Origin of the sequence: Xanthomonas sp. WHRI 7065 (genome assembly GCF_040203115.2) — a bacterium.
Lineage (GTDB): Bacteria > Pseudomonadota > Gammaproteobacteria > Xanthomonadales > Xanthomonadaceae > Xanthomonas > Xanthomonas arboricola.
In genome coordinates, this window is record NZ_CP168194.1 from 400593 (window position 1) to 515119 (window position 114527).

General features: G+C 66.2%; 101 protein-coding genes, 1 tRNA gene and 1 other RNA gene (2 of these 103 cut by a window edge). 50 read left to right on the top strand and 53 right to left on the bottom strand.

Annotated elements, in window-relative coordinates; translation table 11 throughout:
- Positions 1–95: the 5' end (the start) of a LysR family transcriptional regulator gene (locus ABQY64_RS01690; RefSeq protein WP_126968190.1), read on the bottom strand. It extends 793 nt beyond the left edge of the window; the window shows 95 of its 888 coding nt (coding positions 1–95); the start codon lies at positions 93–95; its stop codon lies beyond the left edge, outside the window.
- A 97-nt stretch (positions 96–192) separates the two neighbouring features.
- On the opposite strand from ABQY64_RS01690, the gene ABQY64_RS01695 reads away from it, so the two are divergent.
- The gene (locus ABQY64_RS01695; protein ID WP_047126308.1) at positions 193–1482 is read left to right on the top strand and encodes an MFS transporter; all 1290 of its coding nucleotides are present in this window, start codon (positions 193–195) and stop codon (positions 1480–1482) included.
- A 64-nt stretch (positions 1483–1546) separates the two neighbouring features.
- On the opposite strand, the gene ABQY64_RS01700 is transcribed toward ABQY64_RS01695, so the two are convergent.
- On the bottom strand, positions 1547–1975 hold the full coding sequence (locus ABQY64_RS01700) for a MerR family transcriptional regulator (protein ID WP_349780191.1): 429 nt from the start codon (positions 1973–1975) through the stop codon (positions 1547–1549).
- Positions 1976–2064: 89 nt separating this feature from the next.
- Here ABQY64_RS01700 and ABQY64_RS01705 point away from each other — a divergent pair, with 89 nt between their 5' ends.
- Positions 2065–3000: an alpha/beta fold hydrolase gene (locus ABQY64_RS01705; protein ID WP_374151332.1), complete on the top strand. Its 936-nt coding sequence runs from the start codon at positions 2065–2067 to the stop codon at positions 2998–3000.
- A gap of 117 nt (positions 3001–3117) precedes the next feature.
- On the opposite strand, the gene ABQY64_RS01710 is transcribed toward ABQY64_RS01705, so the two are convergent.
- The 3 genes from ABQY64_RS01710 to ABQY64_RS01720 all read right to left on the bottom strand — a co-directional run bounded on the left by ABQY64_RS01710 (position 3118) and on the right by ABQY64_RS01720 (position 7148).
- Entirely contained in the window at positions 3118–4125 is a 1008-nt protein-coding gene (locus ABQY64_RS01710) for a nuclease (protein ID WP_349780192.1), read from the bottom strand.
- 101 nt (positions 4126–4226) lie between these two features.
- Positions 4227–6710, bottom strand: coding sequence for a TonB-dependent receptor domain-containing protein (locus ABQY64_RS01715; RefSeq protein WP_349780193.1), 2484 nt, complete (start codon positions 6708–6710; stop codon positions 4227–4229).
- 171 nt (positions 6711–6881) lie between these two features.
- Positions 6882–7148 (bottom strand): hypothetical protein, encoded by a 267-nt coding sequence (locus ABQY64_RS01720; RefSeq protein ID WP_127159598.1) that lies wholly within the window; start codon positions 7146–7148, stop codon positions 6882–6884.
- 97 nt (positions 7149–7245) lie between these two features.
- On the opposite strand from ABQY64_RS01720, the gene ABQY64_RS01725 reads away from it, so the two are divergent.
- The 7 genes from ABQY64_RS01725 (at position 7246) to ABQY64_RS01755 (ending at position 13838) form a co-directional block, all read left to right on the top strand.
- Positions 7246–7911: a TetR/AcrR family transcriptional regulator gene (locus ABQY64_RS01725; RefSeq protein ID WP_374151354.1), complete on the top strand. Its 666-nt coding sequence runs from the start codon at positions 7246–7248 to the stop codon at positions 7909–7911.
- Complete coding sequence (locus ABQY64_RS01730; RefSeq protein ID WP_349780195.1) at positions 7908–8789, top strand: NAD-dependent protein deacetylase; 882 nt, start codon at positions 7908–7910, stop codon at positions 8787–8789. Before ABQY64_RS01725 ends, ABQY64_RS01730 begins: the two co-directional genes overlap by 4 nt.
- 60 nt (positions 8790–8849) lie before the next feature.
- A complete protein-coding gene (locus tag ABQY64_RS01735; protein WP_349780196.1) occupies positions 8850–9968 on the top strand; it encodes an NADH:flavin oxidoreductase/NADH oxidase in 1119 nt (372 codons plus the stop codon).
- Positions 9969–10005: 37 nt separating this feature from the next.
- The gene (locus ABQY64_RS01740) at positions 10006–10881 is read left to right on the top strand and encodes an NAD(P)-dependent oxidoreductase (RefSeq protein WP_349780197.1); all 876 of its coding nucleotides are present in this window, start codon (positions 10006–10008) and stop codon (positions 10879–10881) included.
- Between the two features lie 371 nt (positions 10882–11252).
- Positions 11253–11645 (top strand): XVIPCD domain-containing protein, encoded by a 393-nt coding sequence (locus ABQY64_RS01745; RefSeq protein WP_349780198.1) that lies wholly within the window; start codon positions 11253–11255, stop codon positions 11643–11645.
- 68 nt (positions 11646–11713) lie between these two features.
- A complete protein-coding gene (gene purU, locus ABQY64_RS01750; RefSeq protein ID WP_349780229.1) occupies positions 11714–12565 on the top strand; it encodes a formyltetrahydrofolate deformylase in 852 nt (283 codons plus the stop codon).
- Positions 12566–12698: 133 nt separating this feature from the next.
- Positions 12699–13838 carry an MFS transporter gene (locus ABQY64_RS01755; protein ID WP_349780199.1) on the top strand — a complete coding sequence of 380 codons (1140 nt, stop codon included), beginning with the start codon at positions 12699–12701 and terminating at the stop codon, positions 13836–13838.
- A gap of 82 nt (positions 13839–13920) precedes the next feature.
- On the opposite strand, the gene ABQY64_RS01760 is transcribed toward ABQY64_RS01755, so the two are convergent.
- A complete protein-coding gene (locus ABQY64_RS01760) occupies positions 13921–14625 on the bottom strand; it encodes a response regulator (RefSeq protein WP_349780200.1) in 705 nt (234 codons plus the stop codon).
- Positions 14625–16004: a sensor histidine kinase efflux regulator BaeS gene (gene baeS, locus ABQY64_RS01765; protein ID WP_349780201.1), complete on the bottom strand. Its 1380-nt coding sequence runs from the start codon at positions 16002–16004 to the stop codon at positions 14625–14627. The genes ABQY64_RS01760 and baeS overlap by 1 nt, the downstream gene beginning before the upstream one ends.
- 237 nt (positions 16005–16241) lie before the next feature.
- Here baeS and ABQY64_RS01770 point away from each other — a divergent pair, with 237 nt between their 5' ends.
- Genes ABQY64_RS01770 through ABQY64_RS01780 form a run of 3 tightly spaced genes read left to right on the top strand, consistent with a single transcriptional unit; the run spans position 16242 to position 22111 of the window.
- Positions 16242–17504 carry an efflux RND transporter periplasmic adaptor subunit gene (locus ABQY64_RS01770; protein ID WP_349780202.1) on the top strand — a complete coding sequence of 421 codons (1263 nt, stop codon included), beginning with the start codon at positions 16242–16244 and terminating at the stop codon, positions 17502–17504.
- Between the two features lie 9 nt (positions 17505–17513).
- Complete coding sequence (locus tag ABQY64_RS01775; protein WP_349780203.1) at positions 17514–20663, top strand: efflux RND transporter permease subunit; 3150 nt, start codon at positions 17514–17516, stop codon at positions 20661–20663.
- Positions 20663–22111, top strand: a complete 1449-nt coding sequence (locus ABQY64_RS01780) for an efflux transporter outer membrane subunit (protein ID WP_374151333.1) — start codon at positions 20663–20665, stop codon at positions 22109–22111. The genes ABQY64_RS01775 and ABQY64_RS01780 overlap by 1 nt, the downstream gene beginning before the upstream one ends.
- Positions 22112–23003: 892 nt before the next feature.
- On the opposite strand, the gene ABQY64_RS01785 is transcribed toward ABQY64_RS01780, so the two are convergent.
- The 4 genes from ABQY64_RS01785 to ABQY64_RS01800 all read right to left on the bottom strand — a co-directional run bounded on the left by ABQY64_RS01785 (position 23004) and on the right by ABQY64_RS01800 (position 27807).
- Complete coding sequence (locus tag ABQY64_RS01785; protein ID WP_349780205.1) at positions 23004–24962, bottom strand: choice-of-anchor X domain-containing protein; 1959 nt, start codon at positions 24960–24962, stop codon at positions 23004–23006.
- 284 nt (positions 24963–25246) lie between these two features.
- Complete coding sequence (locus ABQY64_RS01790; protein WP_349780206.1) at positions 25247–26113, bottom strand: methylenetetrahydrofolate reductase; 867 nt, start codon at positions 26111–26113, stop codon at positions 25247–25249.
- 114 nt (positions 26114–26227) lie between these two features.
- Entirely contained in the window at positions 26228–26893 is a 666-nt protein-coding gene (locus ABQY64_RS01795) for an epoxyqueuosine reductase QueH (RefSeq protein WP_104596711.1), read from the bottom strand.
- Positions 26893–27807 carry a LysR family transcriptional regulator gene (locus ABQY64_RS01800; RefSeq protein ID WP_024938835.1) on the bottom strand — a complete coding sequence of 305 codons (915 nt, stop codon included), beginning with the start codon at positions 27805–27807 and terminating at the stop codon, positions 26893–26895. Before ABQY64_RS01800 ends, ABQY64_RS01795 begins: the two co-directional genes overlap by 1 nt.
- A 97-nt stretch (positions 27808–27904) precedes the next feature.
- Between ABQY64_RS01800 and msuE the strand changes: the two genes are divergently transcribed.
- The 3 genes from msuE to ABQY64_RS01815 all read left to right on the top strand — a co-directional run bounded on the left by msuE (position 27905) and on the right by ABQY64_RS01815 (position 30710).
- Positions 27905–28498, top strand: coding sequence for an FMN reductase (gene msuE / locus ABQY64_RS01805; protein ID WP_180971151.1), 594 nt, complete (start codon positions 27905–27907; stop codon positions 28496–28498).
- A 168-nt stretch (positions 28499–28666) separates the two neighbouring features.
- A complete protein-coding gene (locus ABQY64_RS01810; protein ID WP_016904546.1) occupies positions 28667–29650 on the top strand; it encodes a DUF1852 domain-containing protein in 984 nt (327 codons plus the stop codon).
- Between the two features lie 28 nt (positions 29651–29678).
- Entirely contained in the window at positions 29679–30710 is a 1032-nt protein-coding gene (locus ABQY64_RS01815) for a methionine synthase (RefSeq protein WP_039517461.1), read from the top strand.
- A 152-nt stretch (positions 30711–30862) separates the two neighbouring features.
- On the opposite strand, the gene ABQY64_RS01820 is transcribed toward ABQY64_RS01815, so the two are convergent.
- Entirely contained in the window at positions 30863–32308 is a 1446-nt protein-coding gene (locus tag ABQY64_RS01820) for an OprO/OprP family phosphate-selective porin (RefSeq protein ID WP_349780207.1), read from the bottom strand.
- A gap of 547 nt (positions 32309–32855) precedes the next feature.
- Positions 32856–33743 (bottom strand): SDR family oxidoreductase, encoded by an 888-nt coding sequence (locus ABQY64_RS01825; protein WP_349780208.1) that lies wholly within the window; start codon positions 33741–33743, stop codon positions 32856–32858.
- A gap of 134 nt (positions 33744–33877) precedes the next feature.
- Here ABQY64_RS01825 and ABQY64_RS01830 point away from each other — a divergent pair, with 134 nt between their 5' ends.
- The 3 genes from ABQY64_RS01830 to ABQY64_RS01840 all read left to right on the top strand — a co-directional run bounded on the left by ABQY64_RS01830 (position 33878) and on the right by ABQY64_RS01840 (position 37404).
- Positions 33878–34312, top strand: coding sequence for a helix-turn-helix domain-containing protein (locus tag ABQY64_RS01830; protein WP_039513244.1), 435 nt, complete (start codon positions 33878–33880; stop codon positions 34310–34312).
- 498 nt (positions 34313–34810) lie between these two features.
- Complete coding sequence (locus ABQY64_RS01835) at positions 34811–35308, top strand: hypothetical protein (RefSeq protein WP_167704935.1); 498 nt, start codon at positions 34811–34813, stop codon at positions 35306–35308.
- On the top strand, positions 35305–37404 hold the full coding sequence (locus ABQY64_RS01840; protein ID WP_349780209.1) for a methyl-accepting chemotaxis protein: 2100 nt from the start codon (positions 35305–35307) through the stop codon (positions 37402–37404). Before ABQY64_RS01835 ends, ABQY64_RS01840 begins: the two co-directional genes overlap by 4 nt.
- 201 nt (positions 37405–37605) lie before the next feature.
- On the opposite strand, the gene ABQY64_RS01845 is transcribed toward ABQY64_RS01840, so the two are convergent.
- From ABQY64_RS01845 to ABQY64_RS01910, 14 genes are all read right to left on the bottom strand, one after another.
- Positions 37606–38049 carry a YfeK family protein gene (locus tag ABQY64_RS01845; RefSeq protein ID WP_349780210.1) on the bottom strand — a complete coding sequence of 148 codons (444 nt, stop codon included), beginning with the start codon at positions 38047–38049 and terminating at the stop codon, positions 37606–37608.
- A 98-nt stretch (positions 38050–38147) separates the two neighbouring features.
- On the bottom strand, positions 38148–38330 hold the full coding sequence (locus tag ABQY64_RS01850) for a hypothetical protein (RefSeq protein WP_026064821.1): 183 nt from the start codon (positions 38328–38330) through the stop codon (positions 38148–38150).
- Positions 38331–38610: 280 nt separating this feature from the next.
- The gene (locus ABQY64_RS01855) at positions 38611–39414 is read right to left on the bottom strand and encodes a hypothetical protein (protein WP_349780211.1); all 804 of its coding nucleotides are present in this window, start codon (positions 39412–39414) and stop codon (positions 38611–38613) included.
- 72 nt (positions 39415–39486) lie between these two features.
- A complete protein-coding gene (locus ABQY64_RS01860) occupies positions 39487–39933 on the bottom strand; it encodes a GNAT family N-acetyltransferase (RefSeq protein ID WP_102583174.1) in 447 nt (148 codons plus the stop codon).
- Between the two features lie 70 nt (positions 39934–40003).
- The gene (locus ABQY64_RS01865) at positions 40004–40414 is read right to left on the bottom strand and encodes a hypothetical protein (protein WP_349780212.1); all 411 of its coding nucleotides are present in this window, start codon (positions 40412–40414) and stop codon (positions 40004–40006) included.
- A gap of 520 nt (positions 40415–40934) precedes the next feature.
- Positions 40935–41243 carry a hypothetical protein gene (locus ABQY64_RS01870; protein WP_126961800.1) on the bottom strand — a complete coding sequence of 103 codons (309 nt, stop codon included), beginning with the start codon at positions 41241–41243 and terminating at the stop codon, positions 40935–40937.
- Positions 41244–41628: 385 nt separating this feature from the next.
- A complete protein-coding gene (locus ABQY64_RS01875) occupies positions 41629–41949 on the bottom strand; it encodes a hypothetical protein (RefSeq protein WP_349780213.1) in 321 nt (106 codons plus the stop codon).
- 111 nt (positions 41950–42060) lie between these two features.
- Positions 42061–42813, bottom strand: a complete 753-nt coding sequence (locus ABQY64_RS01880) for an HNH endonuclease signature motif containing protein (RefSeq protein WP_349780214.1) — start codon at positions 42811–42813, stop codon at positions 42061–42063.
- 714 nt (positions 42814–43527) lie between these two features.
- Positions 43528–43926 (bottom strand): DUF1801 domain-containing protein, encoded by a 399-nt coding sequence (locus tag ABQY64_RS01885; protein WP_349780215.1) that lies wholly within the window; start codon positions 43924–43926, stop codon positions 43528–43530.
- 29 nt (positions 43927–43955) lie between these two features.
- Positions 43956–44399, bottom strand: a complete 444-nt coding sequence (locus ABQY64_RS01890; RefSeq protein ID WP_349780216.1) for a hypothetical protein — start codon at positions 44397–44399, stop codon at positions 43956–43958.
- A 57-nt stretch (positions 44400–44456) separates the two neighbouring features.
- On the bottom strand, positions 44457–44924 hold the full coding sequence (locus ABQY64_RS01895; RefSeq protein WP_349780217.1) for a hypothetical protein: 468 nt from the start codon (positions 44922–44924) through the stop codon (positions 44457–44459).
- A 521-nt stretch (positions 44925–45445) separates the two neighbouring features.
- Complete coding sequence (locus tag ABQY64_RS01900) at positions 45446–45829, bottom strand: hypothetical protein (protein WP_349780218.1); 384 nt, start codon at positions 45827–45829, stop codon at positions 45446–45448.
- Positions 45830–45900: 71 nt separating this feature from the next.
- Complete coding sequence (locus ABQY64_RS01905) at positions 45901–46329, bottom strand: hypothetical protein (RefSeq protein ID WP_039517403.1); 429 nt, start codon at positions 46327–46329, stop codon at positions 45901–45903.
- 958 nt (positions 46330–47287) lie between these two features.
- Positions 47288–47575 (bottom strand): Imm32 family immunity protein, encoded by a 288-nt coding sequence (locus tag ABQY64_RS01910; RefSeq protein ID WP_211921778.1) that lies wholly within the window; start codon positions 47573–47575, stop codon positions 47288–47290.
- A 225-nt stretch (positions 47576–47800) separates the two neighbouring features.
- Here ABQY64_RS01910 and ABQY64_RS01915 point away from each other — a divergent pair, with 225 nt between their 5' ends.
- Complete coding sequence (locus tag ABQY64_RS01915) at positions 47801–48832, top strand: integron integrase (protein WP_374151334.1); 1032 nt, start codon at positions 47801–47803, stop codon at positions 48830–48832.
- A 16-nt stretch (positions 48833–48848) separates the two neighbouring features.
- On the opposite strand, the gene ilvD is transcribed toward ABQY64_RS01915, so the two are convergent.
- On the bottom strand, positions 48849–50687 hold the full coding sequence (ilvD, locus tag ABQY64_RS01920) for a dihydroxy-acid dehydratase (RefSeq protein ID WP_349780219.1): 1839 nt from the start codon (positions 50685–50687) through the stop codon (positions 48849–48851).
- A gap of 405 nt (positions 50688–51092) precedes the next feature.
- Between ilvD and ABQY64_RS01925 the strand changes: the two genes are divergently transcribed.
- Together ABQY64_RS01925 and ABQY64_RS01930 are read left to right on the top strand one after the other, a co-directional pair.
- Entirely contained in the window at positions 51093–52460 is a 1368-nt protein-coding gene (locus ABQY64_RS01925; protein WP_127158337.1) for a glycoside hydrolase family 5 protein, read from the top strand.
- A gap of 45 nt (positions 52461–52505) precedes the next feature.
- Entirely contained in the window at positions 52506–52772 is a 267-nt protein-coding gene (locus tag ABQY64_RS01930; RefSeq protein ID WP_080715739.1) for a YkgJ family cysteine cluster protein, read from the top strand.
- A gap of 13 nt (positions 52773–52785) precedes the next feature.
- On the opposite strand, the gene ABQY64_RS01935 is transcribed toward ABQY64_RS01930, so the two are convergent.
- Entirely contained in the window at positions 52786–53682 is an 897-nt protein-coding gene (locus ABQY64_RS01935; RefSeq protein ID WP_047126267.1) for a DUF2167 domain-containing protein, read from the bottom strand.
- Positions 53683–53762: 80 nt separating this feature from the next.
- Positions 53763–54308 (bottom strand): gamma carbonic anhydrase family protein, encoded by a 546-nt coding sequence (locus tag ABQY64_RS01940; protein ID WP_039530167.1) that lies wholly within the window; start codon positions 54306–54308, stop codon positions 53763–53765.
- Positions 54309–55029: 721 nt separating this feature from the next.
- On the opposite strand from ABQY64_RS01940, the gene ABQY64_RS01945 reads away from it, so the two are divergent.
- The 6 genes from ABQY64_RS01945 (at position 55030) to ABQY64_RS01970 (ending at position 62252) form a co-directional block, all read left to right on the top strand.
- Positions 55030–56340 carry an MFS transporter gene (locus ABQY64_RS01945; RefSeq protein WP_349780220.1) on the top strand — a complete coding sequence of 437 codons (1311 nt, stop codon included), beginning with the start codon at positions 55030–55032 and terminating at the stop codon, positions 56338–56340.
- Between the two features lie 138 nt (positions 56341–56478).
- Positions 56479–57723 carry an HD-GYP domain-containing protein gene (locus ABQY64_RS01950; RefSeq protein WP_039518322.1) on the top strand — a complete coding sequence of 415 codons (1245 nt, stop codon included), beginning with the start codon at positions 56479–56481 and terminating at the stop codon, positions 57721–57723.
- 591 nt (positions 57724–58314) lie between these two features.
- Positions 58315–58791, top strand: a complete 477-nt coding sequence (locus ABQY64_RS01955; RefSeq protein WP_184352938.1) for a MarR family transcriptional regulator — start codon at positions 58315–58317, stop codon at positions 58789–58791.
- Positions 58792–58912: 121 nt separating this feature from the next.
- Positions 58913–59941 carry a transporter gene (locus tag ABQY64_RS01960; RefSeq protein ID WP_374057725.1) on the top strand — a complete coding sequence of 343 codons (1029 nt, stop codon included), beginning with the start codon at positions 58913–58915 and terminating at the stop codon, positions 59939–59941.
- A gap of 33 nt (positions 59942–59974) precedes the next feature.
- A complete protein-coding gene (locus tag ABQY64_RS01965; protein WP_104623559.1) occupies positions 59975–60742 on the top strand; it encodes a coniferyl-alcohol dehydrogenase in 768 nt (255 codons plus the stop codon).
- Positions 60743–60770: 28 nt separating this feature from the next.
- Entirely contained in the window at positions 60771–62252 is a 1482-nt protein-coding gene (locus ABQY64_RS01970) for a benzaldehyde dehydrogenase (protein WP_349780221.1), read from the top strand.
- 313 nt (positions 62253–62565) lie between these two features.
- On the opposite strand, the gene ABQY64_RS01975 is transcribed toward ABQY64_RS01970, so the two are convergent.
- On the bottom strand, positions 62566–63462 hold the full coding sequence (locus ABQY64_RS01975) for a helix-turn-helix domain-containing protein (protein ID WP_127158333.1): 897 nt from the start codon (positions 63460–63462) through the stop codon (positions 62566–62568).
- A gap of 98 nt (positions 63463–63560) precedes the next feature.
- Here ABQY64_RS01975 and pobA point away from each other — a divergent pair, with 98 nt between their 5' ends.
- Both pobA and ABQY64_RS01985 read left to right on the top strand, forming a co-directional pair.
- Entirely contained in the window at positions 63561–64745 is a 1185-nt protein-coding gene (gene pobA / locus ABQY64_RS01980) for a 4-hydroxybenzoate 3-monooxygenase (RefSeq protein WP_127158332.1), read from the top strand.
- A 259-nt stretch (positions 64746–65004) separates the two neighbouring features.
- A complete protein-coding gene (locus tag ABQY64_RS01985) occupies positions 65005–65517 on the top strand; it encodes a nuclear transport factor 2 family protein (protein ID WP_127158331.1) in 513 nt (170 codons plus the stop codon).
- Between the two features lie 136 nt (positions 65518–65653).
- On the opposite strand, the gene glpK is transcribed toward ABQY64_RS01985, so the two are convergent.
- From glpK to ABQY64_RS02020, 7 genes are all read right to left on the bottom strand, one after another.
- Positions 65654–67153 carry a glycerol kinase GlpK gene (gene glpK / locus ABQY64_RS01990; protein ID WP_047126261.1) on the bottom strand — a complete coding sequence of 500 codons (1500 nt, stop codon included), beginning with the start codon at positions 67151–67153 and terminating at the stop codon, positions 65654–65656.
- Positions 67154–67286: 133 nt separating this feature from the next.
- Entirely contained in the window at positions 67287–68105 is an 819-nt protein-coding gene (locus ABQY64_RS01995) for an MIP/aquaporin family protein (RefSeq protein WP_016904933.1), read from the bottom strand.
- Positions 68106–68282: 177 nt separating this feature from the next.
- Entirely contained in the window at positions 68283–69797 is a 1515-nt protein-coding gene (glpD, locus tag ABQY64_RS02000; protein WP_127158330.1) for a glycerol-3-phosphate dehydrogenase, read from the bottom strand.
- Positions 69798–70020: 223 nt separating this feature from the next.
- Positions 70021–70848 (bottom strand): DeoR/GlpR family DNA-binding transcription regulator, encoded by an 828-nt coding sequence (locus ABQY64_RS02005; protein ID WP_065047049.1) that lies wholly within the window; start codon positions 70846–70848, stop codon positions 70021–70023.
- A 55-nt stretch (positions 70849–70903) separates the two neighbouring features.
- A complete protein-coding gene (locus ABQY64_RS02010; RefSeq protein ID WP_104609203.1) occupies positions 70904–71887 on the bottom strand; it encodes a PDR/VanB family oxidoreductase in 984 nt (327 codons plus the stop codon).
- Positions 71880–72683, bottom strand: coding sequence for a GntR family transcriptional regulator (locus ABQY64_RS02015; protein WP_016904720.1), 804 nt, complete (start codon positions 72681–72683; stop codon positions 71880–71882). The genes ABQY64_RS02010 and ABQY64_RS02015 overlap by 8 nt, the downstream gene beginning before the upstream one ends.
- Positions 72684–72703: 20 nt before the next feature.
- The gene (locus tag ABQY64_RS02020; protein ID WP_016904721.1) at positions 72704–73780 is read right to left on the bottom strand and encodes an aromatic ring-hydroxylating dioxygenase subunit alpha; all 1077 of its coding nucleotides are present in this window, start codon (positions 73778–73780) and stop codon (positions 72704–72706) included.
- 256 nt (positions 73781–74036) lie between these two features.
- Between ABQY64_RS02020 and ABQY64_RS02025 the strand changes: the two genes are divergently transcribed.
- The 9 genes from ABQY64_RS02025 (at position 74037) to ABQY64_RS02065 (ending at position 82594) form a co-directional block, all read left to right on the top strand.
- A complete protein-coding gene (locus ABQY64_RS02025) occupies positions 74037–74900 on the top strand; it encodes a CoA transferase subunit A (RefSeq protein WP_053051074.1) in 864 nt (287 codons plus the stop codon).
- Positions 74897–75685, top strand: coding sequence for a CoA-transferase subunit beta (locus ABQY64_RS02030; protein ID WP_039517333.1), 789 nt, complete (start codon positions 74897–74899; stop codon positions 75683–75685). Before ABQY64_RS02025 ends, ABQY64_RS02030 begins: the two co-directional genes overlap by 4 nt.
- A complete protein-coding gene (gene pcaF / locus ABQY64_RS02035; RefSeq protein ID WP_115510268.1) occupies positions 75682–76890 on the top strand; it encodes a 3-oxoadipyl-CoA thiolase in 1209 nt (402 codons plus the stop codon). Before ABQY64_RS02030 ends, pcaF begins: the two co-directional genes overlap by 4 nt.
- A gap of 80 nt (positions 76891–76970) precedes the next feature.
- Positions 76971–77699, top strand: coding sequence for a protocatechuate 3,4-dioxygenase subunit beta (gene pcaH / locus ABQY64_RS02040; protein ID WP_039511204.1), 729 nt, complete (start codon positions 76971–76973; stop codon positions 77697–77699).
- A 4-nt stretch (positions 77700–77703) separates the two neighbouring features.
- Complete coding sequence (gene pcaG, locus ABQY64_RS02045; RefSeq protein ID WP_039517326.1) at positions 77704–78267, top strand: protocatechuate 3,4-dioxygenase subunit alpha; 564 nt, start codon at positions 77704–77706, stop codon at positions 78265–78267.
- Between the two features lie 290 nt (positions 78268–78557).
- Complete coding sequence (locus tag ABQY64_RS02050; RefSeq protein ID WP_349780222.1) at positions 78558–79940, top strand: 3-carboxy-cis,cis-muconate cycloisomerase; 1383 nt, start codon at positions 78558–78560, stop codon at positions 79938–79940.
- Between the two features lie 10 nt (positions 79941–79950).
- A complete protein-coding gene (pcaD, locus tag ABQY64_RS02055; protein ID WP_039517320.1) occupies positions 79951–80739 on the top strand; it encodes a 3-oxoadipate enol-lactonase in 789 nt (262 codons plus the stop codon).
- 256 nt (positions 80740–80995) lie between these two features.
- On the top strand, positions 80996–81400 hold the full coding sequence (gene pcaC / locus ABQY64_RS02060; protein WP_349780223.1) for a 4-carboxymuconolactone decarboxylase: 405 nt from the start codon (positions 80996–80998) through the stop codon (positions 81398–81400).
- Positions 81401–81667: 267 nt separating this feature from the next.
- Complete coding sequence (locus ABQY64_RS02065) at positions 81668–82594, top strand: alpha/beta fold hydrolase (protein WP_349780231.1); 927 nt, start codon at positions 81668–81670, stop codon at positions 82592–82594.
- 16 nt (positions 82595–82610) lie between these two features.
- On the opposite strand, the gene ABQY64_RS02070 is transcribed toward ABQY64_RS02065, so the two are convergent.
- A complete protein-coding gene (locus tag ABQY64_RS02070; protein ID WP_024938784.1) occupies positions 82611–83468 on the bottom strand; it encodes an IclR family transcriptional regulator C-terminal domain-containing protein in 858 nt (285 codons plus the stop codon).
- 147 nt (positions 83469–83615) lie between these two features.
- Between ABQY64_RS02070 and ABQY64_RS02075 the strand changes: the two genes are divergently transcribed.
- Positions 83616–84476: a PA4780 family RIO1-like protein kinase gene (locus ABQY64_RS02075; protein ID WP_039517307.1), complete on the top strand. Its 861-nt coding sequence runs from the start codon at positions 83616–83618 to the stop codon at positions 84474–84476.
- A 327-nt stretch (positions 84477–84803) separates the two neighbouring features.
- Positions 84804–85772, top strand: a complete 969-nt coding sequence (locus ABQY64_RS02080) for an alpha/beta hydrolase (RefSeq protein ID WP_349780224.1) — start codon at positions 84804–84806, stop codon at positions 85770–85772.
- Between the two features lie 132 nt (positions 85773–85904).
- Here the strand turns inward: ABQY64_RS02080 and ABQY64_RS02085 are convergent, their stop codons facing one another.
- The 3 genes from ABQY64_RS02085 to ABQY64_RS02095 form a co-directional block, all read right to left on the bottom strand.
- Positions 85905–86615 carry a DUF2490 domain-containing protein gene (locus ABQY64_RS02085; protein ID WP_052767959.1) on the bottom strand — a complete coding sequence of 237 codons (711 nt, stop codon included), beginning with the start codon at positions 86613–86615 and terminating at the stop codon, positions 85905–85907.
- A 220-nt stretch (positions 86616–86835) separates the two neighbouring features.
- Positions 86836–88740, bottom strand: a complete 1905-nt coding sequence (gene mnmG / locus ABQY64_RS02090) for a tRNA uridine-5-carboxymethylaminomethyl(34) synthesis enzyme MnmG (RefSeq protein ID WP_349780225.1) — start codon at positions 88738–88740, stop codon at positions 86836–86838.
- 581 nt (positions 88741–89321) lie between these two features.
- The gene (locus ABQY64_RS02095; RefSeq protein ID WP_016903246.1) at positions 89322–89801 is read right to left on the bottom strand and encodes a hypothetical protein; all 480 of its coding nucleotides are present in this window, start codon (positions 89799–89801) and stop codon (positions 89322–89324) included.
- Positions 89802–89958: 157 nt separating this feature from the next.
- Between ABQY64_RS02095 and ABQY64_RS02100 the strand changes: the two genes are divergently transcribed.
- The 3 genes from ABQY64_RS02100 (at position 89959) to ABQY64_RS02110 (ending at position 92020) form a co-directional block, all read left to right on the top strand.
- Positions 89959–90918, top strand: a complete 960-nt coding sequence (locus tag ABQY64_RS02100; RefSeq protein ID WP_039517297.1) for a pyridoxal-phosphate dependent enzyme — start codon at positions 89959–89961, stop codon at positions 90916–90918.
- Positions 90903–91520: a YdcF family protein gene (locus ABQY64_RS02105; protein ID WP_039511215.1), complete on the top strand. Its 618-nt coding sequence runs from the start codon at positions 90903–90905 to the stop codon at positions 91518–91520. Before ABQY64_RS02100 ends, ABQY64_RS02105 begins: the two co-directional genes overlap by 16 nt.
- 80 nt (positions 91521–91600) lie before the next feature.
- Positions 91601–92020 carry a nuclear transport factor 2 family protein gene (locus ABQY64_RS02110; protein ID WP_349780226.1) on the top strand — a complete coding sequence of 140 codons (420 nt, stop codon included), beginning with the start codon at positions 91601–91603 and terminating at the stop codon, positions 92018–92020.
- 207 nt (positions 92021–92227) lie between these two features.
- Here the strand turns inward: ABQY64_RS02110 and lpxO are convergent, their stop codons facing one another.
- Positions 92228–93133, bottom strand: coding sequence for a lipid A hydroxylase LpxO (gene lpxO / locus ABQY64_RS02115; protein WP_016903250.1), 906 nt, complete (start codon positions 93131–93133; stop codon positions 92228–92230).
- Between the two features lie 101 nt (positions 93134–93234).
- Here lpxO and ABQY64_RS02120 point away from each other — a divergent pair.
- Positions 93235–93310, top strand: a non-coding RNA gene (locus ABQY64_RS02120) — sX9 sRNA.
- A 169-nt stretch (positions 93311–93479) separates the two neighbouring features.
- Here the strand turns inward: ABQY64_RS02120 and bioC are convergent.
- From bioC to bioB, 5 genes are all read right to left on the bottom strand, one after another.
- The gene (bioC, locus tag ABQY64_RS02125; RefSeq protein WP_016903252.1) at positions 93480–94364 is read right to left on the bottom strand and encodes a malonyl-ACP O-methyltransferase BioC; all 885 of its coding nucleotides are present in this window, start codon (positions 94362–94364) and stop codon (positions 93480–93482) included.
- A gap of 191 nt (positions 94365–94555) precedes the next feature.
- Complete coding sequence (locus ABQY64_RS02130; protein WP_039518318.1) at positions 94556–95338, bottom strand: SDR family oxidoreductase; 783 nt, start codon at positions 95336–95338, stop codon at positions 94556–94558.
- Positions 95339–95381: 43 nt separating this feature from the next.
- Positions 95382–96143: a pimeloyl-ACP methyl ester esterase BioH gene (gene bioH, locus ABQY64_RS02135; protein ID WP_349780776.1), complete on the bottom strand. Its 762-nt coding sequence runs from the start codon at positions 96141–96143 to the stop codon at positions 95382–95384.
- A 236-nt stretch (positions 96144–96379) separates the two neighbouring features.
- Positions 96380–97585, bottom strand: coding sequence for an 8-amino-7-oxononanoate synthase (gene bioF / locus ABQY64_RS02140; protein WP_127158321.1), 1206 nt, complete (start codon positions 97583–97585; stop codon positions 96380–96382).
- 97 nt (positions 97586–97682) lie between these two features.
- Positions 97683–98717: a biotin synthase BioB gene (bioB, locus tag ABQY64_RS02145; protein WP_047124578.1), complete on the bottom strand. Its 1035-nt coding sequence runs from the start codon at positions 98715–98717 to the stop codon at positions 97683–97685.
- 49 nt (positions 98718–98766) lie between these two features.
- Between bioB and ABQY64_RS02150 the strand changes: the two genes are divergently transcribed.
- On the top strand, positions 98767–99492 hold the full coding sequence (locus ABQY64_RS02150) for a ComF family protein (protein ID WP_349780777.1): 726 nt from the start codon (positions 98767–98769) through the stop codon (positions 99490–99492).
- A gap of 117 nt (positions 99493–99609) precedes the next feature.
- Here ABQY64_RS02150 and ubiA read toward each other — a convergent pair whose 3' ends face one another.
- Positions 99610–100515, bottom strand: a complete 906-nt coding sequence (gene ubiA, locus ABQY64_RS02155) for a 4-hydroxybenzoate octaprenyltransferase (protein ID WP_349780778.1) — start codon at positions 100513–100515, stop codon at positions 99610–99612.
- A gap of 230 nt (positions 100516–100745) precedes the next feature.
- On the opposite strand from ubiA, the gene ABQY64_RS02160 reads away from it, so the two are divergent.
- Positions 100746–100822, top strand: a tRNA-Arg gene (locus ABQY64_RS02160).
- Between the two features lie 162 nt (positions 100823–100984).
- Here ABQY64_RS02160 and ABQY64_RS02165 read toward each other — a convergent pair.
- A complete protein-coding gene (locus ABQY64_RS02165) occupies positions 100985–101326 on the bottom strand; it encodes an HPF/RaiA family ribosome-associated protein (protein ID WP_016903259.1) in 342 nt (113 codons plus the stop codon).
- Between the two features lie 352 nt (positions 101327–101678).
- Between ABQY64_RS02165 and ABQY64_RS02170 the strand changes: the two genes are divergently transcribed.
- Positions 101679–104102, top strand: a complete 2424-nt coding sequence (locus ABQY64_RS02170) for a DUF3772 domain-containing protein (protein ID WP_349780779.1) — start codon at positions 101679–101681, stop codon at positions 104100–104102.
- A 674-nt stretch (positions 104103–104776) separates the two neighbouring features.
- Here the strand turns inward: ABQY64_RS02170 and ABQY64_RS02175 are convergent.
- Complete coding sequence (locus ABQY64_RS02175; RefSeq protein WP_016901677.1) at positions 104777–106885, bottom strand: phosphoglycerol transferase I; 2109 nt, start codon at positions 106883–106885, stop codon at positions 104777–104779.
- A gap of 373 nt (positions 106886–107258) precedes the next feature.
- The gene (locus tag ABQY64_RS02180; RefSeq protein WP_047126236.1) at positions 107259–108983 is read right to left on the bottom strand and encodes an AarF/ABC1/UbiB kinase family protein; all 1725 of its coding nucleotides are present in this window, start codon (positions 108981–108983) and stop codon (positions 107259–107261) included.
- Positions 108984–109223: 240 nt separating this feature from the next.
- On the opposite strand from ABQY64_RS02180, the gene ABQY64_RS02185 reads away from it, so the two are divergent.
- Positions 109224–110165 carry a DUF808 domain-containing protein gene (locus tag ABQY64_RS02185; RefSeq protein ID WP_053046019.1) on the top strand — a complete coding sequence of 314 codons (942 nt, stop codon included), beginning with the start codon at positions 109224–109226 and terminating at the stop codon, positions 110163–110165.
- A gap of 154 nt (positions 110166–110319) precedes the next feature.
- Here the strand turns inward: ABQY64_RS02185 and ABQY64_RS02190 are convergent, their stop codons facing one another.
- Entirely contained in the window at positions 110320–111948 is a 1629-nt protein-coding gene (locus ABQY64_RS02190) for a GGDEF domain-containing protein (RefSeq protein WP_026064139.1), read from the bottom strand.
- A 485-nt stretch (positions 111949–112433) separates the two neighbouring features.
- On the opposite strand from ABQY64_RS02190, the gene glgA reads away from it, so the two are divergent.
- Entirely contained in the window at positions 112434–114017 is a 1584-nt protein-coding gene (gene glgA / locus ABQY64_RS02195; RefSeq protein ID WP_026064138.1) for a glycogen synthase GlgA, read from the top strand.
- Positions 114014–114527 carry the start of a 1,4-alpha-glucan branching enzyme gene (locus ABQY64_RS02200; RefSeq protein WP_115510283.1) on the top strand. Its footprint extends 1718 nt past the window's final position, so the window shows 514 of its 2232 coding nt (coding positions 1–514); it begins with the start codon at positions 114014–114016; its stop codon lies beyond the right edge, outside the window. The genes glgA and ABQY64_RS02200 overlap by 4 nt, the downstream gene beginning before the upstream one ends.

Consider the following 114527-nt stretch of genomic DNA (forward strand, 5'->3'; position numbering starts at 1 on the left):
AATGGCGGCTGGCCGATGCCGACCCGCGCTGCGGCCCGGGTGAAGTTGCCCTCCTCGGCGACAGCCAGGAAGTAGCGCAGGTGGCGAAGTTCCATGCTATCTGTTCTGCATATGGCAACTGCCAGCATCATATATTGGACAGGGGGTCGGCGCAGGCGAATACTCGCCGTCCCACGTCTCGATGCTGCGCCCGTGTCCTCTCCTGATCGCCGCACCGGCAGCCTGCCGGACGCCACCGCCGGCCTTGCCGACAACGCCGCCGCCGCCGATGCGCCGGCCAGCGGCCGCATCCGCCTGGCCCTGTTCCTGGCCGGCTTTGCCACCTTCTCGCTGCTGTACAGCGTGCAGCCGGTGCTGCCGGAGTTTGCGCGCGCTTTTGGCGTGGACGCGGCCACCGCCTCGCTGCCGTTGTCGCTGGCCACCGGCGCGCTTGCCCTGGCGATCTTCTGTGCCGGCGCAGTGTCGGAGAACCTGGGCCGGCGCGGGCTGATGTTCGTGTCGATCGCGCTGGCCGCAGTGCTCAACCTGATCGCCGCCTTCCTGCCGCACTGGGGCGCGCTGGTGCTGGTGCGCACCTTGTCCGGTATCGCGCTGGGCGGGGTGCCGGCGGTGGCGATGGTGTATCTGGGCGAGGAACTGCCGGCCAACAAGATGGGCGCGGCCACCGGCCTGTATGTGGCCGGCAATGCCTTCGGCGGCATGAGCGGGCGCATCGTGATGAGCGTGCTGACCGACCACTACGACTGGCGCACCGCACTGGCGGTGTTGAGCGTGTTCGACCTGCTGTGCGCGCTGGCGTTCTTCTGGTTGCTGCCGCCGTCGCGCAACTTCGTGCGCCGGCACGGCATCAACCTGCGCTTCCATCTGCGCGCCTGGGCCGGGCATCTGCGCGACCGCAACCTGCCGTTCCTGTTCGCGCTGCCGTTCCTGTTGATGGGCGTGTTCGTCTGCCTCTACAACTACGCCGGCTTCCGGTTGGGCGGGCCGGAATTCGGCCTGAGCCAGAGCCAGATCGGCATGATCTTCAGCGCCTATGTGTTCGGCATCGTCAGTTCGTCGGTGGCCGGTGCGGCGTCGGATCGCTTCGGGCGCGGCCCGGTGGTCACCACCGGCATCGTGCTGTGCATCCTCGGCGTGGCGCTGACCCTGGCGCATGTGCTGGCGCTGGTGGTGGGCGGCATCGTGTTGCTGACGATCGGCTTCTTCATTGCGCATTCGGCGGCCAGCGCGTGGGTGAGCCGGCTCGGTGGTGCGCACCGCAGTCACGCCGCATCGTTGTATCTGCTGGCTTATTACGCCGGCTCCAGCGTGATCGGCGCGCTTGGCGGCTGGTTCTGGCAACACGGTGGCTGGGGCGCGCTGGTCGGCATGTGCCTGACCTTGCTGGCGCTCGCCTTCGCGGCGGCCTACGTGCTGCGCCAGCGCGCCGACGACACCCGGCCATACGGGCGCTTTGCGCCTCACCCTGCACGCGGCGAGTGACGCGGCTCGACCGCCGCGTCCAACAACGACTGACTGCACGACTGCGCGGTGTCTGTCAGCCGCTCTAGCGCGCCCGCTTGCTGCGTCTGGTCTGCGCTGCAGGCGGCAGCGTGGCCGCGGCATCCGCCGCACCCTGCGCCAGGGTTTCCAGCAAACGCGCACGGCGCCGCTCCAGGTCGGCCAGCTGGCGTTCGATCAGCTGCAGGCGTGCCCGATGCACCTGCGCGGTTTCCGGGCACATCTGCGCGCCTTCCACCAGACGCATGCAATCGGGGAAGCCGAGGATGTCGTCCAGGCTGAAGCCGGTGGCGATCAGCCGCTGGATCTGCCGCACCTGCGCAACGCAGGCGGCGGGAAACACCCGGTAGCCGTTGGCGCTGCGCGAGGAGGTCAGCAGCCCATGCGCGTCGTAGTGGCGAAGCGAGCGCACGCTGGCACCGGTCTGCAGCGCCAGCGCGCCAATGCTCAGTGAGGGTTCGGACGATGTGGCCATGCGCCCAGCATACGTTGCACGCAACGCTTGACCCTCACATTGGTGTGAGGCTCGAGGATGGTGGCTCACATTGTCTGGAGCTCACTCCGATGCCTGTTCGCTTTCTCCCCGTCATTGGCATGTTGCCGATGCGCTACCTGCTGGTCTGCCTGCTGCTGTTTTCTTCAACCTTGGCGGCGGCGGGCCCGGCCTCACCCCCGGCGTCGCGCAGCTACACCGTCACCGCGCCCGACGGCGTGGCCCTGGCGGTGCAGGAGCATGGTGCCAGCGATGGCCGGGCAATCGTGTTCGTGCACGGCCTGCTCGGCAGCCGCATCGATTGGGACGCGCAGCTGGCCGATCCGCGCCTGCAAGGCTATCGCTTGATCACCTACGACCTGCGCGGGCATGGGCTGTCCGGCAAGCCGGCGGCAGCGTCCGCGTATCGGGACGGCATGCGCTGGGCCGACGACCTTGCCGCCGTGGTGAAGGCCGCAGACGCGCGCGATGCGGTGCTGGTGGGTTGGTCGCTGGGCGGTGCGGTGATCACTAACTACCTCACCCGTTACGGCGACGAAGGGCTTGGCGGCGTGGTGTATGTCGATGGCGTGATCGAACTGCGCGCAGAGCAACTGGGCGCGCATCCGGCGATCTATCGCGATCTGGTCTCCGACGACCTGCGCACGCACCTGCGGGCGGTGCAGGACTTCCTGCGGCTGTGTTTTGCCACCCAGCCTCCGGCGCCGGTGTTTGAAACCTTGCTGGCCAACGCGTCGCTGGCCTCGTGGGACATGCAGCGGGCCGTGCAGGGCATGTCGATCGACGTTGCCGGCCTGCAACGCACGCAGCTGCCGGTGCTGCTGATGTACGGCGCGCGCGATGCACTGGTGACCACCGGGCCGGCGCTGGCGCGTGCACGGCAGCTGCAGCCGCGTGCGCAGACGGTGCTGTATCCCAACACCGGGCATGCCCCGTTTCTGGAAGACAGCCCGCGCTTCAATCAGGATCTGCTGCGCTTTGTCGAACAGGCCGCCAACGCCCACTGACGCGGCGTGATGGCACGCGCGATCCGCATGGCGCGCTGCGCTGTGCTGCCCGCGCGGCGCCCGTTGCCGCCGCGCAGGTCGGCACACCGATGGCGGCACACCTGTCGCCATCGCCAGTTACAGCGTGGGCGACCTGCCGGCAGGTGCAGATCCGGTCGCCGGGTCGTACTGCGGATGGCGTGGGTCCATGCTGGGGGGCGTGGAGGTGCCCGGCCGCAGCGCGCTTTCGCGCCAGGCGCGCACCAGCAGGTCGCGCAGCATCGCCGCGCCATCGCCGGCGGTGCGATAGACCATCGCGCGGCCATCGCTGCTGGATGCGTCGTCGAAGGCGCCGGCCTTTTCCAGGCGATAGACCTGCTCGACACGGCCGGTGCCGATGTCGAGAAAGCCCAGGATCTGCTCGAACACATCGCCATCCTGGTGCGCCAGGGCCGGCATGCGGCTCAGCAGGTCCTGCGGGGTCAGCGCAATCTTCTCCACATAATCGCTCTCGAACTTGCCGTGCACCTTCGGGTCGGTGCTGTAGCCGTGCGGGTTCGGCCCCTGCCAGCCGTCGTGATGGATGCTGTCGTGCTGCGGCTGCGCGCCATCGCCGATGTAGTGCGCAAACCAGCTGACGTAGAACGCGCAGTTGCGTTCGAGCTCTCGGGTGTCCTGGCCCTTGGCGCGCAGCGTGCGCAGCTGCCGCATGGTCGCCACGATGCGTTGGTAGCCTTCGGTGGCGGCGTACGGCAAGGTGCCGGCCCAACGCACGTTCATGCGCTGCGCCAGTTGCGGGTCGCTACCGGCGATGCGCCGCTGTTCGTCGTACAGCGCCAGTACGAAGGCGTAGCGCGAGCGCGGCGGGTGCTGCATGAAGGCGAACTGCTCGCGGAACCAGCCGTGGTTGGGGTCTTCGTCGATCTTGAGGAAGGGTTCGCTTTCGCTGCGCCAGCCGTCCGGCAGCGTGGCGCCGTCGGCGATCACCTGCGCGTACTGTTTGAGAAAGACCGGGCCGTCGTCGGGCAGGGCCTGCACCGCGGCGCTGTCGATGGCGGCATGCGCGCGGTGGCCCCAGGCGGCGGCATCGCCGGAACACGTCGCTGCTGCAACCAGCAGCGCACAGGCAAGACGGGAAGCTGTCATGGCAGTCCTTGTGGCCTGTAGCGCAGCTGCGGCGCTGCAGGCGATGGATCGGGAAGTGGAGCGCTGGCATCGAGGCTGCGACACCCCGGACGCCAGCGCACTCAGAAGTGGTAGGTCACTACCAGCCGCGAGTTGCGCTCGTAGATCGGCCGGCCGTAGATCGGTGCGCGCGTGCCCTGGCCGGAGATGGTGTCGGTGCGCGGGTTGCCTTCGGTCAGCGCAAAGGTGTTGGTCAGGTTGTCCACCGACAGCTGCACGTCCCACGGCCCGTTGCGCACCAGGATGTTGGCCGCCAGGGTGTCGTAGGCGGCCAGCTCGGTGGTGTTTTCCAGGTCGGCGTAGCGCTTGCCCACATAGGCGTAGCGCAACGAGGTTTCCCAATCGAACGCACCGGTGGTGAACAACAGCGTCGGGCCGGCATTGCCGTACAGCTTCGGCTGGCGGTTGGGCATGTTGCCGTCCACGTCGACCACGGCCACTGCGCCATTGGCCACCACTTCGGTCAGGTCGGACACCTTGGTGTCGTTGTAGGTCAGGTTGGCATCAAGACGTAGCCACTGCGCCGGCGTCCACACCGCCGCCAGTTCGATGCCGGGGTTGGTGACGCTGCCGCGGTAGTCCTTGGACTCGGCCGCGCCGGTCTGCGGATTCACCGCGCTGGTGCCGATGTTGTACGGGTCGTACTTGGTATAGAAGGCGGTGGCGAACACATCCAGCGTGTCGAAGTTGAGCTTGGTGCCGAGCTCGAACTGGTCGGCGGTGGGGATGTTGACGTTGCCCTCGTTGGCGCCCTCGCTGGGCGCGCGGTGCGCACGCGAGGCGCGGCCGTAGATGCCGACGGTGGGATTGATGTCGTAGTTGAAGCCCGCGGTCCAGTTGGTCACGCCCACGTCCAGCGCGGTGTGCGCGCGGGCCCCGGTGAACAGGCGCGCGGCATCGTCGGCCAGGGTGTCGGCCATGCCCAGGTTGCCGGTGCTGCGCAGCATGCTCCAGGCGCGGTAGCGGTAGCGCTCGTGACGTACGCCGGCTTCCAGGCGCAGCTTGTCGGTCACCTGCCAGGTATCGGCGATGTAGGGCGCCAGCATGCTGGTGTAGGCCTTGCCCTGGGTGCGGTCGGCGCCGTAGATCACCACGCCGTCCTTGGTCACGCCACCGACCACGTTGCCGGCCGCGTCGTAGCCGAGCAGGTCGATCGTGCGCGGGTTCTGCCGCATCTCCAGCAGATAGCTCTGGTAACGCGAATTGTAGGAACGCGCGTAGTAGGCGCCGTACACGCCGAGCGTGATGTCGTGGCTGTCGCCGCCCCAGTCGAAGCGGCGATGCAGGCGCAGGTCGTCGGCGAACGAATCGGCGCGCACGTTCATGGCGCGGGACTGGCCCTGGATCACCAGGCCGTCGGTGCTGGCCGGATCGAAGCGGCTACCGTCGTCGGTGTAGACGTAGCCCAGCGAGCTCAGGCCGGGAAACGCGGCGCTGGCGGCGGCGCGGCGGCTGTTGGCATACGCGGCGGCGTCCTGCGGCGCATTGCTGGAATACAGCGCGTCGAAGGTCATGTCCAGGCGATTGACGATGGCCTTGTTGGACAGGCTCCAGCCGTTGTCGAAGGCCAGGTCCAGGTTGGCGCCCAGATGGTTGAACTTCATGTGGCGGCCATCGGACAGGTCGCGCAACTCGCGCTGCGGCGCGCCGTTGGCATCGCTGGAGACGATGCTGGCGCGTTTCAGCTGCGCGCTGCTCAAGGTGCCGGTGAAGCGGTCGATCAACGGGTCCAGCGAACGCGAGGTGTCGCGCGGGTCGTACAGCGGGATCGGCATGTAGAACGCATTCTTGTCGTCCAGATGCTTGGCGGTGAAGGTCAGCTTGCCGTGCTCCAGCGTATGCGTGAGGTTCATGCGGAACTGCCCACCCTCGTCGGCCGGAAAGCCCACGTCGCGGTAGCCGTCGTTGCGCCGCACGAAGCCGCCGGCAGCCAGGTACCAGCCGTCGGCAAGCTTGCCCGACCAGTAGCCATCGAGCCGATACAGCCCGGTGTCGCCGACGGTGGTGCGCACTGCGCCTTCGGGGGTGTCGCCGCCCTGGCGCGTGACGAAATTGACGATGGCCGCGGCATTCGAGGCGAAGATCGGCGACGGCCCGCCGCGTACGGTTTCCACCGATTCGACCATCAGGTCCGGGCGCACCAGGCCTTCGGTCTTGTAAAAGTAGCCGTTGTTGTCCGGGTAGGGGCTGATGCCGTCTTCCTGGATCACCGCAAACGAGCCTTCGTCGGGAATGCCGCGGATGCGGTAGACGTTCTGCACTTCGCCGCCGGTGGATTCGGCATAGATGCCGGGCATCGAGCCGATCAGGCTGGCCAGGTTGAGCGGGGCCAGCTTGTCGATCTGCTCGGCGGTCAGCGCAGTGATCGCATACGAGGCATCGAACTGGTTCTGGGCCTGGCCGGCACCGGTGACGATCATCCGGTCCAGCGAGAAGATGCCGTCCTCGCCCTTGCGGGTGGCAGGCGTGGCGGGTGCGGCCTCCTGCGCGAGCGCGGGGGTGGCCAGGGTCAGTGCAAGCAGGACGGCGAGCGGACGACGCGACACGGCACGACGCACTCCGGAGCGCGTCCGGATGTGGGTGTAGGGCATGGCAGGAGTGGGGTCAGCGGGGGAGCTGCCCACTGTCGCGGCGCCATGTTTCCGCAGCATTGCGTGTGCGCCCGATCACGCTAAGTTGGTGGGTTCGCGTGCCGATCTGTGACGTGGCACCTGTTTTCAAGCGATTTCAACCGTGCGCGGCAGGCAGCCGGCTGTGCGTCGTTCGGTGCGCATTACCAGGTCAATCGTTCCGCCCTCGGTGTCGTCGCGCCGGTGCCAGCTCGGACATCGCAACCCGCGCCACGCTGGCAGCCGCTTGTTCGACGCTGCCTGGACCGGCGTGGTCGTTGAGATCGATAGCGGCGCGAGCGTGATTGATCGCATTGAACGCATCGGCGCATTGACCGCAAAGCCTGCGTTACGCAGTGCCTTCGCGAGCGACACGGTGAAGCAATCGGGCGCTCGGCGCTGTCGCGCAGCGCCATGGGTGCGGAGCTGGAGAGGGGCGCTTGCTTGGAATCACCAAGAAGGCCCCCAGACTATGTGCCATCCATCCGTGTGTACAGTCGCCTTCGTGAGCACCTCATTCCCCCTGCCAGCACCGCGCAAGGCCCCGCAGCAAGCGCGCTCGCGCGCCACCGTGGAGGTCATCCGCCAGGCCAGCATCCAGGTGCTGGTGGCCGACGGACTGCAGGGCTGCACCACCACGCGGGTGGCCGAGCGTGCCGGCGTGTCGGTCGGCAGCGTGTACCAGTACTACCCCAATCGGCAGGCGATGTTGATCGCGTTGCTGCAGTGGCACCTGCAGGCAGTGATCGATGCGGTGGAACGGGCCTGCGCGCAACAACACGGGCGCACGCTGGCGCAGCAGTGCGAGGCCTTGGTGCATGCCTTTGTGCAGGCCAAGCTGCAGCATGTGGATGTCTCGCGCGCGCTGTACGCCATCGCCGAGCTGCATGGTGGCGCCGCGCTGGGGTCGCAGGCGCGCAAGCGCTCGCAGCAGGCGTTTGCCGCTGCGCTGGCCACCGCCGCGGATGTGCGCTTCGACGATTGCGAGGCGGTGGCCGAGATCGGCATGGCGGCCATCACCGGGCCGGTGAAGAGCCTGCTCGAGGAGGGTGCGCCTGCGGTGCGGATTGCGCCGCTGCAGGCGCAACTGGTGGTGTTGCTGCACAGTTACCTCATGGCCACCGGAGTTACGCGATGACGGCGATAGCAGTTCAGGACAGCAACGTACTTCAGGACTTCATCGAACGTCATCGGCGCCTGTTCGTGCTCACCGGCGCCGGTTGCAGCACCGATTCGGGCATTCCCGATTACCGCGATCTGCAAGGCGGCTGGAAGCGTCCGCAACCGGTGACGTTCCAGGCCTTCATGGGCGAGCTGTCCACGCGGCAGCGGTATTGGGCGCGCAGCCTGGTCGGCTGGCCGCGCTTCGGGCTGGCGCAACCCAATGCCACCCATCACGCATTGGCCGCACTGGAAGCGCGCGGCCAGCTGGAACTGCTGCTGACGCAGAACGTGGATCGCCTGCATCAGGCCGCCGGCAGTCAGGCGGTAATCGATCTGCATGGCCGGCTCGATGTGGTGCGCTGCATGGGCTGCGAGCGGCGCATGCCCCGTACCGAATTCCAGCTGCTGCTCGAGCACGCCAACCCCGGCTGGGCCGACCTGGACGCGGCGCAGGCACCCGATGGCGATGCGGACCTGGACGATGTGGCCTTCGACAGCTTTGCAGTGCCGCCGTGCCCGGTGTGCGGCGGCGTGCTGAAGCCGGATGTGGTGTTCTTTGGCGAGAACGTGCCGCGCGAGCGTGTGGAGCGTGCATTTGCGCATCTGCAGGCGGCCGATGCGGTGCTGGTGGTGGGCTCGTCGCTGATGGTGTATTCGGGCTTTCGTTTCGTGCAGGCCGCGGCCAAGGACGGCCTGCCGATCGCCGCGCTCAACTTCGGGCGCACCCGTGCGGACGAGCTGCTCAGCCTGAAGGTCGAACAGTCGTGCGCGCAGGCGTTGGCGTTCCTGCACACCCCGTTCGATCCGATGCGTGCACGCAGCGTCAACGACGCCAGGGCGCGCTCGGCATGACGCAGTGATCCATCGCAGCGGTTGTGCCCACGCGCGCGGCGCAGTGCAATGGGCATCCCCGTGTCATCTGTGGATGCCCCCTTGAGCCAGCTGTTCTCCCCCATCCGCTTCGGTCCGCTTACGCTCGCCAACCGGATCGTCATCGCCCCGATGTGCCAGTACTCCGCACAGGACGGCCGCGCCAGCGACTGGCACCGCATCCATCTGGGCACCTTGTCGCAATCCGGTGCTGGCCTGCTGATCCTGGAAGCCGCTGCGGTGCAGCCGCAGGGGCGCATCTCCTACGCCGACCTTGGCTTGTACGACGATGCCACCGAGCAGGCGCTGGGTGAGGTACTGGACTCGGTGCGGCGATGGTCGCCGATGCCGATCGGCATTCAACTGGCGCATGCCGGGCGTAAGGCCTCCACCGATCTGCCGTGGAACGGCGGCGAGGCGATCGCGCCGGATCACGCGCATGGCTGGCAGACCGTGTCCGCATCGGCGCTGGCGTTCCGTGACGGTCAGCCGTTGCCGCAGGCACTGGACGAGGCCGGCATCGATGCGGTGGTACAGGCCTTTGTCGATGCGGCACGGCGCGCCGAACGCCTGGGCCTGGCGCTGATCGAACTGCATGCCGCGCATGGCTATCTGATGCATCAGTTCCTGTCACCGCTGAGCAATCAGCGCAGCGATGCGTATGGCGGTTCGCTGGAAAACCGCATGCGGCTGACGCTGCGCATCTTCGACGCGGTGCGCGTGGCGGTGTCGGACAAGATTGCCATCGGCGTGCGCATCTCCGCCACCGATTGGGTAGAGGGCGGCTGGGATCTCGAGCAGAGCATCGCGCTGTCCAAGGCGCTGGATGCGCGCGGTGCGCACTACATCCATGTCTCTAGCGGCGGGCTGGACCCGCGCCAGCAGATTCCGGTGCAGGCGGGCTATCAGATTCCGTTTGCGCAGCAGATCAAGGCGCAGGTCAACACGCCGGTGATCGGCGTGGGCCTGATCACCGAGCCGGCGCAGGCCGAGGCGATCCTGCAGGACGGCCAGGCCGATGCGATCGCGCTGGCGCGCGGCATCCTGTACGACCCGCGCTGGCCGTGGCATGCCGCTGCCGCACTGGGCGCGTCGGTCACGCCCTCGCCGCAATACCTGCGCTGCGAGCCACGCGATGCGCGTGGCGTATTCGCCAGCTGATCCATCCGATAGACGTCATAACGAACAAGGACAACGCATGCCGATAGGATTTCTGGGCTTGGGGACGATGGGCCTGCCGATGGCGCACAACCTGCTGCGCGGCGGTTTTGAACTGAGTGTGTGGAATCGCTCGCCGGAGCGCGCGCAGTCGCTGCGCGATGCCGGTGCCACGGTGGTGGATGCGCCGCGCGACGCCGCGCACGGCCCGCTGCTGTTTTCGATGCTGGCCGACGACAACGCGGTGCGTGCCACCGTGCTGGAGCAAGGCGTGCTGGACGCGCTGCCGGCCGGCAGCGTGCACGTCAACATGGCCACCATCTCGGTGGCACTGGCGCACGAACTGACCGCCCTGCATGCCGAACGCGGCGTGGCCTACGTGGCCGCACCGGTGCTCGGCCGGGTCGATGTGGCCGAAGCCGGCAAGCTCAACATTTTGGCCGCCGGCGACGAGGCGGCGCTGGCGCGCGTGCAGCCGATGTTCGATGTGCTCGGTCAACGCACCTGGGAGATCGGCCACACCCCCGAGCAGGCCAATGCGGTCAAGCTGGCAGCCAACTTCTGCCTGGCCAGCGCGATCGGCGCCATGGCCGAAGCCAGCGCGCTGGCACGCGGCCACGGCGTGGATGCCACCCAGTTCCTGGGCATGCTCACCAGCACCTTGTTCGCCGCGCCCGCGTACCAGGGCTACGGCCGCCTGATCATGCAGCGCGAGTACCTGCCCGCCGGCTTCACCGCCACCCTGGGCCGCAAGGATGTGGATCTGGCGATCCAGGCCGGCGCCGACAAGCAGGTGCCGATGCCACTGGGCGAGTTGCTGCGCGCCGGGCTGGACGAGGCCATCGCGCATGGCGACGGCAACGCCGACTGGGCGGTGCTGGCAGAGGTGTCGGCGCGGCGGGCCGGGCAGGCCTGATCGCCGCATCCGCAAAGCGGAGCTAGCCGCTCTCCCGTCCCGGCGGGGCGGCACGGCTTGTGCGTCACTGGCGTGCGTGCCTCGGAGTGCCCGCGCTGCTGGCGCGTAGCGGGGGTTGGGCGAGGGGACGAGGCGACGCCCTCGTGCAGCAGATTTCGCACGCCGTCGGCTCCATCTGCTCCCCATTCTCACGCCGCTTCGCTTCACAGCAACACGGTCCACCTCTTGCTCACCTCAACATGCAGCAGACCTTCTAAAATGCCGGCTCGTGACAGCCGCCGCTCCAGGGAGGATGCGATGCGACACCTGCATATCACGCTCGGTTCGACCGAGCGCACACCGCGCGCACTGACCTGCGCCGGTGGTACGCGATGACCGCCGTACCGGTCGTCGACCAGGGCCCGGTGGGCCCGGACCATCCCGAGCATCCGGACCACTATCTGTTCGCGCAGATCCGCGAAGCGGTGGCCGCGCTCGATGCCGAGTTGGACAAACCCACCGACGAGGCCAGTGTCCGCATGGCCGCGCGCCTGCTGCCGCTAGCCAAGCAACATGGCTTCGACCAGGTGGATTACGTGGTGCTCAGCCGGCACGTCGGCGAGGTCGGCGAGAACGTGTTTCTGGTGCGTGGCGAGCTGGCCGACCCGGCGCATCTGCGTGCGCACATCACCACCCAGGAAGCGATGGAGACCTCGGTGGAGGCATCGATGGCACAACTGGACGAGATCAATCGGCGGCTGATGCTGCGCCTGCCGCCGCGCTGAGTCGCAGCGGAAAGTTACGGGCGCAAGCACTGCGCCCGCAGCCGGGCGCATTGGCTATCATTGTGCCGATGCGCTCCGACTACATCCTCACCCTGTCCTGCCCCGACCGCACCGGCATCGTCTATCGCGCGACCGGGCTGCTGTTCGATCTGGCCTGCAACATCCTCGACGCACAGCAGTTTGGCGACGACGAAAGTGGCCGTTTCTTCCTGCGCGTGCACTTCGACAAACCGCCGGGCACCGACATTGCCGGGCTGGAACGCCGCTTTGCGCAGCTGGCCGATGAGTTCCAGATTGACTGGCAGCTGCACGATGCACGCCGCCGCGCGCGGCTGCTGGTGCTGGTGAGCAAGCAGGGGCATTGCCTCAACGATCTGCTGTTCCGCATGCATAGCCGGCAATTGCCGGTGGATATCGCGGCGGTGGTGTCCAACCACGCCGACTTCGCGCCACTGGCCGCCTCCTATGGCATCGCCTTCCACCATCTGCCAGTAAGCGCCGCCACGCGCGCCGCGCAGGAAGCGCAGTTGCTTGCGCTGGTCGAGGCGCTGCAGATCGATCTGGTGGTGCTGGCGCGCTACATGCAGATTCTTTCGCCCGCGTTGTGCCGCGCATTGGCAGGGCGGGCGATCAATATCCATCACAGCTTCCTGCCCAGCTTCAAGGGCGCGCAGCCGTATCACCAGGCGCACGCACGCGGGGTCAAGATCATCGGTGCCACCGCGCATTACGTCACCGAAGATCTGGACGAAGGCCCGATCATCGAACAGGACGTGGCGCGCGTGGATCATGCGATGACGCCACGCGATCTGGTGCGGCTGGGCAGCGATACCGAATCGCTGGTGCTTGCGCGTGCGGTGCGTCGCCATGTCGAGCACCGCATCGTGCTCAATGGCCATCGCACGGTGGTGTTTCGCTAGCAGCGTCGCATATCCCCACGGACGGTTGCAGCACGCGCAAGGGAGCGGTGGTCGGGCCATGTCCGGCCAGCGAGCGCGCCGGCCTGGGGCCACCGTCGCATTCTCCTCGCCGCTTCCTCCTGGAATTTTTTGCATGTCGCTAATCCCCGGCTCCAGCGCTCGCGCGCAACAGCACGCCACCCGCGCGGCGTTCTTCATTCCCGGCTTTGCTGCCGCGGTCTGGGCGGTGCTGGTGCCATTCGCCAAGGCCAGGACCGGCGTGGACGATGGCGCGCTTGGCCTGATCCTGCTGTGCCTGGGAGCAGGCTCGTTCCTGGCGATGCCGCTGGCCGGCGCGGTGTCGGCGCGCTTCGGTTTCCGTGCGGTCATGGCGGTGACGTCGGCGCTGATCTGCCTCAGCCTGCCGTTGCTGGCGGTGGTCGCCGATCCGTGGTTGCTGGGCGCGGTGCTGTTCGTGTTCGGCGCCGGCGTGGGCGCGATGGATTGCGCGATGAACATGCAGGCGGTGGTGGTCGAGCGCGATGCCGGGCGCGCGATGATGTCCGGATTCCATGCGTTTTTCAGCATCGGCGGGTTTGTCGGTGCCGGCGCGATGACCTTGCTGCTGTCGGCGCAGCTCTCCCCGTCGAGCGCGGCGGTTGCCGGGGTGATCGCCATGCTGCTTGTCGCCGTGGCGTCGGTGCGCCACTGGCGGACCGAGCGCGTGGCGCAACAGGGGCCGTTGCTCGCGCTGCCCAGGGGCATCGTGCTGTTCATCGGCATCCTGGCGTTTGTGGTGTTCCTGGCCGAAGGCACCATTCTGGACTGGAGCTCGGTGTTCCTGGCCGATGTGCACCAGGTCGCCCCGAGCACCGCCGGCGTGGGCTATGTGGTGTTTGCATTGACCATGACGGTGACGCGCCTGCTGGGCGATGCGGTGGTGGAGCGCCTGGGGCGCATCCGCTCGATCGTGGTGGGCGCGCTGCTGGCCAGCGCGGGCTTCTGCGTGCTCACGCTGGTGAGCCCATGGCAGGCCTCGTTGGCCGGTTACGTATTGGTCGGCCTGGGCTGCGCCAATATCGTGCCGGCCCTGTTCTCGTTGGCCGGCAACCAGACGCGCATGCCGGAGAGCATCGCCATCACCGCGGTCACCACACTGGGCTATGCCGGCATCCTGGCCGGGCCGGCGCTGATCGGTTTCGCCGCGCATGGCATCGGCCTGGTCGGCGCCTTGCTCGGTGTTGCGGTGCTGATGGTGGGCGTTGCGATGTCGACGCGTTGGTTGAAGGTGTGAGTGTTGGGGATCGCGCCTGTGGTTGATGGGGTGTCGGGAGTGCGTCGCGCGCAGGCACGCTCCTACGAAGGGGGGATATTGATTACGCTTCGGTGGGTAGATACTCGAAGCGATAGCCCACTCCGTACACCGAGCGCACCCATTCTTCGCCGCCCACCTCGGCCAGCTTGCGGCGCAGGTTCTTGATGTGGCTGTCCACAGTGCGATCGGTGACGATGCGGTGGTCCACATACACGTGGTCCATCAACTGTTCGCGCGAGTAGACACGCCCCGGCGCTGCGCACAGCGTGCGCAGCAGGCGGAACTCGACCTGGGTCAGGTCCAGGTCGCGCCCGGCCACGCTGGCGCGGCAGGCGGCCTCATCGATCAGCAATCCATGCGTGGGCACCGCATTGGGATCGTGCCGGTGGCGGCGCAGCACCGCGCGCACCCGTGCAATCACCTCGCGCGGGCTGAACGGCTTGCAGATGTAGTCGTCGGCACCGATCTCCAGCCCGAGCAGGCGGTCGATCTCTTCGGCGCGCGCGGTCACCATGATCACCGGCACCGCGCCGAGGCTGCGCAGCTCGCGGCAGATCTCCATGCCATCGCGATTGGGCAGCATCAGGTCCAGCAGGACCAGATCCGGCGACTGCGCGCGAAACGCGGCAATCGCCTGCGCACCGTCGGCCACCCAATGATGCGAATAGCCGGCCGCGTGCAGATACTCGCCCAGCACCGCGGCCAGGCGCGGTTCGTCTTCGACGATCAGCACGTGTGCGTTCGGTGCTGTGGTGGTGTCGTCCATCAGGCCTCCAGGGCCGGCAGCCGCAGCGTCACGCGCAGGCCGCCCAGGGGCGAAGCGGTGGCGTGGATCTCGCCGTCGTGCGCGCCGACGATATTGCGGCAGATCGCCAGGCCCAGCCCGCTGCCGCCGCTGGCGCGATTGCGCGAGCCTTCCACGCGATAGAAGCGCTCGAACAGGCGATCGAGCTTGTCTGCCGGCACGCCGGGCGCGCTGTCTTCGATCACGATCTCCACCAGGTGCGCGCGCCGTGCGCACTGCACCCGCAACTGGCCGCCGGCATCGGTGTAGCGCAAGGCATTTTCCAGCAGGTTGGACAGCAGCTGCTGCAGGCGACGTTCATCGCCGTCGACATGCAACGGCGCAGTGATGCCGTGGGCCTGCAGCGTGAGCCCGGCTGCGGCAATGCGCGTGTGCATGCCGGCCAACGTGGACTGCAGCACCACGCTCAAATTAATCGGCGCGCGCCGATAGGCCAGCGCGCCGACATCGGTGAGCGACAGGTCGTAGAGATCCTCGATCAGCTTGCCGAGCTGGCCGACCTCCTGGTGCAACGAGGTCAGCGAGTCGCTCGTCATCGGCCGGATACCGTCCTGCAGCGCTTCCAGCTCGGCGCGCAGCACCGCCAGCGGTGTGCGCAACTCGTGCGAGACATCGGCCATGAAATCGCGACGCGCACGTTCGTTGTTGTCCAGTGCCTGCGCCAGCTGGTTGAAGTCGCGCGCGAGCTGGTCGAGCTCATCGCGCATGCGCGCCTCCAGTCGCGTGCCGTAGTCGCCGGCCGCCAGGCGATGGGTTGCCGCGGTCAGGCTGCGCACGCGCCGCAGCAAGGTGCGCGACAGCAGCCAGCCGAACAGCGCGGCCACCACGATGGACGCCGCGCCGACAGTCCACCACAGACGTTGCTGGGCCTGGTAGAAGCGCGCGTCGTTGGTGGTCAGCACCTTCTCGAAGGGCAGCATGCCCATCCAGCCCACCGTCTGCCCGTGCACCACGACCGGGCGCAGCGTGTCGGTGCGGCTGACGTCGGGGTTGCCGATGATCACCCGGTAGTCGCGATCCAGCAGCGCGAAACGAAACACCGCGCCGGTCTGATCGGAGATCGGTGGCGCGCGTGGCGGCAGGTTCTGCTGCAGCTCCGGGCGCATCAGCACGAACCAGGCATCGGGATTGTCGCGGATGAAGTTCCAGTCGCCGTGCTTGGCGTAGTCGGCCTGCACGCGCGGCAACACTTCCAGCATCCGCTCGATGCCCTGCTCGCTGAGATAGTCGAGAAACTGCTTCCTGAGCAACAGCTGCCCGGCCAGGCCATTGATCAGCAGCACTGCAATGCAGGCGCTGAGGATGGCGAGGAAGAGTTTGGCGGTGATTCCGAGTTTCATCGAGGCTGGGACAACCTTGTTGCGAACGAGGTCAGGCATGGGGCGCTTGCTGCAGTCACGCCAGGTTGCAGCAGCGGCGCCTGCAGCTGCCGATGCAGCGCATGTCGTGCACAACCGTATTGGGACTTCATTAAACCCCGAAAGCAAGCGCCTGCTGTCTGTCGATGCAAATCTTCAAATTTGCTCCATATTCGCAGCGTAGCGTGCGCATCCTCCGATCACTCCCGAGTGCGCCGTATGCGTTGCGTTGCTTCCTCCCGTTCTGCCGTGGTGCCGCGTCAGTGGCTGCTGGCCGCCATGATCACCATCGCACTGGCGGCGTGTTCGCCTGCGCAAGCGCCGCAGCAGCGGCAAGTGGAAGTGGGCGTGCAACGCGTGGAAGTGCAGCGCCTGGCGCTGGACCAGACGCTGCCCGGGCGCACCGTGGCCTATCAAAGCGCGCAGGTGCGCCCGCAAGTGGGCGGCATCCTGCGCAAGCGGCTGTTCACCGAAGGCGAGCAGGTGCAGGCCGGGCAGGTGCTGTACCAGATCGAGCCGGCGCCGTTCCAGGCCGCGTATGCGTCCGCGCAAGGCGAGCTGGCGCAGGCCGAAGCGGCGGTGCTGTCGGCCAGGCCCAAGGCGCAGCGGTATCAGACGCTGGTCAAGCTCGATGCGGTCAGCCAGCAGGACGGCGACGACGCCACCGCCACCTTGCGCCAGAACGAGGCCGCAGTCACCGCGGCCAGGGCGGCGTTGCAAACCGCAAAGCTCAATCTGGATTTCACCCGCATCACCGCGCCGATCAGCGGCCGTATCGGCACCTCGAGCTTCACCCCGGGCGCACTGGTCACCGCCGACCAGACCGATGTGCTCACCACCATCAACCAGCTCGATCCGATCTATGTGGATGTCAGCCAGTCCAGCGCGCAGCTGCTGCAGCTGCGGCGCAAGCTCGATGTCGGCCAGCTCAAGGCGGTCGATGGCAAGGCCGAGGTCAAGCTGTTGCTGGAAGACGGCACTGCCTACGCGCGCACCGGCACGCTGGAAGTGGTGGATACCGCGGTGGATGCCACCACCGGCACGGTGAAACTGCGTGCGGTGATTCCGAACCCCGACCATCTGCTGCTGCCCGGCATGTACGTCAAGGCGGTGCTGTCGATGGCTGTCAACGAGCAGGCGATCCTGGTGCCGCAACAGGCCGTCACCCGCAACAGCAAGGGCGAGGCGGTGGCGATGGTGGTCGGCGCCGATGGCAAGGTGGCGCAGCGCGTGCTCAAGACCGGCGATGCGGTGGGCGATCGCTGGGTGGTCAGCGAAGGGCTGTCTGCGGGCGAGAGCGTGATCGTGCAGGGCCTGCAGAAGATCCAGGTCGGCATGCCGGTGAAGACGCGCGAGGTGAGCGCCACCACAGCTACCCCGGCGGCAGCGCCGAATGCAGCCGCTGCAGTCGCACCGGGCGCACCCGCTGCCGCTGCGCGTGCGGCCACGCCGACGCCTGCAGCGACGCCCAAGGCTGACTGAGGAACTCCCATGGCTCGTTTCTTCATCGACCGTCCCATCTTCGCCTGGGTCATCGCCATCGTCATCACGCTGGCCGGCGCGATCTCGATCTTCTCGCTGCCGCTGGAGCAATACCCGGACATCGCACCGCCCTCGGTGACGGTCAGTGCGACCTATACCGGTGCCTCCGCAGAGACCGTGCAGAACTCGGTCACCCAGATCCTCGAACAGCAGATGACAGGCCTGGACAATCTGCTCTACATGTCCTCCAGCAGCAGCTCGGCGGGCACAGCGCAACTCACGCTGACCTTCGAGTCCGGCACCGACCCGGACACCGCGCAGGTGCAGGTGCAGAACAAGGTGTCGCAAGGCGAGGCGCTGCTGCCTGACGAGGTCAAGACCAACGGCGTGACCGTGACCAAGTCGGCCAGCGGCAGCATGTTCATGGTGCTGGCCTTCACCTCCGAAGACGGCAGCATGGACAGCACCGACATCGGTGACTACATGGTGTCCTCGTTGCAGGACCCGATCAGCCGCCTCAACGGCATCGGCAGCGTCAACGTGTTCGGTGCCGAGTACGCGATGCGGGTGTGGCTGGATCCGGAGAAACTGCACACCTACGCATTGATGCCCTCGGATGTCAGCAGCGCGATCGCCGCGCAGAACGCCGATGTCTCGTCGGGCGCGCTGGGTGCATTGCCGGCGCTGCAGGGCCAGCAGCTGAATGCCACGGTGACCTCGCGCAGCAAGCTGCGCACACCGGCGCAGTTCGAGAACATCGTGCTCAAGTCCGATGCCGGCGGCGCCACCGTGTACCTGCGCGATGTCGCGCGGGTGGAGCTGGGCTCGGAATCCTATGGCTCCAGTTCCAAGTTCAACGGCAAGGCCGCCTCGGGCATGGGCCTGCAGCTGGCGACCGGTGCCAATGCGCTGGACGCGGCCAAGCTGGTGGAAGCCAAGCTGGATGCACTCAAGCCTTACTTCCCGGCCGGCCTGAAGTACGAGGTCGCCTACGACACCACACCGTTCGTGCGCATCTCCATCGAGGAAGTGGTCAAGACCCTGATCGAAGCGATCGTGCTGGTGGTCGTGGTGATGTACCTGTTCCTGCAGAACTGGCGTGCCACGCTGGTACCGGTGATTGCGGTGCCGGTGGTGCTGATGGGCACCTTCGGGGTGTTGTCGCTGCTGGGCTTTTCGATCAACACGCTGACCATGTTCGCGATGGTGTTGGCGATCGGCCTGCTGGTGGACGATGCCATCGTGGTGGTGGAAAACGTCGAGCGGCTGATGGCCGAGCAGGGCATGTCGCCGCGCGAGGCCACGCACACCTCGATGGGCCAGATCACCGGCGCCCTGGTCGGCATCGCGCTGGTGCTCACCGCGGTGTTCCTGCCGATGGCCTTCTTCGGCGGTGCCACCGGCGAGATCTATCGACAGTTCTCGGTGACCATTGCCGCGGCGATGATCCTGTCGCTGGTGGTTGCGCTGACCCTGAGTCCGGCACTGTGCGCCACCTTGCTCAAGCCCATCGACAAGGGCGGCCATGTCTCGCGCAAGGGTGTGCTGGGCACATTCTTTACCTGGTTCAACACCCGCTTCGATCGCGGTACCGAACGCTACGGGCGTGGCGTGGAACGCGTGGTCGGCCATCGCAAGCTCGGCTCGCTGGTCTACGCGCTGTTGCTGGTGGTGCTTGGCCTGCTGTTCTGGCGTCTGCCCAGCGCGTTCCTGCCTGAGGAAGACCAGGGCATGCTGATGGTGATGTTCAGTGCACCGGCCGGTGCCACCCAGCAACGCACCCAGCAGTCGATCGACCAGGCCACCGCGTTCATCCTCAAGCAGCCGGAAGTGCAGGGCATCATGACCATCTCCGGCTTCAGCCTGGCCGGCAGCAGCCAGAACTCGGGTATGGGCTTTATCCGCCTCAAGGACTGGGCCGACCGCGAGGGTTCGGCGCAGGAAGTGGCCCAGCGCATCACCGGCGCGATGATGATGACGCTGCCCGACGCGCAGGTGTTTGCATTGACGCCGCCGGCCATCAACGGGCTGGGCACCAGTTCCGGTTTCACCCTGCAATTGCAGGATGCCGCCGGCAACGGCCACGAGGCGCTGGTGGAAGCACGCAAGCAGTTGCTGCAGCTGGCCAACGGCAATCAGAACCTGACGGCGGTGCGCTTCAACGGCCTGGACGACGCGCCGACCTACCGCGTGCAGATCGACGATGCCAAGGCCGGCGCGCTGGGCGTGGCCGCAGCCGACATCAACACCACGCTCTCCACCGTGATGGGCGGGCGTTACGTCAACGACTTCCTCAACAACAACCGGGTCAAGCGCGTGTACGTGCAGGGCGAAGCGTCCGCACGCATGCTGCCCGGCGATATCGACCGCTGGTACGTGCGCAACAGCGACGCCGCCATGGTGCCGTTCTCGGCGTTCGCCAGCAGCGCCTGGGCGTATGCGCCGCAGGTGTTGACCCGCTTCAACGGCAGCGAATCGATGGAGATCACCGGCAGCGCCGCATCCGGCATCAGCTCGGGCGATGCGATGACCGCGATCGCCGGTGAAGTGGACGGCATGGGCAAGGGCGTGGGCTACGCCTGGTCGGGCATGTCGTATCAGGAGCAGGCGGCCGGCACCCAGACCTGGATGTTGTATGCGGTGTCGCTGGTGTTCGTGTTCCTGTGCCTGGCCGCGTTGTACGAGAGCTGGTCGATCCCGATCTCGGTGATGCTGGCGGTGCCGGTGGGCATCGTCGGCGCGCTGCTCGCGACCTGGATGCGCGGGCTGTCCAACGACATCTATTTCCAGGTCGGCCTACTGGCAACGATGGGCCTGGCCGCCAAGAACGGTATCCTGATCGTGGAGTTCGCCAAGGAGCTGGAAGAGAAAGGCCAGCCCTTGATCGAGGCCACCCTGCACGCCGCACGCATGCGCCTGCGCCCGATCCTGATGACCTCGCTGGCCTTCATGCTCGGCGTGCTGCCGATGGTGATCAGCAGCGGCGCCGGCTCCGGCGGACGCCATTCGCTGGGCACCGGCGTGTTGGGCGGCACGCTGGCCTCCACCGTGCTTGGCATTTTCTTCGTGCCGTTGTTCTACGTGATGGTGCGCAGCCTGTTTCCCGGCAAGGCGGCCGCGCACTCCCCCGTCGTTTCCACCTCCGAGGTAACGCCATGATGCGCACGACATCCCTCAGCCTGGCGGCGGCCTGTGCCATCGCATTGAGCGGCTGCGTCAGCATGGCGCCGCAATATGCGCGCCCGGATGCACCGGTGCCCGGCGTGGTCGGCGACACCGGCAGCCCGCCCCACGGCGACAGTGCCGATGGCCGCACCACCGCTGCGGCTGGGCTGGACTGGCGGCAGGTGCTGGTCGATGCGCGCCTGCAACAGGTGGTCGCACTGGCGCTGGACAACAACCGCGATCTGCGTGTGGCCGTGCTCAATATCGAGCAGGCACGTGCGCAGTACCGCATCCAGCGTGCGGACCTGTTTCCGGCGGTGGACGCTACCGTCTCGCACACGGCGCAACGTGCCGCAGCCGCGACCAGTTTCACCGGCGCGCCGCAGATCATCCGCAGCGCCACCGGGCAGGTGGGGATCAGCAGCTGGGAGCTGGACCTGTTCGGGCGCATCCGCAGCCTCAAGAACGAAGCGCTGGAGACCTATCTGGCCAGCGAGCAGACCCAGCGCAGCACCCGCCTGAGCCTGGTGGCCGAAGTGGCCAGCGACTGGCTCACCGTGGCCGCCGATCAGCAGCGGCTGGCACTTGCCCAGCAGACCCTGGAGAGCCAGCGCAAGACGCTGCGCCTGACCGAATTGCAGCACGACAACGGCATCGTCTCCGGGCTGGATCTGGCGCAGATCCAGACCAGCGTGGAAAGCGCGCGCGCCGATGTCGCCAGCTTCACCACCCAGCTGGCGCAGTCGCGCAATGCGCTGAACCTGGTCGTGGGCACGTCGGTACCGGCGGCGTTGTTGCCGGCTGCCGATGCGATCGAGAGCGGCGTGGCATTGGCACCGTTGCCGGCGCAGCTGGAATCGCGCGTGCTGTTGCAGCGCCCGGACGTATTGTCGGCCGAGCACACGCTCAAGGCCGCCAACGCCGACATCGGCGCAGCGCGTGCGGCGTTCTTCCCCACCATCTCGCTGACCGGCAATGTCGGGCGTGGCAGCGATGCCTTGTCCAGCCTGTTCGATGGCGACCACACCTGGTCGTTCACGCCCAGCGTGAGCCTGCCGATCTTCCGCGCCGGCGCCCTGAAGGCCGAACTGGATGTGGCCAAGCTGCAGAAGGACATCACCATCGCCCAATACGAACTGGCGATCCAGACCGCCTTCAGTGAAGTGGCCGACGCGCTGGCCGAGCGCACCCAGCTGGACGAACGCATGGACGCGCAGCGCGCCCTGGTGGATGCGGCACAACGCGGTTTCACCCTGTCGGATGCGCGCTACCGCAACGGCGTGGACAGCTATCTGGTGGCGCTGGACGCGCAGCGCTCGCTCTACAGCGCACAGCAGACCTTGATCAGCCTGCGGCTGACCGAAGCAAGCAACCGGGTGACCTTGTACAAGGTGCTCGGCGGCGGCGCCGATGCGCAATCGCAACCGCTGGCGCAACAGTAGCCCTGCATGGATGCACGAGCGCAAGCGCATCCGTCAGATCCGCAATGGCAGCGACAGTACCCGGATCAAAAGAAGCTGCTCAAACCGCACCTCATCGGGCAGCGCGGAGCGTGCTGCTCGCAATCATGCACCGACCATCTCGACGGGCCCTTGTCCGCCCACCCTCGCGGGACCTGACGCGGCATGGATGCCGCGTAAGAGCCTACAGGGACGTACTTGCGGCGTGTCCTGCGAGGGTGGGCGGGCAAGGGCCCTGCAGCCAAGCCGTAGATCAGCAGCTCTACACCTGATCTATCCACATAGTCCAAGTGCATCGCGACACCACGCATAAAGCAACCAAGCCTTCGAAGCCTAGCTCCGTTAAGGCGCGCTCCAAGCCTTGAGTCAAAAGCTAGGTGAGTTGAGCGTGCGATGCCCTCACCGCTTGCGGGACACGCCGTGAATCCATCCGTGGAGGCTCCTCGGCGGCATCCATGCCGCCGAGGGTCCCGCAACCGGCAAGGACATCGCACCAAAGAGTTGGTCGGCTGTTTTCTTGAGAGCTTGTTGCTCGGCTTGCGGTAGCAAATCAACAGTCTGTGGCTTGCGTGTTGAAAGCCCGCCTGCTGCTCGGGTTGGGATGGAAAAATGGCGAGGGGTTGATCGAACCCACGGTGATCCGACCAGCACACGTCATACACCGCTTGCAACCACGCACCGACCATCTCGACGGGTCCTTGCCCGCTCACCGTCGCGGGACCTTACGCGGCATGGATGCCGCATAAGAGCCTAGATGGACGTACTTGCGGCGTGTCCTGCGATGGTGGGCGGGCAAGGGCCTTGCTGGAAACCCGCAAATCGTCCGCTCTAGAAACCGATGCACCCACAGCGTTCAATCATTGCTAGGACCGCATCACTTCGCCGCGTTGGCGTTCATCACCGCATTGCGGCTGGCATCCAGATACTGCGCGGGGTCGCGCATGCCGGTGGTGTGGCATTGCCCGGTGGTGTGGCCGCGATTGACGCCGCCGGGTAGCTGCGCGTTGACCTGCTCCACGGTGCCATCTTCCGGGTCGTTCAGTACCAGGTCCGAGGCCGCGTTGCAGTAGTCGTTGGTGTACCAGTTGGTCTTGGCGAACGAGGTCGTGTAGTAGTTGACCTTGGCGCGCGCATCGGCCGGAATACCGGCCAACCAGGCTTTGGCGCCGTCGTAGGTCATGTCGGTATTGGTGCCGCAACCCACGCCGAACCACGAGCCTACCGCCGCCAGAATGCCGGACAGATTGGTGCCCTGGTACGGCGTGCCGACCGACTGCATCACCCGCCCACCCGTGGCGTTATCCAGCCCGCTCCAGTAGTAGGTATACAGATGCAGCGCGGCCATGCCGCCTTGGCTGTGCGCCACCGTCGCGAACGAGGACCATTGACTGGCGAACTGCGCCAAGCGCTGTGCGAACTGGTCGTTGCTGCGGTTCTGTTTGGCATCGAGGAACGAGGACGCATTGGTGAACTGCGCCTGCGGCCACACGCCGTTGGAGCAATAGCCATGCACGAGCACCAGTTGTGACCCCGCGGCCTGCGGTTGCGCCATCGTAGTGGCACGGGCCAGCGTCGTCGGACGCGGGCCCATGCGCATGCTTTCGTCGATCGCGGCGGCAGAGCGCGCGATGCTGGCGCGGCGCAACGCGGGCAGCTGCAACGGCAGCGTGTCGGCCTGTACCAGCGGGATGTAATGGTCCGGGTCTTCGATGCGCAGCCCGCGCAGCGTAAACGGCGCGCGCGCGCCGGCACGCGCGACCCAGCGTTCGTCCAGGCTCAACGGCAGCTGGCCTTGCTGCGGCGTCAGCATGCCGCCGATCCATGCCACCGGCACGTCCTTGCCCTTGGCATCGGTGCCCCAGACCTGGCCAAACACGCGGTAATGCGATGGTGCCTTGCCGCGCGCGGCGACCGGCAAGGCAATGCTGAGCCGGGTGCCGTCGGCAGTGCGTGCGCTGAGTGCGTTGCCGAGTAGACGCAGGGAGGTATCCAGCACCGGCAATACATGCTCGCTGGTGCGCACGAACGGCTGCCCGGCCTGGTCGCGACCACGCACGATCACCTGTGCAATCCAGGTGCCTTCGGCTGTCGGTTGGAACGTGCCGCCATACACGCCATCGCCGGCAGCACCATCGTCGTGCTGCCCGTCATCGGCCATCGGCAGCGTGCGGATGCCGCCTTGCGGGTCGATCACACGCAGGCTCGCTGTCTCGATCTGCCCCGCCTGCGCGGCCAGCAAGCTCGCGCCGCCTGCATCGTTGCCACTGAGCAAGGCGTTGAGCGTCAGCGACTGGCCGACCTGCTGCCGACGATGGCGCGGGTACGAGGCCAGCTGCGTGCGCGCATCGCCTTCCATCAGCACATACCCGCGTTGCGCCACCGGCTTCGACGATTGCAGCGTCAGCGCCCAGTTGCCGTTCTGCGCGGACTCCACCGCGTAACGCATGCCGCTGCTGGCGCTCTCGGCGCTGCCCAGCAGTGTGCGTTGTGCCTGCAGTTGCGGTGCAACAGCAGCGGCACGTGCGCCGGCAACACGTGGTGCAGTCACCGCCGCCTCCCACGGCTGATCGCCGGCCAGCACCATGAAACGCAGATGGCCGTTTTCCACCGGCAAGTTGCCTTGCCAGCGTGCGGACTTGCCGGCCGGCGTCAACTCCACCGGCAGCAAGGCGCTCTTGGACAGGATCGCCGACTCGGCCGGATCGGGTGCGCGCATCTGCGCGAACTCCTCCGGTGGGCCAGCCAGTTGTTTGGGTTGCAGCTCGGCCGCGGCAAGCGGCGTGGAGGCCAGCGACAGGGTGCACAGCAGGGACAACAGCGACGGCTTCGGCATGGCGACATCTCTCCTTGAACGTTGCAGAAGCGATGCCGCCGCGCATGGCAACGGCATCGGATGCAGCGCCCCCTCGCCGCGATTCGTCGATGGTTATACCGCGCGCTTGTGACAGGTCTGCTGTGCGCTGCAGCACCTCACGCGCAGCAAACAAACCGCCAGAACTAAAAAGTACAGAATGTGATCGAGGTCGTGGACATGTCGAGGTCCACGACGCATCGCTTGATGAAAGTCAGAGGTCTGCGGTCGATCTGCAGCGCCGAATTCGGCGTGCCTCAGTCCGCCTAAACGTGCGCGGAGCGGGAGCGGTACTGCTCCACCCACGCGACAGTCTGTGCGATGCCGCCAAATGGATAGAAGTGCATGCGGACCTCGCCGTGCGCATCAGTCAGGCCAGTGGCCAGCCGTTCCACAAAACGATCCGGCCCAGCGGTGCCCAACAGCTTGCCGAACGAGATGCCGTATTTGGACAACATCGATGCGCATGCGCCGACACCGCAGCTAGCGGCATAGCGTGCGAGCACCGCCACGCCGGCAGGGCCGGGTACGCCCACACGCACAGAATATGCAATGCCGTGCGCGCGCAGCGCCTGCAACCACGTCAGCACGATGTCGGCATCGAACGCGAACTGGGTGACGATCAGCGGCGCCATGCCGCGCTCGGTGATGCTGCGACACTTGCGCTGCAGCACCTCCCATCGATCGGCTGCAGGCATGCTTGGATGCCCTTCCGGATGCCCCGCCACGGCGATGGTCCGGATGCCGGAGCACTCAAAGATCCCGGTATCGATCAGCGACAAGCTGTCCGGAAACGGCCCGAGCGGAGCAGGCGGATCGCCCGCAATCACCAAACAGCGCTCGACGCCGGCGTCATCGACGGCGCGGCTGACAAAGGCATGCAGCTGCTCGCGCGAGGCGATACGGCGCGCGGACAGGTGCGGCATCGGCTGAAAGCCGAGTGTGCGCACCATTCGTGCCGCGGCCAGCCGCGCGTCGTCGTCCTGGTTGGGCAGGTAGGGGATGGCAATGGTTGCGCCACGCGTGATCCGGGGCGCCGCAGCAGCCAGCCCGGCAATGTGCTTTGCGCTGACCTCCAGCGAATAGGCCTCGGTGATGGTGCTGGCGAGGCTGGGCGTGTCCGGATCAGTCAAAGGTGTTGCCGTCCTGTGGTGGTGAGTGGCTGCGCCGCTGCGTCAGCCCCGATCGAGCGGGCAGGGGACAAGAGCACATCGAGATCCCGGCCGCGCCCCAAGACCCGCTTGCACTCAATCGTCCTGTTCCGCATCGCCGTAGAATTTCACGCCCAGTTGTATGCGACTGCGCCCGCTTTCCACGCGGTGCCGATTGGTGTCGCGCAGCGAGTAGACGCAGCCGCAGTATTCCTGCTGGTAGAAGTTCTCGCGCTTGCTGATCTCGACCATGCGCGAAGAACCGCCGCCCTTGCGCCAGTTGTATTCCCAGTACATCAGGCCGGGATACCTGGCCGCAGCGCGCACGCCGCAGTCGTTGATCTGCTGCATGTTCTTCCAGCGCGAGATGCCCAGGGAGCTGGTGATCACCGGGAAGCCGTGCTCGTGCGCATACAGCGCGGTGCGTTCAAAGCGCATGTCAAAGCACATGGTGCAACGCACGCCGCGCTCGGGTTCGTTCTCCATCCCGCGGGCCCGCTCGAACCAGTTGTCCCGATCGTAGTCGGCATCGACGAAGGGCACGCCGCACTGCTCGGCAAAGCGGATGTTCTCGTCCTTGCGCAGCTCGTATTCCTTGCGTGGATGAATGTTGGGGTTGTAGAAGAAGATGGTGTAGTCGACGCCGGACGCCAGCATGGCCTCCATCACCTCGCCGGAGCATGGCGCGCAGCAGGAATGCAGCAACACCTTGTCGTGGCCGGCAGGCAGGGGGAGTGGCGCGCGGGTTGCGGTGGTATCCATCAGTGGGCTCCGGATGTCGTGGCGGTGCCATTGGCAGGCTGGCGGGCCAGTTCGATGAAGGCGCGCAGGTAGTCGACGGCGATATCGGCCTCACGTGCGCCCAGGAAGATCTGCTTGGCGATGCCGCGCGCACCCAACCGCACCGGCACCACGTCCATCCTGGCGGCGTATTCCTCCACCAGCCAGCGTGGCATGGCGGCCACGCCGCGGCCACTGGCCACCATCTGCATCATGATGTCGGTGGTTTCGATGGCCTTGTGGCGCCTGGGCGTGACACCGGCCGGCAGCAGGAACTGGCTGTAGATGTCCAGGCGCTCGAGGTCCACCGGATAGCTGATGAGCACCTCGCGTGTGAGCTGCTGGGGCTTGACGTAGGCGGCCGACGCCAGCGCATGGCCCTTGGCCACGACCAGCACCTGCTCGTAGTCGAACACCGGCTCGAACCGCAGCCCGGGCTTGTACAGCGGGTCGGGCGTGACCAGCAGATCGATCTCGTAGCCGAACAGCGCGCCGATACCGCCGAACTGGAACTTCTGCTTGACGTCCACATCCACATCCGGCCAGGTGGCCAGATAGGGCGCCACCAGCTTGAGCAGCCACTGGTAGCAGGGATGGCACTCCATGCCGATGCGCAGTGCACCGCGTTCGCCCTGCGCGAACTGGCCCAGGCGCTCCTCGGCCAGGTCCAGCTGCGGCAGTACCCGGTTCGCCACCGCCAGCAGGTACTGGCCGGCCTGGGTCAGGCGCAGGTTGCGTCCCTCGCGCAGCCACACGTCGGTGCCCAGCTGTTGCTCCAGCTTCTTCATGCTGTGGCTCAGCGCCGACTGGGTCAGGTTCAGCACGCCGGCGGCGGCGGTCAGCGAGCCTTGCTGCTCGACCTGCTGAACGATGGTGAGATGGATGCGCTCAAGCATTCAGATGATCCGAATTCATGGATTGTTGAAATAACACCATTTTACTTCATTGAATACGAGCCCTAGCATCGGAGTTCGTCGTTTCAGGTCAACCCGCATGACTGTCAACGTGCCACACCCCCTCCGCGTCGTCGCGGTCTCCGGCGGGCTGCAGCGCCCCTCCAAGGCCGTCGCCCTGGCCGAACACCTGCTGGCGCTGATCGCCGATGCCGTGCCGTGCGAGCAACATCTGGTCGAACTCGGGGCGTTGGTGCCGCAGTTCGCCGGCGCGGTCTGGCGCTCGCAGCTGCCGGCAACGGTGGAGCAGGAACTTGCGGCCGTGGAGCAGGCGGACGTGGTGGTGGTGACCACGCCGGTCTATCGCGGCTCCTACACCGGGCTGTTCAAGCACTTCTTCGACTTCATCCACCAGGATGCCTTGATCGACACCCCGGTGCTGTTGGCGGCGACCGGCGGCAGCGAGCGCCATGCGCTGGTGATCGACCACCAGTTGCGGCCACTTTTCAGCTTCTTCCAGGCACGCACGTTGCCGCTGGGCGTCTACGCCACCGACCGCGACTTCCTGGACTACCGCGTGCACAACGAAGCCCTGGCCGAGCGGGCCAGGCTGGCGGTGCAGCGCGCATTGCCGCTGATCGCATTGACGCGGCAGGCAGGTGCCATCGCCGCAGAAAACGTGGCCGCGGCCTGAGGCCACCCGGTCACGGTTGCGCGGCGGGCCACCACACCCTTTGCCGGCTACAGGATTCGTTGGCGATGGCCCACCGATCCGAAGTTCCGGCATCCATCCAGCAGGAATCCACCCCTGCGCCGAGACCTGCGCTCGTAATCAATTTCGGAAACAAGGCGTCAGCTTGCAATGACTCAGGAATTCACCTTCAGCATCAAACGTCAGCGGTTTGACGAGGACTACCGTCCCGCGGCCAATACGCGCAACACGACGAACTTTGCCAACCTGGCCAGGGGGCAGCGTCGGCAGGAAAACCTGCGCAATACGCTTGCGATGATCAACAACCGCTGCAACGACCTGGCGCATTGGGATAACCCCACGCGCGACCGCTACGCGGTGGAGCTGGACATCATCTCTGTCGAGATGAACATCGGCGAGAACGAAAGCGGCGATGCATTCCCGCTGATCGAGATATTGAAGCCCAGCATCCTCGACAAGACGAGCGGCGCGCGCATCGATGGCATCGCAGGGAACAATTTTTCCTCCTACGTGCGCGACTACGATTTCAGCGTGCTGCTGCCGGCGCACAATCAGGATGCGTCCGGCTTCAGCATCCCGAACGATTTCGGCAGCCTGCACGGAAAGCTGTTCAAGCACTTCGTGGACTCGGATGCCTACACGGCGCGTTTCGCCAAGCCGCCGGTCATCTGCATCAGCGTCTCCAGCAGCAGGGTCTATCACCGAACCGGCAACCGGCACCCCGTGCTCGGCATCGAATACCGGCAGGACGAGTTTTCCCTGACCGATCGCTACTTCGAGAAGATGGGCCTGCAGGTGCGCTATTTCATGCCTCCCAACAGCGTCGCCCCGCTGGCTTTTTACTTCTTCGGCGACCTGCTCAACGACTACACCAATCTGGAGCTGATCGGCACCATCAGCACCATGGAGACGTTCCAGAAGATTTACCGCCCGGAAATCTACAACGCCAATTCCGCGGCGGGGGCCATCTACCAGCCGAGCCTGAAGCACCAGGATTATTCCTCTACCCAGATCGTCTACGACCGGGAAGAGCGCAGCCAGCTCGCGGTGACACAGGGCAAATTCACCGAGGAGCACTTCATCAGGCCCTACGGCAAGATTCTCGCGCAGTGGGTTTCTCACCACGCTGTCTGATCAACAAGAACGCAAGACACCACTCATCATGAAAAAGCTGCTCCCTACCTCCACCGCCGGCAGCCTGCCCAAGCCGTCCTGGCTCGCACAGCCGGAGAAACTCTGGTCGCCCTGGAAGCTGCAGGACGAAGAACTGATCGAAGGCAAGCAGGATGCATTGCGCCTGTCGCTGCAGGAACAGCAGCACGCCGGCATCGATATCGTCAGCGACGGCGAGCAGACCCGCCAGCATTTCGTCACTACCTTCATCGAACACCTCAGCGGCGTCGATTTCGAAAAGCGCGAGACTGTCAGGATCCGCAATCGCTATGACGCCAGCGTCCCCACCGTCGTTGGCGCGGTGAGCCGCCCCAGGCCGGTGTTCGTGGACGATGCCAGGTTCCTGCGCCAGCAGACCCGCCAGCCGATCAAATGGGCGCTGCCTGGCCCCATGACGATGATCGACACCCTCTTCGACGCGCACTACAAGAGCCGCGAAAAGCTGGCGTGGGAATTTGCCGTCATCCTCAACCAGGAAGCCAGGGAGCTTGAAGCGGCCGGCGTGGACATCATCCAGTTCGACGAGCCGGCCTTCAATGTCTTCTTCGACGAGGTCAACGACTGGGGTGTTGCCACCCTCGAGCGTGCGGTCGAAGGGCTCAAGTGCGAGACCGCCGTCCACATCTGCTATGGCTACGGCATCAAGGCCAATACCGACTGGAAGCAGACTCTAGGGTCGGAGTGGCGTCAGTACGAAGAGTCGTTTCCCAAGCTGCAGACATCCACGCTCGACATCATCTCGCTGGAGTGCCACAACTCGCACGTGCCGATCGACCTGATCGAACTGGTGCGCGGCAAGAAGGTGATGGTCGGGGCTATCGACGTGGCGAGCAATACGATCGAAACGCCGGAAGAAGTGGCCGATACGCTGCGCAAGGCTTTGCGCTTCGTCGATGCCGATAAGCTCTACCCTTCCACCAACTGCGGGATGGCGCCTCTGGCCCGGGACGTTGCAAGAGGCAAGCTCAAGGCCCTCAGCGCAGGCGCAGACATTATTCGCGCAGAACTGGCAGCCCGCTAGCGCGCCGGTGCAGGCGCTGGGTCGGCGGCCGAAGCAACAGGGCCGCGGCTAGCGCCATCCTGCTGACGCTAGCGGCCACCACGGCTAGCGACGCAACCACCAACAAGCCCCCGCATGCGGGGGCTTGTTGGTCTTCCATCACGGTGCAGGGCTCAGTAATTGACCTGCAACTGCAGCCGCAGCAAGTCGCCTTCCACCACCGGATACGGCGCGGTGGTGACGTCGGTGCGCTTCATCTTCGAATAGGCGAACACCAGTTCCAGCGCATCCATCGGCTGCCACTCGACGCCGGCTTCCACCTCGTCCAGGCGCATGCGCGGCGCATTGGTGTCGAACTTGGAGCCGCCGCGGTAGGTCTGCCACTTCAGGTACGGCAGCAAGGTGCCGTAGCTGCCATCGTGCTTGTACATCGCCTGCACGTAACCGCCACTCAGCGAACGGGTGCGGATGCGCCGCTTTGCGACATCTAGCTCCGGGCCGCGGCCCACTGTCCACTCGGCCTGCAGGCCGAACGGCTGCGGGTAGTAGATGATGTGCGCGGCCACGCGTTGGTCGGTGTAGCCGTTCGGGTCGGTGATGGCCGGGGTGAAGCTGCGGCCACCGATGTTGACTGCCGCCGCGGTCGGCACGAAGCGGCCGCTGTAGGCATCGGCACCCACTTCCAGGTACTGGCCGTTGGCGAACTTGAACGGGTAGGTGGCGTGCACCACCGCATGCATGCTGTCGTTGCGCTCGGCGCGGTTGGCGCCCTGGCCGTTGTACACACCGGCACCGATCACGCCGTAGTCGCCCGAGCCCTTCAAGCCCGACTTGACCAGATCCTGGAAGCGGCCCTTGGCCACGGTGGGGCTGTAGTAGAACACCGCACCGATATCGCGTTCGTCGCGCAGGCCGGAGTTGAGCGCGTCGGCGCGGTCCAGGGTGAGACGGTTCTGGCTGGACTGCAGGTTCTCCCAGCCGTACGGCATCTTCGACTGGCCCACGCGCACGCGGTACTCGCGCTTCTTGTCGAAGTAGATGTCGGCATACGCATCGCGCAGCTGCGCGAAGTTGGAGGTGGTCGAACCGGTCGGCGTGCTCGCAAAATCCGGCTGGAAGTACAGCGACACGTGCTCGTTGAGATCGCCGCTCAGCACCAGGCGCGCACGCCGGATGCCCAGGCTCTGGTCGTTGCCGATAAAGCGGTCACCGGGTGCGCGCAGATCCTGCGCGTCGCCGCCGATGCCCTGGTTGTAGCGGATCTGCGTGTAGCCGCGCAGGCTCAGCTTGTCGTACCACTTCTTGCCGGCCTCGCCGGCCTTGGCCGGTGCTGCAGCCGGCACGGGTGCAGGTGCGGCCTGGGCAATGGCGGTGTCGGCAGGCACCGGCGCCGCAGGGGCGGGCGGCAGTGCCGGTGCGGCCGGCATCGCCGACGCCGGCAGCTTGCCGTTCTCGTCCACCTGCACGAACTTGCCCAGCTTGTCGCGGCCCGGGGCCGGCTCGGCGAAGATCTGCTTGGTCTTGCGGTCGACGTACAGCTCCAGCTCGGCGGCCAGCGTGCTGCCGCTGGCGGTCGCGCTGAGGGCGCACAGGACGGTGGCGAGATTGCGTTTTTTCATTGGTCCGGCTCGTGCAAGGGAAACGGGTCGGCGGCAGCGTCAGGCCGGCGCTGCCCGGCGGGCGGCGAACACGGCGCCGGCACGCCCACCAGGCGCCCGGTCGTCCTGACGGTGCGGCAATGCGTGCAGTTATATTTAGATTTGATGTCAGTTTGGTGACATCGGTGGCCCCGCACAGCGCAACGCTGTGTCAGCTGCGTGTCTGGCGCGTGTCAATTGTGCGACGCGCAGAAGGCCGGCCCAGCGGCGCGCGGCGCGGGCATCAGGCGCGGATGTGACGCTTTGGTTGCTGCTGCCGGCCATCGGACCTTCGGTGCCATGGGCAGATGGTGTCGCCAGGAGCAGCTGCCGACGCAAAGGCCGAAGCGCGTGCTTGGCACGGCCATGGCGTGCTGTCGTCGTCGCCAACGCGTGGGCAAGGGACGATGACTCAGAAACATAGCAAAGGCGGGGTCATCGCCCGCCTTTGCCGGATCACGCACCGCGTGGCGTAGCGCCAGGCCGGTGCGGCTGCACGGTGTCGCGCAACACCGTGCCAGGGCTCGGCTCAGCCAGCCGGCGTCGCGTGCAAGGCCGCCGCCACCGCATCGCGCAGCGGGGTGGTCGGGCGGCCGATCAGCTGGCTCAGCGTGTGGCTGTCGTCGAACAGGCTGCCGCCGCGCGAGGACGCCGAGCACTGCGCCAGCACCTGTGCGAATGCGGCCGGCAGGCCGATCTGCACCAAGGCCGCCGCGTAGTCGGCTTCGGGCAGGTCGTGATAGGCAACCGGCTTGCCCGACTGCTGCGCCACCTCGGCGGCATACTCGGCCATCGTGAAGGCCGTATCGCCGGCCAGTTCGTAGACCTTGCCGGCCTGAGGCGTGTCGGCGGCCAGCACCGCTGCGGCGGCCTCGGCATAGTCGGCGCGCGTGGCCGCACTGATCCTGCCCTCGCCGGCGCTGCCGATCACCGCGCCATGTGCCACCTCGGCCGCGATCGAGCCGGTGTAGTTCTCGGTGTACCAGCCATTGCGCAGCAGCACGTGCGGCACGCCGCTCTCGTGCAGCAGTGCCTCGGTGGCCACATGCTCGGGTGCCAGCGCCAGCGTGCTGGTATCGGCATGCAGCACGCTCGTATAGGCCAGCAACTCCACGCCGGCACGCTTGGCGGCCTCGATCACGTTGCGGTGCTGCGGCACGCGTTCGCCCACCGCATTGGACGACACCAGCAGCACCCGGCCCACGCCTGCGAAGGCCTGATCCAGGCTCTGCGGGTCGGCGTAGTCGGCGCGACGCACGGTGATGTCGCGTTTTGCGAACTGTGCGAGTGACGCAGTATCGCGGGCCGTTGCTACGATCCGAGCGGCCGGGACACGCGCCAGCAGTGCTTCGACCACCAATGCGCCCAGCTGCCCGCTGGCGCCGGTGACGAGGATCAGGGGGGAGGTGTGTGCCATGGTGAACTCCAGTAGGTATTGATAAGAGGTGTGGTCTACTATCTAGACTCTTGGTCCGCGCACCTATTGTCAGGGCCGTTCGAACCTCCGCAAGGAGGCAGTTTTCCACCCCCTGGTTACCGTGAGATATCCCAGTGAACGCGATTGCTCTGTTTCCGCCGCCGCCGTCCCTGCAAGGTATGCCGTTCGACGCCACCAAGTGCCCGGTGCGCGACGTGCTCGATCAGATCGGCGACAAATGGACCATGCTGATCCTGCTGACGCTGATCCCCGGCCCCTCCCGCTTCAGCGCCATCCAGCGCGCCGTGCCGGACATCTCCAAGCGCATGCTGACCCAGACCCTGCGCAACCTCGAGCGCAACGGCATGATCACCCGCAAGGTCTACGCGACCAAGCCGCCCAGCGTGGAATATGCCTTGTCCAAGCTCGGCGTGGCGCTGCTCGGCCCGATTTCGCAGCTGCTCAACTGGGCAGGCGAGAACCATGCGGCCATCCGCTCCGCACGCGAACGCTTCGATCATGCCCAGCAGCCGGCGGTTGCGCTGGATGCCGACGAAGCGATGGCGTAAGCGCCGGCCGGCAGCATCGGCAAGCGAGCCGACGGCGCTGACGGCAGGTGGGCGCCTCGGCGCGTTGGTTGACCGCCTAGGCGCGTGCACTAGGCGCAGCGGTGGATGGATTCCGCGTCTGCCAGGCGTGCTCCGTCGAGGCATCGGCGCTTGGCCCGGAAGCGTGGACGGCTCAGTGGCGGGCCTGCCATGCATCGCTGCTGTCGAGGGCACGCCCTGGCACCTGGACCCGACTCCAGAGTGACGACATCACAGCCACCACGGCCTGCTACGCACGCGGCGGACCCGCCATCGATCTGTGAACGCGTGCTCACAAAATCCCGCGCCGGATAAACGTCTGCCAGCGCAACCACGCCACGCGTCGCCCGCAAACCCTTGCGGCTTAACGGGCCTGCCGCATGCTATCGCTGCCATCGCTAATTTCAATCGCAAGCCGGCTCAAGCGTATGCACCGGTATCCGATAAGGGGCTCACCTTATCTCGCGAATCCGCTGCGCCATGCCCGTCTTCGGCACCCTGTCCGCCTCAACGCGACGCACCCTGGGCGCTGCCCTGCTCGCGCTGTGGTGCGGCTGGATCGCCGTGGCCTGGACCACGCCCCACGCGCAAGCCAATGACGTCGCCAGTGCATGGGCGCAGGTCCAGGCCAGCCTGCCGGCCGCGCAGCGGGCGCCGATGCTGATCGGCGTCGCAGGTGCCTGCGCCTGCACCGACCCGGCCGCCGATCGCGCCTGGGCCGTGCTCAGCAGCGCGGTACGTGCGCGTGGCGGCCAGGTGCGCATGCTCGACACCCCCGCACTGCGTGGCAGCGGCTATGCCGTGTGGCTGCTCGGCGCTGACGGGCAGCCACGCTACGCCGGCCCCGCAGACGGCGGCGCGGTGTGCGGCACGGCCGGCGCGGCGGATTGGTCGCGCTGGTTACCCGATGTCCTGGCGCGCACCCCGGGTGCCGCGCTGGTGTCCCCTTGTCCCTGTGCCGTGGAGTCGCTGTCATGATGGAACTGTCCGCATCGGCACCGCCGACCTCCACCTACGCCACCCGCCTGGCGATCAAGGCCGACCGGCTGTTTCTGTGGCTGGCCGTGCTGCAGAGCGTCGGCTCGCTGGGCCTGGCCTGGTACCAGGGCCAATGGACCACGTTTCTGGCGGTCACGCTGCCCAGCCTGTTGCTGATGGCCTGGCAAGTGCAGGCCAACCCCGGCACGCGCCTGACCCGCATCACCAACGCGCTGGTGCTGATGGCCCTGGTCGCGGCCACCATCCAGCAGGCGCATGGCCTGGTGGAAATGCACTTTGGCGTGTTCGTGATCCTGGCGCTGCTGCTGTACTACCGCGACTGGCTGCCGGTGGTGGTCGCCGCAGGCGCCATCGCCGTGCATCACCTGGCGTTCTACTGGCTGCAATCGCGCGGCATGCCGGTGCAGGCGTTCACCGTCGGCAGCGGCTTCGGCATCGTGGTGCTGCATGCCGGCTACGTGATCGTCGAAACCGCCTTCGTCTGCGTGATGGCCATCCAGCTGCGCCGCCAGGTCGATGCCCTCGACCACGAGGCCGAATCGCTGGCCGAACTGGCCGACACCCTGGCCACCGGCGCCACCTTGCCGCCAGCCATCCTGCAGCAGCCCTTCCGCAGCGGCTCGCTGGCGCAGGCGTTGGTGCGCATGAGCGTGCAGGTGGAAGAGCGCATCGCCCAACAGCAGCAACTGCTGCTGGAAAATCGCCGTATCCGCCTGGCGCTGGATGCATCGGCAATGGCGGTGGCCATCGTCGACGGACAGGGCGCTGCCATCTATCGCAATCAATCGTTCCAGCAACTGAGCACGCAGGTCGATGCGCATGTGCTGCACACCGCACTTGCCGATGCGGTGCTGCTGGGGCATGACGCAGGCAGTAGCAAAACGCGCGCGCTGGCGGCGTTGCAGCTGCAGGAAAACATCACTCCGGTCCGCGATGACGACGGCGCCTCGCTGGGCGTGGTGGTGGAGTGGCAGGACCGCACCCAGGACCTGGCGCTGGAAGAGCAGCTTGCCACGGTCATTGCCCAGGCTGCGCGTGGCGAGCTCGGTGCCCGCCTGCACGGAAATCCAAGGAGCGGCACACTCGGCCAGCTGGCCGAGGGCGTCAACCAGTTCCTGGCCATCACCGACGACAGCCTGCAGGACATGCGTCGCATGCTGGCGGCGATGTCACGTGGCGATCTGACCCAGCGCATCGACCGCCACTGCGAAGGCGTGTTCGAGCAGATGAAGCGCGACGCCAATGCCACCGCTGACGAGCTGGCGCGCATCATCACGCAGATCCGCAGCTCCAGCACCGCGATCAATCACGCCGCCGGCCACATCCTGACCCGCAACGATGCATTGGAGCAGCAGGTGCAGCGGCAGTCGGCCACCCTGGGCCGCACCGCCACCCAGATGCAGGCGGTGCTCGGCACCATGCAGGAGCACACCGCGCAGGCAGCCGACGCCGACAAGCTCACCGCCGCCGCATCCGAGGCCGCACGCAGCGGCGGCGACACCATGCACCAGGCGATGGGCACCATGCAGCAGATGGAACAGGCCTCGCGCAGCATCCAGGACATCGTCTCGGTCATCGACGGCATCGCCTTCCAGACCAATATTCTGGCCTTGAATGCCGCCGTCGAAGCTGCACGCGCCGGCGAAGAAGGCCGCGGCTTCGCCGTGGTCGCCGGCGAAGTGCGCGCGCTGGCATTACGCTCGTCCACCGCCGCCAGCCAGATCAAGACGCTGATCGGCGAATCGGTCACGCATATGCAGGCCGGCGTGCAGCAGGTGCGCCACGCTGGCGAAGGCATGCAGCACATCGTCGCCACCATCGGCCAGGTCAGCAGCACGCTCAGCAGGATCGCCGTCGCCTCGCAACAGGAAGCCGGCAGCATCGCGCAGGTGCATCACACCCTCGCCGGCGTAGACGCCGACATGCGCGACGGCGTCACCCGCATGCAGGACGCCAGCGCCGCCGCACGCGCCATGGGTGACCATGCCGCGCAGCTGGAAGATGCAGTGAGTGCGTTTGTGGCCGATGAGCGCGATGGCGGCGCTGAGGCAGTGCAGAGGCTGCGCGTTGCCTGATCTACATCAGCGCATCTTTGGCGCACGATAGCACCACGCGTGATCTTGCCTGATCGCTGGAGCTGACGCCGGGTTTTCCAGGGCCGATAGCGCAACCATCGCTTTCGGCCGGCCGGTCCACAGAAGCTGTCCAGCGGCAGTTGCCGGCGCCTGCATCAGGCGACGCTGCAAGGCAGATGCTGTGGTGCCGACGCCTGCCGATTACTTGCGCAGCTCCCGCAGCTTGCCAGTGAACCAGGATTGGCTGGATACCGGCGCAGCGTTGCCGCAACGCACCTGATACGGCTTGCCCGACATGCTGCTCTTGGTGGCAGCAAGCTCGATGAAGGATTCGGTAGACGTTACCAGCCCCTTCTTCTGCAGGTACTCATACTTTCGCTGCAAATGTTCACTGGCTTTCGGCGCCGCATACCACGACCCATTGCGAGAAAACTCGCAGTTGGATTGCGCAAGAACCTTGAAAAGCTGATCGACCTCGCGCGTGGTGGCGGGCGAAACCCCTTGGGCCGAAAGCGATGCACAGGCACCGAGCAGGAAAACTGCAAGACACGATCTAACCTTCATCGACCGAATGGTAACGCATGCCAGCGCCTTGCCGACCGGCATCGAGGAGCGGCACCGAAACAGCTGCGGATCCGCTGCCATGACTGCATATCACAGCGACTACCAGGCGGTATCAACGTCGGCTCCGGCAGCACAGCGCAGTCGGCCGAGCGACATGCGCGTGTCACCTCATGCCGGCGTCAGATGGCACCACGCCGACGCGCCCAGGCAATGCCGAACACGGAGCCAAGCGACAGCCCCAGGCCGAGGCCTTGCGGCAGGTTGCCCATTGCTGCCCCGAGGGCAGCCCCTACGGCTGCGCCGATGCCAATGCTGATGCCGACCAATTTGGAATAGAGCTTGGTATCTGCTGGTTTCAACATGAGCATTCCTTCGTTGATAGTTGAACCGATCCACCTGACGATTACATTGCGCAGGCGGGAACTGACGCGCACCACGCGTCCTGATTCTAATGTCTTGGGCTCGCCTTGCAACTCCGGAACTCCGCGCTGCGTAGCGGAAGCGTGACATCACGCCAACAAACAAGGCTGGTTTTCAGCCCATGAGACGGCAATGCATGCCTGTTCAAGCGCATTCGGGCTCGTTATAAAAGCGTTGCTTTGCGAGCTCGCACAGACCAGCGGCAACGCAGCAATGGAGTCATCAGGAAGAATGCTGAACATCGGGCGGCGCATATCGCAGCAGCGTCGAACCCTCGAAATAATTCCCGTAGTACTCGCTCGCCCTCAGCCCCGGGTTCGCCTCAAAATCGATGTAAGGCTCGGAACAATGCGGGCAGCGAAAGGGATTGAGGTAGGCGTAGCTGGACCCATCCGGCGCCAACGGCAGTGCGTCTTCCAGCGCAGCAAGCGCTTCGGCATCCGGCTCGGACAGCGCTGCGGGGCTGCCAGGCAGGTGGCTATCGACGGTGATGGTGTACTTGCCGGACCCCGAGTAGAAGTATCCCGCGTTGCTAAAACCCGCGTGATAGGAGCGGATCAGGAACGAACGCTTGCAGTGGTCGCATTCACAGGAGAGCGCCACGTTGCCACTAGTGACGATTCCATTGAAGTGCAGCCCCCTGGCAAACAACCCCTTGCCTGCAAGTACGGAACTGCTGACGCTTGCGCCCGGCAGGAAGAACGGCTGAAACCTGATCCCGGGTGCTTGGCCATTCGCAAACGCATCTGGATCGAGCTGCTCGGTCTGCGAAATGACACAGTCTGCCTGGCACCCGAGGTTGGGATGCACGCGAACGGAAAAGTGGAACCACCCCGTCGCAGCACCAAGTTCATGCCGATGCACCTCTCCCGCCGAGTCGGCAAACTCCAGGACGCTATTGGACTTCAACCATGCGGAAGGCTTGAGCTCACATGGGACATCGCTCTCGGTAACGCGGCACAACTCTCGCCCATCGGCGCGAACGATCAATAACGGAGCGGCTTTCTTCTTGAAGATGGAGAACATGCTTTCCTTGGCGGCAGTGCGTGAGTGACAGATTGGAACGCTGGGCGCGAGCGCAGCAGAACAATGGTAGCTCTACCGAAGGTTCGGCGCTGCGCTCGCGGTATTCCTCTTGAAGGCCATGCCTACACTGGCGGGCGCAGTCAACACGAAACCGAACTGCTGATAGAGCCTGTACGCCTGACCATCAGCAATTAGGCTGACGTACGCCGAATCAGGGACTTCCTGCTCAATATAATTGGCGATCTCGCCCATGACAGCCTTACCCAGACCACGGCCCTGATGCTCTGGCAAGACGGCAATATCGACCACCTGATAGAAACAGCCGCCATCACCGATAACGCGCCCCATCGCCACCGGCTCGCCATCGCAAAGTACCTGCACGCTGAAGAGCGAGTTGGGCAGCCCGCGCTCGGCGGCTTCAAGTGCCTTCGGACTCAAGCCGCTTGCTTGCCGAAGATGCCGATACGCTTCGACAGTCGGTGTTTGATGCACAACGCGGTAGGGCGCTGAATGAGTCATTGCAAATCCCTGTAGCACCGAACGGCTACGCTCATTCGATTTGATAGGTGGATGAGGCTTGATTGAAATTCTAGGCCGAATCAGCGGGAGAACCAATAAATGCTCTGTTCGCCTCGGTCACTGGAGCAAGTATTTCCAGGAGAGCTTTAGCCAACCAGCGAACCTGCTCCCAAGCGGGGTGCTGCATTGCCACAAGATTTACGGTGCGCCCCGAGCCTCCTGGTATGTCGTTGACCGGAACAAGATGTGCCGCAGCCATAAATGCAAGAACAGCAGATTCCTGCTGCTCTGTGAAGAAGCCAGTACCTATCAGGTTCTGTCCGTACAGAGCATCATCTCGTAGCTCCCAAGCGGTGTTGTAGTCGCCCATCGCTTGGCACTGCTCTTCCGCTGGCTCGGCCAACGTCTCTACAGTAAAGAGGAAAGCATTGTATGAGAGGTGTGATGCCTCAATTGCCGATATTTGTGGGGGATCAGACATGGATTTCAATAGTCTGGCTAAGTTGGACTGTTAGGCGTCTTCGGCTTGAGGGAATAGCTAAGTCGACCGGCGAATCGGCTTCGGCTCGAATGAATTGTCAGGCCGCATGCTGATACGTCACGGCTACAAATCCAATGATTGCTGCAAGGACAAGCATGACAATCCATCCTGACCTCTGATGGAACGGCACTGGGTTGCACCCAATCTGCGCTTCCGCCGCCGAAGCGTTAACTATCCAGCCGTGGGAGCAAACGGGGCAAATGAGCTGGTACTGCTTGGAGATAACCCATCCGAAAAGATGGTAGAAGTGTCCGTACGTGTACTTGAGACGCAGTGTAAAGACTTGCTCTTGCTCGCACCTCTGGCAGTGCTCAAGCTCTGCCAGGTCGAAGGTCAGCACACGCTCGCCCCATCCCCAAAGAATCATCTGTCTCTCTCGAAATATCCTTAGCGGTCCAGCAACTGGATTAAACAGAACCGCGAACTGGATCCGGCTTGAACGACTTGCCAGGCGTCGCCACTAGTCACTGCTTCCGGCACAGCCAGAGTCCCCCGCATCGCAACCGGAAAAACCAATGTCCTGACCACCCGATGCGCCACCATCGGATGACAGATAGAGCGGGTCACTTGTATCGGACGACGTGGAGCCAGCTGCCTGAGAAGAAGCAAATGCCGCACAAACCACCGCGCCAATGACTGGAACAAGCCAGATGAGGGCAAGTTGCAATGCGCGTTGTGATGGCGACAGCACCGAAACGCGAAGCACTGCAACCGATGCGACGATATTGCCAAGGGCAAGTACCACACCCAATAGAAGCATCAACTTCATCCAGACCTCCAAGTCGCCTGACTATTGCCGGGGCTGCCCGTGTGGCGTAAAAACGATCCTCGCCGAGTCGTCCATGGCCGTCAATCGCTGCAAGCCTTTGCAACAAACGCTCGTTATGCCAGCGCGGCTGCCCATGACCATGTGCTATGCCATAGTCAAGCTAATCTAACGTGAGATGCAGGACGACGGCTTGGTGCTCCATCTTTGTCCTGCGCGAGGAGCAGTGAGCGCGCAAGGTGTGATGCTAAACGCGTTGCGCTTGATGCGGGCGTTGCAACGATCAGCGCTGACGGAATTGTTGCCGTCGAGCCTAGGCTAAGTCGGCGATCAATCATGTGTGCGAGCTCCATCTACAACCATCTCCATCCGCAGCCTGACACCTGAGTTAAGCCGACCCGCGAAGCGGGTTCGGCGTGAATGAATTGTTAGGCATCTGCCCGAGAGAACTGAGTTGCTCCTCCAGCCATGCCACGAACTCCTGCTCTGAGAGTGGATTGGGACAATGATCCCACTCGTTCCAGCGGCGATCGACCATAGTGGACCAGTCGCCAGCGACCTGAGCAAGCGCGGGGTGACCACCCCAGAATTTTGTGGCTGTGGCGAGCTCACTGACGCGACCATTGAGCTCCTGGATCGAACAAGTCCCTGCCAAGTAGCGTCGAGCGGCCTCAATCATCTGGCGGAACTCTCCGATCTCAGTGGACATAGTGCTGGTGCCTAACTCCTGAGTTAAGCCGGACCGCTTTGCGGCGTTGGGCAAGTGAAACTTGCAAGAACTTGCACGAGGCCGCGAAGCGGGCTCGGCTTGAACGAATTGTTAGCCCTCTGGCTTTGAGCTAAGTGGTATTTGACTTGGATCGCCATGCCTGACGATGCGAATGTGCAGGGCGTGGAAGGCGGAGTTCCCTCCAACACCACCACGTATTTGTTGCCTCTCGCGAGCAGCGTACACGCGGAGGCCGGCGTCGTTGAGGTAGGACATGCTCTCCGCAAGTGACTTCTGAGCGTTGATCCGCTCGTAGGGCTCATGAAGTCCGAGATCGACCCAGTCTGTCAGGTTCTGCAAAAAACCACCTACACAATCTAGCTCTTCCTCTGATAGATCTTCTGGGTAGTCATCGTAGCGGCCGTGACAGTCCGAGGATAAATCTATTAGTGTTTTTGCAGATGTGACCAAAGCTAGGTGCGTTGGAATCTCTTGCTTGATCCGAACGATTCGCACTGGTGCCGGCTGATCTCGCTGATCTAGCCGCTCTCTGACCCATTTCTCATGATTGTCTTTCAGTTGCCGCAGGGTCTCTGCAGTAAACGTTTCGTATTGATCATCAACGAGTTTGTGATGTACACGGCAAAGCAATAGGAGATTGCTTTGGTCATCAATGGCCTCCGCGGCAATGGTCGGGTCGTGGCGTGGGCCGCTTTTGGCACCTGAGATGATGTGGCACTCATCCCCGACAACTGACTCAGAGTCAACTTCCGATGCGTCTATCACTAGGCGCGTCTTGCAGAATGCACAAAGACTTCCAGAGCGGCCCCAAAGCACTTTTCTGGTCTTATCCGTGATGCTCATACCGAGGGCTAACGCTGGAAATAAGCCGCGTGCCGTAGGCACGTCGGCTTGATTGACTGGTTAGGCCGGGATGGCCAAACGAAGGTAGCAAGGCGTGCTAAGGCGCCGGCGACCCTGTTGTCTGGTGCTGCGTCCGATGCAGGGCTTGCCACGTTGACCGTCCGATGAGGTGACCTGACAAGTGTCAGCCAGAGATGTGGTGGATGCAAGCGGAGCACCAGCACCAGCACCAGCACCGAGCCGATGCCAGTCGCGGCTGAGTTAAGCCGCGCCCAAGGCGTTGGCTTGAATGACTAGTTAGGGGGCACTTGCGCTGGCGCCGGAAATGACTCCCCGGCAGCAACGCGCTTTGCCAAGAGGTAAGCGCAGTACTTGTAAAGATCGTAGCGCGGTGAGTCGCTCTCAACGTAAACGATCTTCGTTGGGTAAAGGTGCACACCCGCCTCTGCCACACCCTCCAATACTGCGCCGGCGACTCTGACCTCATCCAGCGCGCCGTGCCGACATGATCCCCGTGCAGCTTTGCAGTGGATGTTGGGAGGGGTAGCGACTTCTCCAAACTCAAGCCCCAAAAGCACGTGCGATGGCCCGGTGATGTAAGAGACGTAGAACGTGTCTTCCTTGCGCATGAAGCCTGGCATTTGTACCACCTAACGCCTGAGTTAAGCCGCGCCGCGAAGCGGCGTCGGCTTGGACCAATTGGTAGCCCGCGACCTAGGCCGGCACATGTTGCGCCCACTGGCGGATGATGTGCTGCACCTGGGCAACCAGCGTTGCAACCGAATCGGGTCCCGGGAAACTGATGCAAGCGCGGTCCGGCCCCAGCCATTGCAACAGACTTTCGGGATCCTCAATCGAGTTGCGTGCGATAGAGGTCTTCTTGACGCCGAGGTGCAGGATGAGCTGAAGCGGAACCTTGCCGTTCAGGCGCATGGTCGCGAAGTGCTCGCCGGTATAGAAGCTCGGGGCGTTCCACTTAATCTCTTCCCCGATGCCGTCGACTGACGCCAGGATCGCGAAGCGCAAAGTTTCGACGTCCTCCCGCAGCGGCGAAGCAAGGCCTGCGATGTAATCGGCGACGGAAGCAGCGGAAGGAGACTTGCGACTACCCATAGCGGCTCCTAAGCGGGCTAACGCCTGAATTAAGCCGAGCCGCGAGGCGGCTTCGGCTTGAATGAGTTGTTAGAGATGATGCCCTTGAATGTGAAGTAGAAGGCCGCGCTGCCGATTATACCGAGTGCGCCGGCATTAAAGACGAGCTTAATATAAGCAGTCCAGTCGGATCTGAGTAGGGTGTTGGCTAACAATGCGATGGGCAGAGATCCTATGAGAAATCCCGCCAAAAGCATTGAGCGGAGCAAAAATTTGTTTGTACGTACTAGCCAGAGTGACACCGGCAACCCAAGAATAACTGCATGAGCAATGGCGAAAATCATGCAGAAGCCGATTAAGGCCAGGAAAGAAATGACGTCTTCGCCGCTGCGTAGCGCTTTTCCGTTCAAAGCCATGCCAGCAAAAACAAAAGCCAGGGCTGGCGCGAGTGCGGCTGCCAGAAAGGCGGCTACAACTGCAACAAACGTTCTCATCAATTCTAACGCCTGAGTTAAGCCGACCCGCGAAGCGGGTTCGGCTTGAATGAATTGTTAGGTGCCACCCACCCGATCACTGAAGGCGCGCTCTCCATCAGCACCCCACCAAGGAACAGCAATAGATGCACCTAGTTTGCGAAGATCCCTTAGCAAGCGGATCAGCCCATCAATTTGAGCCGAACCCCACTCAGGGCCCATCCGATAGTCGAGTGTAATCCCGTCCGCATCCACCCACACCCCGACGTCCGGAATGACCGTCTCGCCCAAGGTCACATCGGCCAGGACGATATGAAATGGCTCTAAATCGCCATTAACGGCTAGCTCCGCGTCCGCCGGGCTGCTGAAGGGGCGGTCACTGTCCGTGGCCGGCACCCAAACGCGACATCCACCCACCGTCGCGTCGACGGCACCAAGGGCGAATAGATGAGCGAAGGCACGTGCAACTTGGATAGGCGAAGGGAAGTGCAGCTCAATCTCAGGGAGCGAGCCGTCGTCCTCCTTAAAGTAGCGTTGCAGCTCCATGTGGCACCTAACACCTGAATTAAGCCGACCCGCGAAGCGGGTTCGGCTTGAATGAATTGTTAGGTGCCATGGCAGAGCTCACTGAGCGGAGATCCTCCACGGCACGTTGTCGAATCTTGGGGGACTTGATATGGCCAGGCAACCGACTAAGCCAGTGACTATTGGGGCCGTGCCCGCCACCACGAATGGCGGATAGACGACGCGATGTCGGGAGGGGGGGTGCGCCCAAGGACATTCACACACTCCGCAAGCTGTGCCGCGGAAGAGAAGCGGAAGACAAAACCCTGCGACTCGACGCAAAGCACGGGATAGCCGCTGCGACCCTTGGCCTTGGGAGCCGGCGGGCTGTATGAATCGGACGCGCGCCATGCGGAGCCGTCCAGCTCCAAGTGAACCCAGTAGGCCATTGGCTCATTGCGCCAGTCCTGTGTGTGTTCGATCCAGTTGCGGGCAACCTTCCCCATGGCACCTAACGCTTGAATTAAGCCGAGTTGCGAAGCAACTTCGGCTTGAATGAGTTGTTAGGCGCCGCGCCGGAAACGGCCGAGCCCGAGTACGATAAGTATTGCAAGCCAGACCGTGAAAGTGGCAATTACTACAGAGGAAATCGTCGTGGCGAGCAGTTTTGGTTCCATTACGACAAAGGGTGCAGCCCACCAGTAACCGGCGTTGCCGATTTGGACCGGTGTAAGAAATGCACACACTACAGCCGTGCGGATCAATAGTTTGAGCCAAAAGGTAGAAATGGATCGTGTGAAAAACCAAGCGAAGAAAAAGGTGATTGCTAGGCCAGCGACAAGGACACCGTAGAGCAGTACGATCAGGCCGGTGGGGTCCGATGCCAACGCAGGAAGCGGCTGCAGAAATAACGCGGCGAGAAGAAGCCGATGTTGGGGATGTTTCATGCAGGGCCTAACGCTTGAGTTAAGCCGCGCCGCGAAGCGGCGTCGGCTTGGACGATTTGTTAGCCCCCACGCTACACCCACGGATTCTCATAGATAGTCTCCCGCAGCAGTCGGGCCGCAAAGAATGCCATTTGCTCAAGCTCTGCCTCGGTGGTTTGAGGCTTCTCAAGGAGCATGGCGTCATCCCATGGCTCGTCGATGTGCACCCATCTATTGCGGTACTTGCGCAGCGTATGCAAGTTCTCTTTCAAAGCGTTCGGAATTGGGGACAAATCTATCAGGTCTACTAAACGCTCCTTTTTTGACTGTGCATACTCAGATCGCAGGTAGGTCTCAATGCCGGACATCGCGGTGAGAATCGATGCCAAATGAGCTGAATGCACAAATGCAATGTCCGTCTCACGGACTATGACGCTACACCACTCAGAGAGGATGACGCCACCTTTAAGCAGTTCCTCGTCAAGTGCTGCCAAGTGTGACCAGCGATCATCTGGGGTCATGTGGGCTAACGCCTGAATTAAGCAGACCCGCGAAGCGGGTTCGGCTTGAATGAATTGTTAGGGGACAGCCTACGTGGCGTCATGACTGATTGCCAGGCTGCCGACGAACCACAAGTACGCAGCCGCTGCGACAGTAAGCAAGTGCAGCACGCCGACCCAGCGCCACCGAAGGGCCAAGACCGAAGGGGCAACTAGGGCGACCGTTACGACGAGCCCAGCCAGTGGGAAATACCTAGCGAGTTGCGATGATTCAATGCCAGGAATGCCGGCCACAAGGCATGAGGCCGCAAAGAAAAAGAAAGCAGAAAGGCCTGCGGCTGACGCCTTGAGCTTACGGTTTGGCGTCGAAGAGAGAACAAAAGCCGGGAGGATAACGGTGAGCCCGATGAGCCCGGGAATACCTTGTTCCGCGGCAAAGAGAACGTGGTGCAAATCCATAAATGTCACTGCCCCCTAACACCGGAATTAAGCCGAGCCGCGAAGCGGCTTCGGCTTGAATGAATTGTTAGGGGGCACGCGCCGGAACCAGAACCACCATGTGCCGATACCACATGCAAACAGCCACGCAAGTAGAAACCAGAACCCAGACCGTGATTCGACTGCCGTTGTGGCTTGGCCATTCTCTTGAGCGAAGGTAACGATCTTGGGGTCGTCGAGGACGCTCGGAACGATGATATATGAGCGAGAAGATCTGACGTACTGAGACTGAGTCGAGTAGCGGGACTGGTAGGAAGCGCCCACGAGAATTGCTGATTGATCGGAGTATTGGGCGAGGCCTGTGGAAGCTGGAGGTCAAGGTGACAGCCAGTCGTACACCGCTACCACCGGGACCAGGAGCAAATAGGCAGGCATGCCGAACTTAAGCAGCATGCGGAATAGACCAACGAGAAACTTCACCAGTGCCCCCTAACACCTGAGTTAAGCCGCGCCGCGAAGCGGCGTCGGCTTGGACGAATTCTTAGGGCACAGCTGGCGACAGACCATGACGCGTGCTCCACTCGGCGGACCAACTGAAAAGCTTGACGTGGTGCACCTGATGCCAGCCCTCGCCTCGCTCATTATCCAGCATGGTCTCGGTGAGATCGACTCCGCCCCAGGCCTGCGTAAAGAGGTGGCCGTCTTGGCAACTACCTTGCTCGGCATGCTCTCGAAGCCTGCGAATCTCCCGTTCCAGCGCGAGGAGGCCAGACACGTCACCATGAATATGGACGACATTGCCTTCCGAGTTTGCAACGATGCTTAGCATGAGAAGCGAATCACCTTTGTCTGCGGCCTAACAACTATTCGAAGTCAAAAAGGTGCGTATCACCGGGGTGTAATACGTAAACCCTGACCTCCACACCAAGTGCATTCCCATTGGTTTTACCGCGACACCCCGATCGTGGTGCGTGACCACGGTGCGTAAACATGTCGCATTCCCCTGCGGCGACTCATCGCAATGCGACCGTATCATTCCGACCGAACGGCTTCAATGTCTTCGTCTGCATCGGCCGCCAAGCAGCCGTCTTCGGCAGCGCCTAGCGGGCGACGGCCTGCCAGGCTGTTGGACCGCGTCCGCGATCGGTTGCAGCGGCTGGGCCGTGCCAAGCGCACCGAGGATGCCTATGTTGGTTGGATTCGGCGCTTCATCCTGGCCAACGACAAACGCCATCCAGAGACGATGGGAGTGCGCGAAGTGGAGGCGTTCCTGACCATGCTGGCGGCGCGCGATGGCGTGGCGCCTTCCACGCAGAATCAGGCACTGGCCGCCTTGCTGTTTCTGTATCGCGAGGTGTTGGGACGCGATCTGCCATGGATGGACGAGATTCGGCGTGCCAAGCGGCCGCGGCGGTTGCCGACCGTCCTGAGTGAGGTGGAGGTCACGGCGGTGCTGGCGCAGATGGAGGGGCGTCACGCACTGATGGCGGCACTCCTCTACGGGACCGGCATGCGCCTGATGGAGTGCGTGCGCCTACGCATCAAGGATGTGGATGTTGCGCGCAACGAGATCGTGGTGCGCGATGGCAAGGGTGGGAAGGACCGCCGCACACTGCTGCCGCAGTCATTGCGCGATGCGCTGCAGCTCCAGTTGGACGAAGCCAAGCGCGTGCATGCGCGGGACCTGCAGGTGGGCGCAGGTGAGGTCTGGCTTCCGCACGCGCTGCTGCGCAAGTATCCCAATGCAGCGCGTGAGCCAGGATGGCAGTATCTGTTCCCGGCGCCGCGTCGTAGCGTGGATTCGCGCGGGGGTGCGGTTCGCCGCCATCATGTGGACGAGAAGGGTTTGCAGCGTGCGGTGAAGGCGGCCTGTCGGCAGGCAGGGCTGGACAAGCCGGCCAGCTGCCACACCCTGCGGCATTCTTTCGCAACCCATCTGCTCGAAGCTGGGTACGACATCCGCACCGTGCAGGAGCTGCTGGGTCACAAGGACGTGGCGACCACCCAGCTCTACACCCATGTGCTGGGGCGAGGCGCGTCGGCGGTGCGCAGCCCGCTCGATCGTCAGCCGCAGGCTCGGCGATAAGTGCTGCTTGCGCGCTTCAGCCGTCCAGCATCGCCTTGTCCCGCACCGCACCCTTGTCTGCGCTGGTCGCCAGCAACGCGTAGGCCTTCAACGCCGTAGTGACCTTGCGTGGGCGCACTTCCACCGGCTTCCAGCCCTTGGCATCCTGCTCTGCACGACGACTGGCAAGCTCTTCGTCGGACACCAGCAGATTGATCGAGCGGTTGGGGATATCGATCAGGATCTTGTCGCCGTCGCGTACCAGCCCGATCGCGCCGCCCGCCGCCGCTTCCGGTGAGGCGTGGCCGATCGACAGGCCCGAGGTGCCGCCGGAGAAGCGGCCGTCGGTGAGCAGGGCGCATTGCTTGCCCAGGCCCTTGGATTTGAGATAGCTGGTGGGGTAGAGCATTTCCTGCATGCCGGGGCCGCCCTTGGGGCCTTCGTAGCGGATCACCACGATGTCGCCGGCTTTCACTTCGTCGGCCAGGATGCCCTTCACTGCCGAATCCTGGCTCTCAAAGACACGCACATTGCCTTCGAAGACGTGGATGGATTCGTCCACACCTGCGGTCTTCACCACGCAGCCGTCGCGGGCGATATTGCCGTACAGCACGGCCAGGCCGCCTTCCTGCGAGAACGCGTGGGCGACATCGCGGATGCAGCCTTCGCTGCGATCGGTGTCCAGGCTGTCCCAGCGCGTGGCCTGGCTGAAGGCGATCTGCGTGGGGATGCCGGCCGGGCCGGCCTTGTAGAACGTGTGCACGGCCTCCGCGTCGGTCTGGGTGACATCCCATTGCGCGATGGCGTCGGCCAGCGTGCGTGCGTGCACCGTGGCCGCGTTGGTATGCAGCAGGCCGCCACGCGCCAGCTCGCCGAGGATGGCCATGATGCCGCCGGCGCGGTGCACGTCTTCGATGTGGTACTTGGGCGTGTTTGGCGCGACCTTGCACAGCTGCGGCACGCGCTTGGACAGGCGGTCGATATCGCGCATGCCGAATGGCACGTCGCCTTCCTGTGCGGCGGCGAGCAGATGCAGGATGGTGTTGGTCGAGCCGCCCATCGCGATATCCAGCGTCATCGCATTCTCGAACGCTTCGAAGGTGGCGATGCCGCGCGGCAGGGCGGTGGGGTCTTCGCCGCCATACCAGCGGTGGCACAGCTCCACCGCCACGCGCCCGGCGCGCAAAAACAATTGCTCGCGGTCGGCATGCGTGGCCACCACGGTGCCGTTGCCCGGCAGCGACAGGCCCAGCGCTTCGGTCAGGCAGTTCATCGAGTTGGCGGTGAACATGCCCGAGCACGAGCCGCAGGTGGGGCAGGCGCTGCGTTCGAACTCGGCCACCTTTTCGTCGGAGGCGCTGTCGTCGGCGGCGATCACCATCGCGTCGATCAGATCGAGCTTGTGTTCGGCCAGCTTGGTCTTGCCGGCTTCCATCGGCCCGCCGGAGACGAACACGGTGGGGATGTTGAGCCGCAATGCGGCCATCAACATGCCGGGGGTGATCTTGTCGCAATTGGAAATGCACACCAGCGCGTCGGCGCAATGCGCGTTGACCATGTATTCGACCGAGTCGGCGATGATCTCGCGGCTAGGCAGCGAATACAGCATGCCGTCGTGACCCATGGCGATGCCGTCGTCCACGGCGATGGTGTCGAACTCCTTGGCCACGCCGCCGACGCGTTCGATCTCGCGCGCGACCAGCTGGCCGAGATCCTTCAGATGCACGTGCCCGGGCACGAACTGCGTGAACGAGTTGGCGATGGCGATGATGGGCTTGTGGAAGTCCCCATCCTTCATGCCGGTGGCGCGCCATAGTGCGCGGGCACCGGCCATGTTGCGGCCGTGGGTGGAGGTCTTGGAGCGGTACTCGGGCATGGCGAATTCGACGGCTGATTGGCGAGCGGTGGCTGGCAATTAGAGCGCGTCGTGACTGTTGCTGCTGCAACGGTCGCGGCGCGCTCCGGTGATCCGGCACGGTAGCACGCGGGCCAGGGCACGCCGTGGCGGTGGGGGAGGGCGCGGGCCGCGCGCATCGCACAGGCGGCGCCGGAGCGTTCGCCGGCACGGCGCGCGAACACGCGCCTCCCGCACGCGGCGCCCGCTGGTCGGCGTGGCATGTAATGCGATGTAAACGTATGCGGGGTTGCAGGCAGTGCCCGGAGTGCAAACCGGAGCGCAGATTGCGCCGTTGCCACACCGGCACCATCGCCGTAAGACCGGTGCGGCAGAGGGGAGCACCACCGCCAAGGATCTCCACCAACGGCACCGCAGGAGGCGCCCATGTCCGACCATCCACACCCACGCCGCACGGCGGCGGCAGCCCCGCATCCCATCGACCAGAGGCCGGCAGCAGCAGCCGGCATCACCCGCCGTCGCGTGCTGCAGGGCGCAGCCGGCGCGGTGGCACTGGCCGGCCTCGGGTGGGGCGGCCGCGCGGCTGCGCAGAGCGCCACCCTGCCGTTCGCGGGCCTGAACCTGTCGGGCCTGGCCTCCAACAGCTATGTGGAGAATGCCGAGATCGGCACCCACTATCGCGCCATTACCGCACAGCACGTGGCCGCCGCCGGGGCTTGCCCGCTGTTCCGGCTGCCGACCACCGCCGCGCGCTTCACGCGGGGGCAGGGGCTGGCCTTGAACGAGACCTACTGCAGCCAAGTCCAGGATGCGCTGGACCACATCGCCGCCCGCGGCAAGCGCGCCATCGTGGAGCTGCACGACTACATGCGCCTGCCGCAGCGGGTGGCCGTCAAGTCGGGCTATCGGCGCGACGCCAGCGGCACGCTTGTGGATGCGCGCGGCAACCGTATCGACGACCCGGCGGCCGCCGCGGTCTGGGCCGACACCTATCCGCTGCGCAATTTCGGCTACCAGGGCTATTTCGATCGCCGCGACGGGCTGCTCAAGCTGTACGAATACCGCGTGATCGGCACGCCGGGGTGCACGCTCTACAACGCGTCCGGCCTGCCCGACCTGTGGGCACGCATCGTCAACCGGTTCCGGCAGCACCCGGCGGTGTTCGGCTGGGGCGTGATGAACGAGCCCTATCAGGGCGACGAGCGCGCCGCCGACGGCAGCGTGCTGTTGATGGCGGCGCACTGGCAGAACACCGCCACTGCGTGCTGCAAGACCATCATCGATCGCGACCGCGACCACTTCGTGTTCGTGTGCGGCAACGGCTATGCCAGTGCCCGGCTCTGGCAGAAGGATTCGATGGGCCTGTTCGACATCCCCGATCCCTACAACCGCATCGTCTACGAAGCGCACAACTATCTGGACAACAACGGGGCTGGCGGCGGCAACTGGATCGGACCGGGAGGGCGCAACGAAGTGATCCAGCCCGATACCGGCATCACGATGGTGACGCCCTTCATCGACGCCCTGCGGGATGCCGGCAAGCGCGGTTATCTCGGCGAGCACGGCTACCCGGCCGGCAACCGCAGCGCGGAGGTCGCCACCACGCGGATGTTGGCCCATCTGCAGGCGAACAATATCCCCAGCACGCAATGGTGCTTCGGCCCCGGTTGGCCGGATGACGACGTGCTCGGCATGAGCCGCGACGTGGGCGCGGACATCCAGGCCAAGAGCAATCTCGCTGCCGTGCAGGCCTTTTTCGACGTGCGCCTGTCCAGCTACATCCCGCCGCGCTAGCCACGCTGCCGCTGGCGGCAGGTGGCGGCGGTTTACACTGGCGGCATGCGCAAGAACCTCCCGTGCCGCGCCGGCTGCGCGGCCTGCTGCATCGCGCCGTCGATCAGTTCGGCCATCCCCGGCATGCCGCAAGGCAAGCCGGCGGGCGTGCCCTGCGTGCAGCTCGACAGCCAGGGCCGTTGTCGCCTGTTCGGGTTGCCGACGCGGCCTGCGGTGTGCGCCAGCCTGCGTCCGTCCGAGGACATGTGCGGCGCATCGCGCGCGCAGGCGCTGGCCACGTTGACGGCACTGGAGCACGCCACGCGGCCGTGAGCCGCGGCACGCCTCAGCTGCCGGTGCCCTGCGCCTTGCGGGAGAAGACCCGCTTGATGCCGGTACCCACGGCAAACACGCCCAACAGCACCAGCTTCCAGCCCTTGGCCAGCAACAGGCCCAGCTTGGCGAACAGCCCGGCCTTGGCCGCCAGGCCACCGCCGATCAGGCCGGCAAGCCCATAGCTGGCGATCTTGTCGGTGGACGGGTTGTGGTCGGCATAGCGCGCGCCCTGGTCGAATTCGGTCATCGGCAGCAATTGCTGCATGCCCTGGCGGACCTGTTCGAGCTGGTCCATGCCGGCGACGGCATTGAGGCTGAGGTAGCCGCTGCGGCCCAGCACGCGGATATCGTAGTTGAGCGTGTGCTGCTGGGCGCCATCGAAGCGCAGTTCCTTGGCCCAGTAGAGCTTCTTGCTGCCGGCGTCGTACCGCGGCGGCACCGCCCAGCCGAGCAAGTCGACGGTGCCGTAGCCCTGCTCGCGGCGCGCGGCGTTGTCTTCGGCGGTGCCCTTCTGCATGTCGGCCAGCAGCTCGCTGTAATCGATCTTGGCGGCATCCTCGTCGGACACATAACCGTCGTCGGCATAGGTCACCACCACTGCCCAGCCACCCGGCGCATCCAGCGCGGGTGTGCGCGGCACGATCATGCCCAGCACGCTGTCGTCAGGCGGGTTGCCCCACAGCTGCTCAAGCACGCGGCGCGTGTCGGCCTTGTCCAGGTAGCGGAATGCCGGGTCCAGGTCGAAGTGCGCCTTGGCTTGCGGCACGTCGATGTGGCCGTCGCGGTACTGCAGGGCAGACAGCACCTGCGCTTCGTCGACGGCGTCGGCTGGAATGGCCAGCAGCGACGGGCTTGCGATCAGCAGGCAGGCGGCCAGCAGGCTGCCCAGGGCAAAACGCGTATGCATCGGGTCGAATCCATTCGAGGGCAGCGTCCCCACGCCGCAGGGCGCCGATCTTGCCATGCCTGCGTAGGGCGGACAACGGCTCAGCCGGTACCGACGGTGCCCAGGTACTGGTCCTTGAGCCGCACATAATGCTGTGCGGAGTAATGCAGGCTTTCGATTTCCCTGTCGCTGAGCGTGCGGGCCAGCCGTGCGGGATTGCCCAGCCACAACTCGCCTTCGCCGACGATCTTGCCCGGGCCGACGACCGCCCCGGCGCCGACAAAGCCGTAGCGTTTGACGGTGGCGCCGTCGAGCACGCAGGCGCCCATGCCGATCAGGCACAGGTCTTCGATGGTGCAGGCATGCAGGATGGTGCCGTGGCCGACCGTGACGTCGGCGCCGATCACGGTCGGGTAGCCGGCCTTGTTGAACGGGCTATGGTGGCTGACGTGGATGATGGTGCCGTCCTGCACGTTGGTGCGTGCGCCGATCTGCACATGATTGACGTCGCCGCGAATCACCGTGCCCGGCCACACCGACACGTCATCGCCCAGGCTCACCTTACCGATGATGGTGCAGGCAGGATCGACATAGACGCGTGCGCCCAGTTGCGGGGTGTGTTCCAGGAACGAGCGAATCGGGGTCACGATGATCTCCGGCATGTCGGCGTGCCGCCCGGTGCGGGCACGGCCTGCATGATAGCGGGCGTGCGTCGGCATGCGGAAAGCGCTGGTGTGGCAGTGGATCGATCTGGCTGCGGACGTGCCTGATGCAGCGGCGCAGCGTGTTGGAACAGCTGGCGCCAGGGCGTGTGAGGCTGCGCCTGCACATTCGCTGCCGCTTCGAACGGATCGAGGTGTGTGTGGCGGTGAGCAGTCATGCATATGTCGCGTCGTTCAACCTCGCTGCCAGCAACGTTGCATCCATGCCTGTATCACGAGTGCGGCGTTGCGCTTTGCAATCCTGATCGGGCGAGCGTGAGGGTTGCCCGGTCTGATCGCACTCGAGTCACGCGCTGCAGCACTACATGCGAGGTCGATCGTTTCCGTGCAGGCAAGGCGCACACCGCAGACGCCGCTGCGCAGACAGCTCAACGAATGCGTGGAGAGGCAAGCGAAGCGCGCTGCCTGCTTGTTCGATAAGCGCACACCCGTGCAGGCCGCCGTCTTGAACGCCCTCTGCGATCGGCCTAGCGTGCGGTGACATTGCAACACCCCGACTGTCGTTGCCGCGTTGCAGTGCCGCTGCGCTGTCGAAGGCCGTCGCAGCTTCCAGCGCGCTTGCGTCTTCGTCGTGGTGGCGCTGCGTGAGCGCATGGCCATGCGTGAGGTTGCCAATGCAGCTGCCCTCCCTAACCAGGATCACCCGATGACCCAGAGCGCCGCGATACCTGCACCCTTCGTACTGCAACGCATGACGCCGTTTCAGTGGAGGGCGGTGGCGGTGTGCGTGTTGCTGACCATGCTCGATGGCTTCGATGTGATGGCGATGGCCTTCACCGCCCCGCATGTGTCGGCGCAGTGGCAGTTGTCGGGCAAGCTGCTCGGGGCCTTGTTCAGTGCCGGCCTGGTCGGCATGGCGGTGGGATCGTTGCTGCTGGCGCCGCTGGCCGACCGCATCGGGCGGCGCGCGACGATCCTGGCATGCCTGGCGATACTGACCATGGGCATGGGCGCCTCGGCGCTGGCCACCGGGGTATGGCAACTCGGCGCGTTGCGGGCATTTACCGGTATCGGCATCGGCGGCATGCTGGCCTGCGTCGCGGTCATCGCTGCCGAATATTCCACCGCCCAGTGGCGCAGCACGGCACTGGCGCTGCAGGCCACCGGTTATCCGATCGGCGCGACGCTGGGCGGTGCGATCGCAGCACTGCTGTTGCAGCACTGGTCCTGGCACGCGGTGTTCGTGCTCGGTGCGCTCGGGTCGCTGCTGTGTGTGCCCTTGGTACTGGCGTTCTTGCCCGAGTCGTTGGAATTTCTGATCGCGCGTCGCCCGCCCGATGCAGGCGCACGCTTCAACGCAGTGCTTGCGCGCATGGGCCTGCCGCCGCAGGCGGTACTGCCGTCACCGCCGCCGCATCGCTCCGATCGGGCGCGGGGTTATGCGGCCTTGTTCGTGCCGGCATTGCGACGGCAGTCGCTGTTGATCGCGCTGGCGTTCTTTCTGCTGATGTTTGCGTTCTATTTCGTGCTCAGCTGGACTCCGAAGCTGCTGGTCGTGGCCGGCTTGTCGGCAGAGCAGGGCGTGACCGGTGGCGTGTTGTTGAACCTGGGCGGGATCGCCGGCGGTGCGATCTTCAGCGCGCTGGCCGCGCGTGCGCGGCTGTCGTGGCTGACCGCCGGTGTGCTGGGGCTGTCGGCGCTGGCGCTGCTGGCCTTTGGCTGGTACAGCACGGTGCTGGGTTGGGCGTTCGTCATTGCGGTGCTGAGCGGAGCGGTGCTGTTTGCCGCCATCGCCGGGCTGTATGCGGTGGCGCCGGTGGTCTTCACGGCGGCGGTGCGTTCCACCGGCATGGGCTGGGCGATCGGCGTGGGCCGCTTCGGTGCGATCGCCTCGCCGCTGTGCGTGGGCGTGCTGGTGGATGCGGGCTGGTCGCCGGCGGCCCTGTACCTGGCCTGCAGCGTGCCGCTGCTGCTCGCGGCCATCGCCGTGCTGGGCATGCGTCTGCCGGCGCGCTGAACTGCTCAGCCGGCGGTCGCCGCACGGCGCGAGCGAGTTCTACCGGACCAAAGAAATCCTGCGCACTGCCGATAACCCGACAGACCCTCCATCGTCGTGGCGGGCTCTTCCGCGGACCATTTGCAGATCAGCGCCGGCATGCTCAGAACCATCGATTCAGACCAACTCCGCCCCGGCATGTATGTCTACAAGCTGCTGGGCGCGTGGGTGCACCACCCGTTCTGGAAGACCTCGTTCCTGGTCGATTCGGACGACGTGGAGAAGATCCATGGCAGCCGGATCGAGCAACTGGTGATCGATACTGCGCGTGGCCTGGACCTGGACACGGCGGCGCCGGACGCGCCCGATCCGCAGCCTGAGCCGGAGCAACCGCCGCCGCCGGCACCGGAACCCCCCGAGCCGGCCACCACCACGCGCACCGCGCGGACCAATAGCGTCACCGCGCAGGTCGGTATCGAGTCCGAAGTGGTGCGCGCACGCAAGATCTTCGAAGACGGCCGCGATACGGTCGAGGCGATGTTCCGCGATGTGCGGCTTGGCCGCACCGTCGACACCGAGGCGGCGATGCCGTTGGTGGAAGCCATCAACGATTCGGTCCTGCGGCATCCGCAGGCCTTGATCAGCGTGGCAAGGCTCAAGACCGCCGACGACTACACCTATCTGCATTCGATGGCGGTGGCCGGCCTGATGAGCGGGCTGGCGCGCCAGCTCGGTCTGCCCGAAGGGCAGGTCGTCGAGGCGGCCATGGGCGGCCTGCTGCACGACATGGGCAAGGCGGTGACGCCGCTGGACATCCTCAACAAGCCCGGCAAGCTCACCGACGAAGAGATGGCGATCATGCGCCAGCACCCGCTGGACGGTCATCGCCTGCTGCTGGCTGGCGGCGTGCAGAACGCGGTGGTGCTGGAGATCGCATTGCACCACCACGAGAAAATGGACGGCAGCGGCTACCCGAACCGCTTGGCGGGCGAGAACATCGCGCTGATGTCGCGGATGGGCGCGGTGTGCGATGTGTACGACGCCATCAGCTCGGACCGCCCCTACAAGCGCGGCTGGGATCCGGCCGAATCGCTCAAGCGCATGGCGTCGTGGCAGGGGCACTTCGACCCTGTGGTGTTCCAGGCCTTCGTGCGCCGGCTGGGGATTTATCCGGTCGGCTCGTTGGTGCGGCTGGAGTCGCAGAAACTGGCGGTGGTGATCGAGCAGACCCCCGATGCGCTGCTCAAGCCCAAGGTGCGCGTGTTCTATTCGGCCAAGCTGCGCAGCCATGTGCTGGTGCAGGACATCGACCTGTCGCGCCCGGACTGCCAGGACCGCATCGCGCAGATGGAAAGCCCCTCGGACTGGGGCTTCCGCGATCTTGAGAAGCTCTGGCTGCCGTAATCCGTAATCCGTAACCCGTAACCCGCTGGCCACAGGCCGCACGCATGCACGCGGCCTACCTGGCGCGGAGATGCGCTGGGCGAGTGGGCTGGGTCCGTAGGCGTCGTCTGGCGACGGCCGCAGCCTTGCCGTCGTGATTGCCACCATGGCTGCCAGGGCCGGCATGCCGCGCGCACCTGTGCCCGGCGTGCCTGTCACAGGCGTTTCCACCACGCCCGCCAGGCCTAGCGGCCCGCTGAGTCAGCCTGGCGAGCGCGACCATGCTGCGCTGCAGCTTGGCAATGTAGTTATGATCCATAACTATTCCGGAACGCAATCACTTGCCGACCCCGGATCCCATGTCGCAGCCGTGCCTGGATGACCGTCGCTTCCCATACCTGCGTGCCGCCGCATGCGGCCGCCACGTGCTGGCGCTGGACTGGCACCAGCCTGTGTCGACCTGCCTGCATGGCGGTGCCACGCGGTTGGCGGCCACGCCCACATCGGCATGCCTGCGCGCGTCTACAATGCAGTTCACGCCGCGGATCGGCGTTGCGGGCGGTGAGCGTTGCGCACACCGGTCCGCCTGTCGTCTTCGCTGCGAGAACCGTCATGTCCGTCACCGCCACTGCCATACCGCTGCCGGATGCCGTCACCACGGTGGATCAGGCACGCCTGCTGCGGCTACTGGGCTACCGCATCACCCGCACCGAGTTGCTGGTGCGGCGGATGTTTCAGGACTGCGTGGCTGCGTTCGACCTCAAGCCGGTCGACTTCTCGCTGCTGATGCTGGTGGATGGAAACCCGGGCATCAACCAGCGCCAGATCGGCGACGTGCTGCACGTGTCGGCGCCCAACCTGGCGATCGTGGTGGCACGCCTGGTCAAGCGCCGCCTGCTGCGGCAGGTGCGGGGACGCCAGGACCGACGCATGCAGCATCTGTCGCTGACCAGCGCCGGCGTGACCCTGCTGAGCGCTGCAGAGGCCGAAGTGCTGCGCATGGAACAGCAGCTCAGCGTGGTGCTTGGCAGCAGCGAGGCGCCGTTGCTGCGCGCACTCGACCGGCTGGACCGTCTGGACACCGCGTAATCCGCCGCTGCCGTGCAGGCGCACGGCCAGCTTTCCTGTTGACCTGCGTACGCGCCGTTGCCGGCGTGTCGATTGCGCCTGCCTGACCGTTGTCCCGCCGCAGTTCCCGCTGTCCCTCCCAATACTGGAGATGTTCGCAGTGAGCTATCGATCGGTCCTGTCTGGGTTGTCTTCCCGCGCGTCGGCGCTGCGCCGCGCAGCGCTTGGCATGCTGTCGCTATTTGCTGCCGGCACGGCCGGCGCACAGAGCCTGCCGCAGAGTACGACGCTGACCAACGGCATCAATACCGGCGGCACCAGCTATCTGGACGGCTTCACCCGCACCACGCCCGGCTGGGCGGTGATCACCTATCTGCGCCAGAGCTCACTGGACGCGATCAAGGATTCGCGCGGCAACGACGTGCCGGTGTTTGACCGCCCACGCATCGATTCCACCCTGCTGCTGACCCAGGTCGCCTATGTCACCCCGTACACGCTCTTCGGCGGCGCAGTGGGCATCAACACGCTGCTGCCGCTGATCAATCTGGATGCCTCGTTCGGGCGCAACAGCATTGCCAGCTTGCGCGACAACGGTGCCGGGGTGGGCGACCTGACCTTCGGCCCGTATCTGCAGATGCTGCCGGTGATCCGCAATGGCAGGCCGGTGTTTTCGCAGCGTTTCGAAATCAATGCGATCGCGCCGATCGGCAAGTTCGACCGCGATCGCGACCTCAATCAGGGCGCCGGCTACTGGTCGCTGGTGCCGCAATATGCGTTCACCGTGTTCCCGACGCCCAACTGGGAAGTCAGCGCACGCATCAACTACATCTACAACTTCCGCAGCGAGCGCCGGCCGAACCTGCCACCGGGCTTCGAGTTCCGCAACGGCCAGGCCGGCGACGCGGGCTGGATCAACTTCGCCACCTCCTGGGAAGTGGTACCCGACATCCGGCTTGGCGTGAATGCCTATTACCTCACCCAGTTCCGCGATAACCGCACCAATGGGCAGCGCGTGGCCGATACCCGCCAGAGCGTGTTCTATGCCGGCCCCGGCGGCGTGTGGCGGATGGATGCCAACAACATGCTGTTTGCCAATGTGTATCTGCCGGTGGAGGTCAAGAACGCTGCCTCCGGCAACAACGTCAACCTGCAGTACGTCCATGTGTTCTAGCGCCGGCACGGCCGGCCTCTTCGGAGAGTGGCAATGAATTTGCAGAACAAGACCATCGTGGTCACCGGCGTGGCATCGGGCATCGGTGCCGAAGTCGCGCGTCTGGCCCGTTTCCATGGCGCCACGGTGATCGGCGTCGATCGCACGCCGGTGCAGATGTCGCTGCACGGGTTCCACCAGGCCGATCTCGGCGATCCGGCGTCCATCGATGCGCTGGTGCAGGCCTTGCCGGCGCGTATCGATGCGCTGGCCAATGTGGCTGGCGTTCCCGGTACCGCGCCGCTCGAGGTGGTGGCGCACGTCAACTATCTGGGCCTGCGCCATTTGAGCCAGGCGCTGCTGCCGCGCATGACGCCCGGTGGTTCCATCATCAATGTGGCTTCCATCCTGGGTGCCGAGTGGCCGCAGCGCCTGGAACTGCACAAGCAACTGGCTGCCACCGACAGCTTTGCGTCTGGCGATGCATGGCTGCAGGCGCATCCGGTGGCGCACGACACCTGCTACCAGTACTTCAAGGAAGCGCTGATCGTGTGGACGCTGCTGCAGTCGCGGCCCTGGTTCGCCGAGCACGGCGTGCGCGTCAACAACGTCTCGCCGGGGCCGGTGTTTACGCCGATTCTTGGCGATTTCGTCACCATGCTCGGCGAGGAGCGCGTCAAGGAAGATGCCAAGCGCATGACGCGGCCGGCGTATGCCGACGAGGTGGCGGAGGCCATCGTGTTTCTCGCCTCCGATGCGGCGCGCTGGATCAACGGCATCACCCTGCCGGTCGATGGCGGGCTGGCGTCCACCACTCTGTAACACCACCCCCTCAGCAGGAGGCTAGACCATGAACGCTCTCCCCAATACCGCCATTGCCGCAAGCGCCGCTCCGGCGTGGCATGGCTGCATCTTCAATGGCGACTGGGTGCCCGGCAACGGCGGCACCGTGCAGATCATCGAACCGGCCACCGGCACGCTGCTGCACGAAGTCGGCAAGGCCGACCTGGCCGATGTCGCCGCTGCCGTGGCGCTGGCCAAGAAAGCGCAGCGTGCCTGGGCAGCCACTGCGCCGCGTGAGCGCGCTGCGGTGTTTCACCGTGCCGCGCAGCTGATGGAAGCGCGCAGTGCCGAAGCGGCGCTGCTGATCGCGCGCGAAACCGGCGGCATCCTGCCCAAGGCCCAGCGCGAAGTGAACGAGTCGGTGGTGATCTACCAGCAGTCTGCGGCGCTGCCGCTGCAGGCGGTCGGCCAGGTGCTGCCGACGGGCGCCGGTCAGCTCAGCCTGGCGCGGCATCTGCCGCTGGGCGTGATCGCAGTGATTTCCCCGTTCAATTTCCCGCTGATCCTGTCGCTGCGCTCGGTCGCCCCGGCACTGGCGATGGGCAATGCGGTGGTGCTCAAGCCCGACCCGCGCACGCCGTATACCGGTGGCGTGGTCATCGCCCAGGTACTGGAAGAAGCGGGCCTGCCGAAGGGACTGCTGCATGTACTGCATGGCGATGCCGCCGTCGGGCAGGCGCTGGTCGAATCGCCGGATATCCCGATGATTGCCTTCACCGGCTCCACCGCGGCCGGGCGGCGCATCGGCGAGATCGCTGGCCGGCATTTGAAGAAAGTGTCGCTGGAGTTGGGCGGCAACAACGCAGTGATCGTGCTCGACGACGCGGATCTGGACAAAGCCGCCTCTGCAGTGGCATTCGGCGCCTACATGCATCAGGGGCAGATCTGCATGGCCACCGGCCGCGTGCTGGTCCAGCGCGGGATCGCCGATGCATTCACCCAGCGGCTGGCCGAAAAAGCCAGGCATCTGCCGGTCGGCGATCCGGTCAGCGGCACCGTGGCACTGGGTCCGATCATCGACCAGCGCCAGCTGCAGCGCGTGATCGATATCGTGGACGACAGCGTCGCCGCCGGTGCGGTGGTGGAGGCCGGCGCCAGCAACGAGGGCCTGTTCTATGCGCCGACGGTGCTGTCCAACGTGCGTCCGGGCATGCGTGCATTCGACGAGGAAGTCTTCGGCCCGGTGATCAACATCACCGTGTTCGATACCGACGAAGAAGCCGCGGAACTGGCCAACCATGGCGAGTACGGTCTGGCTGCGGGCATCCTGTCGGCGTCGGTGTCGCGCGCGATGCGCCTGGGCGACAAGCTGCACACCGGCCTGCTGCACATCAACGATCAGACCGTGGCCGATGAAGTCATCAATCCCTTCGGCGGGACCGGCGCGTCGGGCAACGGCACCAGTGTCGGCGGACCGGCCGATTGGGAGCAGTACACCCACTGGCAATGGCTGACGATCAAGAACGAAGTGCCGCAGTACCCGTTCTGACCGGCGCGGCGCAACCGACCGGGCAGCGGGGCTGCAGGCGAGCCGTGGATCAGCCGCTTTGGGGCTGATCTATCTGCGGTGTCCAAGCGCACCGCTCTTAACCTTGCCCACCGACCATCTCAACTGGTCCTTGCCCGCCCGCCGTCGCGGGACCTTACGCGGCATGGATGCCGCGTAAGAGCCTACATGGACGTACTTGCGGCGTGTCCTGCGAGGGTAGGCGGGTAAGGGCCCCGCCGCAGAGCCTCAGATCAACCGCTCTACGATTGAGCTATCGCAAGGGCTCTGCAGCCAAGCTCCAGACCAGCCGCTCTTACTCGCCAGCGCGGAATTGCGTCGGCGAGCAGCCGGCATGGCGTGCGAAGTAGCGGCTGAAGTACGCAGCGTCGAAAAATCCAAGGCTGGCGGCGATCTGCTGCACGCTCAGGCTGGTGTAGCGCAGGCTGCGGCGTGCTTCGAGCATGATCCGGCGCTGCAGTAATTGCAGTGCCGAGGCGCCGGCCAGTCGCTGGCATAACGCGTTGAGATGGCCCGGAGTCAGACCCAGTTGCTCGGCATAGCGGGAGATCGGCCAGTGCGCGCGGTAGTGCTGGTCAATCAGGGCCTGATAACCACGCAGATGGCGCAGTGCCGGGTCGGCGTACGGGCTCACCGCTGCCGCATCCTGTGCGTGCTCCAGCGCCGTGCGGGCGGTCCAGATCAACAGCTGCGCTGCGGCGGCATGCAATGCGGCCTCATGGCCGATGCGTCGGTATGCGTGATCGCCGGCAATACTGGCGAACAGCACGTCGAGCAATCCGAGTGCGCGGCTTGCGTGCAGGACCTGTGGGACGGTCAGTGCGCCCTGCAATAGTGGCGCGGCACTCAAGGCATTACGTACCAAGGGCATGCACACGGTGATGATGTGGCCGCGCACCTGTGGATCGAATTTGAAACCATGCACGCACAGCGGTGGCAGCCAGATCACGCTTGCGCCACGCACGCGCTGGCTGCGGCCATCCAGCTGCAGCGTCGCCGGCCCGCGTTGCACGTACAGCAGTTGCGCCAGGTCTTCGTGCCGGTGCGGGGCGATACGCCAGTCATGCAGCCGGCTGCGTGCGGCAATCGACTCCCAATGCAATAGCTCGGGCGTGTCGGCATGCTGCTCGCCATACAGGCCGAAGGCGGGAACCGCAGTAGCTGCGGCAGTGGTTTGCGCGCGTGTGGGCATCGTCGAAAAGTCCAAGCACTGCACGCAATCATCCCTTCAAAGCATGTGCTTGGCTACCCACACTGGCCTGCATCCGTCGGCTGAGGCAGGAGCATTGCATGCGAACCCAGATCGCGGTCATCGGCGCTGGCCCCTCCGGCCTGTTGCTGGGCGAGCTGTTGCTGCGGGCCGGTATCGATACCGTGGTGATCGAGCGGCAGACCCCGGAGCATGTGCTGGGGCGTATCCGTGCCGGCGTGCTGGAACAGGGCAGCGTGGCGCTGTTGCAGCGGGCAGGCGTTGGCGCACGCGTGCAACGCGAAGGCTTGCCGCATCACGGCTTCGAACTGTCGCTGGATGGCCGGCGCGAGCGCATCGATCTGCTGCGCGGCTGCGGACGTAGTGTCACCGTCTACGGCCAGACCGAGGTCACCGCGGATCTGATGCAGGCCCGTGCGCGCAGCGCTGCGCCAACGTATTACAGCGCGCAAGACGTGACGCTGTGCGGGGTGGACAGCGATATGCCCGCGGTGGAATTCACCCACGATGGCCAGCGTCAGCGTATCGACTGCGACTATATCGTCGGCTGCGACGGCTTCCATGGCATCAGCCGCGCCAGCATCCCGCCGGAGCGACTGCGCCTGTTCGAGCGGGTGTACCCGTTCGGGTGGCTTGGCGTGCTTGCCGATACCCCACCGGTCCACGATGAGTTGATCTACGCGCAACACCCACGTGGCTTTGCCTTGTGTTCGATGCGCTCGCCAACGCGCTCGCGCTATTACGTGCAGGTACCGGCCGATGCGCGGGTGGAGGCATGGAGCGATCAGGCATTCTGGGATGAGTTGCGTGCGCGCCTGCCAGACGCCTTGTCTGCGCAGCTGGTCACCGCGCCATCGATCGAAAAGAGCATTGCGCCGTTGCGTAGCTTCGTCGCCGAACCCATGCAGTACGGGCGGCTGTTCCTGGCCGGCGATGCGGCGCATATCGTGCCGCCCACTGGCGCCAAGGGCCTGAATCTGGCGCTGGCCGATGTCGGCTTGCTGGCGCAATTGTTCGAGCGCTGGAACGCGCGTGGCGATACCACGGTGCTGCAACAGTATTCGGCGCTGGCGCTGCAGCGGGTATGGAAGGCCGAACGGTTTTCATGGTGGATGACCACCTTGCTGCATACCTTCGATGACCAGGACGCATTCACCGCACGCATTCATGCCGCAGAGCTGGATTATCTGCTGGGCAGCGAGGCCGGGCGCGCCACCCTGGCCGAAAACTATGCGGGGTTGCCGTTGGTGGAGCTGCCGGATTGAGCGTAGCGATGGCCGCCGTCGAGATGCCTCGTGCGTGCGCGGGAGAAAACCTACTGCGATGGTTATCTTCTGATTACCACCAATACCGCAGGTGCCCTGGTGCACTCCAGGGCGGCTAGCGGGCGAGCGGACGCGGCCGTTAGGCTGGCGACGACGCGTGAAAAACCCTGTATGCCAAGGCGCGTCGTCCCCCAATCAACGGTGCAGCGTGCTGGTATCCCTGCCAATGCAGTGCCCGTCTCCACATAAGGAGTCTTCCATGAATAAGCTGTTCTCCCGCGCCTTGCTGCTGGTCATGCTGGTGGCGCCGGTGGCTGCGTTCGCGCAGACCGCAGTAGCTGAAAATCCCAACCACCAGAAGATGCTGCTCGGCTCCACCTGGTATGAAACCGCCAACAAGCGGTTGGTCTACGATTTCTGGCGCATCGTGTTCGAAGCCGGCCAGGTGCAGTATGCGCCGATGTACATGGACAAGAACTACATCCAGCACAACCCGAATGTGGCCAATGGCCGCGATGCGTTCATTGCCTTCCTGACCGCCTTCGTGAAGCCGACGCCGGTGCAGCCGCGCGTGCAGCTGCCGCTGGTGGCCATCACTGCCGACGGCGATCTGGTCACGCTGGTGTCGGTACGCACCTTGCCCAATCCGAACAAACCGGGCACCACCTACACCACCACCTGGTTCGACATGTTCCGCATCGAAAAAGGCCTGATCAAGGAGCATTGGGATCCGGACACCATCGCCGGCCGCGCCAATAGCGGCGGCCAGTAATCGCTACTGCACTGCAGGGCTGCAGCGTGCAGCCTTGCAATGCGTGATCCATGCAGGTCGTCAGCAACCCATGCAAGTGGTTGACGGAAACGACAACGCCCGCCTGATAGTGGGCGTCGTCTTTTGAGCGCAGCGCTCAGCTGATGCGGAAACCCATCGTCGCTTCCACCGCCTGCTGCCAGCCGGCATAGAGTTGTTCGCGCTTGTCGTCGGGCATGGTCGGCTCGAAGCGGCGATCCACCGCCCACTGCTTGGCGATCTCTTCGCGGCTGCTCCAGAACCCGGTCGCCAGGCCGGCCAGATAGGCCGCGCCAAGCGCGGTGGTTTCGGCCACTTCCGGGCGCAGCACCGGCACGTTGAGCATGTCGCTCTGGAACTGCGCCATGAAGTCGTTGGCGATGGCGCCACCGTCGGCGCGCAGTTCCTTCAGCTCGATACCCGAATCGGCCTGCATCGCAGTCAACACGTCGCGGGTCTGGTAGGCCATCGATTCCACTGCCGCACGCACAAAATGTTCCTTGGTGGTGCCGCGGGTCAGCCCGAACACCGCACCGCGGATATCGCTGCGCCAATACGGCGCGCCCAGGCCGACGAAGGCCGGCACCAGATAGACCCCGTCGTTGTCGCCGGCACGTTCGGCATAGGCCTGCGAGTCGCTGGCCTTGCCGAGCATGCGCAAGCCGTCGCGCAGCCACTGGACCACCGAGCCGGCGACGAAGATCGAACCTTCCAGCGCGTACTCGACCTTGCCGTCGATGCCCCAGGCGATCGTGGTCAGCAGACCGGCCTTGGACGCAACCGCCTTGTCGCCGGTATTCATCAGCGCAAAGCAGCCGGTGCCGTAGGTGTTCTTGGCCATGCCCGGCTCGAAGCAGGCCTGTCCGAACAGCGCCGCCTGCTGGTCGCCGGCGATCCCGGCGATCGGCACCTGCTCGCCGTAGAAATACTGGGTCTGGGTCATGCCGTAGATTTCGCTGGACGAGCGCACCTCCGGCAGCATCTCCTTCGGCACGTCGAGCATGGCCAGCAGCTCGGCGTCCCACTCCAGCGTGTGGATGTTGTACATCAGCGTGCGCGAGGCATTGGTGTAGTCGGTGACATGCACCTTGCCGCCGGTGAGATTCCAGATCAGCCAGCTATCGATGGTGCCGAAGGCCAGCTCGCCGTTACGCGCGCGCTCGCGGGCGCCGTCGACGTGGTCGAGGATCCATTTGACCTTGGTGCCGGAAAAATACGCATCGATCAGCAGACCGGTCTTGTCGCGCACCATCTGCTCGTGCCCGGCCTCCTTGAGCTGCGTGCAGATGTCCTTGGTCTGCCGCGATTGCCACACGATGGCGTTGTAGATCGGCTGGCCGGTGGCCTTGTCCCACACCACCGCGGTCTCGCGCTGGTTGGTAATGCCGATACCGGCGATCGAACGCGCATCGATCTGCGCGTTATTGAGCAGCTCGGTGATCGTGGTGTAGACGCTGGTCATGATCTCGCGCGGGTTGTGTTCCACCCAGCCCGGCTGCGGAAAGATCTGGCCGAACTCGCGCTGCGCCACGCCGGCCACCTTGCCGTTGCGATCGAACAACATCGCCCGTGAACTGGTGGTGCCTTGATCGATCGCAAGGACGTATTGCTTTTCCATCGGAGATTCCTCGAACAATGCCGGCGCTGGCGCACGGCGAGAAAAGGGGGCAGTGCACGCCGCTGTGCGAAAGGCCGATAAAACCCAGCCTGTCTGGCGGCGGCGCTGTGCTGTCAGTCGTGCAGCAGGGCGATCAGCGCGGATCGAGCGGTTTGCCGCCCTGCAGATGGCGCACGCGTGCCGGCAGGAACGGCAGGATCAGCCACTGGTAGGCGAGCGCGCCGATCGGGCCGCCGATCAACGGGCCGACAATGGGGATCCACCAGTAATTGTCCTTGGCCGGCAACGCGGCCTCGCCCCAACCGGCAAGGTAGGCGAACAGGCGCGGGCCGAAGTCGCGCGCCGGATTCATCGCCCAGGCTTCCAGATAGCCCATCGACGCGCCCAGCGTTGCCACCAGCAGGCCGATCATCAGCGCGCCGGAGTTGGCGGTCGGCGCGGCTTCGTTGAATTGTTCGGTGATGGCGAAGATGCCGAAGATCAGGAACGCGGTGATGATGATCTGGTCGACCAGCGCATGCATCGGCGTGACCGCAAGGCCGGGTGCGGTGAAGAACACCCCGGCGGCGCCACCGGCTTCGCGGGTGAGTTGCTGCACCTGGTTGTAGTGGTCGATGACCGGGCCGTACAACTGGTAGACGATGGCCGCGCCCAGGAATGCGCCGATCACCTGCGCGCCCCAGTACGGCAGCACCTTCTTCCAGGAGAAACCGCGGAACAGCGCCAGCGCCAGCGTCACCGCCGGATTGGCATGCGTGCCGGACACCGAGCCGGTGACATAGATGGCCAGCGTCACCGCCAGGCCCCAGGCGATGCACACGCCCCAGTAGGCGTTCTGGTACGGGCTGGGGTCGTAGAGGACGTACATCGCTGCGACCGAATCGCCGAGCGCGATGATGATGAACATCGCCACCGCCTCGGAGATCAACTCACCCACGAGTTGGCGGCTCATGCGCGCGTCCTCGTGCCGATGGCGATGACGCAGGCAGGGTTGTGCGATGCGCGCATTGGCGCGCAGGGGTCTTCGGTGATGCTCATCAGGGTGCCCTCCACGTGACTCAGGATGATGCCGGCGAATGCGCCAGGATACGTTGCCGCGCGACCCGTCCTCGCCGGCAACGTGGTTCGATCAGGCCGGCACGCCGTCCGCCTGCCGGACCGAGTGTGTCTGCAGATACGCCTCCAGGCGTGCGCGCCCGGCCGCGTCGATGCGCAGGCCGAGTTTGCTGCGGCGCCACAGGATGTCGTCGGCAGTGACGGCCCATTCGTGGGCACGCAGGTAATCCACCTCGGCCTGGTACAGATCGGCGCCGAAGTGCGTGCCCAGGGCGGCGATGTCCTGCGCCTGGCCCAGTAGCTGCTCCGCACAGGTGCCGTAGTTGCGTACCAGCCGCTGCGCGGTCGGCGCCGGCAGCCACGGGTATGCGTGGCGCACGCGCTCGAGCAGGCTGGCGATATCGCGTTGTTCGCCGCCGGGCAATGCATCGCCGCGCGCGGTCCATGCCGGCTTGCGGGCACCCAGCGCCTGGGTGAGGCGGTCGACCGCCTCTTCGGCCAGCTTGCGATAGGTGGTGAGCTTGCCGCCGAACACGTTGAGCAACGGTGCGCCGTCGGTAAGCACTTCCAGCTGGTAATCGCGGGTGACTTCGGCAGCGTTGTCCTCGGCGTCGTCCAGCAGCGGACGCACGCCGCTATAGCTCCACACCACATCGGCGGGGGCGATCTGCTGCTGGAAATACAGGTTCACCGCATCGCACAGGTACTGCACTTCGGCCGCATCGATGCTGGGCGCGGCGGGGTCGGCCTGGTAATCCACGTCGGTGGTGCCGATCAGGGTGAAGTCGTGCTCGTACGGGATGGCGAATACGATGCGCCGATCCGGTTGCTGGAAGATGTACGCGTGGTCGTGGTCGAACAATTTGGGCACCACGATGTGGCTGCCCTTGACCAGGCGCAGTGCGTGCTTGTGCGGCACTGCGGCGACCTTGTCCAGGAACGACACCGCCCACGGCCCGGCCGCATTGGCCAGTGCACGCGCCTGCACGGTGCGGCGGCGGCCGTCGCGGTCTTCCAGCTCGGCATACCAGAAGCCTGCATCGCGCCAGGCACCGACGCAGCGTGTGCGGGTGCGGATCTGTGCGCCACGCCTGGCGGCGTCCATCGCATTGAGCACCACCAGCCGCGCATCCTGCACCCAGGCGTCGGAGTACACGAAGCCGGTGCGCAGCGATTCCTGCAGCGGCTGGCCCACCGGGTGCGTGCGCAGCGACAGCCGGCGCGAGCGCGGCAGGCTGCGCTTGCTGCCGCCGAGATGGTCATACAGGAACAGCCCGGCGCGAATCATCCAGGCCGGGCGCAGATGCGGTTGATGTGGCAGCAGGAAGCGCAGCGGCCAGATGATGTGCGGGGCCAGCCGCAGCAACACCTCGCGCTCGGCCAGCGCCTTGCCGACCAGCGCGAACTCGTACTGCTCCAGGTAGCGCAGGCCGCCGTGAATGAGCTTGGTGCTGGCGCTGCTGGTATGCGCGGCCAGATCGTCCTGTTCGCACAGGCACACCGACAGGCCACGCCCCGCCGCATCGCGGGCGATGCCGACCCCGTTGATGCCGCCGCCTATCACCAGAAGATCGTATGTCTCGCCCATCGGTGTCTCCGTCCGGGCGCGCCAGGAGCGAACCCAAGTTGTCATGTTCGAACATATTCGAACATCAAACCTTTTCGGGACGTGAAGAGCTGCCAGGCTTGAGAACTAGCCGTTTAACGAGTAAATCGGTCTATCGAAGTCGGAATCTTGATAGTCAAAGCGGATCATCAAGGTCATGGGATCGGCACGCCGCACCGCAAACGCACAAAAACGAACAAGTGGCTCAGCCGGCGTCGCCAGGCTCGGCCAGATGCACGCGGGTGCCGGCCTCGGCCAGCACGGCGGCCAGTTCCTGCGGCGGCGGCCGGTCGGTGAACCAGTCGTGCACCTGGGCGATCGCGCCCAGTCGCACCATGGCGTTGCGGCCGAACTTGCTGTGGTCGGCGGCCAGCAGCACCTGCCGCGAGTGCTCGATGATGGCCTGGGCCACGCGCACTTCCTGGTAGTCGAAGTCCAGCAGGGTGCCGTCCAGATCGATGCCAGAAATGCCGATCACCCCGAAGTCGACCTTGAACTGCCGGATCAGCTCCACCGTCGCCTCGCCGGTCACGCCCTGGTCGCGCCCGCGCACCACGCCACCGGCCACGATCACCTCGAAGCTGGAGTTGGCGCTGAGCATCACCGCCACGTTGAGGTTGTTGGTGATCACGCGCAGGCCGCGGTGCTGCAGCAAGGCGCGCGCGACCTCTTCGTTGGTGGTGCCCAGGTTGATGAACAACGAGGCATCGTCGGGAATGAAGCGGGCGACCTGCGCGGCGATGTGCTGTTTCTCGCGCGCCTGCAGCGCCTTGCGCGCGGTGTAGGCCAGGTTTTCCACGCTCGAGGGCATGCTGACGCCACCGTGATAGCGGCGCAGCACGCCGGCATCGCACAGCAGGGTCAGGTCGCGACGGATGGTCTGCGGCGTCACCTCGAAGCGCGTCGCCAGCCCTTCCACCTCGGCAAAGCCCTGCTGCCGCACCAATGCCACCAATTGTTCCTGGCGCGGGTTGAGTGCCGGCGCCGGGACCGTCCTGTAGTGAGTCGACTCCATGCGCAGATGATCGCGCATGCGCGTGAGGATGCAAACACGCGCAGCGCGAGCGCCGGCGTGCCGATGGCCGCGCCTAGCCCAGCTCGCCGCGGTAGCCGGTATCGATACTGATGCTGCCGCCCACCGCGCGCGAGACGCAGGCGCACAGCTTGCGGTTCTCGCGGCGCTGCTCGTCGCTGAAGAACACATCGCGGTGATCGATATCGGCCGCGCTGTCCAGCACCTCGACCGCGCACAGCCCGCATTCGCCGCGCCGGCATTCGGCGATCAGCTCGACTCCGGCATCGGCCAGCGCATCCAGCATCGACTCGTTCTCGGCCACCGGCACTTCCAGGCCGAGCCCGGGCAGCTTGACCACGAACGCCTGCGCCGGCACCCGCCCGCTGTTGCCGAAGGTTTCGAAATGCAGCCGCGCGCGCGGACGCCCGGCGGCGTGCCAGTGCTGGCGCACCGCCTCGAGCATGCCGAGCGGGCCGCACACGTACACCTCGGCATTGGGAGACAGCCGCGCCAGCTCGGCTGCAAGATCCGCCGGGCCGGCGCCGTCGTCGCATTGCAGCTGCAGGCGCTCGCCCAGCAGCGCTTCCAGTTCGTCGACATAGGCCATCGCACGGCGGGTACGCCCGGCATACAGCAGGCGGAACGCGCGGTGGCGGCGCGCCAGCCGCTGCGCCATGCCGATGATCGGGGTGATGCCGATCCCGCCGGCGATCAGCAGGATCTCCTCGCCGCCCTCGTCCAGCGCGAAGTTGTTGCTGGGCGGGGAGATCTCCACCTCATCGCCGGGCTGCAGCGTCCACATGTGCCGCGAGCCGCCGCGGCTGTCGGGCATCTGCCGTACCGCGATCTGGTAGTGACCATCGGCACGCGGCTCGCCCACCAGCGAGTACGAGCGCACGTCGGCGCGGCCATGCAGCTGCACGCGAAAATCCAGATGGCTGCCGACCTCGAAGCCACGTGCCGCGGTGCCCGGGTCGAGCACGATTTCGCGCACGCCCTCGCAGGCGTCGGCAATGCTGACCACATGGGCGCGGTGCCACTGGGTGTCTTTACGCATGGGGAACTCCAGGCAGAGGGGTGGGCCGGCTGCTGCCGGCAGTGGCGGGATGGGCGCGGCCGATCAATGCGCCGCCGCGCACCTGGGTGATCGCCGCCGGGGTCTGCAGCACGTGGCGCAGATTGCGATGGGCCAGCCGTGCGTGTTCACGCATCAGCGCTTCGGCGCGCGCGCCCTGGCGGTCTTCGATGGCGGCCAGGACTTCGCGGTGCTGGTCCTGCGCCAGGGTCAGGATCAGCCGCGCCTCGGCGCTGGTGGTCTGCGCCATGACCAGGCTGTTGGGCGAGGCGAACGGCAGCTGCAGCACGCGGGTGAGCTCGCGGCCCAGCACATCGCTGCCGGCCATGGCCACCAGCAACGCGTGGAACTGCGCATTGGCCTGCACGTACGCGCTGAAGTCGATGGCGTGCAACGGCGAGCCGACGATGCGGTCGAGCGTATCCAGCAACTGGCGTGCCTGGGCCAGCGCCGCGGCCGATGCCCCGCGCTCGGCCGCCATGCGCGCGGCCAGGCCTTCGAGCGTGCCGCGCAGTTCGATCGCATCGTGCACGTCGCGTTCGCTGAAGGCCTGCACCGCATAGCCGCCGCCGGGCAGTGCGCTGGCCAGGCCTTCTTCGCACAGCCGCTGCAACGCGGCGCGCACGGGCGTGCGCGACATGCCCAGCCGCTGCACCACCGCCAGCTCGGACAGGCGGGTTCCGGCCGGCAGGGTGCCGTCGAGGATCAGTTCGCGCAGCGACAGCAGTGCGCGCGTGGTCTGCGCGGCACTGCTGCGAAACGGAGTGGCGGGTGACATGGAGACCTCCGATGCGGTGCTCAGCCCACCATGCGCAGCGACAGTTCCTGCGCGCGCTGCTCCTGGGCGATCAGCCGATCGATCACGCGGCGCGCCCACATCCCGCCGGCATCGACGTTGAGGTTGTAGAAGGTGTGATCCGGATGCGCGTCGATGGCGCGTTGCTGCGCTTCCAGCACCGCCTCGTCCTCGCCGAACACGCCGGTGACGCCTGCACGGGTCAGCGTGGTCAGCGATTGGTCGTGCAGCGCGTAGTTGCGCATGAACGCCCAGAAGTAATGGCAGGTGGTGTCGGTTTCCGGCGTGATGGTATTGAGCACGTAGCCGTTGACGCCCTGACTGCGGTCGCCCTCCGGCGCACCGGTGCCGGCGATGGCCACGCCAACGTCGATGGCGATGGTGCCGGGCGCTTCGAAGCGGATGATCTGCCAGCGGTCGACCTTGCCGCGGTAATCCAGATGGCGTGCGATCTGGCTGGCCCAGAATGGCGGCGCGTCGATGTTGCGCATCCAGCGCGACACCACCACCGAGCGGTCGCCATGCATCACCTCGAACGGCGCTTCGGCGATCTCGTCCTGGCCGATGCTGGAGCCGTGCACGAAGGTCTCGTGGGTCAGGTCCATCAGGTTGTCCAGCACCAGCCGGTAGTCGCACTTGGCATAGATGGTGCGGCCATCGCCGGCCCAGGCCGGATCGTGCGCCCAGTGCAGGTCGGGAATCAGGCGGGTGTCGGCCTGCGCCGGGTCGCCCGGCCAGATCCACACATAGCGATGCTTCTCGGCCACCGGAAAACTGCGCACGCACGCGGAGGGATTGATGGTCTCCTGCGAGGGCATGTGCACGCAGCGGCCCTGGCTGTTGTAGACCAGCCCGTGGTAACCGCACACCACATCGTCGCCGCGCAGCTTGCCCATCGACAGCGGCACCAGGCGATGCCAACACGCATCTTCGAGCGCGATCACCGCCCCGGCAGTGGTGCGATAGACCACCACATCCAGGTTGCAGACCTTGCGCGGGGTCAGCGCGTGCTTGATCTCGTGGTCCCAGGCGACGGCGTACCACGCGTTGAGGGGAAACAGCTGCTTGGACTGGGACATGACCGTGGCTCCTGGGGTTTGTATACAACCTGGGGTGCGGATCGGCAGCGGTGCGCCGGCTGGCGACCAGTTGACGCGCATGCCGGCGCTGGCGTCTGCTTGCAAGCGAAGTTATGTATACACCGGAGACAATGTTGGAGCGTCGGTCGCTCGCCGAAATTGTGCGATTATCGAATTGATGCACCGATAATCGCATTGACCGGGCCGTGCAGCTGCGCCTAACGTGACCACACGCTCGCTGCGCAGGACCGAAGCAATGGCCCAGATCGTCCCCCTTTCAGAAGCGGTGTCCCAGCTGATCGCCGATGGCGACTGCGTGGCGATGGAAGGCTTCACCCATCTGATTCCGCATGCGGCCGGCCACGAGGTGATCCGCCAGCGCAAGCGCGACCTGCACCTGGTGCGCATGACCCCGGACCTGATCTACGATCAGCTGATCGGCGCCGGGTGTGCATCGGCATTGCGGTTCTCGTGGGGCGGCAATCCCGGCGTCGGTTCGCTGCACCGGCTGCGCGATGCGGTCGAACATGCGTGGCCGCAGCCGCTGCAGATCCGCGAACACAGCCATGCCGACATGGCCAACGCGTACGTAGCCGGTGCCTCGGGCCTGCCGTTTGCGGTGCTGCGCGGTTATGTCGGCTCGGACCTGCCGCGTGTCAACGACAGCATCAAGTTCCTGCAATGCCCGTACACCGGCGAGACGCTGGCCACCACGCCGGCGGTCAAGCCCGATGTCACCGTGATCCATGCGCAGCAGGCCGACCGCCGCGGCAACGTGCTGTTGTGGGGCATCCTGGGTGTGCAGAAGGAAGCCGCGCTGGCGGCGCGCAAGGTGATCGTGACGGTGGAAGAGATCGTCGACACGCTGGATGCGCCGCCCAACGCCTGCATCCTGCCGCGCTGGGTGGTCGATGCGGTCTGCCATGTGCCCGGCGGTGCGGCACCGTCGTACGCGCACGGCTATTACGCCCGCGACAACCGCTTCTACCTGGCCTGGGATGCGATTGCGCGCGACCGTGCACGCTTCCAGGCGTGGATCCAGACGCACATTCACGACACCGAGGACTTTGCCGCGTTCCAGCGCGTGTACGCGCAATCGCTGCTGCAGGTGGCCGCATGAGCGACTACAGCACCAACGAAATGATGACCGTGGCGGCGGCGCGGCGCCTGCCCGATGGCGCGGTGTGCTTCGTCGGTATCGGCCTGCCATCCACCGCCGCCAACCTGGCGCGGCTGACGCATGCGCCGGATGTCACGCTGATCTACGAATCCGGCCCGATCGGCGCGCGCCCGGAAGTGCTGCCGTTGTCGATCGGCGACGGCGAGCTGGCCGAAACCGCCGACACCGTGGTCTCCACGCCGGAAATCTTTCGCTACTGGCTGCAGGGCGGGCGCGTGGACGTGGGCTTCCTGGGCGCGGCGCAGATCGATCGCCATGCCAACCTCAACACCACGGTGATCGGCCCGTACGACGCGCCGAAGACGCGGCTGCCCGGCGCGGGCGGCGCGCCGGAGATCGCGGCCAGCGCCAAACAGGTGTTCATCATCATTCGCCAATCCAGACGCAGTTTCGTGCCCGCGCTGGACTTCATCACCACAGTCGGGCATCTGGACGGTGGCGATGCGCGGCAGCGTGCCGGCCTGCCCGGCGCCGGCCCCACCGTGGTCGTCACTGACCTGTGCGTGATGGAGCCCGATCCCGTGACCCGCGAACTCACCGTCACCGCGCTGCACCCCGGCAGCACCCGCGAGCAGGTGAGCGCGGCCACCGGTTGGCCGATCCGCTTCGCCGCCGATCTGGCGCAGACCACCCCACCCAGCGCTGCGGAACTGCAGGCGCTGCGTGCGCTGCAGGCACGCACCGACGCAGCGCATGGCAAGCAGGCAGCCGGAGCCGAGGCATGAGCGAGGTCTATCTGATCGATGGCATCCGCACGCCGATCGGCCGCTACGGCGGCGCCCTGGCCGGCGTGCGCGCCGACGACCTGGGCGCGATACCGATTGCCGCGTTGATGGCACGCAATCCGCAACTGGAGCCGGCGCTGATCGACGACGTGTACCTGGGCTGCGCAAATCAGGCCGGCGAGGACAATCGCAATGTCGCGCGCATGAGTCTGTTGCTGGCGGGCTTGCCCAGCTCTGTGCCAGGCAGCACGCTCAATCGCCTGTGCGGCTCGGGGCTGGATGCGGTCGGCACGGTGGCGCGCGGCATCCGTGCCGGCGAGCTGGGCCTGGCGATCGCCGGCGGGGTCGAATCGATGACCCGCGCACCTTGGGTCATGGGCAAGGCCGAGAGCGCGTTCGCGCGCACGCAACAGCTGGAAGACACCACCATGGGCTGGCGGTTCATCAATCCGCGCCTGCAGGGCGCCTATGGCGTGGAGCTGATGGGCGAGACTGCGGAGAACGTGGCACAGCGCCATGCCATCGCGCGCGAAGACCAGGACGCGTTTGCGTTGCGCAGCCAGCAACGCGCCGCCGCCGCACAGGCGGCCGGTTTCTTCGATGCAGAGATCACTCCGGTGCCGGTGGCCGCACGCAAAGGAGGCGAGGCAAGCGCGGTCGATCGCGACGAGCATCCGCGCCCGAACACCACCGCCGAGATGCTGGCCAAGCTCAAGCCGGTGTTCCGCCAGCCCGGCACGGTGACGGCCGGCAATGCGGCCGGTCTCAACGATGGTGCTGCCGCCCTGTTGCTGGCGTCTGCGCAGGCCGTGCATGCGCATGGACTGACCCCGCGGGCACGTGTGCTCGGCTTCGCCTCGGCGGGCGTGGAGCCGGCCTACATGGGCATCGGCCCGGTACCGGCCACGCAGCGCCTGCTGGCACGCCTGGGCCTGCGCATCGAGCAGTTCGATGCGATCGAGCTCAATGAAGCCTTCGCCGCGCAGGTGCTGGCCTGCACGCGCGCCTTCGGCCTGGCCGACGATGCCGTGCACGTCAACGCCAATGGCGGCGCCATCGCGCTGGGCCATCCCCTGGGCATGAGCGGTGCGCGACTGGCATTGACCTTGTTGCGGCAACTGGAGGCGGGCAACGGGCGGCTTGGGCTGGCCAGCATGTGCATCGGGGTCGGGCAGGGCGTAGCGCTGGCGATCGAGCGCGTGTAGTACGCCGATTGCAACCGCCGCTGCCGTGACCGCACACCCACGTTTTGATCCTGCCGCAGCGCAACCGATGGAGATCCCGCATGCGCGACCCCAGCTCTGACACGTCGATCGATCCGCTGCTCGGCTATCGCCGGCCACGGATCGGCACGCAGCCGGCCTACCTGCATCTGCCCTACGCATCCACCGCATTGCGCGGCCCCACGCGCGCGCCGATCGATATCCCGGCCACGCTGTCGGAAGTCACCGGCCCGCAATTGAATCGGCTCACCCTGGGCGCGCATGCCGCCGACCTCACTGCCGGCTTTGCGGGCGAGCCGTTGGGCGAGCGCATCATCGTGTCCGGCCGCGTGCTCGACGAAAACGGCAAGCCGGTGCGCAATAGCGTGGTCGAAGTGTGGCAATGCAATGCCGCCGGCCGCTATCAACATGCCGGCGACCGGCACGACGCACCGCTGGATCCCAACTTCCGCGGTACCGGACAGGTGCTCACCGACGACCACGGCCGCTACGCGTTCAAGACCATCAAGCCGGGCGCGTATCCGTGGCGCAATCACTACAACGCCTGGCGGCCGGCGCATATCCATTTTTCGCTGCATGGCGATGGCATCGGGCAGCGGCTGATCACCCAGATGTACTTCCCCGGCGACCCGTTGCTGGCGCACGACCCGATCTACAACTGCGTGGACGATGCGCAGGCCCGCGAACGCATGGTGTCCAGCTTCGACTGGGAAAACGCGGTGAGCGAATACGCGCTGGCCTACCGCTTCGACATCGTGTTGCGCGGTCGCAAGCAAACGGTCTGGGAGTGAATCGATGAGCCTGCACACCACCCCGTCGCAAACCGTTGGCCCGTATTACCGGCTCGGGCTGGAGCCGCTGTATCGCGCGCAACTCGCGCCTGCGCAGGCCGCGGGCACGCACGTGCAGGTCAGCGGTTGCGTGTTCGATGGCGCCGGCAACCCGGTGGCCGACGCAGTGCTGGAGCTGTGGCAGGCCGATGCGGCCGGCATCTATGCGCATGCCGCCGATGCGCGCTGCCAGGCGCACGATCCCGGCTTCGATGGCTGGGGCCGCGTGCCGACCGACGCGCAGGGGCGTTTTTCCTTCAGCACCGTCAAGCCGGGCCAGGTCGCCGGGCCGGATGGCAAGCTGCAGGCAGCGCATCTGACCGTGCTGGTCTTCATGCGCGGGCTGTTGCGCGGCGTGTCGACGCGGCTGTACTTCGCCGACGATCCGCAGCTGGGCAGCGACCCCATCCTGGCCCTGGTGCCGGCCGAGCGTCGTAGCACGCTGCTGGCGCATTCGCGCGGTGGCAGCGATTACGTGTGGGACATCCATATGCAGGGCGATGCGGAAACGGTGTTCTTCAACTATTGATCGCGCCGTCGGTGCGCAGGTTGCCATGCATGGTTGTCTCCGTGCGATCAGCGCCCCTGCATCTGCGTGCTGGTGCTGCGCAGCTGTCGCCGCGCGCCGGGCAGGCAGGTGCCTGCGCGCGCTGCCCTCGGTGATCCAGCGTGATCGCGCGACAGCTGCGTGCAATGCCGTGATCCCGCCGCGACACGCGCCTTGTCCAAACGTGCGGTACGCATGACCCGCACTGACCACCACGCGTGCACACCACCCGGCACCGCGCACGCCAGTTGGCACTCTTGCGCATCGGTGCCATGCTGCCGGCACGCCACCAGAGGCCATGCATGACTGCGACGTCTTCCCTGTTGGGATCCTTGTTTGGCGAGCCTGTCTGCGACGCGTTGTTCGATGACACGGCGCGGGTGCAGGCAATGCTGCACTTCGAATCCGCGCTTGCCCGCGCGCAGGCGCAATGCGGCGTGATTCCCACCGAGGCCGCGCAGGCCATTGCGGCTGCCTGCGACGTGCAGCATTACGATCTGGCCGCGCTGGCCCAGGCCACCGCACTTGCCGGCAACCCCGCCATTCCCCTGGTCAAGGCGCTGACCGCGCGCGTGGCCGCCCACGATGCGCAGGTCGCGCGCTGGGTGCACTGGGGCGCCACCAGCCAGGACGTCATCGACACCGGCACGGTACTGCAGCTGCGCGCTGCGCTCGACCTGCTGCTGCCGCGCCTGCAGGGCCTGTGCACCGAGCTGGCTGCGCTGGCCGCGCGCGAACGCAACACCGGCCTGCCCGGACGTACCTTGTTGCAGCAGGCGGTGCCGGTCACATTCGGACTCAAGGTCGCCGCCTGGCTGGATGCGCTGCAGCGCGCGCATAGCCGCCTGCAGGCCCTGCAGCACGATGGCCTGGTGCTGCAGTTCGGGGGCGCGGCCGGCACGCTGGCGTCGTTGCAGGAGCGCGGTCTGGATGTCGCCCAGGCGCTGGCAACCACGCTGGCGCTGCCGCTGCCCGCGATGCCGTGGCATACCGCACGCGATCGCCTCGTCGAGGTCGGCTGTGCGTTCGGCCTGCTGGCCGGCACGCTGGGCAAGATCGGCGGCGACGTGGTGCTGCTGATGCAGTCGGAGGTCGGCGAAGTGTTCGAGCCGGCCGCAGCCGGCAAGGGCGGCTCCTCGGCGATGCCGCACAAGCGCAATCCGGTCTCCAGCGTCGCTGCGGTTGCTGCTGCCACCCGCGTGCCCGGCCTGGTGGCGACCTTGTTCAGCGCGATGGCGCAGCCGCATGAGCGCGCCGCCGGGCAATGGCATGCGGAATGGGAGACCTTGCCGCAGATCGTGTGCCTGACCGCCGGCAGCCTGGCGCAGATGCAAGGCTGCCTGGCCGACCTGCAACTGGACCGCGAGGCCATGCGCGCGCACCTGCACAGCCATGGCGGCGTGCTGTACGCCGAGGCAGCGGTGTTTGCGCTGGCACCACGGCTCGGCAAGCCACAGGCGCATGCGCTGGTCGAACAGGCGGTGGCACGCGCCCAGGCGCAGCAGCGCCATCTGCGCGAGGTGCTTGGCGACGACGCGCAGGTGAGCGCGGTACTCACGCAGGCGCAACTGCAGGCGGTGTTCGATGTGGACAGCTGGCGCGGCATGTCCTCGGTCTGGATCGATCGCGTGCTGGCCGCTTCTTCATCCCGCTGACGGTGCTCCGATGGCTTATCTCCAGTTGCCCACGCATCGCCTGCACTACCGCCTCGACGGTACCGAAGGCCGCCCCTGGCTGACCTTCTGCAACTCGCTGGGCACCGACCTGCACATGTGGGACGTGCAGATCGCCGCGTTTGCGCCGCATTACCGCATCCTGCGCTACGACCGCCGCGGCCATGGCGATTCGGACACGCCGCCCGGCCCGTATCGCGTTGCCGACCTGGGCCAGGACGTGCTGGCGCTGTGGGACGCGTTGCAGATCGCGCAGAGCGACTTCTGCGGCCTGTCGATCGGCGGACTCACCGGGCAGTGGCTGGGCCTGCATGCACCGCAGCGCCTGCGCCGGCTGGTGGTGTGCGCCACCGCGCAGAAGATCGGCAGCAGTGAGAGCTGGAACGCGCGCATCGAGCAGGTGCGCAGCGAAGGCCTGCCGGGGCTGGTCGATGCCACCTTGCAACGCTGGTTCACGCCACCGTTTGCGATCAGCCATGCGCAGCGCCTGGACATGATCGTGGCCGCGTTCGTATCGACATCGCCGCAGGGCTATATCGCCTGCTGCCAGGCGGTGGCCGACGCCGATTTCCGCGGCGCGCTGGACACGCTGGAGCTGCCACTACTCGCACTGGCCGGCGACGACGACCCGGTCTGTCCGCCGGCCGACCTGCGCGAGATCGCGTACGCCGCCCCGCACGGCCACTACGCACAGGTGCCCGGCCGGCATATCTGCAACCTGGAGTCGCCGGCCGCGTTCAACCACAGCGTGCTGGGCTTTCTGCAGGCCGACCACGTGTGACCCTCCACCCGGCCAGGCAGCTGCCGGACGCATGCAGCCGTCACCCCGATCCGGCATGCACGACGCCCGGCATTCCCGCTCATGCGTTGCATCTGCGACCAGCTGACCACGGCCAGCTGCCTGTCGCCAGCGACGTCAATCGCAACCAATGCACCTGATACGTCAGCGCTTGCCCTACGGCCACAGCTGACCTGCAGCAGCCGTCAGCACCCCATTCCCCATTCCCATTCCCCATTCCCACGCAGGAGAGATTCCGATGCACGAAGACGAGCGTTACCAGGCAGGCTTGCGCGAGCGCCGACGCGTCCTGGGCGATGCGCATGTCGAGCGCTCGCTGGCTGCACGCACCGAGTTCACCGACGAGTTCCAGACGCTGATCACCCGCTACGCCTGGGGCACCATCTGGACCCGCGATGGCCTGCCCGCGCACACCCGCTCGCTGCTGACCCTGGCGATGATGGTGGCGCTGGGCCACGACGAGGAGTTCAAGCTGCACGTGCGCGCCGCGCGCAACAATGGCGTCACGCCCGAGCAGATCAAGGAAGTCCTGCTGCAGGCCGCGGTCTATTGCGGCGTGCCTGCCGCCAACCATGCCTTCGCGCTGGCCAAGCCCATCCTCGAGGAGCAGGCCGGCGAAGAACAGCCGGCGCGCGAAGGCTGACGGCCACGGCGACGCGTGAGTGCAGCAGGCACGCTGCATTTGCGCGGCATGCGGCGGGCAATGCGACCGATTAGGTTGGCTGTGCCCCTGGTCTGCACTCAGGGCACGCCGGGCAGGGTGGCGATCCAACGCGCGCACTGCGTTGCACCCTGGCCGTCCCGTAGGCACATCGCCGCTGATGACATCACCCATCGACGACGGGATGATGCACGTACCGCAACGGACCACCGCTTCCGTTCGCACAGGACATTCCCCATGAGGTTGCCGATGCTGCTGCGTACCGTTTGTTTGCTTTCGCTGCTGCTCACCGCATCCGGGCTGCAGGCACAACCGCATCCCGGGCCCGGGACCGAGCTGGCGCAGGTGCGCGCCGACGATGGCCAGACGCTGGCGGTGTGGTCGCGCGTCCCCGCGCAGCCGCGCGGCACGATCCTGCTGGTGCATGGGCGCACCTGGAGTGCGTTGCCCAATTTCGATCTGCAGGTTGCCGACGAGCCGCGCGATGCGCGCTCGGTGCTGGCGGCATTGGCGCAGGCCGGTTACGCCGCCTATGCGGTCGATCTGCGCGGCTACGGCGGCAGTGCGCGCGATCGCAGCGGCTGGAACACGCCCGCGCGCGCCGTGGCCGATGTCGATACGGTGCTGAGCTGGGTTGCCCACCAGCACCCGCAGCTGCCGCCGCCGGCGCTGCTCGGTTATTCCAATGGTGCGCGGGTGGCGCTGCTGATCGCCCAGCAACATCCGCAGGCAGTGTCGGCGCTGGTGCTGTACGGCTTCCCCGACGATGTCGACGCAGCGCCCGACACCACCCCGGCGCCGGCGCAGCCATTGCGTGCGCCCACCACGGCCGCGGCGGCCGGCGAGGACTTCATTACCGCCAACGCCGCACCGCCCGGCGTGCGTGCGGCCTATGTGGCGCAGGCGGTATCGGCCGACCCGGTGCGCACCGACTGGCGCGCGATGGAGCAGTTCGCCTTCCAGCCGGAGCAGGTGACCACGCTGCCGGTGTTGCTGCTGCGTGGCGTCGACGATCCCATCGCGACCCAGGCGGACAACGCGCACCTGTACGTACGTCTGCGCAGCGAAGACCGCAGCTGGGTCACGCTGCCGCACGCCGATCACGTGGCGCATGTCGAGGACACCCATGCCGCCTGGGTGGATGCGGTGGTGAGCTTCCTGCGCCGGCCGCGCTGAGCGCGCCCGCCGGCGACTAACTCAACAACGCACCCAGCCGCTGCGCCGCCTGCTTCAACGGCTCCAGCAGCGTCTGCATCGTCTGCAGGCTCACGCGCCCGGCCTGGGCGCCGATGTTGAGCGCGGCGATCACCTCGCCGCGCAGGTTGCGCACCGGCACCGCGATCGAGCGCAGGCCGATTTCCAGTTCCTGGTCGGTCAGGCACATGCCTTCGCGGCGCGTGCGTGCCAGCACTTCCAGCAGTGCAGAAGCCTGGGTCACGGTGCGGTCGGTGCGCGGGCGCAGCGTGGTGCGCTCCAGGTACGCCTGCAGGGTGTCGCCGGGCAGGGCGGCCAACAGGACGCGGCCCATCGAGGTGCAGTAGGCCGGCAGGCGTGTGCCCGGGCGCAGCCCGATCGACATGATGCGCACCGTCTCGGCGCGCGCCACGTACAGCAGGTCGTCGCCGTCCAGCACGCCCAGCGAGCAGGATTCGTGCAACTGGTCGCGCAGCCCGTCCAGCACCGGCTGCGCCGCCGCGGTCATCGACGAGGACGCTGCATACGCACCGCCGATCCCCAGCACGCGCGGCAGCAGCACGTAGCCGCGGCCTTGCTCGCCGACATAGCCCAGCCTGGCCAGGGTATGCAGCACCCGCCGCACCGCCGCACGCGAGATGCCGGTTTCCAGGCTGATCTGCGACATCGTCACCTCGCGCGCGTGCTGGGCGAACACGCTCAGCACCACCAGCCCGCGGCCCAGCGAGGTCATGAAGTCCGGGTCGCCCTGGGCGGCGGCGATCTGCTGCATCAACTCATGCGGCAGGCCGCGTTCGCTCCCGGCGGTGGCCACGGTGGTGGTGGGTTTGCGGCGGCTGGAGGCGGGCTCGGGCATCGGATCGCAGCGTGGACGGGTCCGTGCATGGTAAGCGCTCACGCCGATACATGCCCCCGGTCGCAGCTTGCGCCTGGACATGTAAGCGCTTCACCCTGGTTGCCGCATAATCGTTGCTGGTTTGTTTCGGATCGGTCTCCTTAGTCCATGAAAACCCCCAAGGGCCTGCAACCGCTGATCGACGACGGCATCATCGACGAAGTGTTGCGACCACTGAAGAGCGGCAAGGAAGCATCCGTCTATGTGGTCAGTACGGGCGCCGACATCCTGTGCGCCAAGGTCTACAAGGACATGGCGCAACGCAGTTTCCAGGCGCGTGTGCAATATCAGGAAGGCCGCAAGGTGCGTGGCAGCCGCCAGGCGCGCGCGATGGGCAAGGCCACCAAGTTCGGCCGGCGCGAAGCCGAGACCGCATGGAAGAACACCGAAGCCGAGGTGCTCTATCAACTGATGGACGCCAGCGTTCACGTGCCTAAGCCGCGCGGCTATTTCCACGGCGTGCTGCTGATGGACCTGGTCACCGACGAGGCCGGCCACAGCGCACCGCGGCTGGGCGAGGTGGACCTGGAGCCGGAGCAGGCGCGCAGCTTCCACGCCAGCCTGATCGGCGATGTGGTCAAGATGCTGTCGCTGGGCCTGGTGCACGGCGACCTGTCCGAATACAACGTGCTGGTCTCGCCCGAGGGCCCGGTGTTGATCGATTTCCCGCAGGTGGTCAGTGCTGCCGGCAACAACGCTGCACGCGACATGCTGCTGCGCGATGTGCACAACCTGCGCGACTGCCTCGGCCGCTTCGCCCCGGAGTTGCTGGACACCCATTACGGCGAAGAGATGTGGGCGCTGTTCGAAAAGGGCGAGCTGCGCCCGGATAGCGTGCTGACCGGCCGCTTCAAGTTCGACACCCGGCGCGCCGACGTGCGTGCCATCCGCGCCTCGATCGAGGACGCACGCCAGGAAAACCTCATCCGTCAGCAGGGCCGCGAGGCCGCTGCCGAGGACGACGACTAGACCGCTGTTGCGTTCGCGCGCGATGCGGCGTGCCAGCAGCAGCGGCACAGCTGGCGCGCGGCCGCAATGCACCGCTCAGGGTGATCAGGCAGGTGCGCGCCGATGCAGGCGCGCAGCCACGATGCAGTGCAGCAAAAAACCAACGGATGCTGATGGCGCGACTATTCGCCGGGCATCGCCATGGCAGGCGCATGCATCGGCAGCACGGGGGTTTTTGCGGTACTGCCGCGCATCTCCGGTATCGCCATTGAAATAATTGATGGCGTTGAATGGTGATTGATCATAAGTATCTGGCAGGCTCAGCCATCGTCTCCTGGAGAGTCCGCCATGTCGTTTGATCCCGATGTCGTGCGCCTGTTTGCCCAGCTTCAACACGCCGCTCAACCACCGATGGAAACCCTGCCGATCGAGGGCGCGCGTGCAATGATGCGTGCACTCGGCACGCAGCTGGGCTTCCCGCGTGTGGAGATGGCCGAGGTGCGCGACCTGCAGGCCGGCACCGCCGCCGGCCCGGTGCGCCTGCGTTTGTATCGCCCGTCCGGGCTGGCTGCCGGTCCGGCCCCGACCTGCCTGTTCGTGCACGGCGGCGGCGGTGTGGTGGGCGACCTCGACTCCCACGACGACGTCTGCCGGCAACTGGCGGCGCGCGCCGGCTGCCAGCTGCTGGCGGTCGACTATCGCCTTGCACCGGAACATCCCGCGCCGGCCGGCGTGGAGGACGTGATTGCGACCCTGCACTGGCTGGTTGCCCAGCCCGATGCGGTCGGTGCCGATGTGCAGCGCCTGGCCGTGGCCGGCGACAGCATCGGCGGCGCCATGGCCGCAGTCGCGGCGCTGGCCGCGCGCGATGCCGGGATCGCGTTGCGCTGCCAGGTGCTGGTGTATCCGCTCACCGATGCGCGCGAGGACAACGGCCAATACCCGTCGCGATCGCATAACGCCGGCCTGCCGCCGCTGACCACAGAGGCAGTGCGCTTCTTCAATCGCCATCTATTGCCCGACCCCGCCATTGCACAGGACTGGCGCGTCTCGCCGATGCTGGTGCCGGAGGTGGCCGGCGTTGTGCCCGCACTGGTCATCGTGGGCGAGCGCGACATGCTCTACGACGAAGGCCGCAGCTATGCCGAACGTCTGCGCGCCGCCGGCGTGGAAGTCACCCTGCACAGCTTTCCCGGCATGATCCACGGCTTCATCAATATGGGCGGGGTCCTGCGCGCCGCCGGCGAAACGCTGGAGATGGCAGCGCTGTTGCTGCGCCAGCGCTTGCTGCCCGCCGTCGAGCGCAGGGCGGCGTAAGGGCCTGCGGCAGGCGTGCCATGCGCGCGCTGCCGCGGCGCTGCAGCCAAGCCCGCATGTGGCTCAACGCTCGAGGGAAAGACGACGATCCAGGCTCGCAAGTGCGCAAGTCCTGCGGGCCCACCATCAGGCTCAGAAGTTGAAGCGGAACGTGGTCATCAGCACGTGGTTTTCGCGGTCCACCGTACTGGTGTTGACGAACTGATTCAGATAACCGACGTCGACATTGGCAATATCGTTGAACTTCCAGTTGATGCCGACGAAGACGCGGTTCTGGTCCAGACCGCGTCGGGCGCCCCACTCGGTCTGGTCGAGATTGACGAACAGTTCGTTGAAGGCCACCCACGACAGTTGCGGAGACAATGCGCTGGGCCGGACCGCCCTGATCATCTGGCGCACCCGATATCCCTCGTCGCTGAAACCTTCGCGGTGACGCTGCTCCAGGCGGGTGCGACTGGTGATGGTGATATTGGCAATCGGATCGAACTGATATTGAAACTGCCCCCACCAGCGATTTTCACGGTTGGAGGATTGCCCGGCCGGGTGGCTGATGATGGTGTCGTAACCCATCCAGACACTGGCCTTGGGAGTGAACCGGTAAAACACCGCAGGGCGCAGGATCAACTGGTCGAACTGTTCGCCCTCTTCGCGCCAGCGTGGGTGCACATCCATGCTCCAGTACAGGTTTTCGACCGGCAGCTTGCCCTGGGCATACACGCTCAGCCAGTAACGCCCGTCTTCCTCGGTCTGCGCGGCCGCTTGCGAGGTGCCGCCCAGCATCAGCAGCAGGGCGGGGCAGGCGATTCGGTAGGTGGCCGTCAGCAGCGCGCGCAGTCTGTTCATGATCAGGAAGTTGTCAGTGGTGCCGGAGCATACCAACTCGATCGCGACCTCCATCGCGCTGTCCGGCATCGCCGAGGCGATACCGGCGTGTTGCTTCGCCTGCGGCGACATGCCATCGCGTCGTGACATCCGCTGACAAACATCAACGCATGTGCCGCGTGTAAAACGCATGCGTTTGAACAGGCGGCCGCCATGCAGCTGCCCGCGCACCGGCGAGCGCTTACGCCACCTGGCTGCGGCGCGCCCGTTCCAGATGCACCAGCAGCAGCGAGATCGCCGCCGGCGTCATGCCGGCAATGCGTTGCGCCTGGCCGATGCTTTGCGGGCGCACGCGCTCGAGTTTCTGCTGCACTTCGATCGATAGCCCGCGCACGCCGGCGTAATCGAATCCATCCGGAATCGGCGTGGTTTCGTGGCGCTGCTGGCGTGCGATGTCATCGCGCTGGCGATCCAGGTAGCCGGCGTATTTGACGCTGATCTCCACCTGCTCGGCCACCTGCGCATCGTCCACGCCCGGCCCCAGCGTCGGCACGCGCATCAGCGCGGCGTAATTGAGTTCGGGGCGCTTGATCAGGTCCAGCACGTTGGTTTCGCGGCTCACCGCCACGCCCAGGGTCTGGGCCACTTCGCGGCCCAGCGCATTGCCCGGGGTCGCCCACAGCACCGACAGGCGCGCGCTTTCGCGCTGCACCGCCTCTTGCTTGGCGGAGAAGCGCGCCCAGCGCGCGTCGTCGACCAGCCCCATCGCGCGGCCGACGCCGGTCAGGCGCGCATCGGCGTTGTCCTCGCGCAGTTGCAGGCGGTATTCGGCGCGGCTGGTGAACATGCGATACGGCTCGGTGGTGCCGTGCGTGATCAGATCGTCCACCAGCACGCCCAGGTAGGCCTGGTCGCGGCGCGGCGACCACGCCGGCAATCCCTGCACGTGGCGCGCGGCATTGAGCCCGGCCAGCAGGCCCTGTGCGGCGGCCTCCTCGTACCCGGTGGTGCCATTGATCTGCCCGGCGAAGAACAGCCCGCCCACCGCCTTGGTTTCCAGCGAGGCCTTGAGCCCGCGCGGGTCGAAGAAGTCGTATTCGATCGCATAGCCGGGGCGGGTGATATGCGCCTGCGCAAACCCGTGGATCGAGCGCACCAATGCCAGCTGCACGTCGAACGGCAACGAGGTGGAGATGCCGTTGGGGTAGATCTCGGCCACTTCCAGGCCTTCGGGCTCGACGAAGATCTGGTGGCTGCTCTTCTCGGCAAAGCGCACCACCTTGTCTTCGATCGACGGGCAGTAACGCGGGCCGATGCCTTCGATCTGCCCGGAATACAGCGGCGAGCGATGCAACGCACTGCGGATGATGTCGTGGGTCTGCTCGGTGGTCTGGGTGATCCAGCAGCTGACCTGGCGCGGGTGATCGCCGAGCTGGCCCATGAACGACATCACCGGCAGCGGATCGTCGCCGGGTTGTTCGGCCATCACGCTGTAGTCGAGCGTGCGGCCGTCGATGCGCGGCGGGGTGCCGGTCTTGAGCCGGTCGATCGCGAACGGCCGCTCGCGCAGACGCGCGGCCAGCGTGGTGGCCGGCGGGTCGCCCATGCGTCCGGCCGCGTACTGGGTCTCGCCGACGTGGATCTTGCCGGCCAGGAAGGTGCCGGCGGTCAGCACCACCGAGGGCGCTTCGAAGCGCAGCCCGGTCTGGGTGATCACGCCGCGCACGCTGTCGGCTTCGGCGGCGCCGTTGTGGATGATCAGGTCGTCCACCGCCGCCTGGAACACGGTCAGGTTGGGCTGCGCCTCGACGATGCGGCGGATCGCGTTGCGGTAGAGATTGCGGTCGGCCTGGCAGCGGGTGGCGCGCACCGCCGGCCCCTTGGAGGCATTGAGCGTGCGCCACTGGATGCCGGCCTGATCCGCCGCGCGTGCCATCGCCCCGCCCAGCGCGTCGATCTCCTTGACCAGATGGCCCTTGCCGATCCCGCCGATGGCCGGGTTGCAGCTCATCGCACCCACCGTCTCGATGTTGTGGGTCAGCAGCAAGGTGCGCGCCCCGGCGCGCGCGGAGGCCAGCGCCGCCTCGGTGCCGGCATGGCCGCCGCCAATCACGATGACGTCGTAGCGATAGAAGGAGTCAGACATGGGCGTGGACCAGGAGCAGAAGGAGGTTGGCGGCCGCGAAAGTATCGGCTGAAGGGCGAGCGAGGTCACTCGATGGGTAAAAGTGTGATGTGAGTCACATTATCAAACACTGACCCTCAAGTTGGCATGTTCCGTGCGGATATCCCTACTGCACCCGTCGTGGCATTGCGACATGGGCGCAAGGCTGGAATTGGAACAGGGGCCAGCCACGCGTGCGATGGGGTAGCGTAAGGGTCGGTAGTCGGGGGACTGCCGACCCTTATTTTTTTCTGCGACCCAATGCCGATACAGCCCAGCCTGCTCGCACGGGTAGCCGCAGGTACGGCAGAGCAGACCAGACGACAAAAACATAAAGCCCCGGCATGCCGGGGCTTTATGCGTTGGAGGCGCCGATATCCGACAGGGCCGGAACAGGGGGGATCCAGATTTCCCTGTCGGACATCGACATAAGTCGGTCAGTGGGGCGGGCCAGGTCAAAAAATGACGTGGCGGGTCACACAGAGCACCTAGCTTGCGACCAAGTGCCGGCTGAACGCAAGCCCCCAACATCACCATTTGTGGGCCACGTCGCAGTCAGCAACTCAGGGAATCTGCTCACGCGTGTTGCGTGGCGCGGTCTGCCGTTGAATCTCGCGGATCACCCGCGGCGGCGCACCGATGCGGGGCGGCGGCCGCGACGGCGGAGCGCCAGTCGCCGGCGGACGATTGGGTTGTTGCGGGCGCGGCCCGTTGGGGCGGGGGCCGTTCGGACGCGGGCCATTGTTGAACGAGCCGTTCGGACGTGGCGGCCGGTACTGCGGGCGTCGATCGTTCGGGCGGTAGTAATAGCCGCCACCGCGGTAGACCGGGTATACCGGGTAGTCGTACAGCCCGATCGACCCGGCGCCGTAAGGGTTGCCGTACGGGTTGCCGTAGAAATACGGCGAGTAGCCCGGCGGGTAGCGGTACTGCACCGCGGGTGCGCCGCGGTAATAGCCGCCCGACCCCGCACCGGTGTAGTCGTAGGTTGCGCAGCCGCCCAGGGCCAACAGCCCGGCGGCGAAGATCAGACGGAATTTCATGGATGGTGCCCTCCTGCAACCATGGTGTCACTTTCGAACCGATGCATTGAATCGGTCCTTAACTGTGCCGCAATGTGGTGCTTCTGCATCGATCCAGCATGCGCGGGCAAGGCGCGCACAGCCGTGAAGGCGGAGACGATACGTTAATCTTGCAGGCATGATCGAGACGGTTCCTCTTGCCCATTCCGACGTCCTGCAAGCCGCTGCGCGCATCGCGCCGCAGTGCGCGCCGACACCGCTGCTGACCTCGCACAGCCTGGATGCCCTCTGCGGTGCGCAGTTGTTCTTCAAGGCCGAACACCTGCAGCGTAGCGGCGCTTTCAAGTTCCGTGGTGCCTGCAACGCGGTGTGGTCATTGCCGGAGGAGCTGGCCGCGCGCGGGGTGGTCACCCATTCGTCCGGCAATCACGGCGCCGCACTCGCACTTGCCGCGCGCACGCGCGGGATCGGCTGCCACGTGGTGGTGCCCGAAGGCGCGGTGGCCGCCAAGCTGGCCAATATTTCCCGTCACGGCGCCACGCTGTGGCGCTGCGCGCCCACCATCGCGGCGCGCGAGCAGATGTGTGCCGACGTCCAGGCCAGCAGCGGCGCGACGCTGGTGCATCCATATACCGACCCGGCGGTGATCGCCGGGCAGGGCACCGCCGCGCTGGAGCTGCTGCAGCAGAGCGGCGGGCTGGATGTGCTGGTTGCACCGGTCGGCGGCGGCGGGCTGGCCGCCGGCACTGCGCTGGCGCTGCAATCGGCGCCCGGCTGTGCGCTGGTGCTGGCCGAGCCGAGCGGGGCGGCCGATACCGCGCGTTCGCTGGCGGCCGGCGAGCGCCTGGTCGACTTCGTGCCCGACACGCTCTGCGACGGGTTGCGCGGCACCCTGGGTGCGCCGAATTTCGCAGTGCTGCAGGCCGCCGGCGCGCAGGTGATCACCGTGGACGATGCGGCGGTGGTGCAGGCGATGCGGCTGATCTGGCAGGTGCTCAAACAGGTGGTGGAGCCGTCCTCGGCGATTGCGCTGGCAGCGGTGCTGGCCGACCCGGCGCGCTTTGCCGGGCGGCGGGTCGGGCTGATCCTGTCCGGCGGCAATGTCGACCTGGACGCGCTGCCCTGGGCCGCAGCGTGAGCAGGCGGTCGCGTGGGATCGGTCTGTGGGGCTGGTGCTGGCGCCTGTGCATGCTGACGCTGATCTGGCTGGTGGGCGTGGCCGGCTGGATCGTCTGGGTCGGCGATCGCGACCAGGCCGCGCCGGCCGACGTGATCATCGTGCTGGGCGCGGCCGCCTACGACGCGCGCCCTTCGCCGGTGTTCGAAGAGCGCATCCGGCATGCGCTGGACCTGTACGCGCAGGGCTACGCGCCGCGGCTGCTGTTCACCGGCGGCTTCGGCAATGGCGCGCGCTTTGCCGAGTCGCAGGTGGCGCGGCGCTACGCGCTACGCCACGGCGTACCGCCGGAGGCGATCGTGATCGAGACGGTCTCGCGCACCACCCGGCAGAATCTGCAGCAGGCACGCGCGCTGATGGACCGGCACGGCATGCACCGGGCGATCATCGTCAGCGACCCGTTGCACATGGCGCGCGCGCTGCGGCTGAGCGATGAGCTGGGGGTGGACGCGCTGGCCTCTTCCACGCCCAGCACGCGCTTTCGCAGCTTCCACACCAGTTGGCGCTTCCTGCTGCAGGAGGTCTATTACTTCCATCGCGACCTGGTGGTGCAGGGCGCCTGACGCCGGGTATGCCGCACGGCAGGCGTGTTGAAGCGCAAAACGCGCTCTATGATGCGGCTTTCCCAGCGGCAGGTTCGAGCATGAGCGAGCGCAATCGGCAACACGCCACCGGCCTGGTCCAGGCCTATTACGCGGCATTCAACCGCGGCGATTGGGACGCCATGCTGGCGTTCCTGGCCGAGGACGTCGCGCACGACCTCAACCAGGGCCCGCGCGAGATCGGCCGGGCGGAATTTGCCGCCTTCCTGCAGCGCATGAACGACAGCTACCGCGAGCAGCTGCGCGACATCGTGATCACCGCCAACGAGGATGGCACCCGGGTCGGTGCCGAGTACGTGGTGCACGGGGTCTACCACACCACCGACGAAGGCCTGCCGGAAGCCAACGGGCAGACCTATGTGCTGCCGGGCGGTGCGTTCTTCGATGTGCGCGACGGCAGGATCACCCGCGTCACCAACTACTACAACCTGCAGGAGTGGATCGCGCAGGTCTCGCGCTGAGCGCATCGACCGGCACGGCGTAGGAGCGCACCCGGGCGCGACAAGGCGTTATCGGCAATGCCTGGTCGCGCCCGGGTGCGCTCCTACGTGATTGGTGCGGTGTTGCGGCCGGAGCTGTGCCTATGTAGGAGCGCGCTTGCGCGCGATGAGGCGTTACCGGCGATGCCTGGTCGCGCCCGGGTGCGCTCCTACGTGGGTGGGCGGGGATTACAGCAACACGATCCCGACCACCACCAGGATGAAGATGCCCCACTTGAGCGTCTGGTACAGCGGGTTGTTGCGTTCCTTCAGCGCCTTGGCCTTCAGGCGCGCGGCATAGAAATAGCGGAACACGCGGTTGATGCCGCCGGTCTTGTCGCCTTCCTGATTGGGCGAGGCACCGGCCGAGAGCAGGCTGCGGCCGACGAAGCGGTTCACCGCCGCGGCCCAGCGCCAGCGCATCGGGCGCTCGATGTCGCAGAACAGGATGATGCGGTCCTGGTCGGTGTCGTTGCGCGCGTAATGGATGTAGGTTTCGTCGAACATCGTCCACTCGCCATCGCGCCAGCTGTGGCGCTGCCCGTCGACATCGATGAAGCAGCGGTCGTCGTTGGGTGTGGCCAGCCCCAGGTGCAGGCGCATGGACCCGGCAAACGGGTCGCGGTGCGGGCGCAGTTCGCTGCCCGGCGGCAACTCGGCGAACATCGCGGCCTTGACCGTGGGGATGGACTTCAGCAACGCGGTCGTCTGCGGGCACAGTTCGGACGCCGACGGGTGCGCGGTGCCGTACCACTTCAGATAGAAGCGCTTCCAGCCACGGCGGAAGAACGAGTTGAAGCCGATGTCGGTGTAGCCGTCGGCAGCGCGGATCTTCTGCATCTGCTGCAGCGCCACCGCTTCATCGCGGATCAGCGGCCAGTTGGCGCGCAGCGGCGCCAGCTCCGGAAATTCCTTGCCGGGATCGATGAACGGCGTGGTCGGCACGCGCGAACACAGATACATCAGCGTGTTGATCGGCGCCATGAAGGTGGAATGGTCCAGCAGCTGCCGGCTGAGCCGGTGCCGCACGCGACCGCGGTAATGGATGTACAGCGCCGATGCGATGAACAGCGCGATGATGAGCCACTTCAACATTGGGAAGGCCGATTGGGGGACGGGGGCCGCAAACCTAAGAGCGGCTATCAAAACGACAATGCAGCAGCCGGGCGGGGGCGCTGCCGGTACTCGGAACCGGCATGTACCACGCGTACATGCCGGTTCCTGCGCGCCGTCTGCAGCCACCTGACGGCTGCGTGCTGCGTTTTGCTAGCCACGCCGGTTCAGGCGTCGAAAAGGCAAGCCGCAACAGGAACATGCGGCCATTGACTGCTGAATTCTACCGGGTGTCGCGACCGAGCCTGACAGGTCCGCATTGGTGCCGTCGCAAAACTGTGTGTCTCGCCGGCAACGGCTGCGTTGCTGCCGGCGATCTGCACCGCCGCTAGTCGATGCGGCGGCGGATCGGGATCGAGGCCACCGGGACGCTGGCGACATCGTGTCCCTGCTCGCGGATGGGCGCGCCCGGCGCCGGTGCCCAGGCGTGGGCATAGATCACTTCCCAGGAGCTGGGCAGGGTGCCGTCCGGCCGCCGCAAGGGCTCGTAGGCGGCGCTGGCGGCGGCAAAACGGCCGCGTCCGGTCAGAGTGGCGCGGCGGTTGCTGAGTGCGTTGGTGGCGCCCATCGCGCGCAGCTCGCGCATCAGCGCGGGCAGGTCGCTGTAGGTCAGCGTGAACAGATCGCGGTCCAGCACCGGGTCGCGGAAGCCGGACATCAGCAAGGCATCGCCGAACTGGGCGATCGGCGGAAAGCGGCTGACATGCGGTGCCGGGTCGGCCTGGGCGAAGGCCTCGCGCAACTCGATCAGCGTCTCCGGGCCGAAGGTGGAGCACAGCAACAAGCCGCCTGGCCGCAGCGCGCGGCGGAAACCGGCGAATACCGCGGGCAGGTCTTCCACCCACTGCAGGCACAGGTTGCTGAAGATCACGTCCACGCTGCCGTCGGCCACCGGCAAGGCGCGTGCATCGGCGCAGACCTGCGCGAACGGCTTCCACCAGCCCGCCGCCTTGCGCGCCTGGCGCAGCATCGGCATGGCCTGGTCCAGCGCGATCACCTGCGCCTTGGGCCAGCGCTTCTTGATCGCGCCGCTGGCATGGCCGGGGCCGGCGCCGACATCCAGCACCACCTTGGGCACCTGGTCGCCCAGGTAGTCGAGCGATTCGAGCAGGCGCGTTTCGGCTTCGCGCTGTAGCGCGGCGGCGGCGGCATAGCTGCTGGCGGCACGCGCAAAGGCGCGCCGGACGTGACGGGGGTCGAAAGTACTGTTCATGAGCGGCGCTATTGTCGCCTGTGGCCGGGGCGGAGGGAATCGATGGATGGCCTGGCATCGGCCTGGCGAGTCTGCAGACGTTCGGTCTGCCGGTGGCTGCGCGGCGAGCGGCAAGGGTTCAACGGGGCTTGGCCAAACACCCACCGGATGTCCGCGGCGGTCGCCACCACTTGCCGCGTGGCCGAGGCGCTCTAGAACGTGCCGGGATAGCTGCCGCCGTCGATCAGCAGGTTCTGCCCGGTGATGTAGCCGGCCTGCGCGCTGCACAGGAACGCGCAGGCCGCGCCGAATTCGTCCGGCTCGCCGAAGCGTGCGGCGGGAATGCCCGCACGTTTGCGCTCGGCGACGTCTTCGGCGCTGCTGCCTTGCTGTTGCGCGATCGCCGCGAAGTTGCCGCGCAGGCGGTCGGTGGCGAACTGGCCGGGCAGCAGATTGTTGATGGTGACGTTGTCGGCCACCGTGCTGCGCGCCAGCCCGGCGACGAAGCCGGTGAGGCCGGCACGCGCGCCATTGGACAGGCCCAGGATGTCGATCGGCGCCTTCACCGCGCTGGAGGTGATGTTGACGATGCGGCCGAAGCGCCGCGCGCGCATCGCATCGACGCTGGCGCGGATCAGTTCGATCGGCGCCAGCATGTTGGCGTCCAGGGCGCGCAGCCAGTCGTCGCGTTCCCACTGGCGAAAATCGCCGGGCGGCGGGCCACCGGCGTTGTTGATGAGGATATCCAGCTGCGGGCAGGCGGCGAGCGCATCGCTGCGTCCCTGCGGGGTGGCGATATCGGCCACCACGCTGCGCACTTCGCCGGCGCCCGGCAGTGCGCGCAGTGCCTGGGCGGACTGCTCCAGGGCATCGCGGCCGCGCGCGACGATCACTACGTTGACGCCTTCGCTGGCCAGTGCGCGTGCGCAGCCCAGCCCCAGGCCCTTGCTGGCGGCGCAGACCAGTGCCCAGCGCCCGGCGATTCCCAGATCCATGCGTGTGTCCTCGATCAGCGATGCCGCATGATTGACGATCCGCTCATGGCACGGACGCAACGAAGCGTTGCAGCGCTTCGGCGACCCGATCGGCATGGCCAAGAAACGGTGCGTGACCGCCACCGGCAATGGTCAGGGCCTGCGCGTGCGGCGTCAGCGCGGCGGCGGCCTGCATGCCGGCTGCCGGCACCAGCCGGTCGCGCTGGCCCGCGATCCACAGGCTGGGGCGCGCGAGTTGCGGCAGCGCGCGGCGCAGGTCGCTGCGTTCCAGCAGCTGCAGGCCTTGCTGCAGTGCTTCGGCGGCCGGTTCGCCGCGCGCCACCAGCGTCTCGCGCAGGCTGCGCAACTCGCTGCGGGCATGCGCCGAGCCCAGCGTATCCAGCGCCAGAAACCGCTCCAGCGTACCGCGGTAGTCGCGCGCCAGGTCCTGGCCGAATTGCACGAACACCTCGCGCTCGACGGCGTCGGACCAATCGTTGCCACGCACGAAACGCGGCGTGGCCGCGATCATCGCCAGCCCGCGTACCTTGGGCTGGGTGGCCGCGGCATGCAGCGCGAACAGCCCGCCCAACGACCAGCCGACCCACACCGCCGGCGGCGTGGCGGCGGCGATGCCGGCGACCACGTCCGGCAGCGCCAGCGGCGTGCTGTCGTCGCGGCTGAAACCGTGCCCGGGCAGATCCACCAGATGCAGTTGATGCTGCGCGGCCAGGCGTTCCACCAACGGCGCGAACACGCCGCCGTGCAACGCCCAACCGTGCAGGAGAACCAGCGCAGGCCCGTGGCCGATGACATCGATATGCATGCGGGGATTGTCGCTGATGGCGCTGACCGGCGCATGGGTCGGCGTGTGCGGCGCAAGGTGTCTTGCGTCAGCCTGCGCTGCGCGTGGAGCCGATCTGCGCGGCACGCCAAGCCGGTTGCGGACACGCAGGACCGCACCGACAGTAGCGATCTGCTCACATCAACGACGCGGACACTGCCACGTCGAGCACCGGCCGCCGTCGCGCGGCTATTGCACAACCGTCTGGATCGTCGCCCTCAGGCAGACGCACGCAGCGGTTGCCGGCTGACCACATCGCGCGCCTGCACGATGGCTTCGATCAAGGCCTGCACCTGCTGCGGCGTATGCAGCGCGGACAGGGTCACACGCAGACGCGCCTTGCCTTCGGGCACGGTGGGCGGGCGGATCGCGCCGACCAGGAAGCCGGCCTGTTCCAGCACGGCGGACATCGCCATCACCGTGGCTTCTTCGCCGCACAGCAGGGGCTGGATCGGCGTATCCGAGGCCATCAGCTCGAAGCCATGCCGGCGTGCGCCATCGCGGAAACTGCCGATCGACTCGACCAGCTTGGCGCGCCGCCAATCGTCGCGACGCGCCAGTCGCACGGCCGCCAACGTCGCAGCGACCTGCGCCGGCGGCAACGCGGTGGTGTAGATGTAGGGGCGCGCGGTTTCGGCCAGATGACGCACCAGCGCTGCATCGCCGACCACCACCGCGCCATAGCCGCCGAGCGCCTTGCCCAGGGTCACCAACTGCAGCGGCACTTCGGCCACGCCCAGTCCGGCATCGGCAACGCAGCCGCGCCCCTGCGGGCCGAGCACGCCCACCCCGTGTGCGTCGTCGACATAGAACAACGCCTGCTGCATGCGCGCCACCAGGCTCAACGCACGCAGCGGCGCAACATCGCCATCCATGCTGAAGACGCCATCGCTGGCCAGCATCGCCGCGCCCTCGGGCGAGCCCTTGAGCTGACGCATCGCGCCTTCCACATCCAGGTGCGGATAACGGCGCAACCGGCAGCCGGCCAGGCGTGTGGCATCGAGCAGGCTGGCGTGGTTGAGCCGGTCCTGCACGCAGACATCGTCGTCCTCGCTGAGCAAGGCCTGCTGCACCGCCAGGTTGGCGATGAAGCCGCTGCCGAACAGCAGCGCCGACGGATAGCCGAGCCACTCGGCGATCTCGCGCTCCAGCGTTTCGTGCGCGGTGTGGTGGCCGCAGATCAGATGCGAGGCGGTGGCGCCGGCACCATCGCGCGCGGCGGCGTCCTGCAACGCGGCGACCACTTCGAACTGCTGCGACAGGCCCAGATAGTCGTTGGAGCAGAAACCGGTCAGCCAGCGGCCATCGACTTCCAGCCGCACGCCATCGCGACGGCCCACCAGCCGCCGCACCCGCACCCGTTCCTGGGCCACACGCAAGGTGCGCAGCGACGAAATCCGTTCGTGCAGATCGGGGCGGGCCATGGGGGCGTTCAACGGCAGAAGGGGGCGTTAGCGTAGCCTGCCGCGCCCGGCACGCCCAGCCGGCACCGACGACCGGTGCCGGACGTTCGATTCGCGGTTAGGCGGCGTGCTCGCAGGCCGTGCTGCGGGTGATTTCCGCATGCACGGTGCCGGGGTGGTCGTGCTCGGCGGCGTCCACGGTGATCTGCATCGGGCGCAGGCCCAGGCGCTGGAACAGGGCCTGGTCGCGTTCGGTGTCCGGGTTGCCGGTGGTGAGCAGTTTCTCGCCGTAGAAGATCGAGTTGGCACCGGCCAGGAAGCACAGCGCCTGCAGTTCGTCGCTCATCGCCTCGCGGCCGGCGGACAGGCGCACCATCGAACGCGGCATCGTGATGCGGGCGACCGCGATCATGCGCACGAACTCGAACGGGTCCAGTTGCTGGGTGCCGTGCAGCGGGGTGCCGGCGACCTGGACCAGCTGGTTGATCGGGACCGAATCCGGATGCGCCGGCAGCGTGGCCAGCGCCAGCAGCAGGCCGATGCGGTGCTCGCGGGTTTCGCCCATGCCGACGATGCCGCCGCAGCAGGTCTTCAGGCCGACATCGCGCACATGCTCCAGCGTGTTCAGGCGGTCCTGATACTGGCGGGTGTGGATGATCGAGTCGTAGTAATCCGGCGCGGTGTCCAGATTGTGGTTGTAGTAGTCCAGCCCGGCGTCCTTGAGCGCGCGTGCCTGGCCGGCGTCGAGCATGCCGAGCGTGGCGCAGGTTTCCAGGCCCATCGCCTTGACCTCGCGGATCATCGCCGCGACCTTGGGGATGTCGCGCTCCTTGGGCGAGCGCCAGGCCGCGCCCATGCAGAAGCGCGAGGCGCCAGCGGCTTTGGCCTGGCGTGCCTTGGCGACGACCTCTTCGGTCTCCATCAGCTTCTGCGCGGTCACGCCGGTGTCGTAGCGCTGCGCCTGCGGGCAGTACGCGCAGTCTTCCGGGCAGCCGCCGGTCTTGACCGACAGCAGCGTGGACACCTGCACCTGCGCCGGATCGAAATGGGCGCGATGCACGCTGGCGGCGCGGTGCAGCAGCTCCGGAAACGGCAGATCGAACAGCGCCTGCAGCTCTTTGCGATCCCAGTCATGGCGTACGACAACAGACATCGGGGTTTCCTGACAGTCAGCGGCTTGGAAGCCAGGCAGTCTGGTGAGCATGGAAGAGGCTGTCAACTTCGAAGATGTCAACTCGGTTTACAGGTGGCCGCGCCGGGTGTTGCGGCTGCTGCTGCCGAGCCGATGCCTGGTGTGCGCGGAACCCGGCAGCGCCGATTGCGATCTGTGCCCGTCGTGTCGCGCCGCGTTACCGGATCACGGGCACGCCTGCCTGTGTTGCGCAACGCAGCTACACGTCTGCGGTGGCGCGCTGCTGTGCGGGCAGTGCCTGCAGCACCCGCCACCGCTGCAGCGCGTGCATGCGTGTTTCACCTATCGCTGGCCGGTGGATGGGCTGCTGCGCCGCTTCAAGTTTCATCAGGACCTAGCTGCCGGGCGCTTGCTCAGCGAGTTGATGGTCTGGCGTTGCGCAGGCCTGCCGCGTCCGCAGGCGCTGGTGCCGGTGAGTCTGCACCGGCAGCGCTTGCGCCAGCGTGGTTACGATCAGGCGCTGGAGCTGGCCAGACCGCTCGGCCGCGCGCTGCGGCTGCCCTGCCTGCCATTGCTGCGCCGGGTCCGCGCGACCGCGCCGCAATCGGAGCTGGATGCGGCCGAGCGTCAGCGCAATCTGCGCCAGGCCTTTGTCGCGCGTGGTGCCTTGCCCGCGCATGTGGCACTGGTGGATGACGTGATGACCACCGGTGCGACGCTGCATGCGGCGGCGCAGGCCCTGCATCGGGCCGGTGTGCAGCGGGTGGATGCGTGGGTATGCGCGCGGGTGCCGTGAGGCCTGGTGGGCTGGGGGTTGCGAGCTGCTGCATGGGGACTTCGCCCGTACCCTCACCCCCAACCCCTCTCCCGCGGGGAGAGGGGCTTAAGCCGAGGCGATTGACCTGTGTGCGCGTCAGCGCACTGCCATCGCCGCGGCGATACCGACGAAGATCGCCAGGCCCACCCAGTTGTTGTGCAGGAAGGCGCGGAAGCACGGGCCGCGTTCGCGGTGGCGGGCGAGGCGGAACTCGTAGGCCACCAGCAGTGCGGCCACGCCCAGCCCCGCCCAGTACGCGATACCGAGACCGGCGCGCAGGCCGACCAGCGCCAATGCAGCAAACATTGATGCGTACAGCAGGCCCTGCGCAATCAGGTCGAACCTGCCGAACAGGATGGCGGTGGACTTGCTGCCCATGCGGATGTCGTCCTCGCGGTCGACCATCGCATACCAGGTGTCGTAGGCCGTGGCCCAGAGGATGTTGGCCGCATACAGCAGCCAGCCCAGCAGCGGCACGCTGCCCTGCACCGCGGCGAAGGCCATCGGGATGCCCCAGCCAAAGGCCATGCCCAGATAGACCTGGGGCAGGTGGGTGTGGCGTTTGAGATAGGGATAGCTGGCGGCCAGGAACACGCCCGGCACGCTCAGGGCCACGGTCAGCCAGTTGAGCGTGAGCACCAGCGCGAATGCCACCAGCATCAGCACCACGAACACCCACAGCGCCTCGCGCCCGGACACCGCGCCGGTGGCCAGCGGGCGCGACTTGGTGCGCTCCACATGCGGGTCCAGCCAGCGGTCGGCATAGTCGTTGATCACGCAGCCGGCCGAGCGGGTCAGCCAGACCCCGGCGGTGAACACAAACAGCGTCCATAGCGGCGGCAGGCCATCGGCGGCCAGCCACAACGCCCACCAGGTGGGCCATAGCAACAGCAGGCTGCCGATCGGACGATCGCCGCGGACCAACGTCCAGTACTGCCCCAGTCGCTGCGGCCAGGTCAGCGCGGGCGCTGTCGGCAGCTGTTCAATACCATGCTTGCTCATGCTGCAAAGGGTAGCAGCGCGGCTCGGCTGCGGTCATGCGCTGGGTGACGATCGAGCCAGGCATCGTCCAGCCTTCCGGGCGGCTGCGCGAGCTCGCGCCAGGCACCTCCGCGCCGGCGCTCGCTCTGGACTGGGCTCCATCGGCAATGCAGCGGTGCCCGGCCGTTCGGCAGGCCCCGCGTTGCGGGTGTCACGCGCGCGGCGGTGGTTCTGGCATAATGCCCGACCAGGCGCTCGTAGCTCAGCCGGATAGAGTAGTGGCTTCCGAAGCCATTGGTCGGGGGTTCGAATCCCTCCGGGCGCACCAGATCAAAACCCATCGGCCCGCTGCAGTGACACTGCAGCGGGCCGATGGCGTTTCTGGATCAGGGGTTGGTGCCGGCTGATGTATCAATGCGTGGTTGCGCTGCGGTGCCAACGATGCAGCGGTTGGCAGGGGGCGCCTGGCGCCACCCTGCCCAGGCGCGGATCAGAGCATTTCCGGCGGCGGTGCGGTGGCCTTGGCGTGCTGCTTGCCACGTGCGTGTTCGATGGCGGTGCGCAGCTTGCGTGCGGCGCCGGTGACGGCCGAGGCGGTGGTTTCGGCGCTATTGGTGGCCGCGATCGGCGGCAGGCCGGCGACGTGCGCCTCGATGCTGCAGGTTCGATCCGCTGCGCCGCCGCGCTGGCCGTTTTCATCGCGCAAATGCACTTCGACGCGGGTGATGTCGTTGGCGAAATGCGCCAGCTGGGCGGAGCAGGTCTTCTCGACATGCTGCACGACTGAGGGGTCATGCGGCACGTGCTTGTCGGTCTGGATCTGAATCTGCATAGAGTGTTCTCCTTCGCGGTCATCCGCTGCGTCTGCCGTAGCGGTGACTCGATTCTGCGACAGCGCACCGTTGCCGCGAGGTGACAAGCTGCACCGCGTTCATGCTCAGGTCGGGATGGCCGGACGGTGCATCCACTGCGACGGGCAGCGCTGTCACCGCATCGCGAAAGAACCTGCGATCGCGCAGTAACAGCCGCTGCTGGCGAGCTCTGCCGGGCTGAACCCGCACGGCAGCTTCGATCCGCCTGGCTGGAAGCAGTGGATTAAGATGCCGGCACCGCGCTGGTGTGCGCCTGTCCGATCTCTGCCTGTGTCCGAATTCCGAGTTGCCCTGGGTGCCCGTCGCGGCATGTTGCAGCGTGTGCTGTTGCTGGTCGCGTTGTGGATGGTGTGCATGGGCGCCGCCGTGGCGCAGGACGACGACACGCTGCTGGAGACCGCACAGACTCAGCTCGACAACATGCAGAAGGTGCTGACCCAGGCCGACGCGGGCATGGAGAAGGCCGACACCGAGCAGCTCGGCAAGCTCACCGACGATGTCGCCGGCGCGCAGCGGCAGGCGCAGGATCTGGTGCGCACGCTGGAGCAACCGCTCAAGGAGCTCAACGGGCGACTGGAGGGGCTCGGTGTCGCCGCGCCGAACGAACCGGCCGATCTGGCAAAACAGCGCAAGGCGCTGACTAAGGAGCGCGATCAGCTCAATGCCGAGTTCATCCGGGCCACGCTGCTGGTCTCCAATGCCAAGGAATTGGCCGACCGGCTCGAACGCGAGCGCGTGCAACGCTTCAGCGTGAAGCTCTCCACGCGGGTCGCCTCGCCGTTGTCGCCGACCTTGTGGAAACAGATCGCGCAGCAATGGCCCGACGATCGTGCCCGCCTGCAGGCCTTGTCCGACAAGACGGTGCAGATGGTGCAGGCAGGCATCGCCGCCAACGGCGTGGGCGGGCTGATGACCGCTGCCGTCATCGCGTTGCTGCTGGCGCTTCCGCTGCGCATCTTCCTGCGCCACCTGGGGCGTCGCTACGCGGCTTCACGTGCGCCCGGCGGACGCCTGCGACGCTCGGGGCTGGCACTGTGGTTTCTGTTGGTCGGCACGCTGACTCTGGGGATTGCGGCATTCGTGCTGGTCGAGGGCATCCGCGCGCTCGGCGAGCTGCCCGACGATCTGGACCAGTTGCTGACCGGATTCGTCGCCATCAGCGTGGTGGCCGCCTTCGTCGGTTCGCTCAGTGCCAGCCTGTTGATGAAACACCAGCCCAGCTGGCGTCTGTTCCCGCTGGACGATGCCACTGTCGACCGCCTGCGCGCGCATTGCCTGGCCACTGCGGCGGTGATCTGGTTCAGCGGCATGGCGATGAAGATCAACGAGGTGGCCGGCAGCAGCCCCGCACTGACCACTGCCACCGATGCGCTGGCCGCGTTGCTGTACGCGGGGTTGATCCTGTCGGCGTTGGCCGGGCTGAGCCTGTCCTTGCGCGCGCATGCGGCAAATGCCGGGGTGGCCGATCCGGACAGCGATGCGCCGCCGCCGGTGGTCTCGCGTGGTGGCGGCTTTATCGTGCTGATCCGCCTGCTGGGCCATCTGGCAGTGATCTTTGCGCTGATTGCGGCCTTGTTCGGCTATCTCAATCTGGCCTTGTTCGTGGAGCGGCAGATCATCTGGATCACCCTGGTATGCAGCCTGCTCGGCCTGCTGGTGGTCTTTGCCGACGATCTGATGACCTGGCTGTTCAAGCCCGACGGCCGCTTCAGCCGGGCCTTGTCGCATGCGCTCAGCATCGGCAGCGGACGCTTGGTGCAGCTCGGGCTGCTGATATCGGCGGCGACTCGCGTGCTGCTGGTGCTGCTGGGTATCGCGGTGCTGCTGACGCCGTATGGCGCCAACATCAGCGTGGTCACCGACTGGGCGGAGAACATCGCGCACGGCATCACCATCGGCAAGGAACTGGTGATCACCCCGGGCGATGTGTTCAGGGCGCTGTGCGTGTTCCTGCTCGGGATGGGGCTGGTGCACGTGGTGCAGCAGTGGCTGCTCAACACCTATCTGCCCAAGACCGAGCTCGATGACGGTGCGCGCAATTCCATCAGCACGGTGGCGCGCTACCTGGGCTGGCTGATCGTGGTGGTGTGGGGCCTGACTGCATTGGGCCTGGATCTGAAGCGGCTTGCGCTGGTGTTGAGCGCGCTGTCGGTGGGTATCGGTTTCGGTCTGCAGGCGATCACGCAGAACTTCGTGTCGGGCCTGATCCTGCTGGCCGAGCGGCCGGTGAAGATCGGCGATTGGGTGCGTATCGGCGATCAGGAGGGCGACGTGCGCAAGATCAGCGTGCGTGCGACCGAGATCCAGGTCGGCGACCGCTCCACCTTGATCGTGCCCAACTCGGAATTGATCACCAAGAGTGTGCGCAACATGACCCTGTCCAACCCGATGGGGCGGGTGCAGCTGCAGTTCTCGGTGCCGCTGGAAACCGACGTGGCAAAGGTGCGCAACATGCTGCTGGACCTGTTCGCCGAGCACACCAAGGTGCTGGCCGATCCGGCCCCCTCGGTGTTCATCGATTCGCTGGCCGGCGGGCACGTCAACTTCAATTCGTTCGCCTATGTGCGCAGCCCGCGCGATTCGTACGGGGTGCGCAGCGAGCTGTTCTTCGCGTTATTGCAGCGGATGGAAACGGCGGGGATTGCACTGCAATCGCCGCAGGAAATTCGCTTCAGCCGTGCAGGTGCCGCGGTGGCGCGCGATCCGGCCGATGGCACGCCTGCATCGGAAGATTGAGTCGGCGCGTGGATGCAGCGCGCGGGAGGGGGCGCTGCAGTGGGGCTTCGGATCTGCCGCGCTACAACTGAGTTATCCGAACCGTCCAACTGTTCCAAACAACCGGGATTTCGGGTGTTGGCGTTGTTTAGATACGGTCAAACGCCTAGGTCAAAAGCTGGTTGGTCGAGCGTGCGGTGCCCTCACCGCTTGCGGGACACGCCGTGAATCCGTCCATGGAGGCTCCTTGGCGGCATCCATGCCGCCAAGGGTCCCGCAACCGGCAAGGACACCGCACCAGAAAGTTGCTCGGCTGCTTTTTTGAAAGCGTATCGCCCGGTTTGCACTGCGATAGGCGAATAAAAAGGTTGCAGGTCGCGTTTTGAAAACCTGCCCAATGCTCAACTTGCGATGCAAGGCTGCTCGCACGCACAGTGATCGAACAACGCAGTTCTCGCTCTATGCACACCGACCATCCCGACAGGTCCTTGCCTGCTCACCGTCGCGGGACCTTACGCGGCATGGATGCCGCGTAAGAGCCTACAAGGACGTACTTGCGGCGTGTCCTGCGATGGTGGGCGGGCAAGGGCCCGCAGCCAGGCCACAGATCGCACGCTTCGAGTTTGCTCTTGAGCTTCGCCTTTGCCTTTGCCTCATCCAAATCGCCCGGCCTAGGACCAAAATGAAAGCCAGACTCAGGAGCGATCCGCGACCTGGGTCTGCTTCACCAGGGCCAGGTCGTCCACGCTGACGTCTTCGGTGTAGTCCAGCCAGGCGCGGATTTCTAGATCGTCCACCGCATGTTCCAGGCCTACCGGCATGCGGATGCGACCGGCCGCATCGGGCACCACCCATTGCTGGGCCAGCACCACCTTGCGCTCCGACGAGACTGCCTCTACCCAGAATGCACGCGTTGGCCGGCGCTTGGCGTACAGCTCCAGCATGTAACGACCGGCTTCGGTCTTGCGCGCGGCCTGGGTGAGCATGATCGGCTGGCGCACGCGTGGGCGCGGACCTTGCTGGCTGGCCTCCAGCGGCGCATCCACGGCGATGCCGCGGGTCAGGTCCGGGTCGCGGTACAGCTTCATGCTCTGGTGGCGGTCGACCACCAGCGCGCACCAATCGCCATCGGCCGAGCCGTCCTCGAACGCCGTGCAGCGATCCACATAGGCCAGCGTGCCCTCGGTGTGGGTGCGGTCGAACTGGCGCGAGGTGTTTTCCAGATAGACGGTTTTGAGGTTGGTGTCGTCGTCGTATTCCAGCAGCACCGGCGGGCGCACCTGCTGCACGCCCACCACCACATCGCCATTGCCGTTGATGCGCAGCATGCGGGTGCTGCGCCCGGTCCACAGCGTGCGTGCGTAAGCGAGATAGCGCGGGTAGTCCTTGCCGCTGTCGCGGCTGGCCGCAACGCTGGCGCTGGGGGGCGCATCGTTGGCCAGCAGCGAGCGGCCGAAGCCCAGCGTGCGCATGCCCGGCTCCAGCAACTGCAGCAGCGTCGCACCCGAATCCAGCGTGCTGCCGGCGCGTGTGACCACTTGCTGCGGGGCGATGTCCTTGCCCAGGAACAGCAGCAGATTTTCGCGCTTCTGCTTGGCCAGGACGTCGCTGAGATCGTTGGGCATCGCCAGGTGATCGGAGGCGATCACGATGATGGTGTTCTTGCCGTAGCGGCTATTGCGAATGCGCGCGACCAGCTCGCCGATCAGCCGGTCGCTGCACTTGAGCGCATGCAGCAGCCCGATGTCGCCCAACGCGCTGTCGTAGTGCTGGCCCTTGCACGCCAGCGGCAGATGGCCGGCAGGGTGGTGGGTGTCCATGGTCAGCGTGGTGAGCATGAATGGCTGGCCAGCGCGCGACAGCGTCTGGAAGCTGTCCCAGGCATCGTCCAGCAGCACGTCGTCATGCACGCCCCAGGCGGAAAAGTGTTTCGGCGCCACGCCCTTGTCGCGGAAGTAGCTGACGTCGTGCACCACGTCGAAGCCATGGCTGGACAGAAAACTGCCCTTGCCGGCAAAGCTGGCATCGGCGCCGCCGACATAGTGATTGCGGTAGCCCTGATCCTTGAGATAGTCGCCCAGGCAGCGCGCTTCCGGCAGGAACAGGCCCATGCGGCCCATGCTGTTTTCATCGCCGGGCGCGGTGGTCAGCGGCACGCCGCACATCGAGGCGACCATGCCGGCGATGGTCCAGCCGCTGCCCTCGGTGGAGGTGAGGTTGCGCACGTCCACCGCCTCGCTGGCCAGCGCGCGCAGGTTGGGCATCAGGCCGGGAAACACGTCTTCGTCGAAGTAGGTGCGTTCCAGGCTCTCGCCGTAGATCCACACGATGTTCTTGCGCTTCTGCAGGGGCTGCTGCGGCACCAGATATTCCGGTACCACGGTGGCGTAATCCACCGGGCGCAGCTGGTAGTACAGGCGTTTGCCGTCGCGGTACAAGGGGCTGACCGCGATGCTCACCAGCAACATCACCACGAAGCCACCGAATACCGCATTGCCGCCACGCGGGCGACGGAAACGTCGCACCCTGAGCAACACCAGCGGGCTGAGCGACAGCAGCACCATGCCGATAAACACGGCGATATAGCCGGAGAAATCGCTGACGCCGGCACCGTCCATGTCCGCGCGCAGGTGATACAGCGTGGCGGCGTTGATGCCGTCGCCGCTGAGGCGATCCACCAGGCCCCAGGCGCTGAGCAACAGCAGCAGCAACGACAACAATCCGGCCTTCAGCCACGCCAGACGCGGCGAGGCGACCAATAGCCAAAGCAGGAGCAACAGCGAAAACAACAACATCCAATGCATGCGGCAGCGTCCGTGGGGGAATGATGCGAGCGCGTACCGGACGCCTTGCTCGCCATGTCCTGTGCGCCACACCCAATGTGACACCCGGATGACGGACTATGCCGCGCTGAAGCTGACTGAAATGTTTGTTGGAGTTGAGCCCTTGTCGCAGCGCGGCGGATAGCGCGCGCTGACGATCAGCTGGTCGCGGTGGCGCTCGCTGAGGGATCCACGGTTTCTGTACTCCGCATCTGGCGCGGTTCTCGCGTATAGGCGATGTCTCTATAACGCTACATCGCCCGACCCACGTTGACAGCTTGACGCGGCGGTCTTTGCATGCGACGCCGGTTAAGCCGCGTCGCGCCCGGGTGCGCTCCTACGCGGGGGTGTGGCGCTATCGATGCCCGCGTTCTTCGCGTGCACGCACGCGGCGGTCGAACAGCAGCGCGCTGAGCACGATGCCCAGGCCCAGCACGACGCCGAGCAGGAACAGCACCATCGCGATCGCCGGATAGCCCCACAGCTTCAAGCCGGTTTCGATACGCATCATCTGCGCCGAGGCCATGATCAGCGCCGCAGTCACGATGCCGGCCGCCACGCGGTTGGCGATCTTCTGCAGGCTTTCCATCAGATGCGATTCTTCCAGCCCGGTGACGCGCATCTGCAGGCGGTTTTCCGCCGCCAGCGACAGGATCTCGGACATGCGGCGCGGTCCTTCGCGCACCAGATGCTGCAGTTCCATCGCCTCGCTGGCCAGATTGGCCGCCGACAGGGATTTTTTCAGGCGCGCGCGCATCACATGCTGCAGGTGGCGCTCGACGACGCGGCGCGTGTCCAGGTGCGGCGACAGCGTGCGGCACACGCCTTCCAGGTTCAACAAGGTCTTGCCGAGCAGGCTCAGCTCCGGCGGCGTGCGCAAGCCGTTGGCGGTGGCGATGCGCACCAGATCCAGCACCACGCGGCCCTCGGAGGTGGTGTCGTGCGCGGCGTAGCGGGCGATCATCTGCCCGGTTTCGCGCTGGTAGCGGTCTTCGTCGTAATCCTCCAGGCGCGTGCTCAGCGCGATGGTCTCTTCGGCGACCTCTTCGCCGCGGCCGTCGACCGCGGCGAACAGTAGCTTGAGCAAGCGCTCGCGCAGGCGCGGCGGCACATGCGCGACCATGCCCAGGTCGAAGATCGCCAGGCGCCCGTCCTGCAGCACACGCAGGTTGCCCGGATGCGGGTCGGCGTGGATTTCGCCATGCACGAACATCTGGTCCAGGTAGCCCTTGACCAGCTCTGCGGCCAGCTTGTCCATCGGCTGCTCGGTGCGGCGCAGGCCGGAGATCTTGTCCACGCGCACGCCTTCGGCCAGCTGCATGGTCAGCACCTTGCGGCTGCTCAGGTCCCACACCGGTTGCGGGACCCACAACAGCGGAAACGGCTTGAGATGCTTGCCGAAGCGCACCAGCGTCTCGGCCTCGTCCTCGTAATTGAGCTCGGCACGCAGGGTCTTGCCGAATTCGCCCAGCCAGTCGGCAAAGCGCACGCGCCGGCCGATGCCGGTCAGGCGGTCGGCGGCGGTGGCAAAGCTCTTGAGCACGTCCAGATCCGAACGCACCTGGGCGGCGACTTCGGGCTTTTGCACCTTGATCGCCACCGGGGTGCCGTCGCGTAGGGCGGCGCGGTGCACCTGCGCCAGCGAGGCGCAGCCCAGCGGCACCGGATCGAAAAACGAGAACGCCTTGTTGACCGATACGCCGAGTTCTTCTTCGATGATCTGGCGGATGCGCTCCACCGGCACCGAACTGGTGTTCTCCTGCATGCGTTCCAGCGCCGTGGCGAACTCCGGCGGCACGATGTCCGGCCGCGTGGACAGCATCTGGCCGAGCTTGACGAAGGTGGGGCCGAGCGCTTCCAGGTCGGAGACGAACTGGTCGGGCGTGCCTTCGGCGGGCACTTCGTACTCGTTGATCGCAGCCGGATCCAGGTTCATGCCGGCAAACACGCCCGACCCGCGATACCGCAGCAACAGGCGCAGGATTTGCGTGCGACGGCTCATGCCGCCCACCACGCCGGTGTCGGCGGGGATCGCGGCCTGGGCCGGTGTGCGGTACGGGTCGTTCGGACTCAAGGCCATCTCCGGCGGTCGTGCAAGAGCGCGAGTGTGGCCAGCGGCGGGTCGTCGGGCGGTGAATCCAGACGTGTTGCCATGGCGTAGTCGGGTGCGGCTCGGGGCCGGCGGGCATGGCCGGATCGTGCGGCCGGCGGGCATCGGCATCAAGCGCCAACGGTCGGCAACGGCGTGCAACGGCCTGCCATCACCCCATACGGGCGCAGGATCGGCGAGAATCCACCGCCACTCACGAAGGACCTCCGCATGGCCGGTGCCAGCCTGTTCACCCTGCTCGACGACATCGCCACGCTGCTGGACGACGTTTCCATCCTGACCAAGGTCGCGGCCAAGAAGACCGCTGGCGTCCTGGGCGACGACCTGGCGCTCAATGCGCAGCAGGTCACCGGCGTCACCGCCGACCGCGAGCTGCCGGTGGTGTGGGCGGTGGCCAAGGGCTCGCTGATGAACAAGGTGATCCTGGTGCCGGCGGCGCTGGCGATCAGCGCCCTGGAAGCCTGGCTGCGCGGGCGCGGCTACAACGTGCCGCTGGTGATGCCGCTGATGATGATCGGCGGTGCCTACCTGTGCTTCGAGGGCGTGGAGAAGCTGGCGCACAAGTTCCTGCACAACCAGGACGAGGAAGCGCAGCGGCATGCCGAGCGCACCCGCGCGCTGGCCGACCAGAACGTGGACGTGGTGGCGCTGGAAAAGGACAAGGTCAAGGGCGCGATCCGCACCGACTTCATCCTGTCGGCGGAGATCATCGTGCTGTCGCTGGGCGTGGTGGCCGGGGTGTCGTTCGGCCAGCAGGTCGCGGTGCTGGTGGCGATCGCGCTGGCGATGACCATCGGCGTGTACGGCCTGGTCGCGGCCATCGTCAAGCTGGACGACCTGGGTCTGTACCTGAGCAAGAAGGGCGCGGCGTTGGCAGCGCTGGGCCGCGGCATCCTGGTGGCCGCGCCGTGGCTGATGAAGTTCCTGTCGGTGGCCGGCACGCTGGCGATGTTCCTGGTCGGCGGCGGCATCCTGGTGCACAACATCCCGGCGCTGCATCACCTGGTGCAGGATCTGGCCAAGTCGGCCGGCGGCATGGGCTGGCTGGTCGATGCACTGGGCAACATGCTGGTCGGCGTGATTGCCGGTGCCATCGTGCTGGGCGCGGTGATGCTGTTCCAGAAGCTGCGCGGGAAGCCGGCGGCGCACTGACGCCGTCCCGCGGCGGGCTAGGGGAGCCCCTGGCCGCCGCACGGAAGCGCATGGTCGTGGTGGGGCTAGGCGGCAACCGAAGGACCTGCGGCGCCTCTGCGTCATGCGCCGGTAACCCGGTCCGACCGGTCGATGCGGCAGACCGCGTTCGCGGCTAGTCGGCGCTGATCACCCGATTCTTGCCGGCCGCCTTGGCGTCGTACATGGCGCGGTCGGCACGGCGGATCACATCGTCCTGGGCCTCGTCGAGATGGCGCAGTGCCACGCCGCCGCTGAAGCTGACGAACACGCGCACGTCCTCGTGCAGCAACGAGCGCTGGGCCAGTGCGCGCTGCAGGCGGATCACCGCCGCGCTGGCTTCGAAGATGGTGGAGTCCGGCAGCAGCAGCACAAACTCCTCGCCGCCGAAGCGGGCGATGGCATCGGTGGTGCGCAGCACCGACTTGGCCACGTCCACGGTATGGCGCAGCGCGGCGTCGCCACCGGCGTGGCCGTGGGTCTCGTTGAGGCGGCGGAAATCGTCAAGATCCAGCATCGCCACGCACAACGGTTGCCCGCCGCGCTGGGTGCGTGCGGCCTCGCGCTGGAACAGTTCCTCGAAGCCACGGCGGTTCAGCGCGCCGGTCAGCTGATCTTCGCGCACCAGCCCGGCCACGTCCCTGAGTTCCTGTTCGAGCGAGGCGATGCGCTGCTCGGCGTCCTCGACCTGGCGGCGTGCGGCCAGCAGTTCGTCGCGCGCGGCCAGTGCCTGCGCCTGCACCCCGGCGGTGTCCTGTAGCACGTCCTGCAACAGCCGGTTGAGGTCGGGAATGCTGCGAGCGTCGCCGATCGCCTGCGAATAGCCGGCAACGCGATCGTGGTACTCGCCGGTGCTAGTGGCCATACCGTCGAGCCGGTCGACGAAGGACACCATCATCTCGCGCATCGCGGTCTTGGAGTCGGCAATGCCTTGCTTGAGCAGGCCCTGCTTGTAGATGACCTCGCGCAAGGTGCCGCGTGCCTGTTCGATCGAGCCGACATCCAGCGGCCCGGAGATCAGCTGCCGCACCACCGAGATCTGCCCCTGCAGCCAGCTGCGATCGTCGAGCAGTTCGCCGACGTTCTCCAACAACAGGTCGAACAGGCCGAGCAGCAGGTTCTGCTGCTCGCTGGCATCTTCGGCACGCAGGCCGATCTGATGACTCAGTTCGCGCAGGCGCTGTTCCAGGGTGATCAGCTCATGGCCGGGGCGCCAGTGGCGCAGTGCCGATGCCAGGGTCTGCGCTTCCTCGGCCAGTTCCGGGCTGCGTTGCAGCAGCGTGGACAGGGCATTGCCCAGCGCGTGCCGCAGCAGGTCGCGCAGTTGCTCGGCTTCGGTGCGTCCTTCGGCCAGCGAGTCGCCGGTATCGATGGTGCGGATGTACTTGTCGATCAGTTGCCGCAAGGCGCGGCCATAGCCGGGCCAGTCGCCGGCCGCATAGGCCGCGCTCAGGCGCACCCCCATGTCGCCGAGTTCGCCATGCAGGCTGGTGATGCCTTCGGCAAAGGCCAGCAGCAAGGCCTCCGGATGCGCGGCGTGCGAGAACAGCCGCATCAACAGGGCGGTTGCGGCCGCCGGGTCGTGCGCGCCGGACTTGTTCTTGGCCGGCACCAGCTGATGCGCGGCCAGGCCGTGCCCGCCGCGCTCGCTGCCGATCACGCTGGGCAAGGCGGCGGCCGGGCGCGCGCTGTCCGCCCCGCCCCAGGGCAACAGGCGGCGCAGCCCGCCACGTGGGCGGCTTGGAAGTTCAGGCTGGTCTGCCATGCGCCGGGATCTCGGAAAGTCGTGGTGCCATCGCTGATTATCGGCGCGCAGGCGTCGCGCTTAAGCGGTCTGGGCAGTTCTGCGCAGTTCCGGCGTGCCCGCCCGATGCCAGGCGGTGGGCGATGCGCGACCTGCGCGCATGCCTGAACAAGTCAGGCGGATGATGGCGGGCGCCGCCGTCAACGCCCGCTTTCGGTGCGTTTCAACAACCGCGCACCACGGCAGGGATGTCATCGCACTGCAATGCGCCGCTTATGCCAGTAGGCATGCGCAACCATGCGCAAGGGAATGTAGCTGTCGCAGAAAAGTCAGCACGTATTCACGCATATTTTATTTGCACGGGGTGTAGATTCATCTCAAGGACAACGTGGAGTACGCGCGTTGGCCCCGCTCCTCATTCGTAGCAGGTCGTCTGGCTGAATCGGCAGATGATGGTTGTCGCTTCGCTGTTTTCCGTCTCCACCCACTTTACGACGGACGTTTAGATGGTTGCCATGATGCCGCTTCACGCTACTACCGCACGCTTCGAGCGCAGCACGATGCTCCCCACTCTGAAGAAGAGCGGGCGACCGCGTGATGCACGTGGCCGCTTCATTCGCCATCACGAGCGTCTGCCGGTGTCGCCGGCCGATACCCGCGGCGCCTTGTTCGTGGTGTCGGAGATGGCGGATTTCATCAAGGCGGGCGGTCTGGGCGATGTTGCTGCGGCGCTGCCACGCGCGCTGCGCCATCGCTACGACGTCCGTGTGCTGATCCCCGGTTATCGCGCGGTGCTGGCGCGGGCGGGCAAGGTGGAGATCGTCGGCCGGGTGCTGGCGCATGCCGCACTGCCGGCCTGCGACATCGGTCGCATCGTGCAATCGGACGGCCTGCCGATCTACATCCTGCTGTCCAAGGAATTGTTCGAACGTGACGGCTCGCCCTATGTGAGCACCAGCGGCTCGGAGTTCGAAGACAACGCGATCCGCTTTGCCACCTTGTCGCATGCCGCCGCGCAGATCGCCGCCGGCCATGCCGGGCTGGGCTGGAAGCCGCGCCTGCTGCACCTCAACGACTGGCCGTGCGCACTGGCGGCCGCCTATGTGCGCTGGTCCGGCGGCACCACGCCGTGCCTGTTGACCATCCATAACCTGGCCTACCAGGGCCTGGTGCCGTATTCGATGGCCGCTGCGCTGGGTATCCCGGCCGAGCGTGTGGCCGAGCTGGAGTTCTACGGGCAGATGTCATTCCTGCGCGGCGGCATCGTGCATGCCGACCACGTCAACACGGTCAGCGTCAGCTATGCCCAGCAGATCACCGGCCCGGCGCAGGGCTGTGGCCTGGACCGCCTGCTGGCCGGCCGCGCCGCCAAGGGCGCGCTGACCGGCATCGTCAACGGCATCGACGCCAGCTGGGACCCGCGTACCGACGAATATCTGGACACGCACTTCAGCGTCAATCAGTGGCAGGGCCGTCAGGCCAACGCCGCGCAGGTGCGCAAGGCCTTCGGGCTGCGCGAGAGCACCGGCCCGCTGTTTGCGGTGGTGTCGCGGCTGGTGCATCAAAAGGGCCTGGACCTGATCTGCGAGGTCGCCCCGCAGATCGTGGCGGCCGGCGGCCAGATCGCGGTGATCGGCGGTGGCGAGCCGGAGATCGAGCAACAGGTCGCCGAGCTGACCCGGCGCTATCCGGGCCAGGTGGGCGCCTTCATCGGCTTCGAGGAAGGCCTGGCGCGGCGCATGTTCGCCGGCGCCGACTTCTTGCTGATGCCGTCGCGCTTCGAGCCGTGCGGCTTGAGCCAGATGTATGCACAACGCTTTGGCTGCCTGCCGATCGCACACGCCACCGGTGGTCTGATCGACACTGTGGATGACGGCGTCACCGGCTTTTTGTTCCAGCACGCCAGTGTCGAGGCCTTGCGCCGCTGCCTGGAGCGCGCATTCCGCACCTTCCGCCTGCCCAGCCTGCTGTCGGCAATGCGCCGCGCGGCGATGCTGCGTCCCAGTGGTTGGGATGTGGCGGGTAAGAAATACCTCTCGCTGTACGAACGCACCGCCGCAACCGCTCCCGCGCTTGCGACGGTGTCATGAGCGAACGGCTGGGCGTGCAGGGGCAGGAAACGGAAGCGACGGCGGTGACCATGGATGGGATGGCGGATCTGGTGCAGAGCGTGCAGGCGCTGGCCGATGGCCTGCCTGCCGATGCATTCGCGGTATTGGGCCCGCATTCCCAGGCAGACGGCCGCCGGCTGGTACGCGTGCTGGCGCCCGGTGCCGAGGCGATGGGCCTGATCGATCCACGCGGCAAGTTGCTGGCGCGCATGCAGGCCGGCACGGTCGATGGCGTGTTCGAGGGCACGCTGGCGGTCGAAGGCCCGTATCGGCTGCGCATCGTCTGGCCGGACGTGGTGCAGGAGATCGAAGACCCCTACGCCTTTGCCGCCACGCTGGACGAATCCACTCTGCTGCAGATCGCTGCCGGCGACGGCCAGGCATTGCGTCGTGCCCTGGGTGCCCAGCACCTGCACTGCGACGACGTGCCCGGGGTGCGCTTTGCGGTGTGGGCGCCGCATGCGCAACGCGTGGCAGTGGTGGGCGATT

Bases quoted from the DNA above. Each gene is read 5' to 3' on its own strand.
- ABQY64_RS01700 (WP_349780191.1), bottom strand. From the start codon at position 1,975: ATGGCCACATCGTCCGAACCCTCACTGAGCATTGGCGCGCTGGCGCTG.
- ABQY64_RS01705 (WP_374151332.1), top strand. From the start codon at position 2,065: ATGCCTGTTCGCTTTCTCCCCGTCATTGGCATGTTGCCGATGCGCTAC.
- ABQY64_RS01710 (WP_349780192.1), bottom strand. From the start codon at position 4,125: ATGACAGCTTCCCGTCTTGCCTGTGCGCTGCTGGTTGCAGCAGCGACG.
- ABQY64_RS01725 (WP_374151354.1), top strand. From the start codon at position 7,246: ATGTGCCATCCATCCGTGTGTACAGTCGCCTTCGTGAGCACCTCATTC.
- ABQY64_RS01730 (WP_349780195.1), top strand. From the start codon at position 7,908: ATGACGGCGATAGCAGTTCAGGACAGCAACGTACTTCAGGACTTCATC.
- ABQY64_RS01740 (WP_349780197.1), top strand. From the start codon at position 10,006: ATGCCGATAGGATTTCTGGGCTTGGGGACGATGGGCCTGCCGATGGCG.
- ABQY64_RS01745 (WP_349780198.1), top strand. From the start codon at position 11,253: ATGACCGCCGTACCGGTCGTCGACCAGGGCCCGGTGGGCCCGGACCAT.
- purU (WP_349780229.1), top strand. From the start codon at position 11,714: ATGCGCTCCGACTACATCCTCACCCTGTCCTGCCCCGACCGCACCGGC.
- ABQY64_RS01755 (WP_349780199.1), top strand. From the start codon at position 12,699: ATGTCGCTAATCCCCGGCTCCAGCGCTCGCGCGCAACAGCACGCCACC.
- ABQY64_RS01760 (WP_349780200.1), bottom strand. From the start codon at position 14,625: ATGGACGACACCACCACAGCACCGAACGCACACGTGCTGATCGTCGAA.
- baeS (WP_349780201.1), bottom strand. From the start codon at position 16,004: ATGAAACTCGGAATCACCGCCAAACTCTTCCTCGCCATCCTCAGCGCC.
- ABQY64_RS01770 (WP_349780202.1), top strand. From the start codon at position 16,242: ATGCGTTGCGTTGCTTCCTCCCGTTCTGCCGTGGTGCCGCGTCAGTGG.
- ABQY64_RS01775 (WP_349780203.1), top strand. From the start codon at position 17,514: ATGGCTCGTTTCTTCATCGACCGTCCCATCTTCGCCTGGGTCATCGCC.
- ABQY64_RS01780 (WP_374151333.1), top strand. From the start codon at position 20,663: ATGCGCACGACATCCCTCAGCCTGGCGGCGGCCTGTGCCATCGCATTG.
- ABQY64_RS01785 (WP_349780205.1), bottom strand. From the start codon at position 24,962: ATGCCGAAGCCGTCGCTGTTGTCCCTGCTGTGCACCCTGTCGCTGGCC.
- ABQY64_RS01795 (WP_104596711.1), bottom strand. From the start codon at position 26,893: ATGGATACCACCGCAACCCGCGCGCCACTCCCCCTGCCTGCCGGCCAC.
- ABQY64_RS01800 (WP_024938835.1), bottom strand. From the start codon at position 27,807: ATGCTTGAGCGCATCCATCTCACCATCGTTCAGCAGGTCGAGCAGCAA.
- msuE (WP_180971151.1), top strand. From the start codon at position 27,905: ATGACTGTCAACGTGCCACACCCCCTCCGCGTCGTCGCGGTCTCCGGC.
- ABQY64_RS01810 (WP_016904546.1), top strand. From the start codon at position 28,667: ATGACTCAGGAATTCACCTTCAGCATCAAACGTCAGCGGTTTGACGAG.
- ABQY64_RS01815 (WP_039517461.1), top strand. From the start codon at position 29,679: ATGAAAAAGCTGCTCCCTACCTCCACCGCCGGCAGCCTGCCCAAGCCG.
- ABQY64_RS01820 (WP_349780207.1), bottom strand. From the start codon at position 32,308: ATGAAAAAACGCAATCTCGCCACCGTCCTGTGCGCCCTCAGCGCGACC.
- ABQY64_RS01825 (WP_349780208.1), bottom strand. From the start codon at position 33,743: ATGGCACACACCTCCCCCCTGATCCTCGTCACCGGCGCCAGCGGGCAG.
- ABQY64_RS01835 (WP_167704935.1), top strand. From the start codon at position 34,811: ATGCCCGTCTTCGGCACCCTGTCCGCCTCAACGCGACGCACCCTGGGC.
- ABQY64_RS01840 (WP_349780209.1), top strand. From the start codon at position 35,305: ATGATGGAACTGTCCGCATCGGCACCGCCGACCTCCACCTACGCCACC.
- ABQY64_RS01845 (WP_349780210.1), bottom strand. From the start codon at position 38,049: ATGGCAGCGGATCCGCAGCTGTTTCGGTGCCGCTCCTCGATGCCGGTC.
- ABQY64_RS01850 (WP_026064821.1), bottom strand. From the start codon at position 38,330: ATGTTGAAACCAGCAGATACCAAGCTCTATTCCAAATTGGTCGGCATC.
- ABQY64_RS01855 (WP_349780211.1), bottom strand. From the start codon at position 39,414: ATGTTCTCCATCTTCAAGAAGAAAGCCGCTCCGTTATTGATCGTTCGC.
- ABQY64_RS01860 (WP_102583174.1), bottom strand. From the start codon at position 39,933: ATGACTCATTCAGCGCCCTACCGCGTTGTGCATCAAACACCGACTGTC.
- ABQY64_RS01865 (WP_349780212.1), bottom strand. From the start codon at position 40,414: ATGTCTGATCCCCCACAAATATCGGCAATTGAGGCATCACACCTCTCA.
- ABQY64_RS01870 (WP_126961800.1), bottom strand. From the start codon at position 41,243: ATGAAGTTGATGCTTCTATTGGGTGTGGTACTTGCCCTTGGCAATATC.
- ABQY64_RS01875 (WP_349780213.1), bottom strand. From the start codon at position 41,949: ATGTCCACTGAGATCGGAGAGTTCCGCCAGATGATTGAGGCCGCTCGA.
- ABQY64_RS01880 (WP_349780214.1), bottom strand. From the start codon at position 42,813: ATGAGCATCACGGATAAGACCAGAAAAGTGCTTTGGGGCCGCTCTGGA.
- ABQY64_RS01885 (WP_349780215.1), bottom strand. From the start codon at position 43,926: ATGGGTAGTCGCAAGTCTCCTTCCGCTGCTTCCGTCGCCGATTACATC.
- ABQY64_RS01890 (WP_349780216.1), bottom strand. From the start codon at position 44,399: ATGAGAACGTTTGTTGCAGTTGTAGCCGCCTTTCTGGCAGCCGCACTC.
- ABQY64_RS01895 (WP_349780217.1), bottom strand. From the start codon at position 44,924: ATGGAGCTGCAACGCTACTTTAAGGAGGACGACGGCTCGCTCCCTGAG.
- ABQY64_RS01900 (WP_349780218.1), bottom strand. From the start codon at position 45,829: ATGAAACATCCCCAACATCGGCTTCTTCTCGCCGCGTTATTTCTGCAG.
- ABQY64_RS01905 (WP_039517403.1), bottom strand. From the start codon at position 46,329: ATGACCCCAGATGATCGCTGGTCACACTTGGCAGCACTTGACGAGGAA.
- ABQY64_RS01910 (WP_211921778.1), bottom strand. From the start codon at position 47,575: ATGCTAAGCATCGTTGCAAACTCGGAAGGCAATGTCGTCCATATTCAT.
- ABQY64_RS01915 (WP_374151334.1), top strand. From the start codon at position 47,801: ATGTCTTCGTCTGCATCGGCCGCCAAGCAGCCGTCTTCGGCAGCGCCT.
- ilvD (WP_349780219.1), bottom strand. From the start codon at position 50,687: ATGCCCGAGTACCGCTCCAAGACCTCCACCCACGGCCGCAACATGGCC.
- ABQY64_RS01925 (WP_127158337.1), top strand. From the start codon at position 51,093: ATGTCCGACCATCCACACCCACGCCGCACGGCGGCGGCAGCCCCGCAT.
- ABQY64_RS01930 (WP_080715739.1), top strand. From the start codon at position 52,506: ATGCGCAAGAACCTCCCGTGCCGCGCCGGCTGCGCGGCCTGCTGCATC.
- ABQY64_RS01935 (WP_047126267.1), bottom strand. From the start codon at position 53,682: ATGCATACGCGTTTTGCCCTGGGCAGCCTGCTGGCCGCCTGCCTGCTG.
- ABQY64_RS01945 (WP_349780220.1), top strand. From the start codon at position 55,030: ATGACCCAGAGCGCCGCGATACCTGCACCCTTCGTACTGCAACGCATG.
- ABQY64_RS01950 (WP_039518322.1), top strand. From the start codon at position 56,479: ATGCTCAGAACCATCGATTCAGACCAACTCCGCCCCGGCATGTATGTC.
- ABQY64_RS01955 (WP_184352938.1), top strand. From the start codon at position 58,315: ATGTCCGTCACCGCCACTGCCATACCGCTGCCGGATGCCGTCACCACG.
- ABQY64_RS01965 (WP_104623559.1), top strand. From the start codon at position 59,975: ATGAATTTGCAGAACAAGACCATCGTGGTCACCGGCGTGGCATCGGGC.
- ABQY64_RS01970 (WP_349780221.1), top strand. From the start codon at position 60,771: ATGAACGCTCTCCCCAATACCGCCATTGCCGCAAGCGCCGCTCCGGCG.
- ABQY64_RS01975 (WP_127158333.1), bottom strand. From the start codon at position 63,462: ATGCCCACACGCGCGCAAACCACTGCCGCAGCTACTGCGGTTCCCGCC.
- pobA (WP_127158332.1), top strand. From the start codon at position 63,561: ATGCGAACCCAGATCGCGGTCATCGGCGCTGGCCCCTCCGGCCTGTTG.
- ABQY64_RS01985 (WP_127158331.1), top strand. From the start codon at position 65,005: ATGAATAAGCTGTTCTCCCGCGCCTTGCTGCTGGTCATGCTGGTGGCG.
- glpK (WP_047126261.1), bottom strand. From the start codon at position 67,153: ATGGAAAAGCAATACGTCCTTGCGATCGATCAAGGCACCACCAGTTCA.
- ABQY64_RS01995 (WP_016904933.1), bottom strand. From the start codon at position 68,105: ATGAGCCGCCAACTCGTGGGTGAGTTGATCTCCGAGGCGGTGGCGATG.
- glpD (WP_127158330.1), bottom strand. From the start codon at position 69,797: ATGGGCGAGACATACGATCTTCTGGTGATAGGCGGCGGCATCAACGGG.
- ABQY64_RS02005 (WP_065047049.1), bottom strand. From the start codon at position 70,848: ATGCGCGATCATCTGCGCATGGAGTCGACTCACTACAGGACGGTCCCG.
- ABQY64_RS02010 (WP_104609203.1), bottom strand. From the start codon at position 71,887: ATGCGTAAAGACACCCAGTGGCACCGCGCCCATGTGGTCAGCATTGCC.
- ABQY64_RS02015 (WP_016904720.1), bottom strand. From the start codon at position 72,683: ATGTCACCCGCCACTCCGTTTCGCAGCAGTGCCGCGCAGACCACGCGC.
- ABQY64_RS02020 (WP_016904721.1), bottom strand. From the start codon at position 73,780: ATGTCCCAGTCCAAGCAGCTGTTTCCCCTCAACGCGTGGTACGCCGTC.
- ABQY64_RS02025 (WP_053051074.1), top strand. From the start codon at position 74,037: ATGGCCCAGATCGTCCCCCTTTCAGAAGCGGTGTCCCAGCTGATCGCC.
- ABQY64_RS02030 (WP_039517333.1), top strand. From the start codon at position 74,897: ATGAGCGACTACAGCACCAACGAAATGATGACCGTGGCGGCGGCGCGG.
- pcaF (WP_115510268.1), top strand. From the start codon at position 75,682: ATGAGCGAGGTCTATCTGATCGATGGCATCCGCACGCCGATCGGCCGC.
- pcaH (WP_039511204.1), top strand. From the start codon at position 76,971: ATGCGCGACCCCAGCTCTGACACGTCGATCGATCCGCTGCTCGGCTAT.
- pcaG (WP_039517326.1), top strand. From the start codon at position 77,704: ATGAGCCTGCACACCACCCCGTCGCAAACCGTTGGCCCGTATTACCGG.
- ABQY64_RS02050 (WP_349780222.1), top strand. From the start codon at position 78,558: ATGCTGCCGGCACGCCACCAGAGGCCATGCATGACTGCGACGTCTTCC.
- pcaD (WP_039517320.1), top strand. From the start codon at position 79,951: ATGGCTTATCTCCAGTTGCCCACGCATCGCCTGCACTACCGCCTCGAC.
- pcaC (WP_349780223.1), top strand. From the start codon at position 80,996: ATGCACGAAGACGAGCGTTACCAGGCAGGCTTGCGCGAGCGCCGACGC.
- ABQY64_RS02065 (WP_349780231.1), top strand. From the start codon at position 81,668: ATGCTGCTGCGTACCGTTTGTTTGCTTTCGCTGCTGCTCACCGCATCC.
- ABQY64_RS02070 (WP_024938784.1), bottom strand. From the start codon at position 83,468: ATGCCCGAGCCCGCCTCCAGCCGCCGCAAACCCACCACCACCGTGGCC.
- ABQY64_RS02075 (WP_039517307.1), top strand. From the start codon at position 83,616: ATGAAAACCCCCAAGGGCCTGCAACCGCTGATCGACGACGGCATCATC.
- ABQY64_RS02080 (WP_349780224.1), top strand. From the start codon at position 84,804: ATGTCGTTTGATCCCGATGTCGTGCGCCTGTTTGCCCAGCTTCAACAC.
- ABQY64_RS02085 (WP_052767959.1), bottom strand. From the start codon at position 86,615: ATGAACAGACTGCGCGCGCTGCTGACGGCCACCTACCGAATCGCCTGC.
- mnmG (WP_349780225.1), bottom strand. From the start codon at position 88,740: ATGTCTGACTCCTTCTATCGCTACGACGTCATCGTGATTGGCGGCGGC.
- ABQY64_RS02095 (WP_016903246.1), bottom strand. From the start codon at position 89,801: ATGAAATTCCGTCTGATCTTCGCCGCCGGGCTGTTGGCCCTGGGCGGC.
- ABQY64_RS02100 (WP_039517297.1), top strand. From the start codon at position 89,959: ATGATCGAGACGGTTCCTCTTGCCCATTCCGACGTCCTGCAAGCCGCT.
- ABQY64_RS02110 (WP_349780226.1), top strand. From the start codon at position 91,601: ATGAGCGAGCGCAATCGGCAACACGCCACCGGCCTGGTCCAGGCCTAT.
- lpxO (WP_016903250.1), bottom strand. From the start codon at position 93,133: ATGTTGAAGTGGCTCATCATCGCGCTGTTCATCGCATCGGCGCTGTAC.
- bioC (WP_016903252.1), bottom strand. From the start codon at position 94,364: ATGAACAGTACTTTCGACCCCCGTCACGTCCGGCGCGCCTTTGCGCGT.
- ABQY64_RS02130 (WP_039518318.1), bottom strand. From the start codon at position 95,338: ATGGATCTGGGAATCGCCGGGCGCTGGGCACTGGTCTGCGCCGCCAGC.
- bioH (WP_349780776.1), bottom strand. From the start codon at position 96,143: ATGCATATCGATGTCATCGGCCACGGGCCTGCGCTGGTTCTCCTGCAC.
- bioF (WP_127158321.1), bottom strand. From the start codon at position 97,585: ATGGCCCGCCCCGATCTGCACGAACGGATTTCGTCGCTGCGCACCTTG.
- bioB (WP_047124578.1), bottom strand. From the start codon at position 98,717: ATGTCTGTTGTCGTACGCCATGACTGGGATCGCAAAGAGCTGCAGGCG.
- ABQY64_RS02150 (WP_349780777.1), top strand. From the start codon at position 98,767: ATGGAAGAGGCTGTCAACTTCGAAGATGTCAACTCGGTTTACAGGTGG.
- ubiA (WP_349780778.1), bottom strand. From the start codon at position 100,515: ATGAGCAAGCATGGTATTGAACAGCTGCCGACAGCGCCCGCGCTGACC.
- ABQY64_RS02165 (WP_016903259.1), bottom strand. From the start codon at position 101,326: ATGCAGATTCAGATCCAGACCGACAAGCACGTGCCGCATGACCCCTCA.
- ABQY64_RS02175 (WP_016901677.1), bottom strand. From the start codon at position 106,885: ATGCATTGGATGTTGTTGTTTTCGCTGTTGCTCCTGCTTTGGCTATTG.
- ABQY64_RS02180 (WP_047126236.1), bottom strand. From the start codon at position 108,983: ATGGCCTTGAGTCCGAACGACCCGTACCGCACACCGGCCCAGGCCGCG.
- ABQY64_RS02185 (WP_053046019.1), top strand. From the start codon at position 109,224: ATGGCCGGTGCCAGCCTGTTCACCCTGCTCGACGACATCGCCACGCTG.
- ABQY64_RS02190 (WP_026064139.1), bottom strand. From the start codon at position 111,948: ATGGCAGACCAGCCTGAACTTCCAAGCCGCCCACGTGGCGGGCTGCGC.
- glgA (WP_026064138.1), top strand. From the start codon at position 112,434: ATGGTTGCCATGATGCCGCTTCACGCTACTACCGCACGCTTCGAGCGC.